This window comes from Brevibacillus antibioticus (assembly GCF_005217615.1).
Lineage (GTDB): Bacteria > Bacillota > Bacilli > Brevibacillales > Brevibacillaceae > Brevibacillus > Brevibacillus antibioticus.
In genome coordinates, this window is the sequence record NZ_SZNK01000001.1 from 5354043 (window position 1) to 5469385 (window position 115343).

Sequence of the window (115343 nt, forward strand, 5' to 3'; positions counted from 1 at the left end):
TACTTCAAGACAGAGGCAAAAGCAGCTGCCAAAAAGGCTTTTATCGTTACACGCATCGGGGATCTAGGTCTGTTCATCGGAATATGTCTGTTATTCTGGTGGACCGGAAGCTTCGAGTATGGGGCGATTTTTGAGAGTATCGCGCTCGGACGACTGGAACCATGGATGATTACGCTCGCGGCGATCCTCATTTTCGTTGGAGCCATGGGAAAATCAGGTCAATTTCCGCTTCATACGTGGTTGCCTGATGCCATGGAAGGTCCAACACCTGTGTCTGCATTAATTCATGCGGCAACGATGGTCGCGGCTGGTGTGTATTTGGTCGCTGCTACCTATCCGCTGTTTATCGCATCCGATACGGCTTTGACAGTTGTGGCGTATGTAGGAGGATTCACTGCCATATTTGCAGCTTCGATCGGCCTGACCCAACGGGATATCAAGCGTGTCTTGGCTTATTCCACAGTCAGTCAGCTCGGATACATGATGCTGGCATTGGGGGTAGCTGGTGCTGCTGGTTATGTAGCAGGTTCCTTCCATTTGATGACGCATGCGTTTTTCAAAGCATTGCTCTTCCTTGGAGCAGGTAGTGTCATCCATGCCGTACATACGCAGAATGTATTCGAAATGGGTGGCTTGTGGAAAAAGATGCCGATCACCGCTTTGACTTTCTTGATCGGTTGCTTGGCGATTGCGGGGATCTTTCCGTTCGCTGGTTTCTGGTCAAAAGAAGCGATTTTGGGGGCTGTTTACGGAGCGCATCGCTACGATTTGCTGTTCATTGCGCTGCTAGCAGCATTCTTTACTGCATTCTATATGTTCCGCCTGTTCTTCCTGACATTCACAGGGAAGGCACGTGGCAAGCACGAAGCGCACGAATCTCCAGGAGTCATGACAGGTCCGCTCTTGGTCTTGGCATTGCTTGCGGTTGTCGCGGGCTTTGTGAATACACCGTACGCGCCATTACTCTCTGATTGGTTATTGGCAACGCAAACAGGGACGGCGATCACGAGCATATTTGGGGAAAGCAGTGAGCACGCGGCAGCTTGGTTGCAGATTGTGGCACTGTTGATCTCTATTCTCGGAGTCGTGCTTGCTTACCTGATGTACGGCAAGAAATCCATCTCCTCGGACGCCATTCCAGAAACAATGCCGTGGCTCTATCAGCTCTCATACAAGAAGTACTACATCGATGAGCTGTATCACAACGTCATCGTTCGTCCACTAGGCTGGCTTGGATTTGTCCTGGATGTATTTGATAAGTACATTGTGGATGGTTTGGTTGGATTAACAGCAAAAATCACCCAAGGAATCGGATCTTTGCACGCAAGAGTACAAAGTGGGCAGATTCAGTCCTATGGGGCAATGGTCATATTCGGTCTGTTACTATTGATCATCGCCATCAGTTTGACGGCCAAGGGAGGTGGACTCTTTGGGTAATATCCTTTTGTCATCACTGGTGTTCTCTCCGCTGCTGGCGATTCTCGTCATGGCTTTTATCCCCAGTCGACATGCAGGTGTGATCAAGCAGGTCGGGATTTTTGGAACGTTGCCAGCACTTATCTTGGCAGGTTGGATGTTCGGCATGTTTAATTACGAGACAGCCAATCTGCAGTTCGTAGAAAAGCACAGTTGGATTTCGATTCCGATTGGAATGGCTCAGGCAGGCACAGTCTTTGCTTTTGAGATCAACTATGAACTCGGTATAGATGGTATTTCGATGCCATTGATTTTGCTGACGGCGATTATCGGTACTCTCGCAGCAATTGCTTCGTGGCAGATCAAGAAGAGGCAGAAGGAGTATTTTATCTTGTTTCACCTGCTGTTGATCGGCATGTTGGGAGTCTTTGCTGCAGACAATCTGTTTCTGTTCTTCATTTTCTTTGAGCTGACACTTGTACCGATGTACTTCCTCATCGGGATTTGGGGATATGGAGAGCGCGAACAAGCAGCGAACAAATTCCTTTTGTATAACGGAATCGGTTCAGGGATCATGCTGCTGGCTTTCATCGTGATCTTTGTCATCATGCGGACGCTCAATATCGATGAAATCACGGCGATCCTGACGACACCAGGGCATCCGATAACCGAAATCCTTACGCCGGAAATGCGTTTTGGCATCTTCCTAGTGCTATTTATCGCTTTTGCGATCAAGCTGCCAGTATTTCCGTTCCACACGTGGATGCTACGCGTTCACGTACAGGCTCCACCTTCTATCGTCATGATTCACTCCGGTATTTTGTTGAAGATGGGGGCGTACGGCCTTTTGCGGATGGGAATCGGCTTCTTCCCAGAGCAGGCCTATGATTTCTCTACGTGGATGGCCGTTTTGGGGATTATCAACATTTTGTATGGGGCTGTGTTGGCCTTCGTACAAAAGGATTTAAAAATGGTGCTGGCTTACTCCAGTATCAGCCATATGGGTATCGTCTTGCTCGGTTTCGCATCGATGAACACGATCGGGTTTCAGGGAGCGATGTTCCAGGTGGTATCCCACGGCTTTATCTCAGCACTGCTCTTCTTCTTGATCGGTGTCATTTGGGATCGGACGCAGACATCGATGCTCGACGATTTGGGCGGTTTAGCCAAGTCCATGCCGTTTGTCAGCGGCGTGTTGTTGGCAGGCGGGATGGCTTCGCTCGGACTTCCGGGCATGTCCGGGTTCATTAGTGAGTTCTTTGCCTTCCTCGGTCTGTTTGGTCGTTTGCCAGTAATGGCAGCAGTGGGAGCAATCGGGATTGTCCTCACCGCGGTTTATTTACTCAGAGCGATCTTGAAAACGACTTTTGGCCCTACTCCAGGTAAATGTACAGGACTTGCTGATGCACAGCCGATGGAAGTCATTCCGATGGTAGTCCTAATGGGATGTATTATTCTCATTGGGGTTTATCCGGCAGTTCTGGGGAATCCGATGCAGCAGGCGCTGAAAACGATCGTACCTATCGTAACGGGAATAGGAGGGTAATCCATGGAGGTTAAAGATATTTTCTCATATGACTGGAGCTACCTTCTGCCCGAGTTTATCATTCTTGGCTTTGCTACCTTTTTATCACTGCTGGATCTTTTTGCGGGTAAGCGCTTGGGCAAGCAGGTCATCGGTTGGCTATCCTTTTTGGGAACGGTCATAGCGGCGATCTTTGTGATCATCAATATGAATGCTCTCGATAAGCCATACAGCTACATGATCGACATGATCCGGATCGATGATTACGGCAATGCGTTCAAGCTGATTTTCCTGGCAGGGACAGCTTTTGCTATTCTCATCTCGCTGTCCTACCTGAAATCAGGGGAAGTCCAACACAGGGGCGAGTATTACTATTTGCTACTGACCGGGCTTCTCGGGGCTATGGTCATGGCATCGTCGGCTGACTTGATTACCTTGTTCGTGGGACTGGAGCTATTGTCTCTCTCGTCCTATGTACTGGTCGGATTGCGAAAAAAATCGCAGCTTTCCAACGAGTCGGCGTTCAAATACGTCGTATCAGGAAGCATTGCCACGGCTGTACTCCTATTTGGGATGTCGTATGTGTACGGACTCACGGGAACCACACACATTTATGAAATCTCATTTCGGTTGGCAGAAGCGGGAATGGCGGGCTATCAGTTCCTCGTCTATACGGCGTTTGCGTTTCTCGCAGTAGGTCTTGCATTCAAAATATCTGCAGCGCCTAACCACATGTGGGCGCCAGATGTCTATCAGGGTGCTCCTACCCCGGTCACTGCTTTTCTGGCAGTTGTGTCAAAAGCAGCAGGTTTCGCGCTGATCTTTCGCGTGATGATGATCTCGTTTTTCAACGTTTCCGATGGAACGGGATCAGGACGGTTCTTTTTCGAAGAGGGAAGCCTCTATCTGGGGCTGATGGCAGCTGCCTCGATGATTATCGGGAACACGATGGCGCTCAGGCAGACAAACGTCAAGCGTATGATGGCTTACTCAGGTATTGCGCAAGCGGGCTATTTGCTCGTGCCGTTTGTACCGCCGACCTCTCTCTTTTTCGGCGAAGTGATCTTCTATCTGTTCGGTTACTTGCTGGTCAGCTTTGGTGCTTTCGCTGTGATTATGGTTGTATCTCGAGAGCAAGAGACAGAGGATTTGAAAGGATTCGCCGGATTGTATCATCGCTCACCAGTGATGGCTATTGCGATGAGCATCTTCCTCTTGTCCTTGGCAGGTATCCCGATTACGGTTGGCTTCTTCGGGAAGTTCTATCTGTTCATGGGAACATTAGTGGTAGAAAACTACTGGCTGGCGGCAATTATGATCATCACCAGCGTCATTTCCTACTACTACTACTTTGGGATTATTCGTCAGATGTACATGCGTTCTGGGACAACCGAAGCACCAATGGTCGTGCCAAAAGGCATTTGGACGTTTATTCTCATCATGGCAATCGCTACCGTATTCTTCGGTGCTTTCCCGGGTCTGGTCACTGACTATATCCAGATTCATTTCAATCCGTCCTTTGATTTTGGGAACATGCTCTCTCCCAGCTCTCAGTGATACTCGTAACTGAATAGTACTTCAGGTACAATAGAAGGGATGGCTCGTGATCGGGCCGTCCCTTTTTCTTTGATTCTCGTAAGGGTAATGAGGAGGTAACGAACATGCCACAAGAAGTATATGGCTTGTTGAGTATTATTTTATCGATTGCGTTTATTGGGCTCGCTTGGTGGGCGTTGCAATCCTTTCGCTTTGATAAGGTTTTAAAAAAACCAAATGGTGTTCAGGCGAAGCTGTTGCAAATGTTTCTTTCCATTGTAATTGGATATGAACTGTCCCGCTTTTTCCTTGATTACTTGGGCTGGTCCCTGACATTCGGGAATTTGTTCAACTAAATACGAGAAAGACGACGATTCGCTGGTATATCCACCCAGCTACATGTACAAAATGAGAAGTACAAAGAGATACATGTAAGCATAGGGAGAGGATAACAATGGGGAAATGGTCTGGTTGGTTCGTGCTGGCTCTATTGCTCGTGATGGGGGCCGTGTATTGGATGCCTGCACAAGCAAAGGAAGCAAAGCCGGTTGTGACAGAAATGATGAAAGTACTAGAAGAAACGGGCGCAACGGGTGTATCGGTTCAGGTACGTATGCGTACGGCAATGGGAGAAGGCCTGCGTCCTGAACAAGTAAAAGAGTTGGCGACGAAATGGGCACAACACCTTGAGATTCCGTTTTCCCCAAGCGAACAATTGCGTAAACACAACATATTCGCATATAGGACTACATACACACAAAACGGCGTGGATCTGAGCTACGAGGTGACAGGAGTCCCTAAAAATGGAGCATTTTCTGTATATCTAGTACTTCAGTTATCTGGAAACCGTGATTCCCTACTATATATTGGACAAGTACAGGAAACCTTCACGAATGCCCTACAAAGCGCCGACTTTATTCCGCAAATTAGCACTTGTATTCGCGGATTGTACAATGTTAAGATGGGTGTTGACCAACAGGAGGGTAAAATATTGTCGATTTTTGGTGCTCTCCAGGCGGCAGAATTAGAACGTTTGCAAGATGAGACGGTTGTCAGCATTTCAGGGTATACCCCTATGTGGGAATCATTCATCGCGTTAAACGGTCAAAAGATGAATCTACAGGTGGCTACGCATCGTGACAGCCATTCTGGAACATGGATTACGGTAGGTACACCAATCATCACTGTGGAATATTAGCACGCGGAGGGGTACACATTGGATAAAATTATTGTCCGTGGTGGTAAGGCATTGGCTGGAAATGTAAAAGTATCTGGCGCCAAAAATGCCGTACTCCCTATTATTGCAGCATCTATCTTGGCAGAAGAAGGGACTTGCGTCATCTCAGACGTACCAGGCCTTGACGATGTCCGGACGATATGCGACCTCTTGAAATCGATGGGAATCTCCCTTACATATGATCATGAAGTGCTGACGATCGATGCTTCCAAGCTTACGAGTGTAGAAGCGTCCTATGAACTGGTCCGCAAAATGCGCGCTTCTTTCCTCGTGATGGGGCCGCTTTTAGCCAGAAAAGGACAAGCTCGTGTCGCTCTTCCGGGTGGATGTGCCATTGGTACGCGCCCGATCGACCAGCACCTAAAAGGGTTTGAGGCTATGGGAGCCAAAATCGAAATCGGACAAGGGTTTATTGAAGCGACGGTAGAAGGACGATTGAAGGGTGCAAAAATCTACCTGGATATTGCTAGCGTCGGTGCAACAGAAAATATTATGATGGCCGCTGCTTTGGCAGAGGGAACCACATTAATCGAAAATGCGGCAGAAGAGCCGGAGATCGTTGATTTGGCGAACTTCCTGAACAGAATGGGAGCAAAAATCCGCGGTGCGGGTACAGGTTCGATCCGCATCGAAGGCGTGGAAAAGATGAAGGGTTGCACACATTGTGTCATTCCTGACCGCATTGAAGCAGGAACTTTCATGGTTGCTGCAGCGATTACCGGTGGGGATGTCTTTGTGGAAGGTGCGATTTGCGATCATCTCAAATCCGTGACCGCCAAGCTTCGTGAAATGGGCGTGGACATTGAGGAGCAAGAAAACGGCATTCGTGTACGCCGCACAGGCCCACTGAAAGCAGTTGACCTCAAAACACTGCCATACCCGGGCTTCCCGACAGATATGCAGTCGCAAATGATGGCGCTATTGCTGGTTTCAGAAGGAACGAGCATTGTGACAGAAACAGTATTTGAGAACCGCTTCATGCACGTGGAAGAGTTCCGACGCATGAATGCGAACATCAAGATCGAAGGCCGCAGTGCCATCGTCGAAGGTGGTTCCAAGCTGACAGGCAGCAAGGTAGCCGCAACTGACTTGCGTGCGGGTGCAGCACTTGTACTGGCTGGGCTCGTATCGGAGGGAGAGACTGAGGTTTCTGCTCTGCACCATATTGACCGTGGCTACGTGAACTTCACGGAAAAGCTGCTGGCTTTGGGAGCAGATGTAGAACGCGTGGTTCCAGAAGAAAAGGCTCGTGAAAAAGCAGTTTCCGAAACCATCAAAGTAAGCTTCTCTCCTAATTTTGCTTGATAAATGCGTCAACCATATGGCAAAACGAAAGATTCTCTGCGTATGCAGGGGATCTTTTTTCGTTCTCTCGACTCTCTCATTCTCTCGTTCTACTGCTCTGTTGCCGAACATAGACTTTAGTAGGTTAGGTAAGACTGTTCGTGTCTAGTACGTAACGGGGAGGATCTCTTGCATGAAACGCTACCTACTCATGTGGTTTATCGCTTTGCCGATCTTGCTCGTCCTGATGCCTGCTGCTCTGGTCTTTTGGTTTTCACCTGCAATTAGCCCTGTCAGTCAGCCTACTGTGGCCGTCTCGGAGCCTGCCATACCAGCGATGAAGGAATCCGTTTCCTCTCTGCCGGTAAAGGTATACCGTACAGAAAAAAAGGCCGTGGAAACATTGCCGCTAGAAACGTATATTACGGGAGTCGTAGCGGCGGAAATGCCAGCCGAGTTCGAGCTGGAGGCTTTAAAAGCGCAGGCATTGGCGGCCAGGACCTATATCGTGCGTCGATTAAAAGAGGGCAAGTTTGAGGATGTGCCATCAGGCGGTCAGGTCTTGGATACGGTGCAGCATCAGGTCTATATGGATGAAAAGCAGCGGCGTGAGCGTTGGAAAGACCAGTACGAATGGAAAAACAAACGCATCCAGCAAGCAGTGATGGCGACAGCAGGGGTTATCCTGACCTACCAGAACCAGCCCATTGACGCGACGTTTTTTTCCACCAGTAATGGTTTTACAGAGAACTCGGATGAATATTGGGAAAAGCCCATTCCTTATTTGAAGAGCGTTGCGAGTCCATGGGATATTCAATCTCCTCGCTATGAGGAAACGGTCGTCATGTCCACTGCGGAGCTGGAAAAAAATTTGGGCGTCAAGCTCACGCAGGAGGCCTCTACCAATGGTTCCTGGTATCGGATCGAGTCGCATACAACCGGAAATCGCGTAGGAACCATCAGTATTGGTGGCAAGGAATTTACAGGAAGAGAGTTTCGTGAAAAGCTCAATTTGAATTCTTCTTCCTTTACGTTGGACTTGCGCGGCAATCAGGTTTTCATTACGACCAAAGGATACGGTCATGGTGTCGGGATGAGCCAGTGGGGAGCAAATGGTATGGCCAAAAGTGGCAAAAGCGCGGAGCAAATCGTCAAGCACTTCTATCAAGGAATTAGTCTGCAAGTGTATTCAAGAGTGATCCCAGCGTAAAAGAAAAGCAAATTTTTACTTTTCCCTACTCTCTCAGGTTTATACGCTAAAATTCTGGCGATACTGAGGGATGAGGTGATGAATAAAATGGAAGATCAAAAAAATCAACCAATTCCATTCAAGAAGGCAAGTTCTTGGAAAAAAGTTTTGGGCAAGAAATGGGCGTTTCCTGCAATCTACATCGGCACCGCAGCAATCATTCTCGCTTTTGTGATGTGGTATCAGGGCAATGTCATGAACACGGTATCCAAAATGACGAGTGGCCCAGATGGAGTGGCAGTGACAACTCCTGCAGCTCCTAAGACAACAACACCGCAAAACGAAGAAGCGGTACCTGCTACAAGTGGCGTACAACCACTCGCTTGGCCAGTAGGAAAAGGCGTACAGTACAATGTGGGCATGAACTACTACGATGAGAAAGCCTCCAAGGATAATCAGCAAAAAGCATTGGTGAGCTTCGACAACACCTTCTATCCGCACACTGGTATTGACCTCGTATCCACGGATGGAAAGAGCTTTGATGTCATCGCAGCTCTTGCGGGTAAAGTAGTAAAAGTGGTGAACGATCCACTTGTCGGCAACGAGATTGAGATTGAGCACGCAGACAAAATGATTACGGTATATCAAAGTCTGGAGGGCGTAACAGTCAAACCAGGCGATGAAGTCACACAAGGTCAAGTAATCGGGTCTGCTGGACGCAACACCTTTGAAAAAGACGCTGGCGCACATCTTCACTTTGAAGTTCGCATGGATAACAAGCCTGTCAATCCAGAGCAATATTTGATTCAGGCTGAAACGGAAGTAAAAAATCAATAACCAATGAATGTAGAAAAACACCTGCAAAATACAACAATTGCGGGTGTTTTTTTGCGTGTAGTACAAACTGTTGAAAAAAGATGCGGCCGTGCTGGCTTGTCAGGCTTGGAAACGTAGAATATGTGTCCCTACGCACCCATATATTGTATCAGACAATGTAGATACAAGGAGGCGAGTAATGTGCACGACTACATCAAAGAGCGGACCATCAAAATCGGCCGATATATTGTAGAGACAAGAAATACGGTTCGGATGATCGCTAAAGAGTTCGGTGTTTCGAAAAGTACTGTGCACAAGGACTTGACTGAGCGGCTACCTGAGATAAATCCAGAGTTGGCGAACCAAGTTAAGGAAATTTTGGAATACCACAAAGCCATCAGACATCTTCGGGGAGGCGAAGCGACCAAAATCAAGTACAAACGGCGTAGTAAAAAAGTACGAGTAGAACAGGAGGAGAGTGTGTAAGAAAGAATTTCCTTGTCCTCTCACGTAGAAGAGCCTATGATATTAGGTAGAAATGTAACTGGTAATCAGGGAGGACCTTTCATGTTTGGCAAAGATATCGGAATCGACTTGGGCACGGCCAATGTCTTGGTTTTTGTAAAAGGCAAGGGAATTGTCCTAGACGAACCATCTGTCGTGGCAATAGATAGTAAAACCAGAAAAGTTTTGGCCGTGGGAAATGAAGCCTATCGCATGGTAGGCCGCACCCCAGGGAATATCGTAGCGATCCGACCTTTGCGAGAAGGGGTTATCGCGGATTTTGAAATCACAGAGGCAATGCTGAAGCACTTCTTAAACAAAATTGGTGGAAAGAGCATGTTTGCCCGTCCGCGTATTTTGATTTGCTGCCCGACTAACATTACGTCTGTTGAGCAAAAGGCAATTCGCGAAGCAGCTGAGCGCAGCGGTGGAGCAAGAGAAGTATTTATCGAAGAAGAACCGAAAGTTGCCGCAGTTGGGGCAGGTATGGACATTTTTCAGCCGTCCGGTAATATGGTAGTGGATATCGGTGGGGGAACGACCGATGTAGCGGTATTGTCGATGGGCGATATTGTCACGTCTTCCTCCATTAAAATAGCGGGCGATACATTCGATGTGGCTATTATGCGGTACATAAAAAATAAATACAAATTGCTGATTGGTGAGCGCACGGCTGAAGATATCAAGGTTCAGATTGGAACCGTATCCGGCGGACGCCAGGACGAAATGGATATTCGTGGTCGAGACATGGTAAGCGGCTTGCCGCAAACGATTACCATTCGCTCCACTGAAGTCCAGGAAGCCCTGGCTGAGTCGGTGAGTGCGATTGTACAAGCCTCAAAATCTGTTTTAGAACGAACACCTCCGGAGCTTTCTGCCGATATAATTGATAAGGGTGTTTTCCTGACCGGTGGCGGCGCATTATTGCACGGTATTGACGAGATTCTGGCAGAGGAGCTGAAGGTTCCTGTGCTGGTAGCGGACGAGCCTATGATGTGCGTTGCAAAAGGAACAGGAATGATGCTGGACTATTTGGACAAGATGCCGGCTCACTCGAATAAGCGATTATTCAGGGGGTAAGATTTAAGTGATCAGAGGCTTGTATACGTCTGCATCTGGCATGCTGGCTTTGCAGAACAGGCAAGAATCGCTGGCGAACAATTTAGCAAATATCAATACACCCGGGTTCAAACAGGACGTGGGTGTCATGCGTGCATTTCCGGAGCAGTTGCTCTCACGCATGAATGATCATGAGGGACTGGATGTTCCGGGCATCCCTACTATGCCTGGACAGCCTGCCATTATCGGACGCTTGCACACCGGAGTATACATGTCCGAGGCGCTACCGAATTTTGCGCAGGGGGATATTGAAGAGACACGCAATCCGTATGATCTTGCGTTGATGGACAATATTCAGCCAGATCAGAATGGCAATGAGCGGAGATTGTTTTACAGTGTGGCGCGGATTGAACAAGCAAATTTGGCACAGCCTGCACAGCAAGAGGATATCCGCTATACGAGAAATGGTAACTGGAGCGTCAATTCGGAAGGTTACTTGGTGACAGCGGAAGGGTACTATGTGCTGGATAGTTCCAATCAGGCGATTCGTATTAATCATGATCCCGCACTCGGTACCAATGTCGGTCAAAACCTGAAGATTAACGAGCGTGGCGAAATGATGCAGGTTACCATTGATCCAATTACAAAAGAAGAACAGTATACGGCGCTTCCTACTCATGCTAGATTGGGACTTGCGGTGGTAACCGATCCTCAGAAGCTTGTACGTGAAGGAACGAATGTTTTCCGATTTGAAGGCGACATAGCGGTAGAGGGGATTGATTTGGCAGAAGCCAACGATCAGGCTGCTCTAGCAGCAGGTACGTACAATACCCCTATGGTCGAAGGACGCTTCGGTACACAGCAGGGCTGGCGTGAACGATCGAATGTAGACCCATCTCAAACCATGACGAGTATGATGAGTGTGCTTCGCGCCTATGAAGCGAACCAACGGGTGATTACCACGATTGACGGTACGCTGGAAAAGGCTGCTAATGAAATTGGTCGGGTTAATGGATAATAGGAGGTAGGAAAGATGCAGTCGCTTAATATTTCTACATCAGCTATGCGCGGTATTCAGCAAGCGTTGGACAATACAGCCAACAACCTGTCGAACATTGATACGATTGGGTACAAGCGCAGGGTAGCATCGTTTTCCGAGCTTCTCACAGACTCAATGAATGAGCAGCCGGCAGCGGATAACAAAAATCGTAATTCACCAGTGGGGATAAGAATCGGTAGCGGAGCGCATCTTGCCATGACCAAGCTGGATCTCGGTCAAGGCAGTCTCAAGCAGACAGATGTGCCAACAGATGTCGCGATTGAAGGAGATGGCTATTTTTTGGTCACTCGTAAAATCAAAGATGCGAATAACGTCACCGTGGATGAAGAAAGTCGCTTTACGCGTAATGGCTCCTTTAAGCTCAGTTTTGATCAGGATGAGAATGGATACGTATTGCACACCAGTTCAGGTCATATATTGACAGATGATAGTGGTACGAATATCGTATTCCCGGAGCCAGTAAAAAACATCTCGATTTCTCCTGATGGTGCTTTTTCTGCGGATGGAATGCCAGCACCTGTAAAAATTGGTGTATGGAATGTAGAGAACCCTGATCAACTAAAGCAAGTCGGTGAGAATCTGTTTGATGCCGAATTGGCTTTCCGGGCAGGACCGCAAAGTAAATACACCAGTGCATATGATAATGGTGTAACCTTGCTCCAAGGTGCTCTCGAATCATCCAACGTTAGCATGACAGAGGAAATGTCCCAACTGGTGAACATTCAGCGTGCGTATCAATTGAACTCACGTGCAGTCGGCATCAGTGATCAAATGATGGGCATTGCTAACCAACTGAGAAGCAGATAACCCCATATCATTTCAGCATGACGGAGGAGAGGAGCATGGAACAAGGGAAGAACAAACGTTTCCCGCGTCAGACCGAAGAGGTTAAGTCAAAAGGAAAAGAGCGGGAACGGAGCGGCAAAAATTGGCGGCTGAGAGTTGCCAAAATGGTGCTGGTCCCACTCCTGCTGTTTTTCTCGCTGGTCATTGGTCTGATGATCGGATACGGAGGGGTTGGCAAGAAGCCAATGTCTGACGTATTCGATCTGGGAACCTACAAACATATGTGGGATTTAATGTTTGAAGATACGTAGAAACGAAGCTGGACAAGCCCGAACCTCTGGTTGGGGCTTCTATTTTTTCGAGGACTTGTTGTTGTGTTTGTCCACAGAGTATAATAGATCGAGTGGTTGAAAAAGGAAGTGACGAATTGAATACGGAGGGATGTCCGTGAATCTTCCTAATTTGCTTACGATCTTTCGCATCGTGCTCATCCCTTTGTACCTGTATGTCTTTTTTTCGGAGTTCCCGTATCATGTTGAAATTGCTTTAGGCATTTTGATTTTGGCGGGAGTGACCGATATTGCAGACGGGTACATCGCGCGGAAGCATAAGCTTGTGACCACCATCGGAATGATGTTAGATCCTCTGGCAGATAAATTAATGATGCTGGCGGTCATCGCCTCATTATTTTTGACGGATCGAATCAGTGTATGGGCCGCCCTGTTTTTCTTTGTGCGCGATCTGGCAATGATAGTAACAGGAGCTGTTTATCATTTCCGTGGCAAAAAAACTGTCCCGGCAAATGCCTACGGCAAGCTGACAACCGTTCTTTTGTATCTTGTCATTCCGCTCGTTATGTATCGCTATGAGTACAGTGAAGCGATACTTTGGTCGGTTATAGCGTTCTCATTTATTGCGAGCGCGATTTATCTGGCAAAGGCTCGACTATTGAACCGCATGTAAGGGTTCCTGCACGTTGAAAAAGAGCACTTCCCGCTTGTTTAGAGAGGAAGTGCCCCTTTTATCTTAACCCCGCTTGTCCGTTCAACTGGGGCGGGAGTTATGTATATTGTTTCGTTGGTCAAAGGGTATTCATGCATAGACAAGTCTAGATAAGTATGGAAATGGAGCGATACATAGTGGAAATAAAAGCACCTTTGGACATTATGCAAATTCAGGAAATCATCCCGCACCGTTACCCGTTTTTGTTGGTAGACAGAATTGAAGAGCTGGAGCTGGGAAAAAAAGCGGTTGGAATTAAAAATGTCACGATCAATGAACCGTTTTTCCAAGGCCATTTTCCTGGTTATCCAGTCATGCCTGGTGTCCTTATTGTGGAAGCATTGGCGCAGGTTGGAGCCGTAGCGATGCTCAGCATGGAGGAACATCAAGGAAAAATCGGACTGTTTGCAGGTATTGATGAATTCCGTTTCAAAGATCAGGTGAAGCCGGGAGATACACTGGTACTTGAGGTTGAGCTTACTCGTGTGCGTGGTACCGTCGGCAAAGGGCATGGAAAAGCATTGGTAAATGGGAAAGTAGTAGCAGAGGGTGGATTGATGTTTGCCCTGACAGCAGGAAATAAGGCACATTCATGATCATCTTGAATGTGCCTTTCTTTTCGGGTAGAATGGCTAATGGGCAACTCCATGCATTGAATAGGTAATTTAAAAAGTCATCTTTTGATCACGAAGTAAGTTATGAATGCTGATGATTTAATAACAAGCACTTGAAGGTGAAGAAATGACCAGACAGGTCGCAACCATATTAGATGTGCCATTTACGACTCGCGGTTTTCGTGAGACTGTCGATCATATAACAGAGCGCATACAAAGCGGTCAAAAGACCCACGTGGTGACTGCCAACCCCGAAATCGTCATGGTAGCGAGAGAAAATCGCGCTTTCCGTTCTATTGTAGAACAAGCCTATGTCGTTCCAGATGGAATTGGAATCGTGTACGCAGCCAAATGGACGAATCAGCCGATATATGAGCGCGTTACCGGTGTGGAGCTTCTGGAGGCGCTCATGGCGAAAGCCGATCAACATGAGTGGGGCGTGTATTTACTCGGCGCCAAGCCGGATGTTATTCATTTGGCAAAAGACAAACTAAGTACTCGTTATCCGAACGCCCGAATCGTCGGATGTCGGGATGGTTATTTTCGACCAGAGGAAGAAACGCAAATTGTACAAGAAATTGCAGAAGCGAAACCGCAGCTCCTGTTCGTCGCACTGGGTGCGCCCAGACAAGATGAATGGATGGCGAAGTATCGTGATCAGTTAAATGCCTCCCTGATGATGGGGGTAGGCGGAAGCTTTGACGTCATTTCCGGGAAAGTAAAGCGCGCTCCCGAGATTTGGCAAAAATTGCATTTGGAATGGTTTTATCGACTTGCTTCCGAGCCTTCTCGCTGGAAGCGTCAACTGGCTATTCCTCGGTTTGTTCTAACCGTACTGAAAGAAAAATGGAGTAGCCGTTCCTAGATGCATTCGTAGAGAGGAGAACAGTCGATGTCTACACTAATCCTCGGATTTTTGACTTCGCTGATCATAGCGTTTATTGTAACACCGTATGTAAAAAGCCTGGCTGTAAAAGTAGGAGCAGTAGATGCCCCGAATCAGCGCAAGGTACACACGCGAATTATGCCACGTATGGGTGGCTTGGCTATTTATATCGGTTATCTGGTGGCGTTCTTCCTATTTGTCCCGTATACAAGCATATCGGAAATGCTAGGGATTTTTATCGGAAGCACGATCGTTATGGTGGTCGGCATGCTCGATGACAAATACCAGCTCTCGCCAAAATGGAAGCTGCTCGGACAGTTAGTCGCAACAGTGATTGTCGTCATTCCATTTGGCTTGAAGATCGGCGTCGTGAATCTGCCCTATAGCGGAAGCATTGATTTTAGCAGTGGCTGGCTTGTCTGGCTCGCGATTCCGATCACGATGTTTTGGATTGTCGGTGTAACCAACGCAGTGAACCTGATTGACGGTCTCGATGGCTTGTCGGCAGGTGTGTCAGCAATTGCTGCAGGGACAATGGGTGTCATGGCCTTGTTGATGGATGATTACAAGGTATCGGCCTACTGTTTCGTGCTCCTTGGAGCGATCCTGGGCTTTCTCTACTTTAACTTTCATCCGGCTCGTCTGTTCATGGGCGACACCGGTTCGCTTTTCTTGGGCTTCAACCTGGCTGCACTATCCATCATGGGCTTTAAAGAAGCGTTGTTCGTTTCCTTTATCATTCCAATCGTCGTGCTGGGTGTACCGCTCTGGGATACGTTCTTCGCCATCGTGCGCAGGATCGTGAACAAAAAGCCGATTTCGAGCCCAGACAAAGGGCATTTGCATCACTGTTTGCTGAACATGGGTCTGTCGCACCGCTCGACTGTACTCACGATTTACTCGATCAGCATTTTCTTTGGGACGATGGCGATTCTGCTGACGAAGACGACGAAGTGGACTACGATTATCGTTATGGTCGCGCTACTGATTGTCATCCATCTCGGAACGGAGATTGTTGGACTTGTAAGTCGCCGTCACCGTCCATTGATCAATGCGTATCGACGGATCAAAATTAAACAGACCGAGCAACAGCGTCGGACGAATTAGCTGCAAGCCCTGCATCAATTGATGCGGGGCTTTTTCTTGCTACTTTTCCAGCTATCGACAGATAATACTTAACTTTTCGTGATGGCTTTCCGATAAAAGAAAAGACGGATAAAGTGTTTTACATATTTTTAAGAAGAGGTGAAATGAGTGTCTAGAGGCAAAGACAGAAAAACATCATGGATTTCGGCAGTCCTGTCCTTTTTATTATTAGTAACGACGCTTCTGCCGATGGGGGCGGGAGTTGCTCAAGCTGCAGGAGGCGGAATTTCCTTTACTGGCATCAGTGACAAGACAACAGCGACGAGTCCGCACATCTCCTATACACCAAAAATTACCATCCAAGGGACCTACAATGGGATTGCCGGGGAAGATTTACGCTACCGGGTAGCTACATTGAACGGTACCGAACCGAATGATACGAGCAGTATCAAACCGTACATTGATTCTGTAATGAGAACTTTTACCTTTAGAGATATTGAACTCACTCCAGGGGTAAACCAGATTAAGTTCGAAATCAAGAGCGGAGATTCTACGACGTATTTGCCAGTCATTTATGTACAGTACAACAATACACCTTTGTTCTCCAACTTGAAGTTGAATTCTGTCATGTTTGAAACAGATCCGACGATTGTAGAAGTTACAACCTCATCGAAGCGTCAACTAACCTTGGCCCTTTCTGGTAAGGCAATGAATGCAGACAATGTGGTTGTTACGAACCAGACCACAGGTCAAAACTTTAGTGACTCGACTAGCAATTCTGGTTCATTCTCTATCGAAGTAGATGCTCAGATTGGCTTGAACAAGCTGGATATTCGTGCATTTAGCAAAAATAGAGAAGTTGGGTTGATTAACCGCAGTGTGTTGGTACTCCCTAAAAGCAATTCTCAGGGAGGCGCGGATCAATTTTATAATGTAACGATAAATGCAGGCACAGAAACACCAATCATCAAAGTCCCGCCAGCGAAAAATGAATTGATTCAAGCAGGGGCGGCGGGTACCGATTTTCCAATTAGTGGGGAACTGCTCGTTAAGTTGCAAAACGGAGTGAGTGTTCTGAATGGTGCTTTGCAAGACACGACACCTCCTGATGCTCCAAAGGTGGATCGTGTGTACAATACCACGACGGATATCACTGGTTTTGCAGAAGCTCAAAGCACAGTGAAAGTGAGCAAAGGAACCACTGAAGTAACCGCTACTGCGGATGCGGCCGGAGCTTTTAAAGTAGCGTTTGCTAAGCAATCAGAAGATGTAGAGCTACAAGTCACGGCAACAGATGCCGCTGGAAACGTCAGTAAAGTAACTTATGTCAAAGTGGAAAAAGATCGTTCTGCACCGGATAAACCGATTGTGAATCCGATCAGTGAGAAAACAACGAGTGTCACAGGAACAGCAGAGCCTGGTTCCACTATTACGGTTAAAAACGGAACTACTCAATTGGCTACGGTTAAAACGGATGCAAACTCGAAGTTCTCGGTTACAATAGGTTCCCAGCCGATTGATGCAGAAATTACAGTAACCGCAACAGATGAGACTGGTAATGAAAGCGCGGCAACAATTGTAAAGGTTACAGACTCAGGTGACGCTAACGGAAATGATACGACACCACCAGATGCTCCTGTCGTAAATGCTCTTGATGATAAGGCAGCAACTGTAACAGGGACAACAGAAGATGGAGCAGAAGTCTTTGTTGCCAAGAACGGTAGTGTAGTGAGAAGCGCGGTGGCAAGCGGTACTGCCTTCACAGTGGATACCGGAGGTTTTTCTGCTGGAGATGTTTTGACTGTTTATGCAAGAGACAAGAAAGGAAACCAAGGTCCAGCTACGACAGTGAAAGTAACGTCGTCAGATAAAACTAAACCAACTGTTCCTACTGTTAATCCGATTATGAATACAGATACGAAAGTGACGGGGACAGCAGAGGCAGGCTCTTTGGTCATTGTAAAAAAGGGAGCTACTGAACTGGGGTCTGCTAATGCAACGACGGGAGGCACCTATTCGGTACCAATTCCCCGCCAGAAGTTCGGGGACGTTCTTTCTATAACGGCAACTAATAGAGTGGGGAATGTAAGTGATGTAGTAACGAAAAAAGTTGATTCAGACAAGCAACAAGGCATGTCACTTACCTTGGATGATTTAGCGACCAATCAACCAGTAGATGTAACGGCTACAAATGTAGTGGCTACTGAAGTTACAAATGTACCGCTCTCGTCCGAATACAAGCTGTATAAAGTGACAGGGAAAATACCCGCAGCCGGACTTAATACAGGCAAGACCTACGAAATGAAATTGAAGTATTCAACAGTGATCAAAAGTACCGACCCTTCCATCCCAGATCTGATCTCGGAAGCGGTTGTTGGGAACCACGCTTACCAATTCATTTATAAAAGCTCATCAGATCCTCGTTTCGGCAAGGTATTTGATATATCCACTACAACTGCACAACCAGAGATCAGAACAGACGGTAGTAAAAACGTAGTGAGTGCTCTCCCGGTAAAGGTAAAAGTAGAAGCGTTTAACATGCCAACCACTACGCCAACTATTGGTGATTTTGAAGTCTACTACAACAATACAAAAAGAGCTGCAAGCACAGATTATTTCATAACAGCTGGTAATAACGAAATAAACATCGAATTCGTGAAATTCCCTGCGAATGAGACGAATGTAAAAGTCGTTTATACGAAGGGAACGCCAACAGATACGAGTGATGACAAGGATATCTCCTTCAAGCTCAGCCCTGAAGTTGTACCATCACTATTGTTCTACTACACCACTTCCAACGTGGAAAAGGTAATCGACAGCACCTTGGAAATTCCTGACCCAAGACCATCGAATTTTGCGATCGATGGCAACGTTTTTAGAGGGAAGATGTATAACTACAAACTGAATAGCGGCAATATGGTCGTTACCCTGAACAATAGTAAGACAGCGTTACCCTATAGTGTTGGGCCTACAAGCGGTGGTGCAGTACAGTTTACTATCGATAAAAGCCAGTTTACGAGTGGTTCTGCATGGAATCTGAACCAGGGTAACAACACGTTGGTTTTTGAACTGAAAGATGAACCAAATGTAAAGTTCACCTACAACATTTTCTACAACACAGAAAAAACGCCAAAGATTCAAAATGTAAAAATGAAAGTAGTTCAAGGCAAAGATAACGATGTAGAGCTGGAGAAAAAGTCTACAGATAAAGCGTTCCAAACCTCCGCGTACTTCCTGCGTCAATTTACATTTGATGTTGAGAATGTACAACAAGATGCGGTTGTGACGATCAGAAAAGATGGTAACGTCATTGCGAAGTACAAGATGACAGATGATTCGGGGGACTGGGACTTCCTGGACAACGACTCCGATTATCGCAAAGCTCGTGATGCAGCAATTAAAGGAAACACTTCTGACTTGGGTACCATTTTTGATGATAGTACGTTCTCTAGAGGTAGAGATACATCGAATACATTCAAGTTCAATGCAGAAATGGGCTCGAGAGATTATGGTGAAGAGCTGATTGGAGAACTGGATGGAGATATGGGATTGTCGGCTGATGATCTGGAAAGCAGATTAAAGCTATTCCCATTGACGCTCTCCAAAGGTACCTCCACGAACTACGAAATTGAAGTGACACAAGGATCGATCGTTACTCGTCAAACCGTGTCGATCAACCAAGAAACGCAAGCATGGACAGTAGTTTCTCCGAAGAAACTGGCTAATGCCCAATACATTACCGTGAACTCCAACTCTGTTCCATTGCGAATTTTTGCCGAAAAAGCAACGAAGGTCTTAATCGGTAAAACAGAAGCAGTAGCGTACAATACAAAAGATCCTGATTTTGAATATGATGAAGATACAGGCAAGCTTGTACCAGAATCATATTACGTGTTCGAAACCAATGTAGCGTTGAAGCCAGGTTTGAACACGATTAAGTACACGGTTCAATTTGGTGCAAACAGTTACAAAGACGAAGTGAAGATTTACAACACAAACTCCGCAGTCGGTGGTGCGGAAAGCAGAGAAGTACTTGGTAAAAAATTAGCCTTTAGCCTGTTTGACAAATCGTTTGAGCTGAAGTTCCCGAAAGGAACTATACTGCTGGCACCATCTGATAATCGTACTGGCTCAGGGATTAATGCACCAGCGACAGATATTTTTACAGACGTTCCGCTTTATTTCGGAATGGCAGATCGTACAAATGGTCGAGTCAATCTGGATGACGATGAGCTCAGAGAGGACATGGAAGATTTGTTGAGCCTTTCCTCTGATTTCAACTACGCAAGTCCGCTCTACTTTGTGGATGCAGGTAACTCTGTGCCTGGAGCAGGAGATGGCGATGAAGAACGCGCACCAGGTGGGCGTGATCCATACTTTGAAGGTACTGTCAACAATGCTGAAATGGAGCCATTCATTAAGCGTTGGAAGAACAATCTGGTTCCAAGCAAAGTAGGTACCGTTACGATCAAGTACGATGGCTCCATCGTAAATGCAGCCAACAATATTTTGACAGTCTTCTACAACAACGGGGATGAGTGGATCAACCTGGGTGGGGTAGTTAACACGTCCAAAAAGACTGTAACAGTACCATTCGAAGGATTCGGTTATTACATGGTCATGAAAACACGTGAAACGTTCTCCGATGTCATCACGCATCCATTTGCGCGTGACGCTATTGAGACGCTTTACGCAAAAGGAATTATGGCCGATGCACCAGGTAGTGGATTCGGTACAGAGTTGAAAATCACTCGTGGTGAGTTTGCGACCATGATTGTGAAAGCACTCGACCTGCCAATCAACGATGGTCCGTACACAGACAGTAGACAAAACCACCCAGCAGAGCCTACCTTTACTGATGTACGACCTAGTGATGATGATTGGAATTACCAGTACAAGTACATTGAAACAGCGGCGCGTGCTGGTATTATCCGCGGAAAAGATCCGCGTGCTTTCTATCCAGATGATTCGCTTACGCGTGAAGAAGCTGCGATTATCGTCGCTCGTGCAATGAACTTAAAGCTTAGCACTCCGGAAGCAGCGGCAATCGCGCTTGGCAAGATGTATACAGATGGCCAACTGACCGGGCACTATGCAACACCAGCTGTATTGGCTGTATCCAAAGCCAAAATTATGAACGGTGAGGCAAACGATCCATCGGCTAAGAAGCCAACGTTTAGATTTGTACCAAGAGGAGACCTCACTCGTGCTGAAATGGCGATGATCACGATTCGCATCATGGTCCAACTCAAAAAGCTGCCTAAGCAGTAAGCCGAGATATTTCGTCATATATAATAGAAGAAAAGCTGAAGAGGTCATCGCCTCTTCAGCTTTTTTCATTGAAAAATTACTCTTCTTCCACATCTCCAACCGCGTCTACAGGAACCTCCACATATTCCTTCTCCCCCAGCGTGATCTGAGCTTGTCCATTCGTCAAATCAACCATCCGCGCGACAAACTCATTCTGTTCACCCTCAGGGATTAGCACATGTGCCGTGACCTTATCTGTAAAATCCGTACCACTCACGCGATGTTCGCCTAGACGCAGTTCGTTCTCAACCTTGCCCCACCACGTATAGTCCACGCTGACAGAGATCGTCTGATGCAACGTGTGCACCACGATCTTTGCAGCCTTCAATGCAGTGACCGTTCCAGCTGTATAAGCCCGAACGAGTCCGCCAGCCCCCAGCTTGATTCCGCCGAAATAGCGAGTGACGACCACGACCGTATCCTTCACGCCGTTTTTCTTGATGCATTCCAGGATCGGCTTGCCTGCCGTACCGCTAGGCTCCCCATCATCACTCGAGCGCTGAATCTGGTCGTTTTCACCGATGACAAAAGCGGAACAGTTATGGGTAGCGTCCCAGTGCTTCTTTTTGATCATCGCGATAAATGCAGTCGCTTCTTCCTCAGTGGTAACCCGCTGGGCATATCCGATAAAACGGGAGCGCTCAATGACGATATAGTCCTCACCGTAGCCAGCGATGGTTTTGTATTGGGTAAGCATCGTACTATCACCTCAAGAAAAGGATAGCATGCCAAAGAAATGTTGGCGAATACTGAAATGTTTTTGACACATAATCGTAGTACTCTATGTGGTGCATGTGGAATAAAAAAGGAAAGGGAGGAGCTACTTATGATTCCCTTATGAAAATGCTGGTATGGCATAATTTTGCGTGTGAGAAGGATAACTCTGTGATATAGTGATCTTGGGACAAACCACATATTTAATGTGGTTAATAATTTTATGCTCAATATAAAATAAAGGAGTGGAGTTCAGTGAATTTTCCATATTCGAAAAAGAAATGGATGTCTATCAGTTTGGCGGCATTATTAACAACAGCACTTGGCGCAGGAACCTTGACAGCATCTGCGAATACAGGCTCCGATCAAGCAAAGGCACCTACCACTGTACAAGCATCTACCGATAAAGTAGCGGCTGAGACAGCCAAAGATAATACGACAACGCCTGATACTGCCGCAGCAGATGAGTTGACGTTGGATAAAGCGATTGAACAAGCTTTGAAAACCAACGTCACATTGCAAAATGCTCGTTTGGATGCGAAAAATGCAGATATTAGCAACTCAATGACCTATAGAAGCACGGCACAAATAACAGCAGACATGCTGGAATCCTTGAGCGATGCACAGGGAAAGTATGTGAGCAGCGCCACAAGTGAAATGACCAGGAAGCTGAATGCCCTCGCTGTTAAGTCTACAGAAGGAAAAATCAAGATGGGCGCACAAGATGTCTATTACAAACTGATTTTTGCTCAAGATGACGTGAACCTGAAAAAACAAAGCTTGGCCCGTGCTGAAGCACAACTGAAAGTAGCCAAGGCTGCATTTGGTGTAGGAACGAACGCGAAGACAGACGTCCTTGAAGCAGAAATGGGCGTAGCTGGTGCAAAGGCTGATTTGACGAACGCGGAAAATAGCCTGGAAATTGCCATGATGAATCTGAATGATTTCCTTGGCGTTGATCTGCAAAAAGAATGGAAAATCGTTTCTGCCAATAAGAAAATGGCTCCAATCTCGATCACCCTGAAAGATGCCGAGAAGGAGGCCCTCTCTAAACGTTTGGAGATTACAAAAGAAGAGGAAGAACTCAAGCTGGCAGAATTGAATGTGAAGCTGATCACCGAGTATACTGCGGCTTCCACACTTGCTGGTCAAAAAGCTCGCAACAACGTTGAGAAATCGAAGCTTGCCATTGAAGAAGCAAAACGTACCGTTTCGAAAGACATTACGCAGGCTTACCTCAATCTAAATACAGCTCGCGAGGCGATTGACTTCCAAAAAGCAGCAAAGGACTCTGCTGCTGAGAGCTATCGTTTGAAAAATTTGCGTTATGAAAATGGACTCGCGACGACATTGGAAGTCATTCAATCGGAAGAAGCACTTTCTACTCGTGAGAATGCGTACCAAAAAGCTGTCCTGTCTTACAACTTGGCTGTCGTAAACTTTGAAAATGCATTAGGAAATTAACCTAATTCAAGCAAGATTTATGAGGTTTTGAACCAAATTGGAAAAAGGTTCAGTCGTGACAGTCCGCCATATGTCCCCTATAATACGGATAGTGGCGGATGTCACTTCGTACATAATGGACAGGTGAATAACGAACCACGAAAAAAACTTTAAATTTTTTTCGAAGGCGCCGCAACTTTTGATTCGCTCAGGCGTTTAATAGGATGTCACACGAAAAACGGGGAATTGTGTAAAAAAGATTCACGAATTCTAGCAGTTGTGTTACACTAGTGATTGTTGCATTTTACACAATACTGAATATACTAGAGATTTTTAACACAAAAAGCGAGGCTTTCCTGCGAAAGGAGGTGACACGCGCTTGCAGGATTCGGGCTTTAAAAAGAAAGATAGATTAACAACAAATATTCCCCAAGAACAATTTGTTTATACTAGAGGAGGAGAACACAAGGTTATGAAAAAGGTCGTTAACAGTGTATTAGCTAGTGCACTCGCACTTACTGTTGCTCCAATGGCTTTCGCAGCAGAAGAAGCAGCAACTACAACTACAGCTCCTAAAATGGACGCTGATATGGAAAAAACCGTAAAACGCTTGGAAGCTCTTGGCCTGGTATCAGGTTATGGCAACGGCGAATACGGTGTAGACAAAACTATCACTCGTGCAGAGTTCGCTACTCTGGTTGTTCGTGCTCGCGCACTTGAGCAAGGTGCGAAATTGGCACAATTCAACACTACTTTCTCAGATGTAAGATCTACTGATTGGTTTGCTGGTTTCGTAAACGTAGCTTCCGGCCAAGAAATCATTAAAGGTTTCCCGAACAAAACTTTCAAACCACAAGACCAAGTTACTTATGCTCAAGCTGTAACTATGATCGTTCGTGCACTGGGTTATGAGCCATCCGTTAAGGGTGTATGGCCTAACAGCATGATCGCCAAAGCTTCCGAGCTGAACATTGCTAGAAACATCACTACTCCTGACGTTGCAGCAACTCGTGGCGAAATCTTCAAAATGCTCGACAACGCTCTTCGCGTAGACCTGATGGAGCAACTGGAATACGGTACTGACGTCCGTCACCAAACCACGAAAGAAACTCTCTTGACTAAATACCTGAAAGTTACTGTTCGTGACATGGAATGGTCTCAAGATGCTGGCAACGACAGCAATGATCTGCCATTGGTAACTAACGTACCAGCTATCGGTCTGGGCAAAATCAAAGCTAACGAAGTTACTTTGAACGGTAAAGACGCTGGTCTCGGCAACACTACTTACAAAGTAGCTGACGGTATCAACGCTAACGATTTCGCTGGTCAACACGTACAAGTGTGGATCAAAGACAACCGTGAAAAAGTAATCGTTTGGATGGAAGGTTCCACAGACGAAGAAGTTATCATGGACCGCGTAGGCGAGTTCACTTTGAAAGGCAAAACTATTGACGATAAAGATCTAGATGATCTGAAAAATTCTGATCTGTCTGATCTGAAATTGGAGTTGGACGCTAGCGAAAAAAGCTACCGCTTCAACAAAAACACCCAAGTAACTTACAACTTTACTCGATTCAACGATGCAGTTGATGGTTTGAAAGATATCATCAAGGACAACTCTAAAGGTAGCTACACTTTTGGTGCAAAAGTTGTTCTGGACAACAATAACGAGATTGCTTACATCCACGTTATTGACGACCAATCCATTAACAAAGAAGACGAAGGCGTTAAATACGGTTCCGAAGTTATCGCTAAAATCGATGCTGACAATAAGAAAATCACGAACCGTGATAACGACAAGTTTAGCGATCTGGAAGGCAAAGAAGAAGGTAAAGACTTCTTGGTATTCATCAACGGTAAACCATCTAAATTCAGCGATCTGGCAGAAGGCATGGTTTACAGCGTATACTACGCTGATGGCGACGAAGACAAACTGCTGGTATTCGCTACTAATACCCCAGTAGAAGGTAAAGTAGAAAAAGTTAATACCCGTAACAGCAACGACGTCCGCTTGGTTATTGAAGGCAAACCATACCGCATTTACGAAGGTGTTACTTTCTCCGATGACGGTAACAAAGATGTTCAAGACATCGACAAAGATCACTGGGATCTGGTTGACAGCTTGGACGACGAAACAGTAAAACTGTACCTGGATGCTTCTGGTCGTGTTCGTCACATCGAAACTAAGGATGCTATCGACGATCGCAAACAAAAAGCAATCATCACTCGTGGAGTTATTTACGACCCAAGCAAAGATACTTACAACTTCAGAGTGTTGATGCAAAAAGGTAAAGAAAGAAATGTTAGCCTCAAAGCTAAAGACATTTATGACTTCGAGGGCAAAAACTACGGCAGAGACAACATGAACGAAGATGATCTGAAAGACATCTTGGTACCTAGCAAAGGCAAAGACACTTTGCTCGTAGAGGTAACTCTTGATTCAAATGGCGACCCATCCAAAGTTGAAATGCTGAAACCTGTAAAAGTTGAAGCGGAATCCGGCAAAGCTTGGGATGACCTCGCTGATGAAGACGACAATATGGTTGGCGACTACGAAGTTACTGACAAAACAGCTGTCTTCAACATGACTGGTGATTTGGAAGAGAGCAAAACAAAAGGTACTAAAGAACTGAAAAACGCTAAAACTGCGAAGTTCAAAACCGTTGCTGATGAAAACGACCTGTCTGTAATCTACACTATTAACGATAAAGACGAAGTAGAAGCAATCTTCGTTATTGATGGTGATGGTTTGGATGGCGACTCTATCTACGGTCAAGTGAACGAATTTGGTCGCGCTGGCGGTAAAGACACCATCAAAGTATGGGTTAAAGATGGCGATAAGGTTGTTGAGAAAGAATACAAATTGAATGGCGATAATGACGATCTGAAAGACAGAGGTATTAATCGTCACGACTTCATCGCATTCACATTGGATTCCAACGAAGAAGTTGTTGTTAACGATGTAGTTGAAGTAGTTAACATCAAGCCTAAAGAAAAGATGCTGGCAGAAGTAACTGACGAAAAAGGCATGAAAGAAGCAAACATCGACAAAATGGTCGTTGGTTTGGTTACTGATGTAAACAAAGACACCATCACTTACAAAGATGCTGACGACAACAAGAAGAAAGCTAGCATCAAATCTGCTACAGCTTACTTCGATCTGTTCGATAAATACGGCAAAGCAGATGGCGTTAGCGATGGCGACTACGTTGTAATGATCGACAGCGCTGACATCTCCGGTACTAAATACGACTTCGTTGTGATCGTTTCCGACGAGAAGACAGTTCGTAAAGAAAAACTGGCAGATGAAGCAGAAGCATTCTTGAAGCAAGAGCCAGCTAAGCCGGATCCAGGTAATGATAAGTGGGATGCTCTTCCATCCAGCTTCAAAGGTACAGCAGTAGACTCCCTTGGTCTGCTCCAAGTAGTTGTTGAACTGAACAAAGACTTCTCTCGTTCCGATGTTAAAGACTTCGCTCTCTACATCGAAGGCAAAAAAGTAGACAAATCTACTTATGAGATGATCGAAGAAGGTAACGGTTGGAAAGTTCAATACTACATTCAAGACGATTCTAAACCAACTAAAGGCGAAGTCAAAGTGACTAACGCTAAAGGTGAGACCGATACAGCTTCTGTTAAATTCGAAGAAGCTTAAGAGCAACACTTTTATCAAAGAAGTATAGTATTGGGAGCATAGAGGGGGGATATCCCCTCTATGTTCTAAATGCCCTATAAAAATAGAACTTCCTATCAAACTTACGGAGGGGTAGTACGTGAATAAAAAAGTAGTCCTTTCAGTTCTCTCGACTGCAGTAGTAGCTAGCATGGCAGCTTCCGCTTTTGCAGCACCTAAAGCGGGTGTTTACATGGGTGGAAACGTCAAAAAATTCTATTCTACTGATGTAGTATTGAACATGACCAAAGAAGCAAGAAAATCTTTCTTGGCTAATGTTCGCCTTGCTGGACCAAAAGCGGTTGTACAAGTTGACAACCAAGGCCGCGGTGCTTTCCTTCAAGAGATTCTTGATCTAGGTCGCAAAAAAGCTTATGAAGATAAACTGCTAAAAGAAGATTTCATTGACCTGTATGATGTAGTAACCCTCGATGGTACTACTTCCGGTACAGAAGATGCAAAATCTAAAGTTGACCCAGCTCCTACAGGTGACCTGAAAGTTGAATCTGTAAGTGCTATTAACCTGAAGCAAGTAGACGTGGTGTTCAATAAAGAAGTGGAAACTGCTTCCGCAACTAACATTGCAAACTACCTCGAAAACCTTGTGCCAATTTCACAAGGTGTAGCGAAAGCTGAGCTACAAGCTGATGGTAAAACCGTTCGTATCACATATTCTGTAGCTAAGAAGCAACAAGAAAAATTGACGCTGACAGTTAAAAACGTTCTTGATAAGAACGGAAACAAAGTTGCTGACACTGCAAAAGAACTCTTCTTTACCGATATTGCGTTCCCAACTATTAAGAACGTAACGATTTTCGGTAACAAAAAGATTGTTGTTGAGTTCAGTGAACCAGTAGATCCCAAAACTGTTTCACCTGCAGCATTCAAGCTGAACAACTTGGATCTGTCTGCTTTTGGATTCACAGGACAGAACTGGGATGATCAAGAACCTCCAGCAAAGGATACTGTCCTTGAACTGAACTTTGGCGTTGCCCTGCCTGCAGGATCGCACAACTTAACTATTAAAGGTGCAACAATTAAAGACCATGCTGGCTTCTTTGTAGATGAAGTAACAAAACCAGTTTCTGTTGTTAATGATACAACTGGTCCTGTTTTTGTGAACGCTACAGCTGTTAACCTCAACACATTGGATGTTACTTTCGATGAAGCAGTTAACAGGCCTGGCAAAGAACATATCTCTATTAACGGAACAAACCAAAGAGACTTCCCTACTAAAATTGACTACAAACCAGGTACAAACGATAGAAAGACAATACGTATCTCTAGAGATAACCTGTTGTCTAAAGGCGCTAACTTAATCACGATTGCAAAAGAACAAGTTACTGACCTTTATGGTAACAAATCCGCTACAGAGTTCCGCTTTACTGTAGATGGAGCTATTGATCTTGTTAAGCCAGAAGTTAAGGCCATCACTGCTTCGAATGACAAAACTATTAAAGTAGTATTTAATGAGGCTATGGGTCAGAGCGTAACGAATACTGCTAACTACACCATCAGAGATGCTGCTGGAAACAAAGTTGGTACTATTTATAATGTTACAGCTCAAGGCGAAGCATACACTTACAACATCAATCTTTCTACTGCATTACCAGGTGGAACCTACGTTGTTGAAGTTGCAAATGTAATGGATGCTTCTGGAAACGTTATTAACACAGTATCTAAGTCCTTTAATGTTGTTGATACTACTGCTCCAGAAAAACCAACTGCTGTACTCTATGATTATGCTCAAAAAATTATTAAAGTTAGCTTTAACGAACCAATGGATCGCGCAAGCATTTCCAACAAAGCTAACTATCAATTGAAAGTTGATGGCGGTAGCTATGAAGCATTGCCACCTGAAGCGACGCTTGTAGCAGCTGATGATAATAAGTCTGTTACAATCGATTTACCAAACCTTTCTAAATACGATGCTTTGGATGGCGCTAACGATGAGATCCGAGTTGCACAAGTGAAAGACGTTGCTGGTAACTTCACAACTGGCATCGTAGATTATGTTCAAATCGGTGCATCAAATACATTGACACCAAAATATTTGCGTGCAACAGCAACCAACGATACTACAATCACTGTTGAGTACGATAAGCCACTATCTTTCATTGAAGCAAATGACTTCATGTACAATGGTACAAATGCTACTACAGGTATCTTGCAAAACGTGAAAGTTTGGAACAAAGATAAGAATGCAGAGATTGATGGTGCTAAAGTAATTCTTACTTTCCCAACAGGTACCGTAGATAGTGCTGTAGCTAATAACCTTATAACGGAAGCGCAAGGTGGAATTGGTACGAAAGATCCGCTGGGTAACAAAATCCCAAGTGACACGTACAAATCTCTGGAAGATAAGTTTGCTCCAACATTTACAAATGACAAAGTAGTTGCTGTAAATGCTACAACAATTGAAATTACTTTCTCTGAAAACCTTGCAACAGGTTACTCTGCACTCTACAAGAATGACTTTGTAATTACTAACGGTGGATCCAATGTAGGAATTAAATCCTCTACTGCCACTGAAAAAGTAATCAGACTTACACTCGACCGTGCTCTTGATACAGCTCAAGAAACTGTGTTGACACCTAAATCATCTAACTTGAATGTACAAGATATTCCAGGTAACACCTTCGTTCCTAACGCGGCTAACCTTGGTGGCGCAGTCATAAAATTGACTGGAGTTGCTGAACAAGCTGCTGTAGACGCTGTTGTAGCTGCTATGTCCGGTTCGAAAGATGCTCTTCTTTCAGCTTTGAAAGCAAATGCAAACACTCTCAAATTGACAATCGTTGAGACTAACATCGATGCTTACAAAGAAGCTTTGGTTGGTAAAACGAACGCAACAGATATTCAGAATGCAATTAAAGAAGTAAATGAATCTGCAGCTGTAGTTGCGAAGGTTGTAGAAAAAATTAATGCACTCCCTGCAGTAGACAAGTTGACTCTTGACAATAAAGTTGAAGTAAACGAGGCAAAAGCAGCATATGATAAACTTGATGCAAAACAACAAGGTTCTATTACAAAAGCAATAGTTGATAAACTGGATGCTGCTGTTGCACAGATCAAAAAGTTGGAAGGTGATGCTGGTTCTGCTGATGCAATTAAAAAAGTAGTTGATGCAGTAAACGCTCTTCCTGCAAAAGCTGATCTTACTTTGGATCACAAACAAGCGGTAGCTAACGCTGAAGCTGATTACAAAGCTTTAAAACCAGCTCAACAAGATTCTATTCCAGCAGGTGTTGTTAGAAAGTTGGATGAGTCTGTAAAACAAATTAAAGCACTTGAGCTTGAAGCTGAGCTTGCAGCCTCTAAAAATGCATTGAATGAAGAAATTACTGCTGCAAATGAGCTTCACACTAATGCAGTCGAAGGAACAGATCCAGGAAACTACCCTGTTGGTAGCAAAGATACCTTGAAAGCTGCAATCGACACTGCTAAATCGGTACATGATAAAGCAACTGCAACAAAACTTGAATTAGATGATGCAAAAACATCTCTTACTGAAGCTGTCGCTGCATTTAAAGCTGCTGTAGTGAAAGCTCCTTAATAAAATTACGAAACGTTACTTCATAAACTCAATTGAGTGAAAGAAGTGGAGGACTTCCCTCAGACTTGGCATAACGCCTTGTCTGAGGATTTCCTCTAACTACCTTGTAGAATAGATTGGTGCAACTCCAATCCATGAGAACAGCCTATGACTCATGTGCCTAATCCTCCTGCACGGAAAGCAGTCCTATACCAACTGCTCCCGTGAAGTCAGGTGAAGTCGTACTTGCTGAGAGGCAAGGCGGGGCTCCTTAAAAGTTGACTATGGTCAGGCGACGAATCCATGGTGACCCAATACGAGATAGCTGTTGCCAGGTAGTGAAGCGCTAGGGGTTTGACAACAGTCGATGTACGCGAGATCGTACAGACGAAACAGGAACAATTCAGGCTGTTAAACCTGTTTTTCTCGGATTGTATAGTGGGGACCTAAGGTCAGCAAAACAAGGGATAGACAAGGTGGAACGTTTGAAGTCTTATCAGAAGAGGTGGGTTAGCACCAGTGAGGCTGATAAGATGGCAGCGGGTTCGTAGTAGTGTGGATGGCTTGCCGTTTGTACCCGTAGTGGCAACACAGGCGGGGAGGAGAAAACTGGCCGGAGCGAAGGAACCCAGTCAGCGGATAAGAAGGATACGAGAACTTACAATGGGCGTTGTAGTTTCTCAAATCTACAAATGAACGAGATATCCAAAAAGGATTGCAGAGAGATCATGTCTGCAGTCCTTTTTTACGTTTAGCGAGATTGTCTGGAATGCGAAGGAAGTAGTAAAAGGTATGGCACCGACCGGCGGTTCAGAAGAGACGAATCAGTTAGAGATTTTAACAGGTGCAAATAAAGACGGAAGGATTAAGGTTGTATTTGATGATGGTCAGACTCAAAAAGACATTATTCAAACGGTGAACATGAATGACAATACTACAACGGTCTTCTACAAGCTGTTGGATGCGATTAATCAAGAATTGAGATTTGATTATCATATTACAGGAAGTGGTATGACTATTTATATTAATGAACCAACACAAGAGGCAGACAAAGATATTACCATTACGTTAGAAGATCTTGACGCGACGGGTGTCACTGGAGTAGGTTCGGAATGGAGAAAGGGCGTTACTCGTACGGGCGGAGTAGCTGAGGTAAATAAACTTGAAATTACTGAGGCTGGTTCTGGCTCGAAGGATTTGAGTGTTAACTTACCGATGGAAACTATTTGAATGAGACGGTACGGTTCCCCTACAAGGTACAGAAACACCTTCTGACATAGCAGACAAAATTGCGTCTGCTTTTCAAGCAATCAACAATGGAAAAGGGATATTCCGTCAGAATATCGCGGTTTCTGGAGCGAAAGTAACATTTACGTCTACGAAAACAGTAGCAGACCAAAATATAACAACTACAGTAACGAGTAATTAGTTTTCAATCAGAAGGTTTTAAATCCATACTTCTTCGAAAGAGTCTGCCTCTCAGAGCCAGGCTCTTTCTCTCGTTAACACATTCAGAATGGGCCAAAATCTCCGATGTACTGTAGGTCCAATGCCTCTATCCAAGCGATTCGCTATGCGTGTATGATATAACAATAAAAAGCCTCCAAATCCCGTAGTAAATCACAGGGACTAGAAGGCTATTTGACTTACACTTTACCAATTAACGTACTGATCTCTCTCTCATACCCATATCGCTTAAAAAACTCAATCAATGCCACAGCAAAAATATCTCTCTGACTAATATTTTTTTCCTTACTGTATTCACGGACCATTTGATCGAGTGTATTTGTCATATGAACGGATTTCGTAACGAAGACTCCAGGCACTGCATATCGAGGAACTTTCCCTGATTCCGAGCCAGGGACGATCAGATCGATTAGACGGCCTCTGTTACGCTCCAAAAGTTCGAGTAGGGAAAGATATTGATCCATCTGGTTAGAGCCCATGAGACCAATTCTAGACGCTCCAAAAGGCTCCTCTAATTCTTCCAGCGGGTTTTCATCCGATGATATTGCTTCGTAATGTTGCATTTCCTTATCGGTTAGTTTCCCGTATTCCTTCACATAGTTCTTCGTATCAGAACACCATTTGTATCCTTTTGCCTTCATATATGTTGCCAGCTCCCGATGATCCTGAAAGCCCATACGCTTGGCAATCGTCTTCGCATCTGCTCCTTCTTCCTGAAAGAGCGAGAGAATCGTCGACTCCATTGAAGACTTCATTAAATCCTTACTTGGGTCCCACTTCTCAGTACTTGTATGTATAGGTACATAGGCTTGTTTATAACGATCCCACATAAAGTTCTTACGACGCATGTATATATCTAACGTCTTGTAATTCTTATGTCCCAGTTCCTTTGCTAACTCATCCCGCGTTTTTCCTTCAACCATGCCTCGCAATATCTCATTGACACGCTCATCATAGATGGGTTTTTTCTCTGTACGTATATCCACTCTCTACACTCCTATATCTCTCTTTTAAAGTGTTTGGATTTTTTATACTCTCACCTACAAATGGCTGATCGCATCTCGTAGCTGATCTAAATTGGTGTGAGTATAAATACTGGTTACGTTCAAAGATGAATGTCCTAGAAGCTTTTGTATTTGAACCAGATTAACATCCTTTTTAACTAACTGACTTGCAAAGCTGTGGCGGAGGATATGCGCCGTCACTTTCTTGCTCCAGCCTAATCGTTTGACTGCTTCTGTAATTTCACGATTCACGTAAACCGGAGAAAGCTTACCCGTTTTTTTTGTACAAAAAAAACGATTGGAATTAGTATCAGGTCGATGATGAAGTACGTACTCCTTCAACACCGGTAGTAAACGAGGGGAGATGGGAATAAACCGATCCTTGTTTCCCTTACCCGCCACTACATGAATTACTTGTTGATCCCATTTCACTTCATCGACTTTCAGGTTTAGACACTCTGAAATTCGCATACCAGTCATGTAAAGAACCATGACGACGAGTCTAATGAGTGGGTGATCAATTTCATTAACCAACTCGTCTACCTCTGCTTCTTCCAAATATGTTCTTTCTTTTTGCTGAACCTTAATTTTCTCAACTGACAATGCAATATTCCGGGGAACCCATTCTTTTTTCTGTGCATAAGCAAAGAATGAACGGAAAGTATGAAGGTTACGTTGTCTGCTGGCAGGAGCATAGGCACGTTCTGTTTTAAGATAAAGAAGAAAATCTTCGATATCCGTTACCAATACTTCGTCGATGTATGGTTCGCAGTTGTATTTGCTTTCCAGGAAACGGGTGAAGTATGACAAATCCTTTTTATAACCCGTAATCGTTTGTTCACTCCGGCCAATTGAAGATAGGTATTGCAAGAAAATATTTATTGCTTGAGTTAAGACCATTTGTCTCAAAACACCACCATGAATGCCAGTGTACGCAAGTAATAAGAGTACCTGTAAGGTAAGGGCAATACTTTAAGTATAACCGTTTTTTGGATATTCAAATACAATAAAACAAAGTGTTATGTCATTGGAAATATTATAAGTTTTCAGTTACATGCAGCCAAAAATGAATGGGGCTAGCGCATGACTGCGTTAGCCTCTTCCAACATTTGCAACGGATTACAAATATTTTTAAGGCGGTCAAAAAAAGACCCCGTACACATTTCTGCGTATGGGGTGCTTTTTCTACTTCCTTTGCTCTTATTATAGAGCTTGTGAAGTAATGTTTCGATTACTTAGTAACAACGATGTTAGCTGGAACGGACAAAACGTTTCCTGCAGTATCTTTCACATCGATCGAAGTCAATGCCTTCAGAGAGATACCTTTAGCGAGTTTGTTGTCTTCACCAACTGATGCAATTGTTACTTTAGCAGTGTTGGTAGCTTTTGCATCAACAGCAACTTTTACATTCTCAGCTGTTGCTTGAGATTTACCTTCAATCAATACTTCGAAATCATCCTCTGTACCATCCGCAACTGCTTCAGAGAATGTCAAAGTGATTTCAGTTGTTCCAGTCAAGATAGCAGAAACTACAACTGGTGCAACGTTCTCATTAAGAGATACTGTGTTAATGTGGAATGGCTCCATCACTTTAGTAGAACCAAGAGCTTTCACATCAGAGATGTTGATGTTGCGAGTTCCAGTAAATTCGTTAGAACCAGCTTTCAAGTTCAGTACTGCAACTTGAGTCTTCGCTGTAGCGTCTACTGGCAGCAATGTTACAGATTCAACAACAGCGCCGTCAATTTTGTAGTTAGCTGCATTCGTAGCTGAAGCTCCGTCTACTGCTTGGTCAAAAGTAACGTTTACTTTGTTGTTGTCAGTACCTTGCTTAACATCAGTTACTTTCGCAACTGCACCACTAGCTGGTACACCATCTTTACCGCGAGTGAATGTGGATTTAGCTGGTTCAACAGCTACATCTGTACCGCTAGTTACATTAGCGAAAGTCAGGTCGAGGTTGTAAGTAGCGCCTTCAACATCAGTGTCGACTGCCAAGAAAGCATCCAGGTTTACGCGAACTACTTTCTTGTTAGTTGCATCTTGTTTTACTGGTGTACCAGCTGCAGTAATTTCGTAGGTGATATGGTCTTTAACATAAGAACCTTTACCAGCTACTGTTGCATTATCAGCAACTTTCACATCTTTATCAAATGTCAGTTCCAGATATTGCTTGCTATCAGTAGCATCAACAACTACATTAGAAGAAGCAACTTTTGGTGCAACTGCATCTTTTGTAAATTCTACAACTTTGCTAGTTTCTTTACCAGCTTCACCGCTGAGGTCATGGAATTCAGAAACTACAACAGTTTGAACACCCTCAAGTACACCTTGAGCTGTTACATGATAAAGAGTAGGATCAGTTGTATCCTTCACAATTTTATCGGCAGCAACTACTTCTGTACCGATTTTAATAGCTGGGTTCTTAACGAGTTGCTCGGAGAATTTGACAGTCAAAGTATCTGCACCTGTTTGTGCGATAGCAGAAACGGTTGGAGCTACTCCGTCCAATGCACCTTTAACCATAGTTACAGTTGCAGGGTTTGGAGTGAGCAGGTTGCTCGCAGTGTCTTGCGTACCGATCAATGTCGCAATTACTGTTTTACCAGCTGCGATATTAGAAGTCAAAGTGAAAGTCACTTTGTTAGATGGAGCAGTAAATTCTTTTGTAACGTCAACATCTGCAACAGGAGTACCGTCAGCATATTTGAATGTCACAGTGCCGATTTCTTTAATTGGCTCAGAGAATGTAACAGTGAAAGTGCTAGCGGAATCTTTTACAGTGGAAACGATAGACGGAGCAGTTGTGTCAGCAGCGAATGTTACAACATCATCGTATTTAACGAAAGCAGAGCCATCTTTAGCTTTGATGCCATCGATAACTACGTTGTAACGCTTGGAAACTGCATTTGCTGTAGTTACAGTCAAAGTTTTTCCGTCTTCGCTCAGTTTACCTTTCAATGTACCAGCACCAACAGTATCGTCGATAGCTTTGAGAGTTACTACATTATCAACGAGATCGCCATCTTTGCCATTTTTGAACAAAGATACAGCATCTGCTTCTTTGTTGAATTTAACTTCAACAGTTGTACCGTTAATAGCACTAACCCTTACAATAATTTCTAATTGTTCACCAATTCCAGCAAATCACGTCCTACCAGTATTTTCATAGGGTCCATGTTACCCATCATTTGTAGAAAAAAGGAATATGGATGTAGCTGATTGCTAAGTAATGGAAATCCCCACAATATGGAAGTGTAGTTTTGCCTTGGGAAGTTGATGTTTAAGAAAACTAGCATAATAAATCTGGTAAAAATAAAAAGGACTATTCTATTAGCGAATAGTCCTCTGCATATACAAAAATGTTAAAAATTCCTGTAATTAACGCGAATACAAGCAGTGCCGGAGATGACATTACTGATCAAATCATCCGTATATATAGAAGGAACTGAAAAAATCCATTTGTCCAAGTCAAGGTTCATCAGATCGAAGGTATGGAAGAAAGAGCCTGTCGCGTTCGTGATAGGCTCTTTCCTGTATCAACAAAAAAAGAACCAACTGCACAAGGCAGTTGGCCAAAAAGAAATTCCCCAAGTTATTTGTTTAGACCCTTACATTTTATCAATAATAAACAGCATTGTAAACTTTAACTCATTATGGAAATGTTATACATGGAGTCTTCCGGATCGAGAGCATAAAAATTCTTCTTCATTAAATATGCAACGAAGACACGGTGTACGATCCAAGGTGTTTGCACGGATTAAACAGACTAAGAAACGGTCCTTGAGGCGGGAGTAAACCAGGTTCTCCTTTTTTGCCCCACCATCCATCCTTCCATTCCTTGACATCCCCTGTTACGTACGGGTATCCTAACATAACTAACAGTACGAATGGAGCAATGAAAAGGTTGCAAAAGCCGTTTGTTTTCAGCTTGGAATGCCAAGTTTTCTATGTTGCAAAAGGATGTCACTATGCTATAGTGGATGACGAATGTTACTATATATAGATGTAGAGAAAAGTTGGGAGCGACGATATGTTATCCTTCTTGAAGAATTTAACGGGGAAAAAACCGACAACCAATGAGGTGCGGGAGCAGGTTCAGGAGGAATCGATTCTTTCCGCTGCTGATACCGAACAGTCTCATCAGGATGCGCAACAGGTACATGAGGATTCAACTGGCGTCGTCACCACACTCTCGCTGCATGAATTGTGGGAGAAGCAGTTGGGGGCGCAAGAGAAATACTCGCTCTCCTTTATGGCTCAGGAACTGGAACCGTTGCAGCCAGGGAATATCTCCTTGGCAGGGACTTCACTTGTTCCGCATGACGACGGGATTGAAGTGGTAGCATTCGTCCGGAACAGCACGGACCGTCCAATTAGCCTGAATGAGATGACGCTGGTGGTACTGTTTGGGGATCAGGAGCTGTTTACCCGCCAATCCTTTGATTTGAGCGAGCTTGGAGAAATTCCGCCGCGTTCTGCAAGACCGTGGGCGTTTGTATTTGCCAGAGAGCACTTTTTACAGATAGAAGTTCTTCTCGTGAATTGGAAGATCGCCTTCGAGATGGCGCAGAAGAAGATGGTTCTTCCACAGCAGCTGGAGCTGGAGGAATCCTGGATTAAGGCGCTGACAGATGAACAAAAAACGTCCTTAATTGAACTAGCGAAGAACCTCCCTGCGCTAAAAGAGGGAGAAGTAAATATACAAAGTGTGCAGATTCGGAGAACCGAAAGTGGTGATCTGAATGCGATGCTTTTGATTCGCAATGGTTCTACCCAGTCGCTGTCCTTCGAAAGGTTGCCGCTGGCGCTCTATGATGCAAGCGGGGATAAAGTGGCAGAAGGCCTGTTTGAACTAGGCAGCCTGACTGTAAATGCAAATACGAGCAAGCCATGGCTGTTCATTTTCCCGCCTGAGAGCATCCAAAAGGAAGAGCTGGACTTGTCTCGTTGGAAAGTAAACATTCCCCAATAAGCCTGATGCAAGAGAGCGAATTTGCATAGGCCAGTCAAAAAAGTTTATGATGATAAGAGAGCTTCGTTCGTGTACGGACGTGTGAGGAGGTAACCTATGTTTTCCTTTATGAAGAATTTTTTAGGTAAGGATCAACAGGATCTAAAAGAAGATATTCAAGAAGAGTCTGCCATCGATGTCGCTGAGTTGAAAAACACCGAGGTCGAAATGGAAAGCAATGAGCAACAGGAAGGGTCTACTGGTGGAGTTGAGAAGATCCGTACGGAATTGTCTCTAAGCCCGATTTGGGAGAGCGAGTTGGATTCCGAGAAAAAGTATACGCTGCGCTTTTTGCAAGAAGAATTGCCAGAGATTCGTAAAGGCATGATTAGCGTAACGGGATTCAGCATGATCCCTCAGCCAAACGGCATGACAGTAGCTATGTTCTTCCGTAACTCCACGAATAAGCCAGTGCGGATTAAAAACGTTGGGTTAGCGATTTATCTTGATGATAATGCGTTTGCACGGATCAAGGTAGATTTGTCAGATATGGGCGCAATTCCGCCGCACACCAGCCGTCCATGGGAGGTATTGTTCCCGGAAGAGAGCTATCTGCATGATAACTTCACCTTTAAGCGTTGGAAAGTGGTAATGAAGGCTGGTAGAAATTCGCATGTATGGCCTCGTAATCTTGAGCTCGATCCCGAAATGGAAAAGCGCATGACTGATCGCCAAAAGGATCGTCTGGAAGCGTTGACGCAGTCTTTGCCAATGATTCCGATTAATACGGTACAGGTTACTGGTTTTGATATCGGGATGACAAAGGAAGGACATTTGGTAGCAGCGATGCTCTTCCGCAATGGGATGGGCCACGATTACCGTCCAGATGAGATCAAGCTGACGATTGCTGATGCAAATGGTGATCTGGTAGCAACAGGCGTGCTGAACGCAAGCGGCATAAATGTGAAGCCGGGTTACAGCCGTCCGTGGCTGATTGTATTCCCGCCAAATTTAGTGAAAAAGCCTGATGCCGACCTGAAAAGATGGACGCTTGAGGTAGAATAGAGCGCAATACTTTTGAGTGTGGGAAAGAGGAGGTTGACTTATGAGTTGGTTATTGGAAAATTGGTTTGGTTCCAAGGAGAGCTTGGAGCAAGTACGCGAAGATATTCATGAGAATCTTCATAAAGAGTTTTATTTGGGTGTATCCGGATTAGAGGATCCGCAGCAATCTGCGAACCGTGTAGAATCCAAGGAATTGTTTTTGGTGCTGAACGGTCCGTGGGATGATCAATTGGACGAAGCGGATCATGAGCTCTTGCAGTACGCGCATGATGAAATGCCTCCGGTTGTTCGTAACGAAGTCGGTATCATTCCATTCTTTACACAAGTCACCAATGAGGGTTACTTGGTTCTTACCTACGTTCGCAATGCGACTGACCGCAGCATTTTGCTGCAAAAGCTTCCGTTGTCTTTGGTGACGGAGGATGGAGAGGAAGTCGCGAGCAAGACTTTTGATCTGATCACATCTGGTCCAGTGATGGAAATGGCCAGCCGTCCGATGGAATTCATGTTCCGCTGGGATGAGTTCGACCGTATTCCTGAAAAAGAGGTTCCTCTGAAGCTGACCTATTTCAAGCCGAAAAAGCACAAAGCAGAAGAGAATCAAAACTATAATTTGGGTCTGAGTGCAGATGAGTCCAAGCAATACATGCAGCAGGCAGCAGAGAAGGCTCCGATTGTAGAGGGCGAAGTAGATTTGCAAGTCCTCGACATCAAGCCAGGTGAAGATAACGGCCTGAAAGTCATCGTTGCTTTCCGTAATGGTTTGGCAAAACGTCTGGAGTTTACCGAAGTGCCGATTATCGTTCATGATAAGGATGGCGATACCGTAGCGCGTGTACACTTCACCTTGGAAAACATGAAGGTAGAAGCAAGTAGCCATCGTGTATGGGTATTTGATATTCCGTTCTCCTCCATTAAAAAGGAAGAGGTAAATCTGGCGGAACTGACTGCATTTATTCCGAAAGCACAGCAAAGAAAAAAAGAAAAAGCTCAGGTAGCACCTGAAGTGGAAGACAATAAAGGTTTGTTACAGTAAGGAGAAAGCCCTTTTTGCCCATGGTGAAAAGGGTTTTGTACTGTTGTGACGTTCCAAATAATGGGTGATCAGGGTTGCATGTCTCCCTTTTCATCCGCTATGCTAGGTCGAGAAGATAAATACCTGAATTCCTTTTAGACTGCTCATTTTGCAGGGGAGAGAAGGAAGGAATGTTTTACATGAGAAAATCAGTGAACATGTCAGTGGCGACTGCGATAAGTGTCGCGCTAGTGATGGCAAACAACCAAACGATCTATGCTGCAGCACCACCAGCATCAAATGATTACTATTTAAGTAACCAGCTTCATTTGAGTCAAATTAGAGCTCACCAAGCCTGGTCGGTCGTAAATAGTAATGAACAGATTATCATTGCGGTGCTAGATTCCGGTGCGGACTATAAGCATCCTGATTTGAAGGACAACCTTCTGCCAGGTGTGAATCTTGTCAATCCCGGGAGATCTGCCCAGGACGATAACGGACATGGAACAGAAGTAACTGGTGTACTGGCTGCTAGCGGAAATAACAGTATTGGTGTATCGGGTGTCTTGTGGAATGCCAAGATTTTGCCGATTAAAATTTTGGCCAAAAACGGAAAAACCGAGAAGGAGATTCTTACAAAGGGCATCCATACCGCCTTGGACCGGGGAGCCAAAGTCATCGTCATGTCTCTAAGCAGTATGGCCTATACCAAGGAACTGGCGGATGCTGTGCAACGAGCGGAAAGAAGCGGAGCTGTCCTGATTGCAGCTAGTGGCAATGAGAGTAGCCGTGTGGCTTATCCGGCTGCTTATCCCACGGTAGTAGCGGTAGGGGCTGTAAGGAGTAACAATGAAGTGCTGTATCAAAGCAATACAGGGCCTGAACTGAACCTGGTAGCTCCTGGTTTCAATGTTTATACGACCAAGCTTGGGGGGAAATATGGTTCTTTTAGTGGTACTTCGGCAGCGGCACCACAAGTAGCAGGTGCAGCGGCGCTCATACTAGCCCGTTATCCCAAACTGAGTCCATTTGATGTAAGACAATTGCTTTATCAAACGGCTACGGATTTAGGGGAAAAGGGGTGGGACCGAAAAACGGGATACGGGTTGTTAAATGTCGACAAGGCAGTTCGAACGCCCTTATCCTATGACTTTTTAGAGCCGAATAATCAGACGTACTCAGCCAAAGCGTTCCCGATCGAGTCACAGATACGTGGGAATTTGGGGCCAAAAGACACGGTAGACTGGCTGAAGATGGACATCCCGTACGATGGGAAGGTCAGCTTTACAGCGACAGTAACTTCAGGTATTTCTTCAGCGATGGCAGCTACCTTTTACCCAGAGAATCGTCAGCCGATTACGCAGTACATCGGGAATGGGGATACGATAACGGTTCCGGTCAAGGCAGGAAGAATGAATATCCGTTTAATGCGTAACGGAGGGGTCAACAACTCTTTTACCTATGTGCTGACGAGTAAGTTTACCATCAATCCAGACCGTAACGAACCGAATGATACGCAAGAGACGGCAAGGCCGCTCGTAGGTAACGAAATCAGTGTAACAGGCAATTTTCACGATGAAGGGGATCAGGATTGGTTTTCCTACTATGTTCGTGAATACGGGCATTTGGATGTCTCCGTTAGTCCTGATAACAAGCGTGTCGATCTATTGCTGAGTATCGGTAAACAAGAGCTCGGAAAAAAGGTGGTTGTCTGGGACCCTATCTACGATAACGGAAATATAGACAATCCGACAGAGCGCGTCCAAAAAGAAGTGTCACCAGGCAAGTATTACATCCGTGTGAGTGAGTACAATCGCAATGCGGTGAATGGCGAATATCAGCTGGATCTAGGATACACGCCGGTAAAGAAAGATTTTAATGAGCCAAATGACACCTATCAAAAAGCGTCTCCGTTAAGCGGTGGGACAATGATGTCAGGCACGATACCGATAGCTACTGATTCCGACTGGTTCCAATTTACTGTGAATAATGAATCGTATGTGACGTTCCGAGCGCCGTACATTCCTGTCGATAGCGGCTTTCGTTTCGCGCTCTACAGAGATCAAAACATGGACTATGCGCTTGCTTCGACGAATGAGGTAGCGGAGCTGTCAAAGCAAGGGAACGATATTATCGGTTTGCGTTTGCAACCAGGAAAATATTATGTACGTCTTAATAGTGGTACTGCGTTCAAATATGAATCGTACCGGCTCACGGTGACGCAGCAGAAATTGATAGCGGGCTATCGCGATATTTCGAACCACTGGGCGCGCCAAGAGATCGTCAGACTTAGCTCTCGCGGTATTGTGAATGGATTTGATGACGCGTCGTTCAAACCGAATCAGGCAGTGACTCGTGCAGAGTTTGCGACGATGTTGCTTAAATCGATGCGTGCGACCGGATCTAAGGTAGCGCCTACCTACACTGGGAAGACGACCTTCCGGGATATGCAAAAGCGGCACTGGGCGTATCACAATCTAGGTGTAGCCTATCAATTGGGAATTTTGCAAGGGTACCCGAAGAATGAAATGAAGCCGGATCAGCCGATATCGCGCGCAGAGATGGCGGTAATGATCGCACGGGCACGTGATGTTTTGATGTATAACCGTGGTAGCTCAAATTATCAGGATGTGCCAACGAGTCATTGGGCTTCTCCTGCTATTGAGGCTTTGACATCTAGAAAGTGGCTCAGTGGCTATGGTTCTTCCTTTAAACCAAATGGAAGGGCAACTCGCGCCGAGGTAGTGGTGGTACTTTCCAAAGCGTATCAACTATAAGTAAAATTTTTCCTATTGACATCTCTGAAAAAAACAATTATTCTATTATCCGTAATGGATACTCTTATCCAGAGCAGGCGGAGGGACTGGCCCTATGAAGCCCGGCAACCGATCTTGAGCGGTGCTAACCAGCAGAACGGATATCTGTTCTGGCCGATAAGAGGATGAAGGAAGCAAAAAACGCTCAAACCTTTTCCTCCTAAAAAACGGAAAAGGTTTTTTATTTGCGTTTACGTAGATAAAATCCTGACTCGGCTACCACACTATTTGTATGAGGTCAAAGGAGGTATTTTCTCATGGCTTTGCAAAAAGGTCGTCGTCTGTTTACATCCGAATCTGTAACCGAAGGACATCCGGATAAAATTTGTGACCAAATTTCCGACTCCATCTTGGATGCGATCCTGTCCAAAGATCCAAACGCTCGCGTAGCTTGCGAAACTTCCGTAACTACTGGTCTGGTTCTCGTAGCAGGTGAAATCACTACAAACACTTATGTGGATATCCAAAAGCTCGTTCGTGAAACCATTCGTGAAATCGGTTATGACCGTGCGAAATTCGGTTTTGACGCTGACACTTGCGGTGTTATTACTGCAATTGGCGAGCAGTCCGCTGACATTGCACTTGGTGTAGACCAAGCATTAGAAGCACGCGAAGGCAAAATGACTGACGCTGAGATCGAAGCAATTGGTGCTGGTGACCAAGGTTTGATGTTTGGTTTTGCTTGCAATGAAACACCTGAGCTGATGCCACTGCCGATCAGCATGTCTCACCAGTTGGCTCGTCGTTTGACTGAAGTACGTAAAAACGGAACACTTGCTTACCTCCGTCCTGACGGAAAAACACAAGTAACGGTTGAGTACGATGGCGACAAACCAGTTCGTATTGATACAATTGTTATTTCTACGCAACATGCTCCTGAAACAACATTGGAGCAAATCAAGCAAGATCTGGTTGAACACGTAATCAAACCAGTTGTTCCAGCTGAACTGTTGGACGCTGAAACCAAATACTTCATCAACCCAACTGGCCGTTTCGTAATTGGCGGACCACAAGGGGATGCTGGCTTGACTGGCCGCAAAATCATCGTAGATACTTACGGCGGTTATGCTCGTCATGGCGGCGGTGCGTTCTCCGGTAAAGATCCAACTAAAGTTGACCGTTCCGGTGCTTACGCAGCTCGTTATGTAGCGAAAAACATCGTGGCTGCTGGTCTCGCAGACAAATGCGAAGTGCAAGTTGCTTACGCAATTGGTGTAGCACAACCAGTTTCTATCGCGGTAGATACATTCGGTACAGGTACCGTTTCCGAAGAAGATCTAGTGAAATTGGTTCGCAAACACTTTGACCTGCGTCCTGCTGGTATCATCAAGCAGCTCGACCTGCGTCGTCCTATCTACAAACAAACAGCTGCATATGGCCACTTCGGACGCAATGACCTGAATGTTCCTTGGGAGCAAACAGACAAGGCAGAAATCCTGAAGCAAGAGGCTGCTCAACTCTAATATTCATGAACGACATAAAAAGAGCCTGGTGTTGCTACTGGGCTCTTTTTCGTTTTAGGAGCAGAGTCATCCAATTATTGGATCAATTGTTGCACAGGAATTTGTAGGACTATGTCGAATCTCCTAGTGAGGAAGTAGAGGAGGGGTTTTTTTGCCGAAGAGAAGGCTCTTCCTGATCGTGTTTCTTACTTTTTTGTTTTTTGTAGTGGCTATTGGGTTGTTAGGCGAATCTTTTCTGGAAAAAAAGAATAAACAAGAAGTGCAACCTTTTCCCCAAGTGGATACGTCTATAAGCATAAGTGAGACAAAAAATGCTGAGCCAAACGTCACAACAACGGAAGAAGCAACGGTTCAAACGAAAAAGTGGTATACCAATCAGGTTGTTGTTTTGACGTACCATCATGTCACCGATCAATCGAATCAGCGGTATGTCATAGCTCCTGATCAATTTGACCGACACATGAAATTTTTGCATGATAACGACCTGAATCCGATTTCGTTGGAGGAGTTCCAGCGATTTATGGAGACGGGTACCTTACCGACTGAGAATGCTGTTTTGATTACGTTTGACGATGGGTATGAGAGCTACTACAAAGAAGCATTTCCGATCTTACGTACATACGGCTACCCTTCAGTGAACTTCGCGATTGCGGGGCGCTTAAGAGATGTAGCTGACCGAAAACGGGAGAATATGACGCCACCACTTACGCGTCAACAAGTTAACGAAATGATTCGTTCGGGACTGGTTAAGATCGGGTCCCATACGTACAGTTTGCATGAAGAAGAAGAACGAAATGAGTGGGGCGATCTTGGCCCAGAAACAGCGCCAGTCTATCTGAAGGACTTGCAGCGTTTAGAGGACGAGAAAGAGTACAGGGACCGCCTCTATGTGGATTTCAGTATATCTCGCGTGAGCTTAAGTGAATGGATGAAGCAAGAGATCGACGTCATCTCGTTGCCATTTGGTTACACAAGTCCAATCGTACTGGATACAGCTCGTCAAGCTGGCTACCACTATGTGTTTACATCCAATCGTGGATTCGTAAAACAGGGAACAGATCCGTTTGCCATTCCACGCAATGACGTGGGTCTGCGAAATGTAGAAGAAGAGCACCTCCAACAGTTGTTCACGAAGGCTAAAAATGAGTTTGAAGGAGAGCAATCATGAACAAAGCGATAGACATCAGCGTGCTGGACGGGGTGATCAAGCGGACGATTGAAACCGTAGAAACGAGTAAAACCCAAATATTTGATATAGCTGAAAACGCCAGACAGCATGGCAATTCATTGAAGTTTGATTTACATGAGCTTCGACAAGAAATTTCCAAGGTGATTCAAAAAGTCGATGCGCTTGAACTCGCGTATCGTAAATCGCGTAACAAGCTCGTGTTGGTCAGTCGTAATTTTCATATGTACACGGAGGAAGACATTCGGGTTGCATATGAAGAGGCGAGCCGTATTCAGGTAGAACTGTCTATTTACCGCGAGCGGGAAAATAATTTGAAGCGCAGAAGAAATGATTTGGAGCGTCAACTGCGTACCTTGGAAGAAACTATCGTCCGTGCAGAGAAGCTGGTTTCTCAAATGGGCGTCGTGCTTGGCTATTTAACGGGTGACTTAAGTAAGATAGGCGAGGCGCTGGAATCGGCTAAGCAGCATCAGTTGATGGGCCTAAAGGTAATCCAGGCTCAGGAAGAAGAGCGTAAGCGTGTCGCGCGCGAGATTCACGACGGTCCAGCTCAATCGATGGCGAATGTCGTGCTGCGTTCGGAAATTGTAGAACGCATGTTGAAGAACGAACGCATTTTGGAAGCGCAAATGGAACTTCACGAGCTGAAGGAAATGGTACGCTTGAGCTTGGCAGATGTTCGACGTATTATTTTTGATTTGCGTCCAATGGCATTAGATGACTTAGGGCTAGTACCTACCTTGCAAAAATATATTCGAACATGCGAAGAGCGTATTCAGTCTTCCATCGATCTGGTAGTATTCGGTGTGGAGCCTCCTTTGCGCAGTTCGGTAAAGGCTGCGATCTTCCGTTTGGTTCAGGAATGTCTGAACAATGTGGAGAAGCACGCAGGCGCTACGACCGTTCAAGTGAAGCTGGAATTTGTACAAGATTCGTTAAGCCTTGTCGTCAAAGACGATGGGGTCGGATTTGATCTAGAAAAACGTATGGCGAATGGCAACTCTTTTGGACTCTTGGGAATGCGTGAGCGTGTACAGCTCTTAGAGGGCAGTGTCGAGCTGCAATCCGCTCCGGGAGAGGGAACCAAGGTTATATTCCAAATACCGATAAAATTGTGACGTGATACGTAAATAGTACTGGGGGATGAACCATGGATAAGAGACAGCAAGAACTCCGCATAGTGATTGTGGATGACCATCAATTATTTCGCGAAGGCGTAAAGCGAATATTGGAAATGGAAGAAGATTTCAAGGTCGTCGGGGAAGGTGCGGACGGAGGAGAAGCCACAGTATTGGCGGAAGAGCACAAGCCGGATGTCTTGTTGATGGATATTAATATGCCGAACATAAATGGCGTTTCTGCTGCAGAAAATGTGATTTCGGTAAGTCCTTCTACTCGTGTGATTATGCTCTCGATTCATGATGATGAAGGATATGTGTATCGTACACTCCGAGCTGGAGCGTCTGGCTACTTGCTGAAGGAAATGGGAACGTCAGACCTCGTTGACGCTGTGCGTGTAGTGGCGAGTGGTGGTGCATACATACATCCGAAGGTGACGGGCAAGCTGATTGAAGAATTCCGTCGTCTGAGCGAGCAGGAAGGGACGGCAGAGCGTAGCTTCTCCGTGGATGAATCGCAGTCCATCGATCCAAAAGTGATCGAATCGCTTACCCGTCGCGAGCGGGAAGTATTGCAGCTGATGGCAGAAGGGAAAAGCAATCGTGCCATTGGGGAATTCTTGTTTATTAGTGAAAAGACGGTTAAAAATCACGTCAGCAGCATTTTGCAAAAGCTCAATGTTCAAGACCGAACACAAGCTGTTGTCATCTCCATTAAAAACGGCTGGGTGAAATTGTAGGAAGCGCTTGCTATTTGCACGCTGTTCAAGCCATGCGGCATACCTTGGTATAGGAGGAGGTATGACCGTGATGGAAGAGCTGATTGTATGGCTTTTGGCAGCATTTGGCTGCTCCTCTTTGTTGGTAATGATCGCGGAGCGCTGGACCAATCGGACGGATAGTGCGAGCGAGCTCCCGCATGAGCATTATCGGTTGCTGGTGCGCAATTCGGAACAGGTGCTGGAACGTGTAGTGAGGAGTCTGCTGTTTCGCTCGTATTGGAGTGGCAGACCGATCCGAATTACCTTGATAGATGATGGATCTGGCGATGATACGAAACAGATGACAGCCGTCTTGAATCGTTATCCGTACGGTTATTGCTTGGGAGACGTACAGGAGGAGATGGCGGCTGAAACCATCGTCATTGATCTGCGGGAGAAAAAAGAGGGAGCATAAAGGTTTGCTGAGCGTAAATATTACGAGCTGTCGACAATAGATCGGCGGCTTTTTTATTTCTCTATGATCTGATTCTGGTTCCGAAATTTATTTGCTGGACCAGTCTGTCTTTTTGCACACTAAGAGCAAGAGTGTGGAGGAGTGAGCGTATGCGTGAGTATTTGCTGTATATCAAAGCTTGCGGCGGATCGATACCACGGGTGCAGACTTATGTTACGCCGAGCTTTTCTGTAGATCGTTCTTTTTGGCAGGAGAGAGAAGGGTGTGTCCTGCATGTCATCGGAAAGACGTCGTCGCTTGCTCTCGCTTTTTCCTTGCGTGCGATGGTGAACGGGTATTTGATGGAACAAGTCGGTAAAGGACGGATGCTGACTGATGGATATGTAAAAGAGTTGAGGGAACTGGCGGTAAGTAGCGTGTGCGAAGCGAGCGGTTTATACGGACGGGAAGCAGTGAGCGTACAGGACCGCCGCGAGAAGGAGTGGTTTTCTTGGGAGTCGGTTGAGGAGAGTGTGGAAGTTTCGTATCGAGGTAGTAAAGAATCAGGGAAATTGCCGGGTGCTCGGTTGGGCTATTCGGGTGGTCGTGAACTTCTTCGAAGGAGCTCATCGCACGAGAATTCACAAGAAGCTGTTTTGAGAGAGATTTTGGACGGGCGTGCACTCCTTTGGGATGAAGTGGAGTCCTTGCTGAAAAAGCGAGGGGTGGACGTGCATGATTTGTCAGCCATTTTGCATTCATTCGTGCTTGAAAACAAAGCGGAGTGGCGACCCAGCATTCGTTTTACGGTCACAAAAGGATGGTGGCGGAATCGGCTGGAGCTGGTCTGTGAACGCTGTGGAAGTGCAGGAGAGAAGGTTGAGTTCACTTTTTGTCATACATGTGAGCAAGGCTGCGCTTATTGCACAGCTTGTTTAGGGATGGGCAGGAGTAAGTGTTGCACGCCATATTTTTTAATGGATGTAGGGTCATCCCTTCTCCGTAGCGCAGAACACTTGCAGAATGTGGCGAGATTGGAGTGGGCGGGAAAGTATTCGGCAGATCAATCGCGGGCAGCGGAGCGAGCGCGTTGCTTTGTAGCTAATCCGAGGCCAGGGCTGGCGGAGTTTTTGATCTGGGCAGTTTGTGGAGCGGGCAAAACAGAATTGTTATTCCCTTCTGTTACAGAGGCACTTGCTGCTGGCGGTCGCGTTTTGATTGCGACACCTCGAAAAGACGTCGTGTTGGAGCTGGCTCCGCGTATTCAGCGGGTCTTCCCAGGGGCTAAAGTGATTGCCGTCCACGGTTCAAGCGCGGAGAAGTGGGAAGAGAGTGACATCACGATTGCGACCACGCATCAGGTCATGCGCTACCATCGGCGTTTTTTGCTGGTGGTTCTCGACGAGGCCGACGCGTTCCCTTATCATAATGATCCTATTTTGTATCGCGCTCTATCCAGAGCAGTGAAGAAGAATGGGAAGCTTCTTTATTTAAGCGCGACACCTCCGGGATATTTACAAAAGCGGCTCGTTAGAAAAGGGCGCTCAACCCTAGGCTCGTCTGGCCCGATACCGCTATTCTCTGATACGCATGTTTTGTTGCCGGGACGCTATCATGGTGCTGCCCTTCCTGTCCCCAAGATTCTCACGGTACAAGGCTTACACAAGCGCGTTCAGACGGATCGAGTCGTGGCGCCGCTAATAGACACGGTGAAACACTCCTTAAATGAAGGACGCCAAGTTTTTGTTTTTGTCCCTCGAGTTGATGATATTGACAGGGTGCTATCATATCTTCAAAAGTGGGTTCCTGCTCACGCAGGGGAGATGGCAGGAGTCCACGCGGCAGACCCTATGCGGGAGGAGAAGGTACTCGCATTTCGAAAAAAACAGTATACCGTCATGGTGACGACAACGATTCTGGAGCGGGGTGTGACCATACCGAGGAGCGACGTAGTAGTGGTAGGTGCGGAGGCACCTGTTTTTGACGAGGCGTCATTGGTCCAGATAGCAGGGCGAGTAGGGCGATCGGTTGATGATACGTCGGGTAGCGTTCTATTTTTGCAAGCAGAACGATCTACTTCTCCAAAGCGAGCTTTCAGACAGATTTCACAGATGAACTCCTTGGCTAAAAAGCTCGCGGAACAAAGAGGCCCTTCATGACCAGTGGGATGTGTGTCCGTTGTGGTGGACGTATCGTAGCATTCCAAAAGGAATCGGTCGCTCGAGAAAAGGCGCGGCAGCTATCGGATCAGGTGGGCTATCCGGTCACCTATCGCATGTTAAAAGGAATTATGTTGTGTGGAGTTTGCCTTGATGCTTTGCCATTGATTGGGCAAGAGATTTGCCAACGGTGCGGGCGTGATAGGGAGTTGCAGGCTAGTATCGGCAACGAAGGACTATGCAGGGATTGTGTTCATGGGGAAGATGGTCAGAGTTTAGTGGCAAATCGGAGTTTGCTTCGCTATGAAAAGGGAGAGAAGGATTTGCTCGGATTGTTTAAATACCGCGGTGATGAGCGGCTAGCTTTATACTACGGTACGCTTCTCGCCATTACCGTTCAGCGTTATTACAGGTCTATAGGGTTTACCTGTATCACGACGGTTCCTCTACATCCACAACGATTGCGGGAACGTGGCTTCAATCAGGTTGACTTGCTGGCTCGCCATTTAGGAGCAGCAATCAAAATTCCTGTCAAGCCGTTGCTTCTCCGGACGAAGGACACCCCAAAGCTGAGCAAGCAAAAAGGGCGCGCAGCACGTCACGAAAGCATGCGCGAAGCTTTTGTGTGGGGTGGACAGGATATTCCCTCTGCTGCTACAATCCTGCTCCTTGACGATATTTATACGACTGGTTCGACATTGCGTTCGTGCGCGAAGGCAATCAAAGAACATTTGGGGCCAAGCTGTGAAGTATATTCCTTGACAATATACCGATAGCCAGTTTGGAAAAATTAAGCTATGATGTAGGCATATAACGGTAGTGGAACCGTATGAACTTTCTGAACGGAAAAGGGGTTGTCCGATATGTCGATGGGCAAGTTGGCAAACTGCTCGCGGTGTGATGCTGTATTTGTACAAGCAGCCCGTGACATTTGCCCCAAATGCTATAAAGAAGTGGAACAAGAATATGAAGCATGCGCCCAGTTTTTGCGCAAGCGAGAAAATCGCGGCTCGAATATTCACCAGGTGAGCGAAGCCACTGGGGTGAGCGTGAGGCAAATCACAAAGTTTATCAAGGAAGGGCGCATTTCGGTTGCTGGTAGTCCAAATCTTGGCTATCCATGTGAGCGCTGCGGTTTTTTGATTCGAGCAGGCAACATTTGCGAATCTTGTCTAAAAGGCTTGAAGCATGAAATCACGCAACAAATCGAGGTAGAGCAACGATTAGAGGAATTCCAACGCGCTGGTCTGGCTCAGGCAGCTTATCGAAGAAAGCGGAATAGTGACGAATAGTTTTGTGCAAAAAAACTAATCGTACATGATGAAATTGCCGATGATACTACTAAGAGGTGTCATCGGTTTTTTCTATGAAAAGACCGTTGGTATGAGAGGATGGTAATCAGATGCGGATTAATGAATCTAACCGTGTCGGGATGATCAATGCTTACAACAAGACAGGCAACAACCAGGTAGGCAAAAGCGGTAAAATCCCGATGGGCAAGGATGAAGTGAACATTTCCACAGAAGCGCTGGAAATGCAAAAGCAAGTAGAAGATGTCAACTCTCCACAACGTCGGGAAAAAGTGGAGCAGTTGAAGAAGCAAGTGGAGGAAGGAAAATATCACGTCTCAAGTGAGCGGATCGCTGATAAGCTCCTGTCCTTTTGGAAAAAGCTGTAACATAGATCTGAAGAGGGCTTTTTAATAAAGCCTCTTTGAATAGTTTTCGATGGAAGATGAGGAGAAGCAAGGAATGAATAGACTCTACGATCTGCTCGACAACTTGATCCAGTTGCACAAAGCCTTGTACACCTTAGCCATGCACAAGAAGGAAGTGCTGGTAAAAGGAAATGTGGATGAACTTATAGCCATTACACGCCAGGAGCAAAAACTGATCAAGGGCGTCACAGAGGCTGAAGCAGCCCGCCAGCAAGTCGTAAAAGAACTGACAACAAAGAAGGGCTTTGCGCTGCAAGAAGGCACACTGTCTGAATTGATCAAGTTGACGACCAGTGCGGAAGAGAAGATGCGACTCACTTCCTGTCGTAATGAGCTAAGCCGGATTGTGACCGAACTGCGCGATGCTAACGACCTGAATCAGCAGTTACTGGAGCAATCCCTTTCTTTTGTCAACATGACGCTCGACCTGATCACGGATACGCCCGAGGACGACTTCATCTACGGAAGGCCGACCTCGGATACGTATCGTCAGGCTAATCGAACTTTTTTCAATAAAAAAGCGTAAAGAGGTGTCGAAATGCGCTCTACTTTTCATGGAATTGAAGTCAGCAAACGCGGCTTGTTCGCTCAACAGTCCGCGCTAAATACAACGGGACACAACATCTCCAATGCGAATACGGAAGGTTACAGTCGCCAGCGCGTGAATATGCAGGCTACGACTGGTTTGCCTTATGTAGGGATGCAAGCAAGTATCGAGCCAGGGTTGCTGGGGACAGGGGTTCAAGCTACTAGTATTCAGCGGTTGCGGGAAGAGTTTTTGGATATTCAGTATCGGAACGAATACAAGCGTCAAGGCTACTGGGATGGTCGCTTGGAAACGTTGGAGAAATTAGAAGGCATCATGAATGAGCCGTCTGACACTGGTTTGCAAAAGGTTATGGACCAGATGTGGCAAGCATGGCAAGACTTGGCCAAAGACCCGACAGATACTTCTGCTCGTGCGGTTGTTCGGGAACGAAGCAAGGCAGTAGCGGACACGTTTAATACGCTAACCAATCACATCAAGGAAGTACAAACTGATCTGAATAACGTGGTCAATGTAAAATCGATGGAGATCAACTCTCTGGGTCAACAGATTGCAAACTTGAACAACCAGATTGCAAACGTGGTACCGCATGGCTATCAGCCAAATGATCTCTATGACCAACGTGACGTGCTTTTGGACAAGCTCTCCAAGTTGGTGGAGGTCCGTGCAACTCAGTCAACTGCTGGTATGGTAAACGTGACGATTGAAGGTCGCGATTTTGTAACAGGGATTACATCACAGCCAGTAGCTACTGTACAAAACCCAATTACAGGCATGAGTGACATGACGTTGGGTGGAGCGGGATTTGTGCCAACAACCGGCTATATGGCAGGAACGTTACAATCTCGTGATCAGATTGTGCCGGGCATGCTAAAACGTTTGGATGTTTTGGCGGTGAATCTGACGAAGGAAATCAACGATCTGCATCGGGCAGGTCGAAGCTTGAGTGATATTAACAATGGCACTGTACAGGATCTGCCATTCTTCGTGGATGCGAACTCTTTGGCAACAAATCCTGCTTCAAAAAATTACCCAACGAGCGCATCCAGCCTGGTTGTTAATCCGGAGATCATGAAGAGCTTGGATGCCATCGCGGCCGCACAAGCAGAAGCTGGCGGCACTCCTGTAGGGAATAATAAGAGCGCTCTAGCTATCGCTTCAATCAAGTTCAAAGTTTTGCCGGCAGGTTCAAAGCCTAATGATTTGGCAGAAAGCTCTACGTTGGATAACTACTATCGCTACACAATCAGCCAATTGGGTGTTGATGCCCAGGAAGCTGAGCGTAACCAATTAAACTCTGAAATGCTCGTGGGTACTGTAGACAATCAACGTCAATCAGTATCTGGCGTATCGATCGATGACGAAATGGCAGAAATGGTGAAATACCAGCATGCATACAGTGCTTCTGCTCGTGTCATGACAAGCATGGACGAAATTTTAGACAAAGTCATCAACGGCATGGGCCGAGTGGGCCTCTAATTAGGAGGGAATAGATTATGGCAGTACGTGTGACGCAGAATATGTTGAATAGTAATATGCTGCGGAATTTACACAATTCCATGCGTAATATGGATAAGCTACAAGATCAGCTTTCGTCCGGTAGCAAAATTGCAAAGCCATCCGATGATCCTGTAGTAGCAGCTCGTGGGATGTTTTATCGGTCTTCATTGATGGAAAATGACCAATACAAGCGAAATGTAAGTGAAGCACAGTCTTGGATGGATATGACGGATGGTACCATGGATGAAGTGGGGAATGTTTTGAAACGTATTAAAGAGCTGCTCGTATATTCTGGTGATGGAGCCGTATCCCCTGAGGATTTGAAAACAATGGGGTCTGAAGTTCAGGAGTTGAAGAACCATCTGGGGACGCTCGCCAATCAGCAAATTAACGGGAAGTATATATTTGCAGGCACAGATACGAACAAAGCCCCTTATGATTCGACCGCAAATGGTGGGAATGGAGATTTTGTTAGTACCAATAATTCTCCAATTAACTTGGAAGTGAGTCAGAATGTGTTTGTGACGTCGAATATCAATGCGCAAAACATATTCAATTTCCCTGATAATGCGAATAATATGTTTAAAGTTCTTGATAACATCATGACTGAGCTGAATAATGGTAGAGGTGCTTCACAATTTATATCGAGCTTGGACCAGCAGTACGATAAACTGTTAGCAGAGAGGGCCTCACTTGGAGCAAGTGTAAACCGAGTAGACTTAATTGCTGAGCGGTTACATTCTCAAGAAGTTAACATTACTGGGCTGATGTCAAAAAATGAAGATGCCGATATGGCAGAAGTAATGACGGATTTAAAGACACAAGAAAGTGTGCATTCAGCTGCCTTGGGATCTGGTGCCCGTATCATTCAACCAACCCTGCTTGACTTCTTAAGGTAGTGATTAGAAGGGGGATGCATGATGCAAATTCCACAGATACGGATGGAGAGTACATTTGCCCAGTTAGGTTTACAAGTGAGGAAACCTGTACAAGAAATTAAACAGCCTCAGGCAGAAATGAATCTAAGTCAGAAACCAGCAGAGCTCACCATTGAGCAGGCAAGAACTGAATTACAAATCGATTCGAGCCAAGCTCGTGCGAACATTGGTATCATGACCTCTATGCAGTTTAGTGACAAGAATGCAGCCTATGGCGAAGAGAAATGGCTGCAGGCAATTGCGGAGAAAAGTCAAGAGGGCGACCGATTGATGAGAATATATACAAAAGAGAATGCTATTGCTGCGATTGGCAGGGAAAAGGGCTTGAGGGTATTGGAAGGTGGATACAGGCCACCTGCAACTTCCAACGACGAAGGAGTAGATGTAAGTATCCAAGTAAAACCAGTTGTCATCAATGTAAAACGAAATGGCATGAGTATTAATCCTGTAACAAGACCGCCAGAGCTTTCCTATACACCTGGTAAGGTAGAGCCATATATGATTCAATATAACAGCCTTAAGATTGATGTTGTAGGAAGTCAAATGGATCAACTAATGTAAGTGAGGGGAAAACATGAACACAAATGAACAAGTGGAATTGGGTAAGCTATTTTTTGAAGATGGCATACCGGGGTTTTCCCATTTGCAATTTTTTCAGTTGATACAGGAAGAGGATAATCCCTTCTTTTTGATCCAGTCGACGGAGGAAAAGGATGTAGGCTTCTGGGTAATCAATCCTTTTTCTTTCTTCCCAAATTATCAGTTTACGTTACCTGAAGTATACAAAGAAGCTCTGCATATGGACGATGGATCACAAGTAGCGGTGTTCTCCATCGTTACGATTCGGGGCAAACAGGAAGCGACTGTGAATTTAAAAGCTCCTATCGTAATCAATCTCGACAACCGAATGAGTAAACAAGTGATTTTGCAGGAAGATTCGTATCCCATCCGCCAGTCGTTGTTCGCTCAACCTGTTGCGGAGCAAGGGTAGGTGATGTCCACATGCTGGTCCTTTCACGGAAGAAAAATGAGTCGATAATGTTAGGGGACGCCATTGAGATCAAGATTATCTCTGTTGAGGGAGATCAGGTGCGACTCGGGATTGAGGCACCGAGAAACTTGGATGTGTATCGAAAGGAGATTTATGATGCAATCCAAGAAGAGAATAAGTTGGCAACAATAAAGCAGACAGATTGGCAGGCTTTAAAAAATTTGATTCAAATGAAACAAACGGAAGGTGATCAATAGATCATCTTTTTTTTGAGAAATAGAAGAAAAAACTTTAAAACCGCTAACAAACAGAAGAAAAGATTCCGATACTATTAGTGTAGAGATGAAATCGCAAGCGCGCGATTGCGAGCAGTCTCAAAATCTAGCAACAGTCACAGGGACGTGACTGTCGACAACTCAAGGAGGAATTGTAAATGATTATCCAACACAATATGTCCGCTATGAACACACACCGTCAACTGAATGTAAACGGTGGCAACCTGGCGAAAAACGTTGAGAAACTGTCTTCCGGTTACCGCATCAACCGTGCTGCTGACGACGCTGCTGGTCTTTCTATCTCCGAGCGTATGCGTGCACAAATTCGTGGTATGGAGCAAGCTTCCCGCAACTCCCAAGATGGTATCTCCCTGATCCAAACGGCTGAGGGTGCTTTGCAAACAGTAAACAACATGCTCGTTCGTATTAAAGAATTGGCAACTCAAGCAGCTAACGGTACATTGGATGACGTTAATGACCGCGCTCGCTTGCAAGAAGAACTTAACGAACTGACTAAAGAGATTGGTAACATTAAAGGTAATACCAAGTTCAATGGAATCAATCTTTTCTCTAACACTGCTACTGAAATCAAAATCCAAATTGGTCAAGAAGCAGGTCAAACTCTGTCCTTGAATACTGCAAACTTCTCATTGGGCGGTGTTCACACTGCTGTGAGCGGTTGGAGCTTTGGTTCTGTTGGTGGTGCTAATGGAGCATCTACTGTTCTGGGAAGCATTGACGCAGTTATTAACATGGTCAGCAAATCGCGTTCTTACCTGGGTGCGAACCAAAACCGTTTGGAAAACACTATCAACAACCTGAACATCACTTCCGAAAACCTGACTGCAGCTGAATCCCGTATCCGCGACGTAGATATGGCGAAAGAGCAAATGCAGTTCACTAAAAATAACATCTTGACTCAAGCTTCTCAAGCAATGTTGGCACAAGCTAACCAATTGCCACAAGGTGTTCTGCAATTGCTCCGTTAATTTAAGATTTAAAAGGACTTCTGCTTTTGCAGAAGTCCTTTTTCATTTTCCAAATAATGTTCCTAAATGAGAAGCTTATAAATGTCGATAAGGATAATAAGAGTCAAGTCATGGAGGTAATTATGAAACTTTTAATATCGGATAAGGAACTCTATTTTGACAATGTAAATATATCTTCTTCCACTCTTATTGGGAAGATTTTGGAAGAGGCGGAGCGTCACGAGCAAATTTTTAGTCATATAATAGTGGATGGCATTGAAGTTTTCGAAAATATAGAAGAATATATAGAAGACCATCTTCAAACAATAAACTATATAGAATTGAAATTTATTACTTTGGACGAACTGGTTATGGGGATCATGCAATCAACTTCTGAGTATGTAGAGCGTGCTTTGCCTGAATTACGACTACTATCCGAAGAGTGTTATCAAGATCCAGGAGCATCTACATGGGGGAAACTTGAACAGTTGATGGAAGGGATTCAGTGGTTTGAACAAACAGCGAATTTTATCCTGCAAAATCAGGAGAAGCTTATTCAAATTCAGATTGATCCCAAATTTTTCTCATTTACTAATGAGGTTAAAATTATCAGTGAGGCTGTTGAAGGGAAAGACTTCATTTTATTGGGGGACATCGTTCAATATGAAATAATCCCCAAATTCGACGCCTTGTCAGATCAGATAAGTACCATCATTTCGAAAGAGGTTCAAGCCTATGATATTAATTGATAATGTAAACATAATGAAAAATAGATTCCCGAAGTGCTGGAGCTTGGTTGAAAACTTCGAAGGAACTGCGCAAGAAATACAAATGGAAACTACTAAGTCTGCTAATCTAACCTTCTCTATTGCGAATGAGTCAGGAAAAATGTATATACATAGCAAATATGATCCTTTGACAGAAGCAGAAAAAGTCGTCGCCAACTTTCCAGAGATTAACGACAGTAAGCATGTCTTTTTCTATGGAATTGGTCTTGGGTACCATATAGAAGCTTTCTGCGAAAAGTATCCTAAAGTTTCTTTCTCTGTCTATGAGCCAAATCTCTCCATTTTTAAAGCACTACTCTCAAATAAAAAAATCGAAAAATGGAATTATAAATTTTTGAGGAATTTGTACGCAGGTGAGGATTTTTCAAGTAATTTAAAGCATTTCATAGATGTAGTCAATGACGAGGTAATGCTTATCGTGTTACCAAGCTACGAGAGAGCTTTTAAGCAAGAAACGAGTGAATTTCTGAAAGAATTTCGGAATGCGGTTTTTAACAAAGGAGCAGCAATCGTAGCAAATAAGATATTCTCGAAAAGAAATACGATAAATACTGTCATTAACTTACCTAAAACAATAAGCACGCCAAATTTGATCCATGAACAATCTCCGGACTTTCATGGAAAGCCTGCGATTCTCGTTGCGGCAGGACCGTCTTTGGATCAAGAATATGAAAACTTGCGCGCTATAAAGGAAAAAGGTTCTGCATATATTTTTTCGGTAGGGTCTGCTATTAATTCATTGATAGAGCAAGGGATATATCCAGATGCCGCATGTTCGTATGATGGTAGTGAAAAAAACCAACATGTTTTTTCGAAAGTTATTGAACAAGGAATAACAGATATTCCGTTGATCTATGGTAGTACCGTTGGGTTTGAAACATTACAAAAATACCCTGGTGAAATGGCGAACTTTTTGGTAGCCCGTGACTATTTATCCTCTTATGTATTAAAGAGAATGGATGGGGAAAATCTTGAATTTGTATCACCATCAAAATCAATTGCAATCATAACCTTAGAACTGCTGTACAAACTTGGATGTCATCCAATTATTTTAGTGGGGCAAAATCTTGCCTATCTGGAAGAACGTTCTTATGCACAAGGGATGATATTTAATAATGAATTAACAGAAACACAGAAAGAAACGGCGATCGTTGTAAAAGATGTCCAAGGAAATGACGTGCTTACAAATAGAGGGTTGGATACTTTTAGAAAGGAAATGGAGCAGGTAATTAGTCAGCTCCCAAACGTTAATGTTATAAACACTACTAAACGAGGCGCTCATATAGAAGGCACCACATTTATCCCACTCGATGAGGTCATGAAGGAATCGCTGCCCCAAGAAAGAGTAGTGGGTACGGAATGGATTCATTCAATTACGAGTAATTATTCTATAGATTATTTCAATGAGCAGATAGCCAAGTTAGAAAGTGAATATAATAAGTTATTGCGAATAATAGGGACATTTAATGATTTGATAGAGGCGATGAACAAATCTATTCAAACATTGAATAGTAAACAGCTTTCTAAACTGTTTAATCAATTCGATAGTAATTTTGATAAAATGCAAGAGAATGTTTATTACCATATTTTCGTGCAGCCCATGAATATTTTGAAGTTCGAATCTGTAATGAAAATGTTCGCTGAAGTAAGATTTGGTCAAAATGATTTTAGTAAAGCTAAGCGTGTTGTGAAGGAGTTTAGCCAATATCTCGAAGAGTGCCAAGCAGATATGGAAACAGTAAAACCATTACTGGAGCAATCTGTTCGAGAAATCACGACTAAAGACATGAATGTGGAGCAAATATGATGACACAACAGAGAAAAAAAATCCTTGTAACAGGTGCTGATGGTTTTATCGGCTCTCATTTGACAGAAGAGCTAGTTCGCCAAGGACACGATGTTAAAGCTTTTGTTAACTATAATTCCTTCAATTCTTGGGGATGGTTGGACTATTCCCCTAAAAAAATAGTCGATGAGCTGGAAGTCTTCCCTGGAGATATTCGCGATCCTCATGGTGTCAAAAAGGCGATGCAGGGTTGTGATATCGTCCTACATTTAGCTGCACTAATTGCTATTCCATTTTCCTACCATTCACCTGATACTTACATAGACACAAATATAAAAGGCACGCTCAATATTTTGCAAGCCGCACGTGAACTGGAAGTCGAAAAAGTTGTGCATACTTCTACCAGTGAAGTATATGGTACGGCGAAATTTGTACCAATTACAGAAGAGCACCCTTTACAAGGGCAATCACCATATTCTGCAAGTAAAATCGGCGCTGATCAACTAGCACTGTCGTTTTATAGTTCGTTCAATCTTCCAGTTTCGATTATTCGCCCATTTAACACCTATGGTCCAAGACAATCAGCACGTGCCGTAATCCCAACTATTATTACGCAAATCGCAAGTGGTGAGCGCAAGATTCGTTTGGGATCGCTGCATCCGACAAGGGATTTCAATTATGTGAAGGATACAGTCTCAGGTTTTATTTCTGTTGCTCAATCCGACAAATCGGTGGGAGAAGTAATTAATATAGGTAGTAACTACGAGGTTTCTATTGGTCAAACCGCAACTTTGATTGCAGAATTAATGGGGCAAGATATTGAAATTCTTACTGACGATCAGCGTATACGTCCTGATAAGAGTGAAGTAGAAAGACTGTGGGCAGATAATACGAAAGCCAAGAAACTGCTCGGTTGGGCGCCATCATATAGCGATGTGGATGGATTAAAACGTGGTTTGTCAGAGACGATCGATTGGTTTACGGAACCATCTAATTTGCGCCAGTATAAGGCGGGGATCTACAACCTATGAGACAGGGAAACATAGTCGAAAAAATTGGCTCAACGATTAAAGGATGTATGCCATCCGACAAAGCGTTTATTGCACTTCATGAACCTGTTTTTCAAGGAAACGAATGGAATTACGTGAAGGAATGTCTCGATACAGGATGGGTTTCGTCAGTAGGGAAGTATGTAGATCGTTTTGAAGAGATGCTTTGTGAATACACGGGAGTAAAGCGCGCTGTAGCCGTTGTAAATGGTACGGCCGCTTTGCATATTTGCCTGAAATTAGTTGGTGTTGAACGAAATGATGAGGTTCTTCTCCCAGCTCTTACTTTTATAGCGACCGCAAATGCGATTTCGTACACTGGTGCGATCCCTCACTTTGTTGATAGTTGTCATAAAACGCTAGGATTAGATCCAAAAAAACTGGGGGAGTATCTCCAGGAAATTGCCGAAGTGAAAAATGATGGTTGTTATAATAAGCAAACAGGTAGACGGATAAAAGCGGTAGTTCCTATGCATACGTTTGGACATCCGGTTGATCTGGATACTTTGATGGAAGTATGTGATCGTTTCCGGTTGGAGCTCATAGAAGACGCAGCAGAATCGTTAGGGTCATTTTATAAAGGACGTCACACAGGAAATTGGGGACGAGTATCTGCGTTAAGCTTCAATGGGAATAAAATCACGACAACAGGTGGAGGTGGCGCCATTTTAACCAATGATGAGGAATTGGGAAAGTGGGCTAAGCACCTTACTACTACAGCAAAGTTACCCCATAAGTGGGAATTTGTTCATGACGAAATTGGCTATAATTACAGGATGCCGAACATCAATGCTGCTCTGGGGTGTGCACAATTAGAGAGATTACCGGATTTGGTAAAGCAAAAAAGAATGTTGGCTACGGTGTATCAACAAGCATTCTCAACTGTAGAGGGAGTCGTATTTTTTTCCGAGCCAGATTTTGCGGTAAGTAATTATTGGCTAAATGCTATAAAGTTGGCGCCAGAATGGAGTCATCTGCGAGATGAGATCTTACAAACGACGAATGAACAGGGCTTGATGACAAGACCAATATGGAAGCTGCTATGTGATCTTGGTATGTACGAGGGGGTACCGAAAATGGATCTTACAGTAGCGAGAGAGTTAGAAAGTACGATTATTAATATTCCGAGCAGTGCCTTTTTGGGGGCTGCTTATGTCTAAAAGAAAAATATGCGTGGTTACAGGGACTCGTGCGGAATATGGCCTTCTCTATTGGTTGATGAGAGAAATCCAAGAAGATCAGGATTTGCAGTTGCAAATTGTGGCGACCGGTATGCATTTATCTCCGGAGTTTGGTTCTACCTATCGAATCATCGATCAAGATGGATTTAATATTGATGAAAAGGTTGAAATGCTACTGTCAAGTGATACGCCAGTGGGAATTGCAACATCCATGGGAGTAGCTACGATTGGTTTTGCCAACGCCTTTGAAAGATTAAAGCCAGATATTGTTGTAGTCCTGGGGGACAGGTTTGAAATTTTAGCGTGCGCTCAGGCAGCTATGGTAGCCCGTATACCTATCGCCCATTTACATGGTGGAGAGAGGACAGAGGGAGTAATCGATGAAGCGATTCGCCACGCTGTTACAAAAATGGCCCATCTACATTTTGTTGCTGCAGACGAATATAGAAAAAGGGTTATTCAATTGGGAGAAAGACCTGAAAGAGTGTTTAATGTAGGAGCAATAGGAGTTGATCAAATTAAGAACCTCCATTTGCTCAATAAAAAGGAATTTGAGAACTCCATTCAATTCGAATTAGGCCCGGTAAACTTTCTAGTTACCTATCATCCTGTCACTCTTAATAAAGAAGGCTCTGAGTGCTATGTCCATGAAATATTTACAGCACTAGATGAGTTTCCAGATGCGAAGATAATATTCACCAAACCAAATTCTGATACTGACGGTCGAGTAATCTCTCGTATGATTGATGAGTATGTGCATCGCAATTCGCAAAGAGCAGCGGCTTATACCTCATTGGGGCAACTCAGATATTTAAGCGCAATCAATCATTGTAATCTTGTAATCGGTAATTCATCTAGCGGATTGATTGAAGTACCGTATTTTAAAAAACCAACTATTAATATTGGCAATAGACAACAGGGGCGGATAAAACCGTTTTCTGTTATTGACTGTATAGAATCTAGTATCGAAATTAAAGAGGCAATTCATAAAGGACTTTCAGAATCGTTTCAGGTAAGTATACAAAATATGACCTCTCCCTATGGTGAGGGAGACGTATCCAGTAAGGTTAAGAATGTACTAAAACAGGTAAACCTTGAAAAGTTACTTGTAAAATCTTTTCACGATATTGGTGGCGTATTTTGAAGACCATTTGAGTGAGGCCAATTAAGCAAATGGTTGATTGAATTCGAGATCGGCACCCAGATGTGGGTGCGCATTGTTTTTTTATGCTAATAAGTGAGAGAACAGCAGTCGGATGTAAAGCATCAGAAACTTTCATGTTGCTTAAAGAGGTGTGGTAATGAATAAAACATTTATCATTGCTGAAGCAGGTGTAAACCACAACGGCTCCTTGGATTTGGCAAAGGAATTAGTATATCGTGCTGCAGAAGCAGGTGCAGATGCTGTAAAGTTTCAGACGTTTCATGCCGAAAAAATAATTAGCAAGTATGCTGATAAGGCTGATTATCAAAAGAAGACGACCGGAAATGATGAAACACAATTGGAAATGGTAAAAAGACTAGAGATGGATCAGCGTATGCATGAGGAGCTTGTGAAATGTTGTAAAGAGAGTCGTATTCAATTTCTCTCAACGCCATTTGATCTTGAAAGTGTCGATTTACTGGCAAACGAAATTAAAGTCGATCAATTGAAAATCCCATCGGGGGAAATTACAAACGCTCCGCTATTGCTAAAAGCTGCTCAAACGCAGCTCCCCATTATTCTTTCAACAGGTATGAGTACACTGGGAGATATTGAGGATGCCCTTGGAGTTCTCGCATTTGGTTACTTGTTTGATAAAAACGAAGAACTGTCCAAAGATCAGTTTGAAAAAGCCTTCTTTGGGGCAGAGGGGCAACGAGTACTGCGAGAAAAAATTACGTTACTGCATTGCACAACGGAGTATCCTGCTCCATATGAGGATGTTAATTTGCGAGTTTTAGAGACCTTGCAACAAGCATTTGGATTAACTGTCGGCTTGTCTGATCATACTGCTGGGATTGCTGTCCCAATTGCAGCTGTAGCTTGCGGTGCTCGTGTTATTGAAAAGCATTTCACATTGGACAAAAATCTGCCTGGGCCAGACCATAAGGCATCGGTTGAACCTGATGAGTTAAAGCAAATGATAGATTCTATTCGTCAAGTCGAAAAAGCATTAGGAATTTCGACAAAACTCCCAACTATGTCAGAATGGAAGAATAGAGGGATTGTCAGAAAAAGTATCGTAGCTTCCAGATCAATCAAAAAGGGTGAGTTATTCTCAGATGAGAATCTCACCACCAAACGTCCGGGAACAGGCATTTCTCCGATGCATTATTGGGAGTGGATCGGAAAGGTTGCCACTCGTGATTATGAAGCTGATGAGATGTTACAACCATGAGGTCGTACATTGTTCTTGGGGGTGGCGGTCATGCCAAGGTACTTATGGAGATCTTGCGGTTAAGAGGGCTTGATGTGCTTGGTTATACCGATCCCCACTCATCGGTACCAATAGGTGATTCACAATGTCTGGGTAACGATGACCTTGTAGAAAGTTATTCACCAGAAACAATCCTCTTGGTCAATGGACTGGGGTCAGTTGGGGACAATCGGAAGCGGAAGCAGATATTCGAATCATGGAAAGAAAAGGGCTACTCTTTCGCTACAGTTATTCATCCATCAGCTATTCTTTCTCCAGACGTGGTCCTGGGAGAAGGGGTGCAGGTCATGGCTGGTGTGATCATACAGACGGGTACAAAGATTGGTGTCAATTCAATTGTCAACACACGTGCAACGATTGATCACGATGCGAAGATCGGGCATCATGCTCACATTGCTCCAGGCGCTATATTGTCAGGAAATGTAACAGTCCAAGATGGTGCTCATCTAGGGACAGGTGTAACCGTCATCCAGGGTGTATCGATCGGGAAAAACAGCATAGTAGGGGCAGGAGCTGTAGTCGTAAAAGATGTTGAAGAGAATGTCACGGTGGCCGGAGTCCCTGCACGAAGGCTGTGAAAAGAAGCAACCAGAAAGGTGTGACGATTGGTGAACTGGAGAGACCTATTGGTATCACCGAATACGCCTATCCTCAATACGCTTGAAATAATTGATAGAAATGCTCGTCAAATTGCCTTGGTGGCGGATGAGAGCGGAAGACTCCTAGGAACGGTTACAGATGGAGATATCCGACGTGGATTGTTAAAGGGTAAAGCTCTAGAAGATCCGACCTCAACGATCATGAACCCTTTTCCAACTGTTGCTTCTCCTTATGATTCTCGTGAGAACATACTTGCACTAATGAAAATCAAGCAGATTCATCAAATTCCTATTGTAGACGAGGATGGCAAGATTGTTCAGGTAGAGATGCTCAATGATTTATTGCGCCCTACCAAAAAAGATAACTGGGTAGTACTAATGGCTGGGGGACTTGGAACAAGACTTTATCCTCTTACACATGACTGCCCCAAGCCATTATTAAAAGTGGGAAATAAACCTTTATTGGAGACCATTTTGCAAAGTTTCATCGAGCAGGGTTTCCACAAGTTTTATATCTCTGTTAATTACAAGGCTGAAATGATCCAGGATTACTTTGGTGACGGTAGTCAATGGGGTGTTACCATTCACTATCTGCAGGAAAAAGAATCCTTGGGAACTGCGGGGGCACTCAGTTTATTGCCGGAACTACCGAAAGATCCTTTTTTTGTTATGAATGGTGATTTGTTGACGAAAGTGAATTTCGATCAGCTTCTCGACTTTCACAAGACCTATCAAGCTCAAGCAACGATGTGTGTGAGGGAATACGATCACCAGATTCCATATGGAGTTGTTACTTTAGAAAAACAAAAGCTTGTAGCTATGGAGGAAAAGCCAACTCAGCGCTTTTTTGTAAACGCAGGTATATATGTCCTGAGTCCAGGTGCTCTAAAGAATATTCCGCATAACCGGTATTTGGACATGCCCAGCCTGTTTGAGCAGTTGATGAAAGAAGAGCAACAAACAATAGCCTTCCCAATACGCGAATACTGGCTAGATATTGGACGTATGGCTGATTTCGAGCGAGCAAATATGGAATTTGCGGAGGTATTCGGATGATCCAGAATAAGTCGGTGCTGGCAATGATTCCTGCGCGTGGAGGCTCCAAGGGAGTATCCAGAAAAAATATCCGCCAATTGTCAGATAAACCGCTGATTGCCTGGTCCATTGAGGAAGCAAAGAAATCGAAATACATAGACCGTTTGGTTGTTTCTACAGAGGATATAGAAATAGCAGAAATCGCGAAAGCGTGGGGGGCTGAAATCCCATTTATGCGTCCGATGGAGTTGGCACTTGACACTACTCCAGGGATCGATCCAGTGCTGCATACCATCGAGATGCTCCCTAATTATGATTATATAGTTATGCTGCAGCCAACCTCTCCACTTCGAACCGCAGAGGATATTGATAGATGCCTGGAATGTTGTATCAATCAGGATGCAAACGCTTGTGTTTCTGTAACATTGACGGATAAATCTCCTTACTGGATGTACCAACTATCAGAGGAAAATGCACTGTTGCCAGTCATCGTCTCAGATAAACCTGTTCTTAGAAGACAAGATGCACCGGACGTGTATGTGCTGAATGGGGCAGTCTATGTAGCCAGAACATCGTGGCTCAAGAACACTAAATCTTTTTTGCATGAAGAAACGATTGGATACCCTATGCCGAAGGATCGGTCGGTAGACGTCGATACAATGATGGATATTTTAATCATTGAAACAATTCTGAGAGAAAAGAAAAAGTCTGGTGCGAAAAGTAAATGACATGTCACTTTTTTCCGATACTAGTGGTAAAGGGAACCATTAGGGGAGGAAAAGGTGTGAGTATCCAAGGGAGCAACATGGCAGGGAACACGAAAATTCCTTATGCCGACAAGTTTCAAGGAATGGGGAGCAATTCAACAACCCAATCTGGAGACGCGCAAGTCACGGAAAATCATCCAGAGAAAAAACATACGCGTGCGGATTTAGAGAGGGAAGTAGAGAGTTTGAACAAGTTTATGCAGTCGAGCACTACACATCTCAAATTTACGCTGCATGAAAAGCTCAACGAATACTATGTTCAGGTCGTCAGTGATCATGACAACACAGTAGTACGTGAGATTCCATCAAAGAAAATGATGGATATGGTAGCACAAATGCACGAGATGATCGGTTTGCTTGTAGACGAAAAGCGATAGGGGGTAAGGAAAATGGGTATACGTATTTCCGGTATGGCATCTGGAATGGATACAGAAAAAATGATAAAGGACTTGATGAAAGCACAGCGTGAGCCAGTCAACCGACTGCAGCGAAGCAAATCGTCAATCGAATGGAAGCGAGATGCCTATAGGGAGATGAACACACTCCTGGCTGATTTGCAAAGTTCTTTGAAAAATCTTCGTTTGTCCAGTAGCTTTAATAAGAAAGTAGCTTCTTCAGAAAATGATAGTATTGTTTCTGCTACGTCAAAAGGTAATCCGGCTATGTCTTCCTATACTGTCGAGGTAATTGAGCTTGCGAAGGCAAGCACACCGCCAAAACTTGAAATTGATATGGGAACAACGGACCTCAAGACAAAAAGTGATTTGGACTATACACTGACCCTTCAAAAAGGAACAGAATCAAAAGAGATTAACATAACAACGAATGATTCTTTAGAGAATATCATTAGTAAAATTAATACCTCGAACATGGGAATAAAGGCGACTTTTTACAACGGAAAATTGGTTATGGCTTCAGAGGATGGACAGACATTTAATATTGCCAGTAATGGTACAGGAAACAATTTCAATTTAAATGATGCGGCTTCTTCTGCCGAATCAGGTGGTGCGGAAGCGGTCTTCAAAATCAATGGAGTAGAATATAAATCGAAGACCAATAACGTCTCGTTTGATGGGATTGATTTCACATTAAAACAAAAAAATGTGGGTAATCCAATTATTGTTAATACAAAAACAGATGTAGACTCTGTTTTCAACATGGTTAAAGATTTTGTCGATAAATATAATACCATCATTGATGTAATGAACAAAAAAATATCGGAGCCAAAGTATAAGTCATATCAGCCGTTGTTAGACGAAGAGAAAGAAGCCCTGCCCGAAAAGACGGCAGAAAAGATGGAAAACATGGCCAAAAGCGGCCTTCTTCTTCGTGACCCTATTTTAACAAGCGGATTGCACGAAATGAGGCGTGCTCTCAGTACACCACTTCAGGGAGCAGGAGTAAAAACAGCTTTTGATACACTTTCTGAGATCGGTATAGGTGGCCCTCCTTCGGGGAAGAACGCTTATCAGGAGAATGGAAAGCTGTATATTAATGAGAATAAGCTTCGTGAAGCGATTCGCAACAATGGTGACGATGTGGCCAAGCTGTTTACCAACTTCAGTGGCGATAGCAATGCGGCTACAAAGTACAGAGAAAGCGGCGTTGCAGAAAGACTTTATAGCGAATTAAATAAGGTTATTGACAAAGTTACTGAGCAAGCGGGAGCAACCGGAAAAGCATATGACGATAGTAGTCTTGGCAAAAAACTTAAGCAAACAGATGGCGATATCGACCGCTGGGAAGATCGCCTAAAAATGATCGAAAACCGTTACTGGAAGCAATTCACCGCGATGGAATCTGCGATGTCCAAAGCACAATCTCAAGGCTCTTGGTTTGCACAAATGCAGGGGCAACGATAACAGGGAGTGATGCAGATGTTACAAAATGCTGCTCAGACATACCAATCCAATCAGGTAACAACAGCTACTCCTGCTGATCTGACTTTGATGCTGTATAACGGAGCGCTTAAGTTTATTAAACAGACGAAAGCAGCTCTAGATGAAAAAGATATGGTAAAGGCCCACGAGGCATCTCTGAAAGTACAGAACATCCTTTACGAGCTCATGTCGACCTTGAACAATGACTACGATATATCCAAAGAGTTCTCCAAACTTTACGAGTATATGCTACAACGTACTGTTGAATCGAACATGCGTAAGGACGTAGAAATACTTCTGGAAGTAGAAGACCTATTTGTTCAATTCCGCGATACTTGGAAAGAGGCCATGCAGTTGGCCAAGAGACAAGGATAAGGTGCTCAACATGGAGAAGACAGTCGAAGGCTTGTTAGAAAACATACTAGCTACCACAATTCGTTTAGAACAAGTAGTGAGTGTAAAGGATTCTGAACCAGATGAATGGTTGGCTTTATTGGAAGAGCGAGAAAATCTAATTTCTCAACTTCAAAAGTTTAAGGTTGATAGTGAATCTCTATCCTCTACTCAAAAGCAACAGATGGAGCAAATATATGAAATCAATCAACGACTTATTCCATTGATAGATGTAAGAAAACAGGGTGTCCAGCAACAATTGAATAACGTCCAACGTAGCAAGCTCGCGATGAATTCTTACAACGAAGCGGGTCCAAACGGCTACGGTGCCTTTTTCGATCGGAAAAAGTAAAAAACGGCCGGGGAACCGGTCGTTTTCGTTTGAAAATTTATGCTCGAATATCGATCGTTTTACCAAGCGATGGATGACTAGCCTGTGCAGCTTGAATGTTATTTTGTACTTTTGCCAAACCCTCCAACATAATAGAAGCTTGCGCTTGTGCTGTCTCCTGTACCTGTTTCGTCAAACTAATAGTAATAGCTTGTTTTAATTGTACAGCATTCATTTTAGGGTCACCTCTTTGTTAAATTAGTCTTTCATTATGATTATCGTCATTTTTCCTTTCTTATTCAGTATTAGAATAAATTTAGTTTGAATAACGTGTTTTTCTTACTATGAAAAATTATAATTTTGACTCACTAATTCTCGTGGAAAGGATGGTTTCTTCCATTCCAATAAAAAAATTAATTAAATTATATATCTCTATCTAAAGTCCCTAATGAAATAATCCGATAGATATAAATGAGTAGAGGTAAATTACGATGTTGGGAACCATGATGATGTTTTCACGATTATATTTTTCTAAAATTCACATCACCATGGAGAACAATACTTGGGATTAATTCTGAATCCCAACAGAATTATTATTTCAAATTTGCAAAAGAGCTGTCTGGTCTAAATGGGGGGGATACTATAAGGTTGCTTGAAGCATCTAAAACAGAACGTGACCAGATAATTAAGAAGATATTTATTTAAGTAACTAGAATAACAAAGTATTTCGAGCATGAATATACGAAATTTCTATGTAGGAGGGAGCATTCCCATGTTGAAAAAAGAAAGCAAAAAAGCCATTGCAACGATACTTTTAGGTTCCACTCTCGCATTTGGACCATTTGCGAGTGCTTATGCAGCACCAGTAAAAGTAGAATGGGATCCGAGTAAAGTAACGATCACTAACAATGTAGGTAAAGCCGATACAGTAAAAATCGAGGACCTTGTAGAGGGCGCGATTGTAAAAATTTACGACAAAGCTACTGGTGGAAAATTGCTTGGCACAACAACTGTTGCAAAAGGAAAGACAGAAGCTCTGATCAGCATTCCTAACTTGGGTGAAGCCGAAGGTAAAATTTTCGTTTCTGTGACAATGGAATCTCCAACAGCAGAAATAGCGTTTGGTGCAGAAGCAGCATCCACAAAGCCAGGAGCAGATGACATTACTGTTCTCAACAATGTAGGTAAACCAGATACAGTAACGGTAAAAGCAGCAGAAGGATCTGTTGTTAAAGTATACGATGCAGCAACAGCAGGCAAAGTACTGGGAACTGTAACCGTAGCAAAAGGTAAAACCGAAGCGGCTATTAGCGTAGCACAGCTGGGTGCAGATGCCGGAAAAGTATATGTAACCGTAACAGAAGCAGGTAAAAAAGAGAGCGAACGTACGGAAAAAGCATTTGATGCAGAAGCGGCATCCACAAAGCTAGGAGCAGATGACATTACTGTTCTGAACAACGTAGGCAAAGCAGATACAGTAACAGTAAAAGCAACAGAAGGATCTGTTGTTAAAGTATACGATGCAGCAACAGCAGGCAAAGTACTAGGAACTGTAACCGTAGCAAAAGGTAAAACCGAAGCGGCTATTAGCGTAGCACAGCTGGGTGCAGATGCCGGAAAAGTATATGTAACCGTAACAGAAGCAGGTAAAAAAGAGAGCGAACGTACGGAAAAAGCATTTGATGCAGAAGCAGCATCTACAAAGCCAGGAGCAGATGACATTACTGTTCTGAACAACGTAGGTAAAGCAGATACAGTAACGGTAAAAGCAGCAGAAGGATCTGTTGTTAAAGTATACGATGCAGCAACAGCAGGCAAAGTACTGGGAACTGTAACCGTAGCAAAAGGTAAAACCGAAGGGGCTATTAGCGTAGCACAGCTGGGTGCAGATGCCGGAAAAGTATATGTAACCGTAACAGAAGCAGGTAAAAAAGAGAGCGAACGTACGGAAAAAGCATTTGATGCAGAAGCGGCATCCACAAAGCTAGGAGCAGATGACATTACTGTTCTGAACAACGTAGGCAAAGCAGATACAGTAACAGTAAAAGCAGCAGAAGGATCTGTTGTTAAAGTATACGATGCAGCAACAGCAGGCAAAGTACTGGGAACTGTAACCGTAGCAAAAGGTAAAACCGAAGCGGCTATTAGCGTAGCACAGCTGGGTGCAGATGCCGGAAAAGTATATGTAACCGTAACAGAAGCAGGTAAAAAAGAGAGCGAACGTACGGAAAAAGCATTTGATGCAGAAGCAGCATCTACAAAGCCAGGAGCAGATGACATTACTGTTCTGAACAACGTAGGTAAAGCAGATACAGTAACGGTAAAAGCAGCAGAAGGATCTGTTGTTAAAGTATACGATGCAGCAACAGCAGGCAAAGTACTGGGAACTGTAACCGTAGCAAAAGGTAAAACCGAAGGGGCTATTAGCGTAGCACAGCTGGGTGCAGATGCCGGAAAAGTATATGTAACCGTAACAGAAGCAGGTAAAAAAGAGAGCGAACGTACGGAAAAAGCATTTGATGCAGAAGCGGCATCCACAAAGCTAGGAGCAGATGACATTACTGTTCTGAACAACGTAGGCAAAGCAGATACAGTAACAGTAAAAGCAGCAGAAGGATCTGTTGTTAAAGTATACGATGCAGCAACAGCAGGCAAAGTACTGGGAACTGTAACCGTAGCAAAAGGTAAAACCGAAGCGGCTATTAGCGTAGCACAGCTGGGTGCAGATGCCGGAAAAGTATATGTAACCGTAACAGAAGCAGGTAAAAAAGAGAGCGAACGTACGGAAAAAGCATTTGATGCAGAAGCGTCATCCACAAAGCCAGGAGCAGATGACATTACTGTTCTGAACAACGTAGGTAAAGCAGATACAGTAACAGTAAAAGCAGCAGAAGGATCTGTTGTTAAAGTATACGATGCAGCAACAGCAGGCAAAGTACTGGGAACTGTAACCGTAGCAAAAGGTAAAACCGAAGCGGCTATTAGTGTAGCACAGCTGGGTGCAGATGCCGGAAAAGTATATGTAACCGTAACAGAAGCAGGTAAAAAAGAGAGCGAACGTACGGAAAAAGCATTTGATGCAGAAGCGTCATCCACAAAGCCAGGAGCAGATGACATTACTGTTCTGAACAATGTAGGTAAAGCCGATACCGTAACAGTAAAAGCAGCAGAAGGATCTGTTGTTAAAGTATACGATGCAGCAACAGCAGGCAAAGTACTGGGAACTGTAACCGTAGCAAAAGGTAAAACCGAAGCGGCTATTAGCGTAGCACAGCTGGGTGCAGATGCCGGAAAAGTATATGTAACCGTAACAGAAGCAGGTAAAAAAGAGAGCGAACGTACGGAAAAAGCATTTGATGCAGAAGCGTCATCCACAAAGCCAGGAGCAGATGACATTACTGTTCTGAACAACGTAGGTAAAGCAGATACAGTAACAGTAAAAGCAGCAGAAGGATCTGTTGTTAAAGTATACGATGCAGCAACAGCAGGCAAAGTACTGGGAACTGTAACCGTAGCAAAAGGTAAAACCGAAGCGGCTATTAGTGTAGCACAGCTGGGTGCAGATGCCGGAAAAGTATATGTAACCGTAACAGAAGCAGGTAAAAAAGAGAGCGAACGTACGGAAAAAGCATTTGATGCAGAAGCGTCATCCACAAAGCCAGGAGCAGATGACATTACTGTTCTGAACAATGTAGGTAAAGCCGATACCGTAACAGTAAAAGCAGCAGAAGGATCTGTTGTTAAAGTATACGATGCAGCAACAGCAGGCAAAGTACTGGGAACTGTAACCGTAGCAAAAGGTAAAACCGAAGCGGCTATTAGCGTAGCACAGCTGGGTGCAGATGCCGGAAAAGTATATGTAACCGTAACAGAAGCAGGTAAAAAAGAGAGCGAACGTACGGAAAAAGCATTTGATGCAGAAGCGTCATCCACAAAGCCAGGAGCAGATGACATTACTGTTCTGAACAACGTAGGTAAAGCAGATACAGTAACAGTAAAAGCAGCAGAAGGATCTGTTGTTAAAGTATACGATGCAGCAACAGCAGGCAAAGTACTGGGAACTGTAACCGTAGCAAAAGGTAAAACCGAAGCGGCTATTAGTGTAGCACAGCTGGGTGCAGATGCCGGAAAAGTATATGTAACCGTAACAGAAGCAGGTAAAAAAGAGAGCGAACGTACGGAAAAAGCATTTGATGCAGAAGCGTCATCCACAAAGCCAGGAGCAGATGACATTACTGTTCTGAACAATGTAGGTAAAGCCGATACCGTAACAGTAAAAGCAGCAGAAGGATCTGTTGTTAAAGTATACGATGCAGCAACAGCAGGCAAAGTACTGGGAACTGTAACCGTAGCAAAAGGTAAAACCGAAGCGGCTATTAGCGTAGCACAGCTGGGTGCAGATGCCGGAAAAGTATATGTAACCGTAACAGAAGCAGGTAAAAAAGAGAGCGAACGTACGGAAAAAGCATTTGATGCAGAAGCAGCATCTACAAAGCCAGGAGCAGATGACATTACTGTTCTGAACAACGTAGGTAAAGCAGATACAGTAACGGTAAAAGCAGCAGAAGGATCTGTTGTTAAAGTATACGATGCAGAAACCGCAGGCAAAGTGCTGGGAACTGTAACAGTAGCAGCTGGAAAAACTGAAGCTGTAGTAAGCGTTCCACAACTGGGCGGAGAAGCTGGCAAAGTATATGTAACGGTAACAGAAGCAGGTAAAAAAGAGAGCGAACGTATGGAAAAAGCGTTTGATGCAGAAGCGGCATCGACAAAGCCGGGAGCAGATGACATTACCGTTCTGAACAATGTAGGTAAAGCCGATACCGTAACAGTAAAAGCGGCAGAAGGCGCAATCGTCAAAGTATACGATGCAGCAACAGCAGGCAAAATGCTGGGAACTGTTACAGTAGCAAAAGGCAAAACCGAAGCGGCTATTAGCGTAGCACAGCTGGGTGCAGAGGCTGGCAAAGTATATGTAACGGTAACAGAAGCAGGTAAAAAAGAGAGCGAACGTACAGAAAAAGCGTTTGATGCGGAAGCAGCAACGACAGCACCAAAAGCAGATGAGATCACAGTTGTAAATAACGCGGGTAAAGCCGATACGGTAACAGTAACAGCAGCAGAAGGCACAATTGTCAAAGTATATGATGCAGCAACTGCAGGTAAAGTACTGGGAACTGTAACCGTAGCAAAAGGCAAAACCGAAGCGGTCATTACAGTAGCGCAACTGGGTGGAAACGCTGGAACAGTGTATGTATCTGCAACTGAAGCAGGTAAGCAAGAAAGTAGCCGTACCGAAAAAGGATATGAAGGCGAAGGTGCAACGACAGCACCAAAAGCAGATGACATTACCGTTCTGAACAATGTAGGTAAAGCAGACACCGTAACAGTAAAAGCAACAGAAGGATCTGTAGTCAAAGTATACGATGCAGCAACCGCAGGCAAAGTACTGGGAACAGCAACAGTAGCAGCAGGTAAATCCGAAGCGGCTATTAGCGTAGCACAGCTGGGTGCAGAGGCTGGCAAAGTATATGTAACGGTAACAGAATCCGGTAAAAAAGAGAGCGAACGCACAGACAAAGCGTTTGATGCAGAAGCAGTAACGACAGCACCAAAAGCAGATGAGATCACAGTTGTAAATAACGCGGGTAAAGCAGATACGGTAACAGTAACAGCAGCAGAAGGCACAATTGTCAAAGTATATGATGCAGCAACTGCAGGTAAAGTGCTGGGCACTGTTACAGTAGCAAAAGGCAAAACCGAAGCGGTCATTACAGTAGCGCAACTGGGTGGAAACGCTGGAACAGTGTATGTATCTGCAACTGAAGCAGGTAAGCAAGAAAGTAGCCGTACCGAAAAAGGATATGAAGGCGAAGGTGCAACGACAGCACCAAAATCTGATGAAATCGAAATTGTAAACAATGTAGGTAAAGCAGATACAGTGACCATCAAAGCAGCAGAAGGATCCGTTGTTAAAGTATATGATGCAGCAACAGCAGGCAAGATGCTGGGAACAGCAAAGGTAGCAGCAGGGAAAACAGAAGTGACAGTGAACATAACACAACTGGGTGGAGAAGCTGGATCAGTTTACGTGACTGTAACGGAAACAGGTAAACTCGAGAGCGAGCGTATCGAGAAAGCGTTTGAAGCAGAAGCAGTAGCTACAACGCCAAAAGCAGGTGACATCACCATTTCCAATAATGCTGGCAAAGCAGATACGGTAACAGTAACAGCAGAAGAAGGCACAATCGTAAAAGTATATGATGCTGCTACAGATGGAAAATTGTTGGGATATGCGACAGTAGCAAAAGGCAATTCTGAGGTAACAGTTAGCATTTCGCAGTTGGGTTCTGAAGCGGGAAGCGTATTTATCTCGTTAACTGAAGCTGGTAAAAAAGAAAGTGAACGTTTGGAAAAATCTTATGCTGCCGAAGAAGTAACTAAAGCGCCAGCAGTAGACGACATTGTTATTGCCAACAACGCAGGTAAAGCAGATACAATCACGGTAAAAAATCTTTCCTCTGGTGATATTGTAAAGGCGTATAAGGAAGGAACTACTACTGTTTTAGGAACGGTTACCGTTAGTGATGGTGGATCTGAGGCAATCATTAGAGTTACCCAACTCGGAGTAGATGCGGGTGCTGTTGAAATTACTGTTCAAAACCCTGGTAAAGTGGTAAGTGAAAAAGTAACAAAAGCATTTGACGCTGAACAATAATGTAAGTCAAAACTTAAATCAGCGATGATCATTGATTAGGTGTGTGAATTTCAAGACCCCTCAAGCATGTAAAGGTGCTAGAGGGGTTCTTTCATTAAATGGTATGCTATTAATAGCAATAGAAAAATTAAGCTACTAACCGGTTGCTCTTGACTATATGAAAATGCTGGCTGCTATAATGGTAAAATGAAAAACAGCCGATATACCAAGAGAAAACTAGTTATACAACAAGTACCACAGAGGAAGAAATTCAGGAAGGTGAATCACTTGTGTCCACAAAACGCCGCTCACTCGTCTTAATCGGAGCCGTCCTCCTCATCTTCATACACGCGGTCTACCTAAACGGAACCTTATCGGATCTCCTCAACGTAACCGCCGTCGAGCTAGTCGCGCTCTCCGTAGTCATGTCCTATGCAGTCAAACGCAAGCATCTCAACTTGAAAAACATCACGCGCCTGCTCATACACGGCAGGCAAAGCAACGTCGAAGAAACGATCAAGCGCTTCTACTACTACGCGCTCGTCCAGAAGGAACAGGGCTATATCGCGCTCGAAAAGGAGCTGCAACAAGAACCCGATTCTTTTGTCCAACGAGGATGCTTGCTGGCGGTTGAGGGTGTTCCGGAAGAAGAGCTGCGCCTGATCCTGGAGAACGAGCTCAAGGGAGAGCAGTATCGCTACCAGCAGTCAGCAGGGTTCTTCCGCCTCATTAGCTTGTTGGCACCAGGGATGGGGCTGGTCGGTACGCTCTTGGGGATGACGGGCGTACTGAAGTCGCTCGAAGACATGGCTTTGACCGGACACAGCCTGAGTGCAGCGGTCGTAGCGACGTTATATGGCGCGCTCTTGGCGAACCTGTTCGCACTGCCATGCTACTACCGCTTGATGGATCTGTACGACCGGGAAATGTTTGAAAAGCGTCTTTTTATCGAAGGTTGTATTGGTCTCCAGCGCATGGAGACACCACGCTTGTTGTTTGAAAAGCTGAACTCATTCTTGCCAGGTGACCAAAAGCTGGTGCTAATTAAAGAAGCAGGCAGCATGAAGGGCACGATTGAAAGGCAGGACCGCTATGCATGACGAACGGTTATACGACGAAAAAGAGCTAGAAAAAAGCTGGCTACTTAGCTACAGTGACCTGATTACACTGTTGTTCGTGATCGTGATTATTATTGCGGCGACACAGACGAAAAGCATTCAGACACAAAAAGATGAAGTCCAAAAGGAAAAAGCAGGCTTGGAGCAGGTGCATGAGAGTCTCGACCTGCTCAACCTGCAAAAGCTGGAGCTACAGCGAGAGGTCTACCAATTGGAGGCTCGCCAGAAGGAGCTCAAGGGCGAAAAAGTAAAAGAAGGCTCCGAAGGCAATGTAAACGTGCCGAAGCCGCCAATGAGCATGTCTGACTCGAGTGAGCGCGATATGGAGACGGTACGCAACCAGCTATCCTCCGCTTTGGCTGAGTTGAATCTCGACTACGAGGAGACCGAAGAAGGACTGCGTATCCGGTTGCCGGAAACGATCTTGTTTACGAGTGGTTCTGCAGACCTACAGGCCCAAGGGAAGCAAGTCGTCGGGACGGTAGCAGGGGTTTTGAAGCGCTTTGAGCACAAGGTGCGAATCGAGGGCTATACAGATGATGTGCCGATATCTCGAAGTTCCTACCAATCCAACTGGGAGCTATCCTCGGCGCGCGCGATCTCTGTCATGCGCGAAATGGTCGATGCTAACGCCCTACCGGCGTCTCGCTTTACAGTGGCAGGCTTGGGCGAATACAAACCGCTTGTGGACAACTCCAACGCGGAGAACCGTGCGAAGAATCGACGGGTAGAGATTGTGATTTTGGGGGAAAAAGAATAATTCACTATTTTCAGATAAATGCAGGATTTTTATATGCAGGATAGAACTATATCCCGTATATATGAATCCTGTTTTTTTGCTGCTAGATCCACTTATTCTTCCATTTCGTTCCCATTACTTTTGCACTAAATTGGCAGAATATACAGGAAATATTTATACCCAGCTTGTGCACAAGGTCATGTGGATAATGTGGATAACTCTGTGGAGAACGCAAAAAATCCGTAATTTCCATGTGGACATTGCTGGGGACAAAATGGGCAGATAGAGAGACACAGGGGGGATTTCGAAATGCGTATCGGGACAAATTGGTTCAAATCGCTCGCGTTGGTCGTCGGTGTGGGGGTACTCCTGGCAGGCTGTGGATCGGGTGGTCAGCAAACGTCTGGCAGTGGCGGAGCGAGTGGTGGTTCGGGTGACAAGGTGTACGTAGTCGGTACAGATGCAGCATATCCACCGTTCCAAATGCTTGAGGCTGACAAGATTAGTGGCCACGACATCGATGTGATGAACGCGATCGCGGAAGCTGGCGGATTCAAGATTGAGTGGAAAAACACCGGGTGGGACCCGCTTTTTGATGGACTGGACAAAGGGACGGTTGATATTGGAATCTCGTCCATCACGATTACGGAGAAGCGCAAGGAGAAATACGATTTTTCGGACTCATACTTTGAAGCGAACCAACTCATTCTGGTAGCGGAAGATTCTCCAGTGACGAAGCTGGCAGATTTGAAAGGCAAGAAGATCGGGGTTCAAGCTGCGACTACGGGGGAAGAAGTGGTCAAAAAAGCGTTTGGAGATACGTACGAAGGCTTGAAAGGCTATGACGACATGCCATCCTCCGTCGATGACTTCTTTAATGGTCGAGTCGATGCAGTGATTGGCGACAATGGCGTTTTGTCCTACTACGTGAATAAAGTAAAAGATAAGAAGTTTAAGCTGATTAAAGATGATTCCTTTGAAAAAGAATTTTACGGAATGATCGTCAAAAAGGGCAATACCGATGCGATGAACAAAATCAACGAAGGCTTGAAAAAGATAAAAGAAAATGGAAAGCTGCAGGAAATTTACAACCAGTACTTTGACAATAAGTAGGCAGCAAGATGGCCGGGTGCGTCCCTCGACGTAGCCGGCGTTTGTTCGCATGAAGAAGGGAGGATTAGCGCCATTGGACTGGAGTGTCATCTACGATTACCGTGAACTGTTTATCCGAGGCATTATTTATACGGTTTTACTGACCGCAGTGGCTACGGTTTGTGGAACATTTTTAGGGTTGTTTATCAGCTTGGGGAAAATGTCCTCCAAGCGAATCTTGCGTTGGACCTGTTCGATTTACGTAGAGCTTTTTCGGGGAACTCCGATGCTGGTCCAAATTTTGCTGATTCATTTTGCGGTGATTCCGTCGATTTGGGGGATTCTGTATCCAGGAGCGAACAGCCCGGAAGCGATTTATTCAGGCTTCGTCGCGCTTTCACTTAATGCGGCTGCCTATATGGCGGAAATCTTTCGGGCTGGCATCCAATCGATTGACCCGGGGCAAATGGAAGCGGCACGATCACTTGGTATGAACAAGGGACTTGCCATGCGCCAAATTATACTTCCTCAAGCGTTTACACGAATGCTGCCCGCGATCGGAAACGAGTTTATTGCTCTTTTGAAAGATTCATCCCTTTTGGCAGTAATCGCGACACCAGAATTGAACTACGCAGCCATGAATGTGGCAAAAAGCACACTTGAGCGCTACCCCCCGTATTTAACGGAGGCGGCGGTTTATCTGGTACTTACGTTGTTTTTGTCCCGTGTAGTCGTGAGAGGACTAGAGAAAAAGTATTCCACACGGTAATGACGTATTCGGCCATTTTTCTGTGAAGTTATAAACGAAACAATAGCAAAATCCCCCTGGTTCCTTGATCGGACAGGGGGATTCGTTTTTTTCACGTGTTTAACTGATCATCCTTTGAATGCATAGGGAACGTTGGAGTCTCAGGTCTATAAAATCATTACCTCTACGAACGAGAGGGCGCATAGGTTCATCAGTATGAATCATAATGATTTCGACGTGGTCGCCATTGTTCAAAAGCGCATGGGAGCCGATGTAAAGTAAGATAATGTAATGGATAAAACGAGAGACAATCATCGGATTTAATTTGCCTGAACAAGCTAACTCCCACAAAACATTTGCTGCTTCAAAGGGAGAGGTTCCCTTCCGATACACGCGATCTGCGCATATCGCATCAAATACGTCTGCGACACTGATGATTTGGCATTCAAAAGGGATGCCATCTTTTTTTCGTCCGTGGGGATATCCACTTCCATCCCAACGTTCGTGGTGCATCAGAGCGCATTGTGCCAGCAAGTTGTCGGCATCGTCCATGGTGCGCAGGAGCTCGTAGCCATATACGGTATGCTTTTTCATAATCGTATACTCTTCGTCTGTCAAACGCCCTGGCTTGGACAGCAGTTCATCGGGAATTTTCATCTTGCCGATGTCATGGAGAAGACCTGCAAGGCCCAAAAAATGAACATCAGGTTGCGGCAATCCTATGATTTTTCCGATTAAGGCTGCCACGATACCTACATGCAGGGAGTGGCGATACGTATAACTTTCTGTCCCTTCATTCAAATAAATGAAGCGCAGAAACCTCATGTGATGAAGAACTTGATCGAGCATAGGATGAACAGCGTCGCTAAATTGTTGCAGTCCGGGGGTACCCCCATTTGCGAGCTGGTTAAATAAATACTCGGTTTTTTGTACGGCCACCATATAGGCCTTTGCAGCCTCCGCCTCACTCCAATGCAGGAGAGGAAAAGGCATTTCGGGTGCTTCCGAGTCAATAGTAACGTGTACAGCTTCCACCTGGTGAGCCTCTAGCAGTCGTATATCACTTAGATGAAGGATTGCACCAGCGGGTAATAAAAGCAGACCGTACTCATTGCAGACGTCTTGAGCAAGTGTTGTTCCGATAAGGGAATGGGAAGGTTTTACCTCGGCCATGAGGATTCCTCCAGTGCGATGTACGACCGCGAAATAGGATTGGATAACTATCTGTCCTATTATAGCATAGGGAATCTAGTAAGTATTGGTAAAATAATGTCGGATTTTGATGGTTTGTAAAAGATTTGCAAAGATTTTTTTAAGCTGAATGGAAGGATTATTTACAGAAGTGGCGAATACGTTATATATAGACGGAAGGAGGTTGGAACCATGAAATTTAACATTCGTGGAGAAAACATTCAAGTCACCGCAGCACTTAGAGAATATGTCGAAAAGAAAGTCGGCCGTCTGGAAAAATATTTTGAAACTCCACAGCCTACAGAAGTACAAGTCACCATGCATGTACATCGCGGAGAAGGCACGATCGAGGTAACTATCCCACTGAGTGGGGTCATTATCCGAGCGGAGGAAACGCACGAAGATATGTATGCTGCTATCGATCTGGTAGTAGAAAAGCTGGAACGTCAGATTCGGAAACACAAAACGAAGCTGATGCGGAAACTTCGAGTAGATTCGACAGGAAGAATCGCACAGCGTGAGAGTCAACCAGTAGCAGTCATGATCCCGGATGTGGATGAGGATGATATGGACATAGACATCGATATCGTTCGAACCAAACGCTTCGATCTGAAGCCGATGGATGCACAGGAAGCGGTCATGCAGATGGATATGCTGGGACACAGCTTCTTCGTTTTCCAAAACAGTGACACCAATGACGTCAGTGTGGTGTATCGCCGCAATGATGGGCGTTACGGATTGATTGAACCAAAATAATTGAAACTTTACACATTCTCATTCGTATAAGACTAGGGAGTTGCTATTGGCAACTCCCTTTACTTGTGTAGAGGATGCTCTATTTGATAAAATATCTTTTTAGAAAGTATTATTTTCGTAGAATCGGTATCCTTTTTTATTATTGGACTTATCCGGCTTGTGCATTTTTATTTGGTAACATATGGAAGGGGTGTCCTCATGTTAGGACTCGTTAAAAAGATATTCGGCGATAGCAATGAACGTGAAGTAAAGAAAATGTTTAAGCGTGTAGAAAGTATCAACGCGCTGGAACCAACGATTAAGGCACTCTCGGATGACCAATTGCGGGAGAAGACAGCTGAGTTTAAGGCGCGCTTGGCAAATGGAGAAGAACTGGACAAAATTTTGAATGAAGCGTTTGCCGTTGTACGTGAAGCATCGATCCGTGTACTGGGCATGCGTCACTTCGACGTGCAGATGATTGGTGGTATGGTGCTTCAGGAAGGCCGTATCTCCGAGATGAAGACGGGTGAAGGTAAAACGTTGGTTGCGACACTGGCGACATACCTGAATGCTCTGATGGGAAAAGGCGTCCACGTTGTTACCGTGAACGAATACTTGGCTGAGCGTGACTCGACCATCATGGGTACGCTGTATAACTTCCTCGGACTGACAGTCGGTTTGAACAAGAATGGACTGAACCCTGAAGAAAAACGCGAAGCATACGCGTGTGACATTACGTATGGTACGAACAATGAGTTTGGCTTCGATTACCTGCGTGACAATATGGTTCTGTACAAGGAACAAATGGTGCAACGTCCGCTCTTCTTCGCTATCATCGACGAGGTGGACAGTATTTTGATTGACGAAGCACGTACGCCGTTGATCATCTCCGGTTCTGCTAACAAATCGACAGAGCTGTACTATATCTGCTCGCATTTTGTGAAGCGTCTGGAAGAAGAAAAAGATTTCACCATCGATGAGAAGCTGAAAATCGTCAACCTCTCAGATGAAGGTGTGAGCAAGGTCGAGCAGGCATTCAACATCGACAACCTGTACGATACGGCACATATCACGTTGAACCACCACATTACGGCGGCGTTGAAAGCACAAGTGCTGTTCAAGCGCGATGTCGATTATGTGGTCCAGGAAGGCGAAGTTGTGATCGTCGACGAGTTCACCGGCCGTCTGATGGTTGGACGTCGTTACAGCGATGGCTTGCATCAAGCGATTGAAGCCAAAGAAGGTCTGCGTGTCCAAAGCGAGAGCATGACACTGGCTACCATTACTTTGCAAAATTACTTCCGTATGTACGAGAAGCTGGCAGGTATGACAGGTACAGCGAAGACGGAAGAAGAAGAATTCAAAAAGATTTATGGTCTCGATGTTGTGGTTATTCCAACGAATAAGCCAGTACAGCGTGTCGATTCACCTGACCTTGTTTTCAAAACAGAGGCAGCCAAATATCGTGCGGTTGTAAACGATATTGTCGATCGTCATAAAAAGGGCCAGCCGATCCTGGTAGGTACTATCTCCATCGAAAACTCGGAGCGCTTGTCCCAAATGCTGAAGCAAAAAGGTGTACCGCATAACGTATTGAACGCGAAGCAGCATGAGCGCGAGGCGGAAATCGTTGCACGTGCAGGTGTGTACGGAGCGGTTACCATCGCGACAAACATGGCAGGTCGTGGTACGGACATTCAGCTTGGCGAAGGTGTTTCGGATCTGGGCGGTCTTCATATTATCGGTACAGAACGTCACGAGAGCCGTCGGATTGACAATCAGCTGCGCGGTCGTGCCGGTCGTCAGGGGGACCCAGGTTCATCCCAGTTCTTCCTCTCGATGCAAGATGAGCTGATGCGTCGTTTCGGTGCGGACAATATCATGAATATGATGGATCGTTTGGGGATGGAAGAGGATATGCCGATCGAGAGCCGTCTGGTTACTCGTGCGGTAGAGTCCGCGCAGAAGCGTGTAGAGGGATCGAACTTCGATGCACGTAAAGGCGTTCTCCAGTACGATGACGTGATGAATCAGCAGCGTCTGGTTGTCTACAAACAGCGTAAAGACATCCTGGAACAGGAAAATCTCAGCGATGTTGCTTTGAATATGATCTACGCAGTAATGGAGCGTGCAGTGTCTCTGCATTGTCCAAAAGAAGAGGTACCAGAGGATTGGGATCTGCAAGCAATGGCCGATGCTGCCAATAATGGATTCCTCTATGAAGAAACGATTACAGCTAAAATGCTGAAAGGCATGGAAGCAGAAGAAATTCTCGAGCTGCTGAAAGCAGAAGTCGATAAGCAGTACAAACAGCGTGAAGAAGAAATCGGCGAATCGATTCGCGAGTTTGAGAAAGTCGTCATTCTGCGTGCTGTCGATAGCAAGTGGATGGATCACATCGATGCGATGGATCAGTTGCGTCAAGGGATTCACCTGCGCGCCTACGCACAAAACGACCCGCTTCGTGAGTACCAGTTCGAAGGATACGAAATGTATCAAGGTATGCTGGCTGCTGTTCAGGAAGAAGTCGCTATGTATATCATGAAGGCCGAAGTCAGCCAAAACCTGGAGCGTCAGGATGTTATTCGCGGTCAAGGAATCGACCCGGACAACTTGCAAACTTCTGGACCATCTGATCGTCCAGATCCAGAGACATCCGGTGATGCTGATCCGAAAAACCGTGCACAGCGTCGCGCTCAGGAGCAAGAACGCAAACGTCAAAATAAGAAATAAGCAATAACAGAACATTCTTCTCGTATCGGCAAATTCGGTACGAGGGGAATGTTTTTTTCTTGCCCATTCCTAATGCCTTGACAGTATTCGTCCTCATCTAATCTTCCTCGTCTGATATTAAGGATCTATTTGTCTAACACTGGTAAATGTGATCGAACGATTCAGGTGGTAATTATCTGAAAAATAAATAGAATCGTAAGTACAACACTTTTACCAAAAATTCACGAAGACGGGGGAATGAACAAATGAGAACGTCAGTGAACGTGATGGGGATACAAACAAAGAATATTATGGAGCGCATTTCCGTTACTTTAAAGGCAGTCCTAAAGACAGGAAAAGAAAATAAAAAAGTACAGCTCATTGAAAAGGAGGAGGGAATCGAATTACCGAGTGTCATCTCAGCGCAAGACCCGGTCTTTGAGGACAAGCGACTGATAGAGGAAATTCCGGAGCCGAATTGGAATGAGGCATTGATCGCACCGCCGAATGGAATGGTGGATCGAACGCGTGAAAGTCCGCTGGCCAAAAAATATCGAAAAACACACAACTGGAAGCGACAAGCTATCATCAAGCAAGCTTACCAACTGAAAGCAAGCGAAGCTCGACGTACCCATCTCTATCTGGTTGCTGCACCACAGGCGGAAAATAAAAAACCACATGAAATCCGAGACCTGAGATCCTCGCCATCACCACCGGTGGCAACGTGACAAAGGGTAGCGGCGAAGTCCCTTTTCTAAACGTGAACATGCTGCCGTATTTGCGCAAGCGGCAAATTACGTTACAATAAAACATAGCTTACGTAAAGAGAAGGTGATTCGCAACATGGCATTAATCGATATTGCGGACATCAAACAAGAGATGTCTAGCATGGCTAAGCGATTAGCGGATATCAGGGGGTCTCTTTGACCTCCCAGTAAAACAGGAACGAATCGGTGAACTGGAAGAGCGCATGCTGGCACCCGATTTTTGGGATGACAATGATTCAGCGCAGAAGACAATCAGTGAACTGAATGCAATCAAAAGCCTCGTAGAGACGATGGTCAAGCTGGATTCCCAGTACGAGGATCTCCAGGTAATGTTGGAGCTTGTCATCGAAGAAGGGGATGCATCGCTCATTCAAGATCTGTATGACAGTACGCAGGAGCTGCGGAAGTCATTTGAGAGCTTTGAGCTGGAACTGCTTTTGAGTGATGAATACGACAAAAACAACGCCATTCTGGAGCTGCATCCGGGAGCGGGTGGTACGGAGTCCCAGGATTGGGCGGCCATGCTTCTGCGCATGTATACGCGTTGGGGGGATGCCAAGGGCTTTAAGGTCGAAACATTGGACTATTTGCCTGGTGATGAAGCCGGTGTTAAAAGTGTCACTCTCCTCATTAAGGGCTACAATGCATATGGCTACCTCAAATCAGAAAAAGGGGTTCATCGTCTTGTGCGGATATCTCCGTTTGATGCCTCTGGGCGTCGTCACACATCGTTTGTGTCTTGCAACGTCCTGCCGGAGATCGAAGACGATAATGCGGTAGACATACGTACAGAAGACCTGAAAGTCGATACGTATCGTTCCAGTGGTGCGGGAGGTCAGCATATCAATACGACTGACTCCGCTGTACGGATTACTCACTTGCCTTCTGGAATTGTGGTGACGTGCCAAACAGAACGCTCCCAGATTAAAAACCGAGAGCGTGCGATGAAGATGCTGACGGCACGACTGTTTGAGAAAAAACGGGAAGAACAAGAGAAAACGTTGGCCGCGATTCAAGGTGAACAAAAGGATATTGCATGGGGCAGTCAAATTCGTTCCTATGTCTTCCACCCATACAGTCTGGTAAAAGACCACCGGACGAATATGGAGACAGGAAACGTTCAAGCCGTCATGGATGGTGATATTGATTCGTTTATCGATGCCTATTTGCGCGCGCAAATTAATCGTTAAACGAAACAATAGGCTTCAAGGCTTTTGGTATGGAAATCGATACTGTGGTTCCTTTGCCGACATCGCTGGCGATGTTGATTGTACCGCCGTGATCGCGAACAATTTTTGTGCTTACCATTAACCCCAGGCCAGTTCCTGTTTCTTTTGTACTATAAAAAAGCTCTCCTAATCGGGGAAGTAGCTCAGCAGGGATACCTTGTCCTTGATCGATGATTCGGATGACAATATCAGAAGAGCGCTCTACAACCTTGATTGTGAGAGTTCCACCTAACGGCATGGCTTCCATGCCGTTTTTTATGATGTTTATGAAAACTTGCTTGATTTGATATTCCTCACACAATATGAGGGACGTGACTTGAGGAAAATCAGTAAGAATGGATACATTTTTAAGAAGTGCTTGTGGTTCCAAAAGCTTAATGACAGACGAAAGCAATGGCAAAAGGCCGTTGGGAGCAAATCGTAACGCTTGCGGCTTCGCCATTATCAAAAGCTCACTGGTAATCGAAGTGATCCGGTCGATTTCGGATCGCATAATTTGCAAGTATTGCTGATTGGCGAACTCGTCCCCTTCCATGAGTTGAATAAACCCTTTCAAGGCGGTAAGTGGATTGCGAATTTCATGGGCAATTCCCGCGGAAAGCTCTCCTAGAACTGACAGCTTGTCAGAGTAACGAAGCAATTCCTCTGATTGCCGACGTTCTGTAATATCACGTGCCACAAAAACCGTGCTGAGAATATGGCCGTTCGAACAAATGTCAGGTGTTCCTTTCACATCGAACAGCAACATTCTACCGTCTGGGTGCAGGTAATGGTATTCGGCGTCGAGTGTGATCTTCTGCTTCATCATTTGAGCAAAGTCGCTCTTGGCACTGTTTATTTGCTCAGGATGAACCAAGATCGAAAAATGCTGGTTGATCACTTGATCAATCGTGAGACCAGTAACCGCCTGAACAGAAGGGGAAGCGTAGGTAATCATTCCATCCACATTTACAATGAGAATCAAATCCATAATGTTTTCGGAGATTAACCGAAAGTTTTCTTGCATCTGGTGAAGAGCCTCTTCCATTTTCTTTTGCTGCGTGATGTTTTTGGCAATGGAATAGCGACTAATGATTTCGCCGTTTTGAAAAATGGGAAAGCTGGAAGCGATAATATCCACGACCTGCCCGTGTTTATGGAGTAACTGATAATGCTTGTTTTTTCTGATTCCTGCAGAGAGGATTTGTTGTTGTTTCTTACTGTCGAGGTCTTCTGTAGAAGCGAGAATTCCCCAAATTTTCATATTCAGCAATTCTTGAGAGGTGTATCCTACCAATGCTTCACCAGCAGCGTTTACTCCTGTGAATCTGCCCTGCATGTCGAACATGAAAACAGCGTCAGGATTGTTGTGGAAGAGAGATGTATATAACTGTATCTGCGTACCCATACCTATCCGCCTCTCTGTTGCTACTTGCTAACTTGAATCGTTCGCTGTAGAAAGGAAAAATCCTACTAGACTAAAGTCCGTATTCATAATTATGTTATAATTCATGAAAGAACAAGGTCATGAAAAAGGAGAGAAACCGTCATGTTGTATGCCGCATTTTTGCCAATCGTGAATCAAGAGCTGAATGCTCAAGTAAGACCTGCGCATCTTACGTATATTAATGATTTGTACAAGCAGGGAAAAGTGGTCATGGCAGGACCCTTCACAGATAAGCTTGGCGGATTGGTCATTTACAAAGCGGATTCTCTGGACGAAGCTCGCAAATTAGCTGAGGCTGATCCAGTTGTCGTGGAAGGCGCACGGACGTTGGAGTTACGTGAATGGAGCCCGTTGGAATTTCCTTTGTCCTAAATGGCTGTTGCAAGAATGAGAAGTGGTAGTCGGAGGCATACTTAGCGAAGAAATCCGAATAAAGGAGGGAACAGCCTTGAAACGTATTCCACTCGTTTTGACAGCGGCTGTACTCGCATTCTCGCTAAGTGCCTGTGGTACCAGCAAGCAAACACAGCCGCCAGCACAACAACCAGCGACAGAAACGCCGGCAGCTGAAAAACCAGCGACAGAAACACCGGCAGCCGAAAAACCAGCAACAGAAGCACCTTCGACGACGCCATCCGGCAGCTATGATGCAGCAACTGCAGAAACTATGTTCAAAAATACCTGTGCAGGCTGCCACGGACAGACGTTGGAAGGGGCAGTTGGACCGAACTTGCAAAAGATCGGTAGTGAGTTGAACAAGGAGCAGATCCTAGGCATTTTGGAAAAAGGAAAAGGAGCAATGCCTCCGGGTCTCGTCAAAGGAAAAGATGCAGAAAACATCGCTGCATGGTTAGCGGACAAAAAGTAAACAGGGCAACAAAGCAGCGCTTGAGCAATCGGGCGCTTTTTTCTTTGGACGTAAAAAAGTTTTTCTGTTGTATTCCATATGGATTTTTATTATTATTCATGTATAAAAATACGGAACAGAATAAAGGGGAGAGAGCATGGTTCGGGTCGGGATTGTTGGAGCAACGGGTTATGGTGGCGCGGAATTGATCCGTCTTTTGACTGGGCATCCGCATGTTGAGATTGCCAATTTATATTCTAGTTCATCAGAAGGAGAAGGCTTGGAAAAATCGTTTCCACATGTAGCTGGGCTCGGGTTGCCCGCATTGTCACCAATTGATGCTGACAGCATGAGCGGTGTGAATGATTTGATCTTTCTTGCTACACCTGCGGGAGTAAGCAGCGGGCTCTCTCCGAAGCTGGTCGAAAAAGGCGTGAAAGTCATTGATTTATCCGGGGATTTTCGTCTGGAAAACGGTGCGGTCTACAAAACGTGGTACAAACACGAGCCGGCTCCATCCCAGTGGGTAGAAACAGCGGTTTACGGTTTAACCGAGTGGAATCAAGAGCAAGTGGCGGGTGCCAGTCTCATAGCGAATCCAGGATGTTATCCTACTGCTACGCTCCTCGCCTTGCTTCCGTTGATGAAGACAGGCTGGGTACAGCCTAACAGTTGGATCGTCGATGCCAAATCAGGTGTGTCCGGCGCTGGACGTGGAGTATCGCTCGGTGTTCATTACGGCGAGATTAATGAGAGCATTCATGCTTATAAAGTGGCGAGTCATCAGCATACACCAGAGATTGAACAGGAGCTGCAAAAACAGAGCGGGGAAGAGACGCTTGTTCAATTTACGCCACACCTGGTGCCAATGACCCGAGGGATTTTCGTCACGGCTTACGGACAGCTAACCACTGAAGTCACACAAGCGCAGATCCAGGAGCTATACGAAGCTACTTATGCGGATAAGCCTTTTGTGCGCGTACGTCCTGCAGGCAGTCATCCACATACCAAAGAAGTTTATGGCTCCAATTACTGCGATATCGCCATCCATGTTGATCAGCGTACGAAGCGTGTTATCTTGCTGTCGGTAATCGATAATATGATGAAGGGCGCAGCCGGTCAAGCTGTGCAAAACATGAATGTCATGTTTCATTTGCCTGAGAAAACGGGCTTGCCGCTCGTGCCAGTATACCCGTAGAGGAGGAGAGCAGATGCAAGGAATTGTTGTGATCAAATGTGGTGGAAGCACCATGGATCAGCTGCCTGACTCCTTCTTTCAGGCGATTGCGGGACTGCAGGCGCAAGGACAAGAGATCGTTATCGTCCATGGGGGCGGACCTGCCATTAACAATATGCTCGATCGAGTTCAGATCACTCCGCAATTTGTCGATGGACTTCGTGTTACCTGCGAGGACACGCTGCGTGTTGTAGAGATGGTCTTGTGTGGCAGTATCAACAAGGCGCTGGTAAAAAGGCTGACGCAGGCAGGAGCCAAGGCGTGGGGAGTTAGTGGAATCGATGGTCAGACTCTTTTGGCAACAAAAACGCCAAGGCCACTCGGATGGGTAGGAGAAATCAAGAAGGCTGATACGACCATTCCGAAAGCGATTCTTGGGCAGGGTTATGTCCCGGTAATTGCTCCCCTCTCCGTTAGTGAAGATGGCGCAGAGACATTTAATGTCAATGCGGATGTTGCCGCAGGAGCGATTGCAGCAGCACTCAGCGCCGAAAAACTGATCATGGTGACAGACGTTCCGGGTATCATGCAGCCTCAGCCAGACGGAACCAAGGCAGTAGTGCCAGCTACAAGCGCAGAAGAGATACAGGAAATGATTCAGACAGAGGTTATTACTGGCGGAATGATTCCGAAGGTTCAGGCAGCTCTCGACGCTCTCGGACAGGGAGTGGAGCAGGTAGTCATCTGCCGGGGAACCGCTGAAGATCTGCTCGGTGTTTGTGCGGGGCAAGCAGTTGGGACAACAGTCCGTATGAATGTCAATTATGTTCAAAGGGGAGGGAAATGAATATGCATACAACAACAGCGCCTGTGCATCTCATGAACAACTATGCGAGATGGCCAATCAGTTTGGTAAAAGGAAAAGGAAACCAGGTGTGGGATGATCAAGGCAAGCAATATCTCGATTTTACCTCAGGAATTGCCGTGACATCGTTAGGGCATGTCCCGCCAAAAGTAACGGCAAAGCTTCACGAGCAGCTCGATACGTTGTGGCATTGCTCGAATCTGGTACATGTTCCTCAGCAAGAGATTTTGGCGGAAAAGCTGAGCCGCCTGTCTGGACTGGATCAGGCCTTTTTCTGCAACAGTGGAGCGGAGGCTAATGAGGGCTTGATCAAGCTCGCCCGCCGCTATGCACAAAAAATAAAAGGGACCGACCGTTACGAAATCATCAGCTTTGAACAGTCTTTTCATGGGCGGACATTGGCTACCCTAACGGCTACTGGACAGGAAAAGGTGAAGGACGGATTCGCACCATTGCCCCAAGGATTTGTCACCGTTCCCTACAACGACCTTGATGCAGTCAAGTCAGCCATTACTGACAAGACATGCGCGATTATGCTGGAGCTGGTTCAGGGAGAAGGCGGCGTGCATCCAGCAGAAGAGGCGTGGGTGAAGGCGCTGCGTGAATTGTGCGATGCACACGGATTGCTCCTGTTAATCGATGAGATACAGACTGGGATTGGCCGCACAGGTACATGGTTTGCCTTCCAGCACTATGACGTGAAACCAGATGCGATTTCATTGGCAAAAGGCTTGGGAAGTGGGTTCCCGATTGGAGCGGTCGTCGCGACCAAAGAAGTAGCAGAAGCGTTTGCTCCGGGCACGCATGGTACTACTTTTGGCGGGAATCCATTGGCAGCAACTGCTGGAATCGCGACGCTTGCTACGATGGAAGAGGAGCAGATCTTGGAGCGGGTCGCCCATATCCATGAAGTATTGCTCAAAGAGCTAGAGAAACTCAAGGCAGAGCATCCGGACAAAGTGGTTACGGTTCGGGGAAAAGGATTGCTTCTTGGTGTGGAGCTGACGATTCCTGCTGGTGAACCGATTGCGTATGCACGGGAAAAAGGAGTCATTCTGCTGATGGCTGGCCCGCAAGTAGTGAGACTTTTGCCTTCGTTTGTAACGACCGACGAGGAAGTAAAGCAAGCCATTACCGTATTAAGCGAGGCGCTGTCGCAGGTTTAGATGAAAAAGCAAAGAATGCAACGAGTAAAAGTAGTCAAAAAACTCGTTGCATTTTTATAATCTCAAATGTATATTAATACAAAAGGTTGCATAAATTTTCGGTAAGAGCGATCAGGCCGGTGCCCATTGGAGAGGAGTGGCTTTATATATGGATAGAGAGAATCAATCGTTAGGAACAGGATATTTAACGCTGGAGAGCGGCGAGGTTTTTACAGGGAAGCTGTATGGCGCCCCTATTAACGGATTTGGAGAAGTGGTTTTTCATACAGGAATGACGGGATATCAAGAGGTGATGACAGACCCCTCTTTTGCAGGGCAAATCGTTACCTTCACGTATCCCCTGATCGGCAACTACGGGATCAACGAAAAGGATTATGAGGCAGCCAAGCCAGCTTTGACAGGGATGATTGTCAGCGAATTATGCATGGAGCCAAGCCATTACGAATCAAACATGACGTTGGCTCAAGCGGCAGAAGCCTTTGGATTCCCGATCCTTGCGGGGATTGATACGCGAACGATTACAAAGCGCGTCCGTCAAGATGGTACCGTATTCGGTGTCATTTCCGATCAGCCTATGCAGGTAGAGGAAGTGGTGTCCCTGCGCTACAAGCACGCCAAGAAATCATTAGTTGCCAATGTATCCAGACAACAGGTGGAGCGTTATCCGGGAACAGGGGAGCATGTCGTCTTGATTGACCTCGGCATGAAGCAATCGATTTTGGATGCCCTTCTCCAGCAGGGCTGCCGTGTCACGGTTGTTCCATTTGATACGAGTTTTGCCCAAATCAATGCGCTTGCACCAGACGGCTTGTTGTTTTCCAATGGACCAGGCGATCCGGAGCATTTGCTTGCGTATTGCAGCGAATGGCGCAAAGCCGTGGAGCAGTACCCGACATTAGGTATTTGCTTGGGACATCAAGTATTGGCGCTGATGTACGGCGGCAAGACAGAAAAGCTCGCATACGGTCACCGCGGCAGCAATCATCCGGTCAAGGATCTGATGACTGGAAAAGTATATATGAGTTCACAAAATCACGGGTACGTGGTCAAAGAAGAGTCTTTGGATAAGCGCCAGCTGACCGTTTCCTATCGCAACGTTAACGATAGTTCGGTTGAAGGACTGTGCCACGTCAGTCTGCCTGTTTTCAGTGTGCAGTTCCATCCGGAAGCACATCCTGGCCCTAGCGATACATCCCACATTTTCCACCAATTCTTGCAGTCGATGCGCGTAGTAGGAGCGAAGAGATATGCCTAAATTGCCACACATTCATAAAGTATTGGTCATTGGTTCTGGTCCGATCGTCATCGGGCAGGCAGCGGAATTTGATTATGCAGGTGCACAGGCTTGCCTTTCCTTAAAAGAAGCTGGCGTGCAGGTCGTGTTGGTGAACAACAATCCGGCAACGATCATGACAGATGAACAAGTAGCGGACAAAGTATATCTGGAGCCGCTCACCGTGGAATCCGTGACAGCTATTATCGCAAAAGAGCGTCCCGATGGCCTCTTGCCTACATTAGGCGGCCAAACGGGACTTAATCTTGCTGTTTCGCTGGCAGAAGCGGGCGTGCTGGAAAAGTACAGCGTCCAACTGTTGGGTACGCCGTTGGCTGCCATTCAAAACGGGGAAGACCGTGAGCTGTTCAAGCAATTGATGCAACAAATCGGAGAGCCTGTTCCAGAGAGCGATACAGTCGAATCTGTAGAAGCAGCAATCGAGTTTGCAAGCACAATCGGCTATCCAGTGATTGTCCGTCCTGCTTATACGCTCGGAGGAGCAGGTGGCGGGATCGCTGGTGATGAAGCGTCCTTGCGAGTGGTTGCAGCTGGTGGCATTGCGGCTAGCCCAATAGGTCAGGTGCTGATTGAGCGTAGCGTAAAAGGCTGGAAAGAAATCGAATACGAGGTCATGCGGGACGCAAATGATACGTGCATCATCGTGTGCAATATGGAAAATTTGGACCCGGTAGGTATTCATACGGGGGACAGTATTGTCGTCGCGCCATCTCAGACGCTGACAGATCGCCAGTACCAAATGCTGCGCAGCGTATCAACGAAAGTGATTCGTTCACTAGGAGTAGTAGGCGGTTGCAATATTCAATTTGCGCTTGATCCGAATTCCGATCGGTACGTGCTGATCGAAGTAAATCCTCGCGTCAGTCGTTCCAGTGCGTTGGCGTCCAAAGCAACAGGTTATCCAATCGCGCGGATCGCTGCCAAGCTCGCATTGGGCTACGGACTGGATGAGGTGCTCAATCCAATCACGGGCTATACGTACGCTAGCTTTGAACCAACGCTGGACTACATCGTTGTCAAAATCCCGCGCTTCCCGTTTGACAAATTCCCGCTGGCAGACCGCAAGCTGGGGACGCAAATGAAAGCGACTGGTGAGGTCATGTCGATCGCCCGCAATCTGGAAGCAGGACTTTTGAAGGCAGTGCGTTCCCTGGAACAAGGCTGCACACATTTGACTCGACCAGAGCTGGCATCTTGGACGCGTGAGGAGCTTGCCCATTCCTTGCAGGAAGCGACAGATATCAGACTGTTTGTTTTTGCCGAGGCGATCCGCAAAGGTTTTACAGAAAGTGAGCTGCACAGTCTGACTGGTGTCGATCCGTTTTTCTTGCGGAGCTTGCGTAAAATCGTGGACTTGGAAGTAGAGCTATCTTGCCACCATAGCAAAACATTGACCCCAGAGCTGTTGTCAGAAGCAAAACGTCGCGGGTTTGCCGATGAAACCATTGCTTCACTGGTGGGTGCCACACCTGACCAAATCAAATCACTTCGTCAAGAATTGGGCATTACGCCTACTTATAAAATCGTGGACACTTGTGCAGCAGAATTTGATGCCCAAACCCCTTACTACTATTCGGATTGGCAAGGAATAGATGAGGTCGAGTCACTGTCTGGCCGCAAAGTTCTGGTACTTGGCTCAGGTCCTATACGCATTGGTCAGGGAATCGAATTTGACTATTGCTCTGTGCATGCAGCCAAAGCACTTCAGGCAAGCGGTATTGCGGCAGTCGTTGTGAACAACAACCCAGAGACGGTCAGCACTGACTATGAAACTGCCGACCATCTTTATTTTGAACCGCTTCACGTAGAAGACGTGCTGCATATCGCAGAACGTGAACAGGTTGAGGGCGTCATGATTCAGTTCGGTGGTCAAACCGCGATTAATCTGGCAGCCAAGCTGGAGCGCGCGGGGCAAAACGTAATGGGTACGTCACTTACAGCCATCGAACGTGCGGAGGACCGCGAGCTGTTCTACGCGATGCTACGCAAGCTGGACATTCCGCATATCCCCGGTAAAGGAGTATCGTCCTTGGAGGATGCGACCGCGATAGCGGAGGAAATCGGCTTCCCTGTTTTGATGCGACCCTCGTACGTCATCGGCGGGCAAGGTATGGTAGTTGTCCACAATATCGACGAGCTGCGAGCTACCATTCAAGACTGGTTGAACCATCCGGACATGAGCATGTTTTTCCCGCTCCTCGTGGATAAATACGTTCCAGGCAAGGAAGCAGAAGTAGATGCGGTATGCGACGGACAATCTGTTATCATCCCAGGGATTTTCCAGCATGTGGAGAGGGCGGGCATCCACTCAGGCGACAGTGTAGCCTTGTTCCCGGCTCCTCATCTGACGGATGACATCAAGCAAAAAATCGCGAGCTATACAGAAGCAATCGCGAGGGAAATGGAAGCGGTCGGGTTAATCAATATCCAGTTCGTCATTGATGGCGAAACGGTTTATGTACTGGAGGTAAATCCTCGTGCTTCACGGACCGTACCGATTACGAGCAAAGTGACTGGCATCCCGATGGTTCAACTGGCGGTTCGCGCACAATTGGGTGAAAAGCTTTTGGATATGGGCTACGGTACAGGGCTTTTGCCAGAGATTCCGTTTGCAGTCGTCAAGGCACCGGTTTTCTCCACGATCAAGCTGAACGGCGTAGACCCGGTACTAGGTCCAGAGATGAAATCGACGGGCGAAGTTCTCGGCTTGGGGCATTCTTTCGAAGAGGCAGCAGGCAAAGCCTTTGCTTTCAAAGACAATTTGTACGGCGACTGGCAAAAAGGTCAGTTGGTCATGATTTCTTTGGCAGATGGAGATAAGCAGGATGGCGTAAGAGAGTTGATTGGGCAAATTCAAGCAGACGGTGCCAATCTGGCGGCGACTCCGGGAACGGCCGAGTGGCTGAAAAACGAAGGAATTGTCGTGAAGCATATCGTGGCAGATGAAGCGGCGTGGATCGAGCTGTTGCAAGAGGAAGAAGCGGCCTTCGCTCTCGTTACTGCGACGAAAGGCAATCGTCAGGGCCGGACAGGATTTGCCCTGCGAAGCCGGATGGTACAACAAGGTGTGCCATTGTTCTTTGCTGTCGATACGTTCGAGTTATACGTGAAGTCTATTATGAAGAAAAGAGGTGGCTCGCATGCAGCCAGTGAAGATATTGGAACACTTTCAAAACTTGCCGTTGCAAAAGCATAAAGGAAAGGACTTCCTACGCGTTGATGAATTCAACGGGGAAGAATTGATGGAGCTGCTCCATCTGTCTGCTCACGTCAAGCAATTGCAAAAGCTGGGACAGCCATTCCAGCCTTTGCAAGGCAAGACGCTGGGGATGATCTTTGACAAGGCTTCGACCCGCACGCGCGTCTCTTTTGAAGTAGGGATGCATCAGTTGGGTGGCCTGGGGATGTTCATGAGCGGAAAAGAGCTGCAGCTCGGACGCGGGGAGCCGATCAGCGACACAGCAAAAGTTCTGTCTCGGTACGTGGATGCCATCATGATTCGCACTTTCTCCCACTCCTATGTAGAAGAGCTTGCTCTGCACGCGTCAATCCCCATTATCAATGGCTTGACCGATCTGTACCATCCTTGTCAGGCTTTGGCTGATCTGCTGACGATCTGGGAGCATAAAGGCAAGCTGAAGGGAGTCAAGCTCGCTTATGTAGGAGACGGCAACAACGTGGCGAACTCACTGGTACTGGGCGCAGCTCTGCTAGGCCTTGATGTGCGGGTGGCGACTCCAGCAGGCTACGAAATGGATGCCACTATTGTCGCAAAAGCTAGAGGGTACGCGAAACAAAGCGGTGGAAGCATGATGGTGACCACTGATCCGATAGAGGCTGTCATGGGGGCAGATGCTGTATACACGGACGTTTGGACTAGTATGGGTTTTGAGGAAGAAAATGAGGTGCGTTTGAAAGCTTTTGCTGACTATCAAGTGAACGAAAAATTAGTAGCAGCGGCAGATCGTAATTATCTCTTCTTGCACTGCTTGCCAGCACATCGTGGGGAAGAAGTGACAAGCGGGGTCATCGACGGATCGCGCTCTGTCATTTTTGATCAGGCTGAAAATAGATTGCACGCACAAAAGGCGATTTTGGCGGCGCTGGTATGAACATAGTTCTAGTTAAATGGAACTATTTGTAATTAAATCGAATAGACTATGAATCTATGATTGCCGAATTTTGTCATTTATGTGTAAAATAAAGGTAGGAAAGAAGCGAAGAAGTACGGACTGTATCTGGTCGCTTGGTCCGTATGGAGCCAGTAGCGAATCCAACTTTTTCCGTAATGGAAAAGGAAAGGGGAGCAGGGGCTGTACTTGGTCGCTTGGCCTCTGCATCACGGACAGTAGCGAAGCCAGCTTTCTCCACTATGCCTGAAGGGGGGAAAAGAAAATGAAAAAATGGTTCGCGGCAATTATGATGGTGGTAGCAATCGTAGCAGCTACTTCTGCAAACTACAACATTGGGTAATATTGGATACGAATAAAACACCGCTTGTAACAAGAGTGGTGTTTTTCTCTAATATTTTGGGGGAATACCTTTATGCTACTTGATGTGATTGGTTTATCGTTTGTAATTGCTCTATTAAGAGGAGGAAGGATTAAAGAGTTTCCGAAGTTTCATAAACTCTCTCTGCTCTTTATTAGTATAGCCCTACAAGCTCTTTCAGCGCTCTATCCCCCGGCAGGAGGGATATTCGTATCAATCTCTTATGTATTCATACTAGCCTTTCTATTGTTCAATCGCCAATCTGAGGATATACGTATCTTCATGATGGGCTGGTTTTTGAATTCATTGGCTATTTGGACAAACAATGGAAGAATGCCGATTGATTTGGAACAAGCGAAAAAGCTGCCTTACGATCTTACTCCGGTTATCAATGGGACGAATTTTAAACACAGTATTTTGACTGAGAGTACAAATTTGCCGTTTTTAACAGATGTCATCTACATGCCTTCCATTATTCCAAGGGTAATCAGCATAGGCGATATTTTTATTATGCTAGGTGCGTTTTTATTAGTACAACGCTTAATGAATAAGCCAATCTCACTATTACAACTTCGAGAAGGAAAAAACTATGCAACGAAAAGTTGAGTTTGGATCAACAATGAAAAAAATAGTGGTGACTTGGATTTTTCCACTAGCGGCGTTAGTGATTTTTTATGATTCGTTGTCTGATTGGGAGCCAAGAGAGCATTGGGGAGTTTTGTTTGCGTATACATTACTCACCATCTTTTCTACGTTCGCTCCTATACGGACGTTGAACACCATATTGACACTAAACAATGCAGTTATTTTTTCTGGTATTCTCCTCTTTGGGGCCTGGGTAGGTGTTTGGTCGGCCGTTGTTGAAACGTTGATACTGGCGTTTCTAATCAGGGCCAACCCGATAAAGGCTTTGGCAAATATTGGACAGCTGGTGCTAACGATTTGGTTTGTCGATCTCTTCAAAAACTCTATAGGCAATGTACCAGCTTCCACGATGATAACGGATCTACTTTTAGCTGTATCGTATTGGTTTATTAATATAATCCTATGTGGTTTAGGGATTTCTTACTTTTTTAAGACGAACTGGTTTACAACCGTTCAGAAAATGGCAAAAGGAACAACGCTCACATACCTTTTGCTCATGGTAATGGTGGGAATCGGATCTCGGCTGTTTGAGACATATGGATTATACACATTAGTTCCCATGATGGCTGCTTTTATCACGATGAGTTTTGTATTCCATCAATATTACGATAGTATGAATAAGCTCCAACAAAAAGTGGAAGAAGTCAAAACATTCAACCATAAGTTTTTGACTGCCATGGCGGCTTCTATTGATGCGCGTGATCGTTACACGAGTGGTCATTCCCAACGAGTGGCTCACTGGGGAAGAGAAATTGCCAAGGATATTGGTTTGTCTGCTACAAAAGTGGAAGAAATTTATGTTGGCGGTCTTTTGCACGACATTGGAAAAATCGGCATCGAAGACGAAATTCTCAATAAAAAAGGAAAGCTGACCCCGGAAGAGTATGACAAGATCAAGCAGCACACGGTCATTGGCTACGAAATTATTTTGCAAGCAGGGATGTTCAATGAATTGCTTCCTGCGATCCGTTCCCATCATGAACGAATAGATGGAAGGGGATATCCGGATGGTTTAGCCGGGGATGAGATTCCACTGATGGCGAGAATTTTAGCCATTTCAGACGCTTTTGATGCGATGGTCGCGGACAGGCCATATCGAAAAGGTTTGCCTGTGGAGGAAGCGCTTCAAGAAATCAGAAGGGGCTCTGGTACCCAATTTGATCCGATATTGGCGGAGCATTTTATCAGAATCGTTCAGCGACTGCCGTACGAAGAGTTGCAAAGCATTATCGGTATAGAGTCCATCCCACAAAAACAGTTACAGGAGGCAATAAGATGAGGTGCCCCTTGTAACTGTTTTTATTCGTTTACGACCAGATGCGGACGAGCTCTCTGGTTTCTAAATGGCAGGTAAGCTTGAATACATCTGGATTGCTTAATTTCTCCCAATCGTGAAAGCCAAAGCGGTCATCCATTGATTTCATGAGCAAGGCCAGCAGGCATCCGTGGCTAACAAGGACGATATCTTTATGCTCGTCTGCCAAAATCTCAGTGAGCAACGAATTTGCCCGGTTGATAGCAGTGAGACTGGATTCGCCTCCTTCGAGTTCAAGCGTCAGGTCATCGAACGTATCGCGTAATCGCTCGAACCAATCCTCACGTGGTACTCCGCTAAGGACGCGCTCGATCAAACGCGTGTCTTCTTCAACCACGATGCCACGCTCCTGTGCAAGAGGCCGGATGGTAGCAATCGCTCGATGATACGGACTCGAAATGATTCGATCAATGGGGGAGGCTGTGAAGAAGGTGGCAAGCTCCCGAGCTTGCACTTCTCCCTTTTCCGTAAGCAGGGCTTCGGGTTCTTGGCCAGCAGCCTGACAATGACGTACCAAATAAATTGTTTTCATAATCCCTCCAGCGGAACTTCTTCTCTGTAATTCCTCCTTTCACTCATTCTCTATCTTGGACAAGTTTCCCTTTCAACCTTGCAACCTTGCAACATTTATGCATAAACGGATGATGAGTATGCATAAAAGCAAGATGCGCTTTATGCGAGAAATGTATAACCTCTTATGCATCCCTGTTTTTGTCTGCGAATTCACAAAAAATATACAAGAAAAATAGTTGTATTTTTATTAGTTCGTTTGTATAATTACTCGCATGAGAGAAACTTCGAAACGGGGAGAGAGAATGATGGCAAAAGATAAAATTGTGTTGGCCTATTCAGGCGGTTTAGATACATCGGTAGCAATTAAATGGCTGCAAGATACGTATAACTACGATGTCATTGCAGTTGCATTGGATGTAGGGGAAGGGAAAGACCTCGATTTCGTACAGAAAAAAGCATTGCAGGTAGGGGCGTTGAAATCAATCGTAGTGGATGCAAAGGATGCATTCGCAGAGGAATTCGTATTGCCAGCTCTGAAGGCAAACGCCATGTACGAAGGCAAATATCCATTGGTGTCTGCACTGTCGCGTTACCTGATTTCGCGCGTGCTGGTTGAAATCGCAGAAAAAGAAGGTGCGGTAGCTGTCGCACACGGTTGCACAGGAAAAGGAAACGACCAGGTACGTTTCGATGTTTCCTTTACAGCGCTGAACCCGGATATCCAAATCGTGGCGCCGGTGCGGGAATGGGGCTGGACGCGTGACGAAGAGATCGAATATGCGAAAAAGAACAATATCCCGATCCCAATCGATCTGGACAATCCATATAGCATCGACCAAAACCTCTGGGGCAGAAGCTGTGAGTGTGGTGTTCTGGAAGATCCATGGGCAGCTCCTCCAGAAGGTGCATACGATCTGACGAAGTCGATCATGGATGCTCCAGACGAGGCAGAAGAAATCGAAATCACGTTCGTACAAGGGAAGCCAATCGCATTGAACGGCGAAGAGCTCCCACTGGCTGAGCTGATCCTCAAGCTGAACAAAATCGCTGGAAACCATGGCGTAGGCCGTATCGACCATGTGGAAAACCGTTTGGTGGGCATCAAATCTCGCGAAGTTTACGAGACACCGGCTGCGACTACCTTGATTTTGGCTCACCGTGAGCTGGAATTCTTGACGCAACCTCGTGAGGTCGCTCAATTCAAACCAATTGTCGAGCAAAAACTGGCGCAAGTGATTTACGAGGGTCTCTGGTATTCGCCCATTCGCAATGCTGTCCAGGCATTCATTGAAGAAACGCAAAAACACGTATCGGGTGTCGTACGCGTGAAGCTGCACAAAGGACATGCGATCGTTGTGGGTCGCACCTCTGCATCGTCTCTCTACAGCCATGAGCTGGCGACTTACAATGCAGGAGATCAATTCGACCACAAAGCAGCACTTGGTTTCATCAAGCTGTGGGGTCTGCCTACCAAAGTATACGCACAGGTAAACGAGGGTGTCCTGCACGAAAATAAAAACACCGCGATTAAGATTTTGGATGAAAAGGATGCGATTAAGCAATGAAACTCTGGGGAGGACGCTTCACGAAGCCGACAAATCAACTCGTAGAAGAGTATACCGCTTCTATTTCTTTCGACCAGAAAATGTGGCGACAGGACATCGTTGGAAGCCTGGCTCATGTTGCCATGTTGGGCAAGTGCGGTATCCTGCCGATGGAGGAAGTAAGACAGATCATTGCTGGTTTGAAAAAAGTAAAAGAGAAAATTGAGCGCGGGCAAGCTGAGTTTCTCGTTGCGCACGAAGATGTGCATATGAATATTGAAAAGATGCTGATTGAAGAGATCGGTCCGTTGGGGGGCAAACTCCACACCGGCCGTAGCCGCAATGATCAGGTTGCGTTGGATATGCACCTGTACCTCAGAGAAAAGCTGATGGAGATTATCCAATTGGCGATGTATTTGCAAGAGGCATTGCTTGAGAAAGCGAGCCAGCATCTCGATACCGTCATGCCAGGCTATACACATTTGCAGCGTGCGCAACCAGTATTGTTTGGCTATCACCTGATGGCGTATGTGTCCATGCTGCAACGTGATATCGAACGGATGACCGAGACGTGGAAGCGTGTAAATGTGCTGCCGCTGGGCGCTGGTGCCCTCGCAGGTACGACATTCCCGATCGACCGCAGTTTTGTAGCGGAATTGCTGCAATTTGACGGTATCTATCAAAACAGCATGGATGCAGTGAGTGATCGCGACTTCATCGTCGAATTTTTGGCAGACGGCTCTTTGGTCATGACCCATCTTTCCCGTCTGTGCGAAGAGCTCGTCATCTGGAGCAGTCAGGAATTCTCCTTTGTGGAGCTAGACGACGCATTTTGCACGGGGTCCAGTATCATGCCGCAAAAGAAAAATCCTGATGTGGCTGAGCTAGTTCGCGGAAAAACAGGGCGTGTTTACGGCAATCTGTTTGGATTGTTGACCGTATTGAAAGGTTTGCCGCTGGCGTACAACAAGGACATGCAAGAAGATAAAGAGGGCATGTTCGATACGGTAGCTACCATTCATGGTGCACTGGCGTTGCTCACACCGATGATTAAGACGATGCAAGTCAAAGCAGATCGCATGCGTCAAGCAGTTACCAACGATTTTTCCAATGCGACAGACTTGGCAGATTACTTGGTTCGCAAAGACATGCCGTTCCGGCAGGCGCATGAAGTCGTAGGGAGAACCGTCTTGTACTGCATCGAGCAGCAAAAATATCTTCTTGATCTGACCTTGGAAGAATTCCAAAGCTTCTCAGAGGCTATTGGGGCAGATGTGTATGACGCTCTAGCTGTTGAGACCGTTGTCAATGCACGCAACGTGCTGGGTGGGACCGCTCGCAATCAGGTAGAAGTCCAAATGGATTGGTACCGCAAGCGACTGGTAGAAACACATGCTTGGGTAGATAAAAACAGTCAAAAGGTCATGATTGAATCCTTGATCGATGTCGGTTCACCTGCATAAATACGGACATGTAGGAATAGCAAAAACCCCAAGGCTTTGGGGTTTTTTGCGTTCCATCCTTATCTACCGACTATTTTCGAATCAAAGCCTAATGCGGTTGCGTACGCAAGAGGCAACTCCATGCGGGCTGTCTTTAAAGGATCGACGACCTGACAGATACGCAAATCTCCCGCAGCGGAGAGCAGGAAGGTGGCTTCGGCCTTTTCTACGCCCAGCTCTTCGTGTAGAAATTGTACCATGTTGATGACCGCTCGATCTGCAGCCTTGTCCAGCTCTTTTTCTGACGCAATCGTGATCAGGTGTTCTTGGTTGACTGCCATCGGTAACGGCCATTGCTTTCCTTTTATTACATCGAGCTTTACGGTTACTTCCCCAGCTATTTCTACACCACATACCGCTACTTCACCGTCAGCCATTGCGGCATGAAGGTCACCTAGGGCAAATAATGCGCCGGGAACATTTACGGGTAAAAGCAATGTAGTACCTTCACGCATTTGCTTGCAGTCCATGTTGCCGCCGTGATCGCCTGGGGTACCGCATGAAATGGCTGCTTCGGCAGGAGCTGTTCCAATTACGCCAATCATGGGATTGATCGGAACCTGAAGCTTGTCTGACAAGACAGCTTTTCCATCTTGTATCGGAATCATTTTGATCACATTTTCATGCAGGTCGAATCCCATTACACCCAGTTCTGGTCCACTAACCATTACGCCTTGGTTTTTAATCTCAATTTTCTGAATATGAATAACCAAAATATCGCCTGGTTCTGTTCCTTCTATATAAATAGGGCCGGAAGCAGGGTTGATCCGATTCCAGTCAAGCTCATGAAACACGGTGTCAGCTGATTGGATTTGGTCATTGAAGCAATCGCAGGTTTCAAACGTTACGATACTGCCTGCTTCTACCTTCAAGACCGGCTCATTCTCAGGAGACATGGCATAAATCACGTCCTGCTTTTTTACTCTGTACATGGTTGCAGTCCTCCAGTCCATTTCGGAACTTACCTATATTTCTTTATCATAGCATGAAATGCCAAAGCGGGGAGCAATCATGCAAGAGAGCTACAAGATCCGTCCCCGTCAACTATTGATGCTCGTTACCCTGGTTACCATTGGGGACTCCGTTCTCGTACTGTCCGGTGCCGGCCTTTCTTTTTTCAGAGCTGGTCATTTTTATGGCGGTTCTTCCGTTTGTCTCGCCCATCCAAAAACGGATGAGATATTTTTTCTGGGTACGTTGCTTGGGGGAATTGTGCTGTTCATCATCATGTTGATGTGCATCCTTGTTTTGGGGGCAGACCAGACTGCGCGGCATTTTTATCAGACCTATGTTCTCATCAAACAGCTGAAGCTCGGGGATTTCATTCAGCGGCTAGAGGCGATTATTGCGGTGATCTGGTTTATCGCGGTGAGCTACTTATAGCTTCGGTGTACCGTTGGTGCTTCTGTGTGGGTATGCCATTCGCAAAAGGGTCCTGGGTCAGAAATCTCAAGCTTAATCCGTAGCGAAAGGTCTTCATGTAAGATTTATGGCTCGTCCATTTGTACCACTTGTTTTCGGTTGAAAAGCGATGTAGTCTTCATCCTGATAATCCCAGAGGTATCCTTGCGCGACATCCCCGATCCCTAGAACAAATCGATTTGCATCGCGTTGACCCCATTTGTCATTACTATGTTCATTTGTTTCTGTTTCCCAATACGATGCAGCAAATACAGAGGATGCTACTGTCAATACCAATGATGATAATTGTAAATATATAATTTAACATTATTTCCTGATAAATGACAAAAACAGAAGCAACTGATTAGTTATATAATCAATTGCTTCCAACAGTCGATTGATTGGATGTTTTACAAACTTAATCGAAGAATCTGTGCCACATCGTCACTCGTCAACGTCTTAAACTGGCCAATCGGACCAAAGGGAGTGGCCTTTTCGGCCATGAGCTGCAAGTGCTCATCGGTGATGGCGTAATCAGCCAATCGGGTCGGGGCACCGATCTGCGCAAAGAAAGCTTCTGTAGCGGCAATCCCTTCCAAAGCGATCTCATTATCTGTCTTGCCGGAAGGATCGACATTCCATACCTCTGTTGCGAAGCGAACGAAGCGCGCGACGTTTTCATGGTACACATAGCGCATCCATTTCGGGAAAATGATCGCCAGACCGCCACCGTGCGGGATGTCGTAAACAGCACTGACAGCATGTTCGATGGAGTGGGTTGCCCAGTCAGTTGTGACGCCAACCGGGAGAGTGCCGTTCAATGCCATTGTTCCGCAGTACAGGATGTTGGCGCGGGCATCGTAGTCTTCGGGATCGGTGAGGACGCGTTCTGCATTTTCGATGACGCTCTTCATGATCGACTCGGCAAAACGTGTTTGCAATGGAATTTCGGTTGTATGTGTGAAATACTGCTCGAATACATGGGACAAAATGTCGCTGATTCCGTAGATCGTTTGATCGCGAGGTACGCTAAACGTATGCTCAGGATCTAAAATCGAAAACGTCGGAAACGTTGTGCCAGCGCCATGCTTTTCTTGTGTCTCCCAGTTAGTGACGACACTTCCCCGGTTCATTTCAGAACCAGTAGCAGCAAGTGTCAGTACGGTACCGAGGGGCAGAGCTTCTTGGGCGATCGCTTTACGGGTATAAAAATCCCATACATCTCCCTCGTAAGGCACACCAATCGCGACTGCTTTGGCCGCGTCGATTACACTGCCACCACCTACAGCGAGTATCCAATGGACGCCCTCTTTGCGGCATAGTTCAATTCCTTTGTTCACGGTACTCAGACGTGGATTTGGCTCCACTCCTGCCAACTCATGCACGCGGCAGCCTGCAGACTGGAGGAGAGAAATCACTTTGTCGTAAAGACCGGTTCGCCCTATACTGCCACCACCATATACCAAAAGAACAGTGGGACCTAGCTGTCTTGCTTTTTCCTCGAGCTGGGCCAATTGACCCCGTCCAAAAATCAGTTGTGTCGGGTTATGGTAAATAAAATTTTCCACGGTATAACCAGCTCCTTTTTTTATCATGTCCTCTTGTCACACTCATTGTAGCCAACTGTTTTCAAGGAAGCTAGGCGGGAATGTGTAATCTTATTTTCTCCCTAATTCGTTACAGTTGTTAACAAGCGAAGCTGTTTCGACAAGAAATGAGAGATTTAGTGGATACCATCCTTGAATCGTGGTGGTATAATGGATAAGATGGGAAATCCCACTGTTTTTCAGCAAGGTATGGCAGCGGTTGCTAGTGGGTAGAGGGGTTTTGTCGATTTTTACGCAAACAAAAATTCAAGATCAAGATACATAGAGAAGGATCTGACGAAGTAGGATGTGATTGGTTTGATCGAAATGTTCGATGTGTGGAAAACATACCCGAATGGAACGAATGCTTTGAAAGGTATCAACATTCGGATTGAGAAAGGTGAATTTGTGTACGTAGTAGGCCCCAGTGGAGCGGGTAAATCTACGTTTATCAAGTTGATGTACCGTGAAGAGAAGCCTTCGAAAGGGCAAATCTTCTTGGGTGGATTCAATGTCAGCAGAATTAAGGAGCGCCAAATTCCAGTGGTTCGCCGTAGTATCGGTGTCGTATTCCAAGACTTCAAGCTGTTGCCGACACTGACTGTTTTCGAAAACGTGGCATTTGCCATGGAAGTAATCGAGAGCAATCCAAAACAAATCAAGCCGCGCGTGATGGATGTTTTGGGACTCGTGAAGCTGAAGCATAAAGCGAAAATGCTGCCAAATGAGCTGTCTGGCGGTGAACAGCAACGGGTTGCCTTGGCGCGAGCATTGGTGAATAGCCCCGGAATTATCATTGCGGATGAGCCGACGGGGAATTTGGACCCAGAGACCTCTTGGGAAATCATGAAGCTATTTGAAGAAATCAATCAGCGAGGAACCACAGTCGTAATGGCTACCCACAACCGAGAGATTGTAAACACGATGAGAAAACGGGTTATTGCGATTGAAGCAGGACAAATCGCCCGTGATGAGCAGAGAGGGGAATACGGTTATGAAGATTAGGACGCTGGGGCGCCATGTCCGTGAAGGGGTCAAAAACCTCGGGCGGAACGGCTGGATGTCGTTCGCTTCAATTAGTGCCGTGACCATTACTCTCTTTATATTGGGAGTTTTTCTCGTATTGGCGATGAACGTCAATTTCTTTGCTAAATCGGTAGAAAAACAAGTGGAAATTAGAGTATTCATGACTGATCTTACTTCTAAGGCAGATCTTGAAAAGTTTGAACAAACAGTTCGTAGTCTGCCCACCGTTGAGTCTACAGAATTTGTTTCCAAAGATGAAGGGTTGAAACAATTGAAGGAAAGCATGGGAGATAAAGCTTACCTTTTTGCCGGATTGGAAAAAGGTAACCCGCTTCCTGATTCTTTTGTGGTAAAAACGAAACTTCCTCAGGACACACCCATAGTTGCGAATCAAATCAAAGGAATGGAGTTTGTTAGTAGCCTAAACTACGGGGAAGGAACAGTTGAAAAGCTTTTTGCTGCCACTGATACAATAAGAAATGTCGGCATTGCCTTTATCGTCGGACTTGGTTTTACAGCGATGTTCTTGATTGCCAACACGATTAAGCTGACCATTGTGGCACGTCGCAGAGAGATTGAGATCATGAAGCTGGTTGGTGCGACGAACTGGTTTATCCGCTGGCCATTCTTTGTAGAAGGTCTTTTGATGGGTGTAGCAGGAGCATTAATCCCGACCATTATGCTAACAGTTGGTTATTACTACCTTCTAGATGCGATTCACTCCAGCTTCGAAGCTTCCCAACTGTTTAAACTGTTACCGCTATTCCCACTCGTATATCAGGTGGCACTGGCATTGCTAGCAATCGGCGCATTTATTGGCATTTGGGGAAGTTTGGTATCCGTACGTCGCTTCTTGCGAGTTTAATCATTAATTTGAAGAGCGTGGGAGGAGTATCATGAGAAAGAGAATCCTGCTAGCACTCGTAATCACTGGTCTTGTGATCAGTTCTGTGGTCCCGGCGAATGTGAGCTTGGCAGCGCCTAGTAAGGCCTCTTTAGACAAGATTAATCGGGAGCTAAAAGAAATCCAGAAGAAGAAGAAAAATCAGCAGCAGCAAATGAAGAAGACTGAGCAACAGATTAATATTGTGCAAAAAGAGAAAAAGGGCTTGGAAACGCAATTGATGCAAATTGATTTGCGCCTCAATGAGACACAGAAAAAGCTGGACAAGCTTGAAGTACAAATGCATGATACGACGGAAAAAGCAGCGCAAGCTCAGGATCAGCTGGATGAGGCAAAAGACCGTGTAGCCAAAAGGGATAGTTTGCTAAGAACTCGTGTGAAGGCGATGTATGAACGCGGTCCAGTCTCCTATTTAGACGTACTTTTCGGCTCTTCTGACTTTGGGGACTTTTTAACACGTATACAGGCCTTGAATCTTATTTTGGAGCAGGACACGCGTATTTTGGAAGATAACATCCGCGATAAAGAAACAATTGAGACCAAAAAGAAGGAGATTGATCACCAACTGACTGTCTATTCAGGAATGCTCGATGACGCAGAGGAGCTTAAGGCTGATTTGGACAAGCAGCACAAGCAAAGCATGGTGGTCAAGGCTGAATTGGACAAGAAAGAATCCGCCCTTCAAGAAGATTTTGTTCAGTATGGACAGGAGCTTTTGACGATCACTAAAATGGAATCAGCTAAATACGCCGAGCGGGTACGAGCAATGAGTTCCTCCAGTACAGCCTACAAGGGCGGAAAGTTTGCTTTACCAGTAGCGAGTGGTCAATTTACCTTCACTTCTGGTTTCGGTGTACGAAAGGACCCGTTTACGGGTAGATCTGCTGGGCATAATGGTTTAGATATGGCAGCACGAAAAGGAACTACAATCATGGCTGCGGCAGAAGGAATAGTGATCTATGCCGGATATTCCAACGGCTACGGGAATACTGTAATGATCAAGCATAACGCGGAATATACCACCCTGTATGGTCATATTCGGGAGGGCGGTATCAAGGTGTCTGTTGGCCAGTCCGTATCGAGGGGCCAAAAGATAGCGGAGGTAGGCTCTACCGGTCGCTCAACTGGGAATCACGTGCATTTTACCGTCTATAAAAACGATGTTGAGGTCAACCCAATGCCGTACTTGAAGTAGACCCTCGTGCGACCAGACAAATATTGTGAACGGAACATGCATAAACTAGCAGCATATCTTTTTCCGGTAGCACAAAGGATGGTGACGTAACAGTGAGATGGAAAGGACGTACCGTAATCGCGCTTGTACTCATCTCGATGGTAGCCAGCAGTTTTATTACGATGGCGATCATGAAGACATCGGCTAGCGCCAGTTCGAGTCAAGGTGGGGCTTTAACAGCATCCAGCATGGCGCTGTTTTCTGGGAGCGGAGATTATCCGAAAGAGTTCCAGAAGCTGTACGAGGCGTTTTCAACAATCAAGAAAGATTACATCCAAAATGTCACCAATGAGCAGTTAGTAGAAGGTGCAATTGGCGGAATGGTCGGGTCGCTCGAAGATCCGTACAGTGATTACATGGACCCTCGTTCTGCTGAGGAGTTCACATCTACCCTACACTCGACTTTCCAAGGGATCGGGACAGAAGTAACGATGCAAAATGGTCGGGTAACGGTTGTTTCGCCATTCAAAAACTCTCCAGCGGAGCGTGCGGGGCTGCGGCCAAACGACCAACTTTTGAGCGTAAATGATGAATCCCTTGAAGGTTTGGACCTCCATCAGGCAGTGACGAAGATTCGCGGTCCAAAAGGAACGAAGGCGGTTTTCAAAGTAGTAAGGGCCGGAGTGCCAGAGCCTCTTACCATCGTGTGTGTGCGTGACGATATTCCGATTGAAACGGTAAACAGTCAGATCATCGAGAAGAACGGTGTTAAAGTAGGCATGATCAACATTACCCAATTCTCTACAGACACAGCTAAGCACTTCAAGGAACAGCTAGCTGCTCTTGAACAGAAGGGGATTGGCGGTCTGGTAATTGACGTTCGGGGCAATCCGGGCGGGTATTTGCTGGCTGTGAAAGAAATCGGAGAAATTCTTGTACCGAATAAAGGCAAGATCGTACAGATCGAGTATGGAAATGGCGGACAGCAAAAAGAAGAGTATTTCTCGACTACAGAAGCTGCTAAGCCTTATCCAATCGCGGTACTGATTAATGGCGGAAGCGCCAGTGCATCGGAGATTCTCGCGGGTGCTCTGCGGGATAGTGGCAACTACAAGCTGGTCGGTGAGAAGTCCTTTGGTAAGGGAACCGTTCAGAGTACAATGGAAATGAACGACAAGAGCCAACTGAAGCTAACCATTGCGAAGTGGATCACGCCGAAGGGTGATTGGATCCATAAAAAAGGCATTACGCCAGACTTTGCAGTCAAGCAACCAGACTATTTCAACGCAACTCTGTTGCCGGCAGATAAAGTATTGCAGCGGGACATGGCTGGCACTGACGTGAAAAACCTGCAGCTCATCCTGAAAGGCTTGAATCTGTCCCCAGGAAGAGAAGATGGCTATTTTGATGAAAAGACAGAAGAAGCAATCAAGCAGTTCCAAACCTCCAGCAAACTTGAGCTAACTGGTAAAGTGGACGCGAAAACACGCTCTTCGCTGGAAGAAAGTCTGCGTAAAACGATGACGAAGCCAGAAAATGACCTGCAATTGCAAAAAGCTCTGGATGTAGTCACGGGCAAGTAATGAATAATCAAGAAAATGGAAGCAGGTAATTCCCTGCTATCCGTAGAAATGATAACCACGGCAAATCAAATGCCGTGGTTTTTCTTTCTTTTAGTTGAGGTGAGGCAATTGGCGATACAGGCAGATATGCTTACCATTGCATATGGCTTTGCCGCATTTTTTATCAATCCTGTCTTCTATCTCTTTCTGGTTTTTATTTATTTGCATTATCGCAGACAGATGAACCTGGAAAGACAGCTTTTTTCTGCACGCATTCAGTCCCCCTTGCTCTCGACGATACGGGCTGTAGGAATGGGCTTGGTGGGAGGCTTGCTTATTTCTCTTCTAAGTGCAGGACTCGGCGTGGTCGTGCAAGCACAGGATTTGTGGATACTATGGGGATTGGCGTTCATTTTAGCGCTGATTCGTTTACGATTTCTCTGTTTCGCATATGCTGCAGGGATTTTGGCGATTTTACACGCGATCACACAGGTCATTCCACCGGTTACGGATGTCCCTGGATTGAGCTATGTCTGGGAAATGATTCGTCAGGCGAAGCCTTTGCCGTTGCTTGCGTTAGTTGCGGTCATGCATCTGATTGAAGCGATGCTCGTACGCTGGAATGGCGGGCGGGACGCTTCTCCGCTCTTCGTGGAAGGGCAGCGTGGTCGGATTGTCGGTGCCTATTTGCTTCATTCTTTTTGGCTGACGCCAGTCGTGCTGTTCGTACAGATGGAGCCAGGTGCTATCAGTGGTGCGTTGTATCCAGGCTGGCCGTTCTTTTCGCCAGAAGCCGCTTCATTCGGACTGATGCTTTTGCCGACTGTGACCGGATTCTCTGATATGACACAAACGATGACTCCGTATAGAAAAGCAATGCAGGTTGCGAAAAATTTGACGCTGTATGCGCTCATTTTGCTGGGTTTATGCGCTCTGACTGTATGGTTTTATCCGTTGATCTTGCTGGCCGCGGTCTTTGCACTATTCGGACATGAGGCGCTGTTTTTCTGGAGTCAGTATCAAGAAAGAAAGCGTTCGCCTTATTTCATCCAGTCTTCGCGTGGAGTAAAAGTAATGGGTGTCATTCCGGGTACGAGAGCTGAGGAGATCGGTATTGCGCCCGGTGAGATTATCGTAAAAGTAAATGGCATTTCGGTGCGGGAAAAAGAAGATTTATATCCAGCATTACAAGCCAATCCTGCCTTTTGCAAAATGGAAGTACTCACGCATGAAGGAGAGCTGAAGTTCGTACAGTGTGCCGTCTATGCGGGCAATCACCACCAACTGGGGATCATTGTGGTTCCGGATGCAAATACCCGTGCATTTGTTGATTTAAAACGCGCCAGTGTAGTCGAGCTGATCAAGCAAAAGCTGGAGAAGCTGAATGTAGGAGCATAAGGATAGGTAGGGAGAAGGTATGCAGTCAAAAAGTGCATACCTTCTTTTTTTTCGATAAAGGCTTGTCTATTTGGAAACTTACTGGTGGCTGTTTCGTCTCAATGAAGGAGGAAAAAAGAGGGAGTTGGTTCGGTGTTCCATGTAAAAAGAACGGTCTCGTGGTTTTTGTCGGGTGCATTAGCTACCGCAACAATTTTTGCCGCCCCTTTATCAGGAGTAGGCGTAACGAGTCCTGTGACCATAGCGCAGGCTCAATCGGTTGTGGCTGTGCCGATGCATGTGACGAAAGGTGTCCAAAAGCTAGTCAAGCTTTTACCGGAGCTGTCTTCGCGCTATGTCGTTTACGGTGGCGATGTGGATGGACCTGGTGTTAGCGGGGTGGTGGTCACGTTTGCACAGTCTGCTACTGAGGCTGAATCTTCCATGGATGATGCGATTTTTGACGGACAAACAGGGGAGCTGCTCAGACTGAATCTTACGTCAAAAGCAGCAACGAAGCCTGCCTACCCGACTGAGCAGCAGGCCAAAGCACGAGCGCTTGCTTTTGTCGCTGGTTTGCAGGGAACAGGTGCAGGTAATACCTACCAAGCGAGAGCGGTTTATAAAAATAAGGATTTATTGACGGTTCGACTGGTGCGAATCCTGAATAATGTGGTGCTCGATGACGATTATGATTGTCTCGTCAGTTTTGATGCATCGGGAAGAATCGTTTGGTTTTCCACGTTTGATGGTAGGCTATACGAAAAAGTAAGTCCCTCTTCACTCCCATCTCCGCAGCGAGTCATCTCCTCCGAACAAGCTGTACGAAAGTGGCAAGAAAACCGGCCATTGGAGCTTGTTTATTTATTGCCCATTTATAATCAGAGCGATCAGGTAGAAGCAAAGCTCGCTTATGTCCTGAAAAATGGAGTCATAACGCAACAACATACAGGTAGTGCATTGGATGCCTTCAGTGGCAAACGATTGGTAACACCGAATTCCCGAGCGACAACCACTCCGTCTCAGACTATCAATGTGACTGGAACAGGTGAGACGTGGGTAGCGCAAACAGAGACGCAAGCGCGTGATATGTTACGCATGTTGTTTAAAATCGAAACAGAAAAGCTACCGCTGTCCATCTACGAGGCGAGTTACGATGATAGGCCAGCCCTTCGTTATTTCATATGGGGAAATTTTGGTGAAGGGGTTCCCGATGCTGACAAGATATCTCGAATGGCTACCTTTCCTGAGGGAAGTAGTAACGGCGAGCAGCATCATCTCCTCGTGACAGATGCAAAAACTGGTGAACTGCTTGAATTCTCCACAAAGGTGAACAATCCGCAATGGTCTAACGTGAAAACAGATAAGAAGCGGGAGCGGATGCAAGCGGAAAAGCTATTAAATAGACTGACTCCATCTGGAAGCAATCAGATCCAAGTAACGGAGAATGGAGATGAAAGGTACATCTCGATCATAGCTGATCCCCTTGTGAACGGTATTTCGGTTTATGGGACCAATCAGAGTGTGGAGAACGGGATGTATACGATTCGAATCGATTCATGGACAGGTACATGGGAGCAAGTGAGCATAAACAAACCGGCTAGTATCAAATACCCGGCCCGTTCGCAAGCCCTTAAAGAACAAGTGGCCATGAACCGTCTACTGCAATCCTATCCACTTGAGTTGACCTACATTCACCAGCCAGATTATAAGAAAGACACAATTACCTGGAAGCTCGGCTATGACCTTTCGTTTCGCCAAACTCGCTCGCATTGCTTCTGCGGGGGAGAATTTAAAGTAGATGATACGTTTTATGTGGATGCGATAACCGGAAAAGTGATCGTAAACGAATAGGACCCTGCATAAGAAAAAGCCGCCTTCTCCGATTTCGAAGATGTGCGGCTTTTTGTATAGGATTTTAGGCAGTTGCTTCGAATCCTGTGATTTGATTGAGACCAACTTTTTTATCATCCTGGAGGACGAATTCGACTACTCCGTTTTTCATGCTGACAGCTTTGACCACTCCGGTAAGAGGCGTATTGGCAGTGGTGCCGTCCGGATTTGTCTGAGACTGATTGTACGTGATGTTGTAACCGATCATTTGCGCGTAGGCAAGGGAGTTGCCCATTGTTCTGTTTTCAGGTTTCACCGTCATGCCTACGATTTCTTCGGCTTTTACGGTTGATCCATTATCCAGTTGGAACTGTGCGGTACCGTTTTTGGTGGTAAAGCCAGTGATGACGCCATTCAAGATTTCATCAACCTTGGAAATGTCATTTGTGGTAGCTGGATTGCCATCCCGGTCGACTTCCTTTGTTACTTTATAGGAAATCTCACGACCGATCATTTCCATGTACTTCACGCTGTTATCGAGCGTATTACCCGCCAGACCTTGCGATTCCAGTCCAGAGACGTCTGCCAGCGGAATCGGTGTCGATTCGCCTGCGATACGGAAGTAGATTTTGCCTTGATCCATGTAGACGGCATCAAGTACGCCTTCTTTCTTCTCCGTCTTCGTTTCTCCGGTCATCTCGTCTTTTGTAGTGAGGGAATACGAAGCTGTACGACCTACCAGCTTTTCATACTTATCCAAAGTGACCATGCTGTTGTTCGATTGCTCCATCAGCGTGGTCATTTTTGTAATTTTTTCTACCATGGTCAGCATACTTGTTTGCTGGATGAACTGAGAGTTGTCCATGGGGGACATAGGGTCCTGATGCTTTAACTGCTCCAGCATGAGCTTCATAAAGGCGTTTTGGTCGAGCTCGGTGGAGAATTCTTTTTTGCCTTTATAGCTCATATGCGGTTGTATATAAGGGTTATTTTTGACGGTTGTTCCGTTATCTGACATGTCAATCCTCCCTGAAGGTGGCGAGTCTATCTGTGTATGTTTGTACTTCCTTCATCATATATCGGAAAAATCGGTGGAAAGATGAAGACAAACGTTTGTTCGAATTTTGGGCTTAAACTAGCCGGAATTGTGTTATAATGGAAGTAGAAACAGTCATGCTATGAGGAGATGAACGAGGGAATGGAGCGTTTTGAATTGGTATCGGAGTTTCAACCGTCCGGTGACCAGCCGACCGCCATTGCCGAACTGGTGGCAGGGTTACAGGCTGGCAAGAGACACCAGACATTGCTGGGGGCGACGGGAACGGGAAAGACTTATACGGCTGCCCAGGTAATTGCTCAGGTGAACAGACCGACACTCGTGATGGCCCACAACAAAACTCTGGCAGCTCAGCTATGTG

General features: G+C 45.5%; 95 protein-coding genes and 2 riboswitches (2 of these 97 cut by a window edge). Of the genes, 84 read left to right on the forward strand and 11 right to left on the reverse strand.

Features of this window, described 5'->3' with window-relative positions; all coding sequences use genetic code 11:
- The 18 genes from nuoL to E8L90_RS25995 all read left to right on the forward strand — a co-directional run.
- On the forward strand, window positions 1-1437 hold the 3' portion of the coding sequence (gene nuoL, locus E8L90_RS25910) for an NADH-quinone oxidoreductase subunit L (protein ID WP_137031993.1). The gene continues 477 nt to the left of window position 1, outside the view; the window shows 1437 of its 1914 coding nt (coding positions 478-1914); the start codon falls outside the window, past its left edge; it ends in the stop codon at window positions 1435-1437.
- A complete protein-coding gene (locus E8L90_RS25915; protein WP_137031995.1) occupies window positions 1430-2962 on the forward strand; it encodes a complex I subunit 4 family protein in 1533 nt (510 codons plus the stop codon). Before nuoL ends, E8L90_RS25915 begins: the two co-directional genes overlap by 8 nt.
- A gap of 3 nt (window positions 2963-2965) precedes the next feature.
- Window positions 2966-4498 carry an NADH-quinone oxidoreductase subunit NuoN gene (nuoN, locus tag E8L90_RS25920; protein WP_137031996.1) on the forward strand — a complete coding sequence of 511 codons (1533 nt, stop codon included), beginning with the start codon at window positions 2966-2968 and terminating at the stop codon, window positions 4496-4498.
- A gap of 104 nt (window positions 4499-4602) precedes the next feature.
- Window positions 4603-4833, forward strand: a complete 231-nt coding sequence (locus E8L90_RS25925; protein WP_137031998.1) for a DUF1146 family protein — start codon at window positions 4603-4605, stop codon at window positions 4831-4833.
- Window positions 4834-4931: 98 nt separating this feature from the next.
- A complete protein-coding gene (locus E8L90_RS25930) occupies window positions 4932-5675 on the forward strand; it encodes a YwmB family TATA-box binding protein (RefSeq protein ID WP_137032000.1) in 744 nt (247 codons plus the stop codon).
- Window positions 5676-5693: 18 nt separating this feature from the next.
- The gene (gene murA, locus E8L90_RS25935) at window positions 5694-7019 is read left to right on the forward strand and encodes a UDP-N-acetylglucosamine 1-carboxyvinyltransferase (RefSeq protein WP_016740202.1); all 1326 of its coding nucleotides are present in this window, start codon (window positions 5694-5696) and stop codon (window positions 7017-7019) included.
- A 172-nt stretch (window positions 7020-7191) separates the two neighbouring features.
- Window positions 7192-8208: a stage II sporulation protein D gene (gene spoIID, locus E8L90_RS25940; protein ID WP_137032002.1), complete on the forward strand. Its 1017-nt coding sequence runs from the start codon at window positions 7192-7194 to the stop codon at window positions 8206-8208.
- 87 nt (window positions 8209-8295) lie between these two features.
- Window positions 8296-9024 carry a M23 family metallopeptidase gene (locus E8L90_RS25945; RefSeq protein ID WP_137032004.1) on the forward strand — a complete coding sequence of 243 codons (729 nt, stop codon included), beginning with the start codon at window positions 8296-8298 and terminating at the stop codon, window positions 9022-9024.
- A gap of 180 nt (window positions 9025-9204) precedes the next feature.
- Window positions 9205-9489, forward strand: a complete 285-nt coding sequence (spoIIID, locus tag E8L90_RS25950) for a sporulation transcriptional regulator SpoIIID (protein WP_003388385.1) — start codon at window positions 9205-9207, stop codon at window positions 9487-9489.
- A gap of 81 nt (window positions 9490-9570) precedes the next feature.
- Entirely contained in the window at window positions 9571-10587 is a 1017-nt protein-coding gene (gene mreB / locus E8L90_RS25955; RefSeq protein ID WP_069850976.1) for a rod shape-determining protein, read from the forward strand.
- Between the two features lie 7 nt (window positions 10588-10594).
- Complete coding sequence (locus E8L90_RS25960; protein WP_137032006.1) at window positions 10595-11584, forward strand: flagellar hook-basal body protein; 990 nt, start codon at window positions 10595-10597, stop codon at window positions 11582-11584.
- A gap of 15 nt (window positions 11585-11599) precedes the next feature.
- Window positions 11600-12433, forward strand: coding sequence for a flagellar hook-basal body protein (locus tag E8L90_RS25965; protein ID WP_137032008.1), 834 nt, complete (start codon window positions 11600-11602; stop codon window positions 12431-12433).
- A 35-nt stretch (window positions 12434-12468) separates the two neighbouring features.
- Entirely contained in the window at window positions 12469-12723 is a 255-nt protein-coding gene (locus E8L90_RS25970; RefSeq protein WP_137032010.1) for a DNA-directed RNA polymerase subunit beta, read from the forward strand.
- A gap of 130 nt (window positions 12724-12853) precedes the next feature.
- Entirely contained in the window at window positions 12854-13375 is a 522-nt protein-coding gene (locus E8L90_RS25975) for a CDP-alcohol phosphatidyltransferase family protein (RefSeq protein ID WP_137032012.1), read from the forward strand.
- A gap of 176 nt (window positions 13376-13551) precedes the next feature.
- Window positions 13552-14010, forward strand: a complete 459-nt coding sequence (gene fabZ, locus E8L90_RS25980; protein WP_137033611.1) for a 3-hydroxyacyl-ACP dehydratase FabZ — start codon at window positions 13552-13554, stop codon at window positions 14008-14010.
- 145 nt (window positions 14011-14155) lie between these two features.
- Entirely contained in the window at window positions 14156-14893 is a 738-nt protein-coding gene (locus E8L90_RS25985) for a WecB/TagA/CpsF family glycosyltransferase (protein ID WP_137032014.1), read from the forward strand.
- A gap of 27 nt (window positions 14894-14920) precedes the next feature.
- Window positions 14921-16021, forward strand: coding sequence for a glycosyltransferase family 4 protein (locus tag E8L90_RS25990; protein ID WP_137032016.1), 1101 nt, complete (start codon window positions 14921-14923; stop codon window positions 16019-16021).
- 147 nt (window positions 16022-16168) lie between these two features.
- The gene (locus E8L90_RS25995; RefSeq protein WP_137032018.1) at window positions 16169-21271 is read left to right on the forward strand and encodes an Ig-like domain-containing protein; all 5103 of its coding nucleotides are present in this window, start codon (window positions 16169-16171) and stop codon (window positions 21269-21271) included.
- Window positions 21272-21347: 76 nt separating this feature from the next.
- On the opposite strand, the gene E8L90_RS26000 is transcribed toward E8L90_RS25995, so the two are convergent.
- On the reverse strand, window positions 21348-22007 hold the full coding sequence (locus E8L90_RS26000; RefSeq protein ID WP_137032020.1) for a YigZ family protein: 660 nt from the start codon (window positions 22005-22007) through the stop codon (window positions 21348-21350).
- Window positions 22008-22279: 272 nt separating this feature from the next.
- On the opposite strand from E8L90_RS26000, the gene E8L90_RS26005 reads away from it, so the two are divergent.
- The 4 genes from E8L90_RS26005 (at window position 22280) to E8L90_RS26020 (ending at window position 31905) form a co-directional block, all read left to right on the forward strand.
- Window positions 22280-23488, forward strand: a complete 1209-nt coding sequence (locus tag E8L90_RS26005) for a TolC family protein (RefSeq protein ID WP_137032022.1) — start codon at window positions 22280-22282, stop codon at window positions 23486-23488.
- Window positions 23489-23939: 451 nt separating this feature from the next.
- Window positions 23940-27122 carry an S-layer homology domain-containing protein gene (locus tag E8L90_RS26010; protein WP_137033613.1) on the forward strand — a complete coding sequence of 1061 codons (3183 nt, stop codon included), beginning with the start codon at window positions 23940-23942 and terminating at the stop codon, window positions 27120-27122.
- A 118-nt stretch (window positions 27123-27240) separates the two neighbouring features.
- Entirely contained in the window at window positions 27241-30696 is a 3456-nt protein-coding gene (locus E8L90_RS26015; protein WP_137032024.1) for a hypothetical protein, read from the forward strand.
- 771 nt (window positions 30697-31467) lie between these two features.
- The gene (locus tag E8L90_RS26020) at window positions 31468-31905 is read left to right on the forward strand and encodes a hypothetical protein (protein WP_137032025.1); all 438 of its coding nucleotides are present in this window, start codon (window positions 31468-31470) and stop codon (window positions 31903-31905) included.
- Between the two features lie 416 nt (window positions 31906-32321).
- Here E8L90_RS26020 and E8L90_RS26025 read toward each other — a convergent pair whose 3' ends face one another.
- From E8L90_RS26025 to E8L90_RS26035, 3 genes are all read right to left on the reverse strand, one after another.
- Window positions 32322-33128: a hypothetical protein gene (locus tag E8L90_RS26025; protein WP_137032027.1), complete on the reverse strand. Its 807-nt coding sequence runs from the start codon at window positions 33126-33128 to the stop codon at window positions 32322-32324.
- A gap of 54 nt (window positions 33129-33182) precedes the next feature.
- A complete protein-coding gene (locus E8L90_RS26030) occupies window positions 33183-34046 on the reverse strand; it encodes a tyrosine-type recombinase/integrase (protein ID WP_137033614.1) in 864 nt (287 codons plus the stop codon).
- A 331-nt stretch (window positions 34047-34377) separates the two neighbouring features.
- The gene (locus E8L90_RS26035; protein WP_137032029.1) at window positions 34378-36192 is read right to left on the reverse strand and encodes an Ig-like domain-containing domain; all 1815 of its coding nucleotides are present in this window, start codon (window positions 36190-36192) and stop codon (window positions 34378-34380) included.
- Between the two features lie 988 nt (window positions 36193-37180).
- Between E8L90_RS26035 and E8L90_RS26040 the strand changes: the two genes are divergently transcribed.
- From E8L90_RS26040 to fliT, 33 genes are all read left to right on the forward strand, one after another.
- On the forward strand, window positions 37181-38122 hold the full coding sequence (locus E8L90_RS26040; RefSeq protein WP_137032031.1) for an accessory Sec system S-layer assembly protein: 942 nt from the start codon (window positions 37181-37183) through the stop codon (window positions 38120-38122).
- A 96-nt stretch (window positions 38123-38218) separates the two neighbouring features.
- Window positions 38219-39166, forward strand: a complete 948-nt coding sequence (locus E8L90_RS26045; RefSeq protein WP_137032033.1) for an SLAP domain-containing protein — start codon at window positions 38219-38221, stop codon at window positions 39164-39166.
- A 40-nt stretch (window positions 39167-39206) separates the two neighbouring features.
- A complete protein-coding gene (locus E8L90_RS26050; protein ID WP_137032035.1) occupies window positions 39207-40202 on the forward strand; it encodes an SLAP domain-containing protein in 996 nt (331 codons plus the stop codon).
- Window positions 40203-40381: 179 nt separating this feature from the next.
- On the forward strand, window positions 40382-42958 hold the full coding sequence (locus E8L90_RS26055) for a S8 family peptidase (RefSeq protein WP_137032037.1): 2577 nt from the start codon (window positions 40382-40384) through the stop codon (window positions 42956-42958).
- A 61-nt stretch (window positions 42959-43019) separates the two neighbouring features.
- A riboswitch (SAM riboswitch) is annotated at window positions 43020-43121 on the forward strand.
- Between the two features lie 133 nt (window positions 43122-43254).
- The gene (gene metK, locus E8L90_RS26060; protein WP_137032039.1) at window positions 43255-44460 is read left to right on the forward strand and encodes a methionine adenosyltransferase; all 1206 of its coding nucleotides are present in this window, start codon (window positions 43255-43257) and stop codon (window positions 44458-44460) included.
- 151 nt (window positions 44461-44611) lie between these two features.
- Window positions 44612-45628 (forward strand): polysaccharide deacetylase family protein, encoded by a 1017-nt coding sequence (locus E8L90_RS26065; RefSeq protein ID WP_137032041.1) that lies wholly within the window; start codon window positions 44612-44614, stop codon window positions 45626-45628.
- Window positions 45625-46767, forward strand: a complete 1143-nt coding sequence (locus tag E8L90_RS26070; RefSeq protein ID WP_137032043.1) for a sensor histidine kinase — start codon at window positions 45625-45627, stop codon at window positions 46765-46767. Before E8L90_RS26065 ends, E8L90_RS26070 begins: the two co-directional genes overlap by 4 nt.
- A 32-nt stretch (window positions 46768-46799) precedes the next feature.
- Entirely contained in the window at window positions 46800-47507 is a 708-nt protein-coding gene (locus tag E8L90_RS26075; protein WP_137032045.1) for a response regulator, read from the forward strand.
- Between the two features lie 70 nt (window positions 47508-47577).
- Complete coding sequence (locus E8L90_RS26080) at window positions 47578-47943, forward strand: glycosyltransferase family A protein (RefSeq protein ID WP_137033616.1); 366 nt, start codon at window positions 47578-47580, stop codon at window positions 47941-47943.
- Between the two features lie 149 nt (window positions 47944-48092).
- Window positions 48093-50081 carry an ATP-dependent helicase ComFA gene (locus E8L90_RS26085; RefSeq protein ID WP_137032047.1) on the forward strand — a complete coding sequence of 663 codons (1989 nt, stop codon included), beginning with the start codon at window positions 48093-48095 and terminating at the stop codon, window positions 50079-50081.
- Window positions 50078-50857, forward strand: coding sequence for a ComF family protein (locus E8L90_RS26090; protein ID WP_137032049.1), 780 nt, complete (start codon window positions 50078-50080; stop codon window positions 50855-50857). The genes E8L90_RS26085 and E8L90_RS26090 overlap by 4 nt, the downstream gene beginning before the upstream one ends.
- Before the next feature lie 87 nt (window positions 50858-50944).
- A complete protein-coding gene (locus tag E8L90_RS26095) occupies window positions 50945-51373 on the forward strand; it encodes a TIGR03826 family flagellar region protein (protein ID WP_137032051.1) in 429 nt (142 codons plus the stop codon).
- Between the two features lie 110 nt (window positions 51374-51483).
- Complete coding sequence (gene flgM / locus E8L90_RS26100) at window positions 51484-51759, forward strand: flagellar biosynthesis anti-sigma factor FlgM (protein WP_137032053.1); 276 nt, start codon at window positions 51484-51486, stop codon at window positions 51757-51759.
- A 73-nt stretch (window positions 51760-51832) separates the two neighbouring features.
- Window positions 51833-52324: a flagellar protein FlgN gene (locus E8L90_RS26105; RefSeq protein WP_137032055.1), complete on the forward strand. Its 492-nt coding sequence runs from the start codon at window positions 51833-51835 to the stop codon at window positions 52322-52324.
- Window positions 52325-52336: 12 nt separating this feature from the next.
- Entirely contained in the window at window positions 52337-53824 is a 1488-nt protein-coding gene (gene flgK, locus E8L90_RS26110; RefSeq protein WP_137032057.1) for a flagellar hook-associated protein FlgK, read from the forward strand.
- A 17-nt stretch (window positions 53825-53841) separates the two neighbouring features.
- Window positions 53842-54744: a flagellar hook-associated protein FlgL gene (gene flgL / locus E8L90_RS26115; protein ID WP_137032058.1), complete on the forward strand. Its 903-nt coding sequence runs from the start codon at window positions 53842-53844 to the stop codon at window positions 54742-54744.
- 21 nt (window positions 54745-54765) lie between these two features.
- Window positions 54766-55344, forward strand: a complete 579-nt coding sequence (locus E8L90_RS26120) for a DUF6470 family protein (RefSeq protein WP_137032060.1) — start codon at window positions 54766-54768, stop codon at window positions 55342-55344.
- A gap of 13 nt (window positions 55345-55357) precedes the next feature.
- Window positions 55358-55774, forward strand: coding sequence for a flagellar assembly protein FliW (fliW, locus tag E8L90_RS26125; RefSeq protein ID WP_137032062.1), 417 nt, complete (start codon window positions 55358-55360; stop codon window positions 55772-55774).
- A gap of 11 nt (window positions 55775-55785) precedes the next feature.
- A complete protein-coding gene (gene csrA, locus E8L90_RS26130; RefSeq protein ID WP_137032063.1) occupies window positions 55786-56031 on the forward strand; it encodes a carbon storage regulator CsrA in 246 nt (81 codons plus the stop codon).
- A gap of 176 nt (window positions 56032-56207) precedes the next feature.
- On the forward strand, window positions 56208-57038 hold the full coding sequence (locus tag E8L90_RS26135) for a flagellin N-terminal helical domain-containing protein (protein WP_137032065.1): 831 nt from the start codon (window positions 56208-56210) through the stop codon (window positions 57036-57038).
- Between the two features lie 122 nt (window positions 57039-57160).
- Window positions 57161-57766: a hypothetical protein gene (locus E8L90_RS26140; protein WP_137032067.1), complete on the forward strand. Its 606-nt coding sequence runs from the start codon at window positions 57161-57163 to the stop codon at window positions 57764-57766.
- Window positions 57753-59612, forward strand: a complete 1860-nt coding sequence (locus E8L90_RS26145; protein ID WP_137032069.1) for a motility associated factor glycosyltransferase family protein — start codon at window positions 57753-57755, stop codon at window positions 59610-59612. The genes E8L90_RS26140 and E8L90_RS26145 overlap by 14 nt, the downstream gene beginning before the upstream one ends.
- Entirely contained in the window at window positions 59612-60622 is a 1011-nt protein-coding gene (locus E8L90_RS26150) for an NAD-dependent 4,6-dehydratase LegB (protein ID WP_137032071.1), read from the forward strand. Before E8L90_RS26145 ends, E8L90_RS26150 begins: the two co-directional genes overlap by 1 nt.
- Window positions 60619-61800 (forward strand): LegC family aminotransferase, encoded by a 1182-nt coding sequence (locus E8L90_RS26155; RefSeq protein WP_137032073.1) that lies wholly within the window; start codon window positions 60619-60621, stop codon window positions 61798-61800. The genes E8L90_RS26150 and E8L90_RS26155 overlap by 4 nt, the downstream gene beginning before the upstream one ends.
- Window positions 61793-62965: a UDP-N-acetylglucosamine 2-epimerase gene (gene neuC, locus E8L90_RS26160; protein ID WP_137032075.1), complete on the forward strand. Its 1173-nt coding sequence runs from the start codon at window positions 61793-61795 to the stop codon at window positions 62963-62965. Before E8L90_RS26155 ends, neuC begins: the two co-directional genes overlap by 8 nt.
- A gap of 157 nt (window positions 62966-63122) precedes the next feature.
- Entirely contained in the window at window positions 63123-64202 is a 1080-nt protein-coding gene (gene neuB / locus E8L90_RS26165) for an N-acetylneuraminate synthase (protein ID WP_137032077.1), read from the forward strand.
- Window positions 64199-64819, forward strand: a complete 621-nt coding sequence (locus E8L90_RS26170; protein WP_137032079.1) for an acetyltransferase — start codon at window positions 64199-64201, stop codon at window positions 64817-64819. Before neuB ends, E8L90_RS26170 begins: the two co-directional genes overlap by 4 nt.
- Before the next feature lie 27 nt (window positions 64820-64846).
- Entirely contained in the window at window positions 64847-65896 is a 1050-nt protein-coding gene (locus E8L90_RS26175) for a nucleotidyltransferase family protein (RefSeq protein ID WP_137032080.1), read from the forward strand.
- Complete coding sequence (locus tag E8L90_RS26180; RefSeq protein ID WP_137032082.1) at window positions 65893-66603, forward strand: acylneuraminate cytidylyltransferase family protein; 711 nt, start codon at window positions 65893-65895, stop codon at window positions 66601-66603. The genes E8L90_RS26175 and E8L90_RS26180 overlap by 4 nt, the downstream gene beginning before the upstream one ends.
- A 56-nt stretch (window positions 66604-66659) precedes the next feature.
- Window positions 66660-67019, forward strand: coding sequence for a flagellar protein FlaG (flaG, locus tag E8L90_RS26185; protein WP_244297388.1), 360 nt, complete (start codon window positions 66660-66662; stop codon window positions 67017-67019).
- Window positions 67020-67031: 12 nt separating this feature from the next.
- Window positions 67032-68504, forward strand: a complete 1473-nt coding sequence (fliD, locus tag E8L90_RS26190; RefSeq protein WP_137032084.1) for a flagellar filament capping protein FliD — start codon at window positions 67032-67034, stop codon at window positions 68502-68504.
- Between the two features lie 15 nt (window positions 68505-68519).
- Entirely contained in the window at window positions 68520-68897 is a 378-nt protein-coding gene (gene fliS, locus E8L90_RS26195) for a flagellar export chaperone FliS (protein WP_137032086.1), read from the forward strand.
- Window positions 68898-68907: 10 nt separating this feature from the next.
- A complete protein-coding gene (gene fliT / locus E8L90_RS26200; RefSeq protein WP_137032088.1) occupies window positions 68908-69267 on the forward strand; it encodes a flagellar protein FliT in 360 nt (119 codons plus the stop codon).
- 37 nt (window positions 69268-69304) lie between these two features.
- Here fliT and E8L90_RS26205 read toward each other — a convergent pair whose 3' ends face one another.
- Entirely contained in the window at window positions 69305-69481 is a 177-nt protein-coding gene (locus tag E8L90_RS26205) for a putative motility protein (RefSeq protein ID WP_137032090.1), read from the reverse strand.
- A gap of 537 nt (window positions 69482-70018) precedes the next feature.
- Between E8L90_RS26205 and E8L90_RS26210 the strand changes: the two genes are divergently transcribed.
- The 5 genes from E8L90_RS26210 to E8L90_RS26230 all read left to right on the forward strand — a co-directional run bounded on the left by E8L90_RS26210 (window position 70019) and on the right by E8L90_RS26230 (window position 79661).
- Window positions 70019-75964 carry a hypothetical protein gene (locus E8L90_RS26210; RefSeq protein ID WP_137032092.1) on the forward strand — a complete coding sequence of 1982 codons (5946 nt, stop codon included), beginning with the start codon at window positions 70019-70021 and terminating at the stop codon, window positions 75962-75964.
- Window positions 75965-76233: 269 nt separating this feature from the next.
- Window positions 76234-77043 carry a motility protein A gene (locus E8L90_RS26215; protein ID WP_137032094.1) on the forward strand — a complete coding sequence of 270 codons (810 nt, stop codon included), beginning with the start codon at window positions 76234-76236 and terminating at the stop codon, window positions 77041-77043.
- The gene (locus E8L90_RS26220; RefSeq protein WP_137032096.1) at window positions 77036-77821 is read left to right on the forward strand and encodes an OmpA/MotB family protein; all 786 of its coding nucleotides are present in this window, start codon (window positions 77036-77038) and stop codon (window positions 77819-77821) included. Before E8L90_RS26215 ends, E8L90_RS26220 begins: the two co-directional genes overlap by 8 nt.
- 288 nt (window positions 77822-78109) lie before the next feature.
- On the forward strand, window positions 78110-78913 hold the full coding sequence (locus E8L90_RS26225) for a basic amino acid ABC transporter substrate-binding protein (protein WP_137032098.1): 804 nt from the start codon (window positions 78110-78112) through the stop codon (window positions 78911-78913).
- 73 nt (window positions 78914-78986) lie between these two features.
- A complete protein-coding gene (locus E8L90_RS26230) occupies window positions 78987-79661 on the forward strand; it encodes an amino acid ABC transporter permease (protein ID WP_137032100.1) in 675 nt (224 codons plus the stop codon).
- A gap of 99 nt (window positions 79662-79760) precedes the next feature.
- On the opposite strand, the gene E8L90_RS26235 is transcribed toward E8L90_RS26230, so the two are convergent.
- Window positions 79761-80813, reverse strand: a complete 1053-nt coding sequence (locus tag E8L90_RS26235) for an HD-GYP domain-containing protein (protein ID WP_137032102.1) — start codon at window positions 80811-80813, stop codon at window positions 79761-79763.
- A 210-nt stretch (window positions 80814-81023) separates the two neighbouring features.
- Between E8L90_RS26235 and hpf the strand changes: the two genes are divergently transcribed.
- The 4 genes from hpf (at window position 81024) to prfB (ending at window position 86238) form a co-directional block, all read left to right on the forward strand.
- The gene (gene hpf, locus E8L90_RS26240) at window positions 81024-81587 is read left to right on the forward strand and encodes a ribosome hibernation-promoting factor, HPF/YfiA family (protein WP_017252261.1); all 564 of its coding nucleotides are present in this window, start codon (window positions 81024-81026) and stop codon (window positions 81585-81587) included.
- 198 nt (window positions 81588-81785) lie between these two features.
- Window positions 81786-84302 carry a preprotein translocase subunit SecA gene (gene secA, locus E8L90_RS26245; RefSeq protein ID WP_137032104.1) on the forward strand — a complete coding sequence of 839 codons (2517 nt, stop codon included), beginning with the start codon at window positions 81786-81788 and terminating at the stop codon, window positions 84300-84302.
- Window positions 84303-84547: 245 nt separating this feature from the next.
- Window positions 84548-85009, forward strand: a complete 462-nt coding sequence (locus E8L90_RS26250; protein ID WP_137032106.1) for a hypothetical protein — start codon at window positions 84548-84550, stop codon at window positions 85007-85009.
- 115 nt (window positions 85010-85124) lie between these two features.
- A protein-coding gene (gene prfB, locus E8L90_RS26255) for a peptide chain release factor 2 (protein ID WP_137032108.1) occupies window positions 85125-86238 on the forward strand; the annotation gives its coding sequence in 2 pieces (ribosomal slippage) (window positions 85125-85205 and window positions 85207-86238; 1113 coding nt in all).
- Here the strand turns inward: prfB and E8L90_RS26260 are convergent.
- Complete coding sequence (locus E8L90_RS26260; RefSeq protein WP_137032109.1) at window positions 86228-87664, reverse strand: PAS domain-containing sensor histidine kinase; 1437 nt, start codon at window positions 87662-87664, stop codon at window positions 86228-86230. The two genes, prfB and E8L90_RS26260, sit on opposite strands and share 11 nt — an antisense overlap.
- A gap of 141 nt (window positions 87665-87805) precedes the next feature.
- On the opposite strand from E8L90_RS26260, the gene E8L90_RS26265 reads away from it, so the two are divergent.
- From E8L90_RS26265 to E8L90_RS26310, 10 genes are all read left to right on the forward strand, one after another.
- Window positions 87806-88075: a YciI family protein gene (locus E8L90_RS26265; protein ID WP_137032111.1), complete on the forward strand. Its 270-nt coding sequence runs from the start codon at window positions 87806-87808 to the stop codon at window positions 88073-88075.
- Between the two features lie 76 nt (window positions 88076-88151).
- Window positions 88152-88571: a c-type cytochrome gene (locus tag E8L90_RS26270; RefSeq protein ID WP_137032113.1), complete on the forward strand. Its 420-nt coding sequence runs from the start codon at window positions 88152-88154 to the stop codon at window positions 88569-88571.
- Between the two features lie 136 nt (window positions 88572-88707).
- Window positions 88708-89748, forward strand: coding sequence for an N-acetyl-gamma-glutamyl-phosphate reductase (gene argC / locus E8L90_RS26275; protein ID WP_137032115.1), 1041 nt, complete (start codon window positions 88708-88710; stop codon window positions 89746-89748).
- 13 nt (window positions 89749-89761) lie between these two features.
- A complete protein-coding gene (argB, locus tag E8L90_RS26280) occupies window positions 89762-90574 on the forward strand; it encodes an acetylglutamate kinase (RefSeq protein WP_137032117.1) in 813 nt (270 codons plus the stop codon).
- 2 nt (window positions 90575-90576) lie between these two features.
- Window positions 90577-91758 carry an aspartate aminotransferase family protein gene (locus tag E8L90_RS26285; protein ID WP_137032119.1) on the forward strand — a complete coding sequence of 394 codons (1182 nt, stop codon included), beginning with the start codon at window positions 90577-90579 and terminating at the stop codon, window positions 91756-91758.
- 148 nt (window positions 91759-91906) lie between these two features.
- The gene (locus E8L90_RS26290) at window positions 91907-93013 is read left to right on the forward strand and encodes a carbamoyl phosphate synthase small subunit (protein ID WP_137032121.1); all 1107 of its coding nucleotides are present in this window, start codon (window positions 91907-91909) and stop codon (window positions 93011-93013) included.
- Window positions 93006-96248: a carbamoyl-phosphate synthase (glutamine-hydrolyzing) large subunit gene (carB, locus tag E8L90_RS26295; RefSeq protein ID WP_137032123.1), complete on the forward strand. Its 3243-nt coding sequence runs from the start codon at window positions 93006-93008 to the stop codon at window positions 96246-96248. Before E8L90_RS26290 ends, carB begins: the two co-directional genes overlap by 8 nt.
- Window positions 96193-97164, forward strand: a complete 972-nt coding sequence (gene argF, locus E8L90_RS26300) for an ornithine carbamoyltransferase (protein WP_137032124.1) — start codon at window positions 96193-96195, stop codon at window positions 97162-97164. The genes carB and argF overlap by 56 nt, the downstream gene beginning before the upstream one ends.
- Window positions 97165-97256: 92 nt before the next feature.
- A riboswitch (cyclic di-GMP riboswitch) is annotated at window positions 97257-97338 on the forward strand.
- 259 nt (window positions 97339-97597) lie between these two features.
- The gene (locus E8L90_RS26305) at window positions 97598-98149 is read left to right on the forward strand and encodes a DUF5317 domain-containing protein (protein ID WP_137032126.1); all 552 of its coding nucleotides are present in this window, start codon (window positions 97598-97600) and stop codon (window positions 98147-98149) included.
- Window positions 98133-99467: an HD-GYP domain-containing protein gene (locus E8L90_RS26310; protein WP_137032128.1), complete on the forward strand. Its 1335-nt coding sequence runs from the start codon at window positions 98133-98135 to the stop codon at window positions 99465-99467. The genes E8L90_RS26305 and E8L90_RS26310 overlap by 17 nt, the downstream gene beginning before the upstream one ends.
- A gap of 28 nt (window positions 99468-99495) precedes the next feature.
- Here the strand turns inward: E8L90_RS26310 and E8L90_RS26315 are convergent, their stop codons facing one another.
- Window positions 99496-100035, reverse strand: a complete 540-nt coding sequence (locus tag E8L90_RS26315; protein ID WP_137032130.1) for a histidine phosphatase family protein — start codon at window positions 100033-100035, stop codon at window positions 99496-99498.
- A 286-nt stretch (window positions 100036-100321) separates the two neighbouring features.
- Between E8L90_RS26315 and E8L90_RS26320 the strand changes: the two genes are divergently transcribed.
- The gene (locus E8L90_RS26320; protein ID WP_137032132.1) at window positions 100322-101581 is read left to right on the forward strand and encodes an argininosuccinate synthase; all 1260 of its coding nucleotides are present in this window, start codon (window positions 100322-100324) and stop codon (window positions 101579-101581) included.
- Window positions 101578-103023 carry an argininosuccinate lyase gene (gene argH, locus E8L90_RS26325; protein ID WP_137032134.1) on the forward strand — a complete coding sequence of 482 codons (1446 nt, stop codon included), beginning with the start codon at window positions 101578-101580 and terminating at the stop codon, window positions 103021-103023. Before E8L90_RS26320 ends, argH begins: the two co-directional genes overlap by 4 nt.
- Window positions 103024-103082: 59 nt before the next feature.
- Here the strand turns inward: argH and E8L90_RS26330 are convergent, their stop codons facing one another.
- The gene (locus E8L90_RS26330; RefSeq protein WP_137032135.1) at window positions 103083-103994 is read right to left on the reverse strand and encodes an acetamidase/formamidase family protein; all 912 of its coding nucleotides are present in this window, start codon (window positions 103992-103994) and stop codon (window positions 103083-103085) included.
- A 79-nt stretch (window positions 103995-104073) separates the two neighbouring features.
- Here E8L90_RS26330 and E8L90_RS26335 point away from each other — a divergent pair, with 79 nt between their 5' ends.
- Complete coding sequence (locus E8L90_RS26335) at window positions 104074-104445, forward strand: GerAB/ArcD/ProY family transporter (RefSeq protein ID WP_244297390.1); 372 nt, start codon at window positions 104074-104076, stop codon at window positions 104443-104445.
- 428 nt (window positions 104446-104873) lie between these two features.
- Here the strand turns inward: E8L90_RS26335 and E8L90_RS26345 are convergent, their stop codons facing one another.
- A complete protein-coding gene (locus E8L90_RS26345) occupies window positions 104874-106031 on the reverse strand; it encodes an iron-containing alcohol dehydrogenase (RefSeq protein WP_137033620.1) in 1158 nt (385 codons plus the stop codon).
- 336 nt (window positions 106032-106367) lie between these two features.
- On the opposite strand from E8L90_RS26345, the gene ftsE reads away from it, so the two are divergent.
- From ftsE to E8L90_RS26375, 6 genes are all read left to right on the forward strand, one after another.
- On the forward strand, window positions 106368-107054 hold the full coding sequence (ftsE, locus tag E8L90_RS26350; RefSeq protein WP_137032139.1) for a cell division ATP-binding protein FtsE: 687 nt from the start codon (window positions 106368-106370) through the stop codon (window positions 107052-107054).
- Window positions 107044-107940, forward strand: a complete 897-nt coding sequence (ftsX, locus tag E8L90_RS26355; protein ID WP_137032140.1) for a permease-like cell division protein FtsX — start codon at window positions 107044-107046, stop codon at window positions 107938-107940. Before ftsE ends, ftsX begins: the two co-directional genes overlap by 11 nt.
- Window positions 107941-107971: 31 nt before the next feature.
- Entirely contained in the window at window positions 107972-109174 is a 1203-nt protein-coding gene (locus tag E8L90_RS26360; RefSeq protein ID WP_137032142.1) for a murein hydrolase activator EnvC family protein, read from the forward strand.
- A gap of 92 nt (window positions 109175-109266) precedes the next feature.
- Window positions 109267-110736 (forward strand): S41 family peptidase, encoded by a 1470-nt coding sequence (locus tag E8L90_RS26365; protein ID WP_137032144.1) that lies wholly within the window; start codon window positions 109267-109269, stop codon window positions 110734-110736.
- 15 nt (window positions 110737-110751) lie between these two features.
- On the forward strand, window positions 110752-112113 hold the full coding sequence (locus E8L90_RS26370; RefSeq protein WP_137032146.1) for a PDZ domain-containing protein: 1362 nt from the start codon (window positions 110752-110754) through the stop codon (window positions 112111-112113).
- Window positions 112114-112245: 132 nt separating this feature from the next.
- Window positions 112246-113946, forward strand: a complete 1701-nt coding sequence (locus E8L90_RS26375) for a hypothetical protein (RefSeq protein WP_137032147.1) — start codon at window positions 112246-112248, stop codon at window positions 113944-113946.
- 64 nt (window positions 113947-114010) lie between these two features.
- On the opposite strand, the gene E8L90_RS26380 is transcribed toward E8L90_RS26375, so the two are convergent.
- Window positions 114011-114943 (reverse strand): flagellar hook assembly protein FlgD, encoded by a 933-nt coding sequence (locus E8L90_RS26380; protein WP_137032149.1) that lies wholly within the window; start codon window positions 114941-114943, stop codon window positions 114011-114013.
- 180 nt (window positions 114944-115123) lie between these two features.
- Here E8L90_RS26380 and uvrB point away from each other — a divergent pair, with 180 nt between their 5' ends.
- A protein-coding gene (gene uvrB, locus E8L90_RS26385; protein ID WP_137033622.1) for an excinuclease ABC subunit UvrB crosses the window boundary here: on the forward strand, window positions 115124-115343 show its 5' end (the start). It continues 1757 nt past the right edge of the window; 220 of the gene's 1977 nt are visible here — the first part of the coding sequence; it begins with the start codon at window positions 115124-115126; its stop codon lies off the right edge, out of view.

Bases quoted from the DNA above. Each gene is read 5' to 3' on its own strand.
- E8L90_RS26155 (WP_137032073.1), top strand. From the start codon at position 60,619: ATGAGACAGGGAAACATAGTCGAAAAAATTGGCTCAACGATTAAAGGA.
- fliD (WP_137032084.1), top strand. From the start codon at position 67,032: ATGGGTATACGTATTTCCGGTATGGCATCTGGAATGGATACAGAAAAA.
- E8L90_RS26150 (WP_137032071.1), top strand. From the start codon at position 59,612: ATGACACAACAGAGAAAAAAAATCCTTGTAACAGGTGCTGATGGTTTT.
- E8L90_RS26140 (WP_137032067.1), top strand. From the start codon at position 57,161: ATGAAACTTTTAATATCGGATAAGGAACTCTATTTTGACAATGTAAAT.
- E8L90_RS26095 (WP_137032051.1), top strand. From the start codon at position 50,945: ATGTCGATGGGCAAGTTGGCAAACTGCTCGCGGTGTGATGCTGTATTT.
- E8L90_RS26225 (WP_137032098.1), top strand. From the start codon at position 78,110: ATGCGTATCGGGACAAATTGGTTCAAATCGCTCGCGTTGGTCGTCGGT.
- E8L90_RS26080 (WP_137033616.1), top strand. From the start codon at position 47,578: ATGGAAGAGCTGATTGTATGGCTTTTGGCAGCATTTGGCTGCTCCTCT.
- spoIID (WP_137032002.1), top strand. From the start codon at position 7,192: ATGAAACGCTACCTACTCATGTGGTTTATCGCTTTGCCGATCTTGCTC.
- E8L90_RS26120 (WP_137032060.1), top strand. From the start codon at position 54,766: ATGCAAATTCCACAGATACGGATGGAGAGTACATTTGCCCAGTTAGGT.
- E8L90_RS26090 (WP_137032049.1), top strand. From the start codon at position 50,078: ATGACCAGTGGGATGTGTGTCCGTTGTGGTGGACGTATCGTAGCATTC.
- E8L90_RS26285 (WP_137032119.1), top strand. From the start codon at position 90,577: ATGCATACAACAACAGCGCCTGTGCATCTCATGAACAACTATGCGAGA.
- E8L90_RS26170 (WP_137032079.1), top strand. From the start codon at position 64,199: ATGAGGTCGTACATTGTTCTTGGGGGTGGCGGTCATGCCAAGGTACTT.
- E8L90_RS26040 (WP_137032031.1), top strand. From the start codon at position 37,181: ATGTTATCCTTCTTGAAGAATTTAACGGGGAAAAAACCGACAACCAAT.
- ftsX (WP_137032140.1), top strand. From the start codon at position 107,044: ATGAAGATTAGGACGCTGGGGCGCCATGTCCGTGAAGGGGTCAAAAAC.
- fliS (WP_137032086.1), top strand. From the start codon at position 68,520: ATGTTACAAAATGCTGCTCAGACATACCAATCCAATCAGGTAACAACA.
- metK (WP_137032039.1), top strand. From the start codon at position 43,255: ATGGCTTTGCAAAAAGGTCGTCGTCTGTTTACATCCGAATCTGTAACC.
- hpf (WP_017252261.1), top strand. From the start codon at position 81,024: ATGAAATTTAACATTCGTGGAGAAAACATTCAAGTCACCGCAGCACTT.
- E8L90_RS26070 (WP_137032043.1), top strand. From the start codon at position 45,625: ATGAACAAAGCGATAGACATCAGCGTGCTGGACGGGGTGATCAAGCGG.
- E8L90_RS26020 (WP_137032025.1), top strand. From the start codon at position 31,468: ATGGCACCGACCGGCGGTTCAGAAGAGACGAATCAGTTAGAGATTTTA.
- E8L90_RS26370 (WP_137032146.1), top strand. From the start codon at position 110,752: ATGGAAGCAGGTAATTCCCTGCTATCCGTAGAAATGATAACCACGGCA.
- E8L90_RS25985 (WP_137032014.1), top strand. From the start codon at position 14,156: ATGACCAGACAGGTCGCAACCATATTAGATGTGCCATTTACGACTCGC.
- E8L90_RS26045 (WP_137032033.1), top strand. From the start codon at position 38,219: ATGTTTTCCTTTATGAAGAATTTTTTAGGTAAGGATCAACAGGATCTA.
- E8L90_RS26250 (WP_137032106.1), top strand. From the start codon at position 84,548: ATGAGAACGTCAGTGAACGTGATGGGGATACAAACAAAGAATATTATG.
- E8L90_RS26380 (WP_137032149.1), bottom strand. From the start codon at position 114,943: ATGTCAGATAACGGAACAACCGTCAAAAATAACCCTTATATACAACCG.
- E8L90_RS26220 (WP_137032096.1), top strand. From the start codon at position 77,036: ATGCATGACGAACGGTTATACGACGAAAAAGAGCTAGAAAAAAGCTGG.
- argB (WP_137032117.1), top strand. From the start codon at position 89,762: ATGCAAGGAATTGTTGTGATCAAATGTGGTGGAAGCACCATGGATCAG.
- E8L90_RS25945 (WP_137032004.1), top strand. From the start codon at position 8,296: ATGGAAGATCAAAAAAATCAACCAATTCCATTCAAGAAGGCAAGTTCT.
- argF (WP_137032124.1), top strand. From the start codon at position 96,193: ATGCAGCCAGTGAAGATATTGGAACACTTTCAAAACTTGCCGTTGCAA.
- E8L90_RS26290 (WP_137032121.1), top strand. From the start codon at position 91,907: ATGGATAGAGAGAATCAATCGTTAGGAACAGGATATTTAACGCTGGAG.
- E8L90_RS26260 (WP_137032109.1), bottom strand. From the start codon at position 87,664: ATGGGTACGCAGATACAGTTATATACATCTCTCTTCCACAACAATCCT.
- E8L90_RS26310 (WP_137032128.1), top strand. From the start codon at position 98,133: ATGCAACGAAAAGTTGAGTTTGGATCAACAATGAAAAAAATAGTGGTG.
- argH (WP_137032134.1), top strand. From the start codon at position 101,578: ATGAAACTCTGGGGAGGACGCTTCACGAAGCCGACAAATCAACTCGTA.
- fliT (WP_137032088.1), top strand. From the start codon at position 68,908: ATGGAGAAGACAGTCGAAGGCTTGTTAGAAAACATACTAGCTACCACA.
- E8L90_RS26235 (WP_137032102.1), bottom strand. From the start codon at position 80,813: ATGGCCGAGGTAAAACCTTCCCATTCCCTTATCGGAACAACACTTGCT.
- E8L90_RS26030 (WP_137033614.1), bottom strand. From the start codon at position 34,046: ATGGTCTTAACTCAAGCAATAAATATTTTCTTGCAATACCTATCTTCA.
- csrA (WP_137032063.1), top strand. From the start codon at position 55,786: ATGCTGGTCCTTTCACGGAAGAAAAATGAGTCGATAATGTTAGGGGAC.
- argC (WP_137032115.1), top strand. From the start codon at position 88,708: ATGGTTCGGGTCGGGATTGTTGGAGCAACGGGTTATGGTGGCGCGGAA.
- E8L90_RS26105 (WP_137032055.1), top strand. From the start codon at position 51,833: ATGAATAGACTCTACGATCTGCTCGACAACTTGATCCAGTTGCACAAA.
- flgM (WP_137032053.1), top strand. From the start codon at position 51,484: ATGCGGATTAATGAATCTAACCGTGTCGGGATGATCAATGCTTACAAC.
- E8L90_RS26265 (WP_137032111.1), top strand. From the start codon at position 87,806: ATGTTGTATGCCGCATTTTTGCCAATCGTGAATCAAGAGCTGAATGCT.
- E8L90_RS26050 (WP_137032035.1), top strand. From the start codon at position 39,207: ATGAGTTGGTTATTGGAAAATTGGTTTGGTTCCAAGGAGAGCTTGGAG.
- E8L90_RS26075 (WP_137032045.1), top strand. From the start codon at position 46,800: ATGGATAAGAGACAGCAAGAACTCCGCATAGTGATTGTGGATGACCAT.
- E8L90_RS26010 (WP_137033613.1), top strand. From the start codon at position 23,940: ATGAAAAAGGTCGTTAACAGTGTATTAGCTAGTGCACTCGCACTTACT.
- E8L90_RS26330 (WP_137032135.1), bottom strand. From the start codon at position 103,994: ATGTACAGAGTAAAAAAGCAGGACGTGATTTATGCCATGTCTCCTGAG.
- E8L90_RS26000 (WP_137032020.1), bottom strand. From the start codon at position 22,007: ATGCTTACCCAATACAAAACCATCGCTGGCTACGGTGAGGACTATATC.
- E8L90_RS26145 (WP_137032069.1), top strand. From the start codon at position 57,753: ATGATATTAATTGATAATGTAAACATAATGAAAAATAGATTCCCGAAG.
- E8L90_RS25930 (WP_137032000.1), top strand. From the start codon at position 4,932: ATGGGGAAATGGTCTGGTTGGTTCGTGCTGGCTCTATTGCTCGTGATG.
- E8L90_RS26205 (WP_137032090.1), bottom strand. From the start codon at position 69,481: ATGAATGCTGTACAATTAAAACAAGCTATTACTATTAGTTTGACGAAA.
- E8L90_RS25925 (WP_137031998.1), top strand. From the start codon at position 4,603: ATGCCACAAGAAGTATATGGCTTGTTGAGTATTATTTTATCGATTGCG.
- E8L90_RS26305 (WP_137032126.1), top strand. From the start codon at position 97,598: ATGCTACTTGATGTGATTGGTTTATCGTTTGTAATTGCTCTATTAAGA.
- carB (WP_137032123.1), top strand. From the start codon at position 93,006: ATGCCTAAATTGCCACACATTCATAAAGTATTGGTCATTGGTTCTGGT.
- E8L90_RS25970 (WP_137032010.1), top strand. From the start codon at position 12,469: ATGGAACAAGGGAAGAACAAACGTTTCCCGCGTCAGACCGAAGAGGTT.
- E8L90_RS25965 (WP_137032008.1), top strand. From the start codon at position 11,600: ATGCAGTCGCTTAATATTTCTACATCAGCTATGCGCGGTATTCAGCAA.
- E8L90_RS26320 (WP_137032132.1), top strand. From the start codon at position 100,322: ATGGCAAAAGATAAAATTGTGTTGGCCTATTCAGGCGGTTTAGATACA.
- E8L90_RS26055 (WP_137032037.1), top strand. From the start codon at position 40,382: ATGAGAAAATCAGTGAACATGTCAGTGGCGACTGCGATAAGTGTCGCG.
- neuC (WP_137032075.1), top strand. From the start codon at position 61,793: ATGTCTAAAAGAAAAATATGCGTGGTTACAGGGACTCGTGCGGAATAT.
- E8L90_RS26085 (WP_137032047.1), top strand. From the start codon at position 48,093: ATGCGTGAGTATTTGCTGTATATCAAAGCTTGCGGCGGATCGATACCA.
- E8L90_RS26360 (WP_137032142.1), top strand. From the start codon at position 107,972: ATGAGAAAGAGAATCCTGCTAGCACTCGTAATCACTGGTCTTGTGATC.
- E8L90_RS25990 (WP_137032016.1), top strand. From the start codon at position 14,921: ATGTCTACACTAATCCTCGGATTTTTGACTTCGCTGATCATAGCGTTT.
- nuoN (WP_137031996.1), top strand. From the start codon at position 2,966: ATGGAGGTTAAAGATATTTTCTCATATGACTGGAGCTACCTTCTGCCC.
- fliW (WP_137032062.1), top strand. From the start codon at position 55,358: ATGAACACAAATGAACAAGTGGAATTGGGTAAGCTATTTTTTGAAGAT.
- E8L90_RS26180 (WP_137032082.1), top strand. From the start codon at position 65,893: ATGATCCAGAATAAGTCGGTGCTGGCAATGATTCCTGCGCGTGGAGGC.
- flgL (WP_137032058.1), top strand. From the start codon at position 53,842: ATGGCAGTACGTGTGACGCAGAATATGTTGAATAGTAATATGCTGCGG.
- neuB (WP_137032077.1), top strand. From the start codon at position 63,123: ATGAATAAAACATTTATCATTGCTGAAGCAGGTGTAAACCACAACGGC.
- E8L90_RS26210 (WP_137032092.1), top strand. From the start codon at position 70,019: ATGTTGAAAAAAGAAAGCAAAAAAGCCATTGCAACGATACTTTTAGGT.
- mreB (WP_069850976.1), top strand. From the start codon at position 9,571: ATGTTTGGCAAAGATATCGGAATCGACTTGGGCACGGCCAATGTCTTG.
- E8L90_RS26315 (WP_137032130.1), bottom strand. From the start codon at position 100,035: ATGAAAACAATTTATTTGGTACGTCATTGTCAGGCTGCTGGCCAAGAA.
- E8L90_RS26135 (WP_137032065.1), top strand. From the start codon at position 56,208: ATGATTATCCAACACAATATGTCCGCTATGAACACACACCGTCAACTG.
- E8L90_RS26335 (WP_244297390.1), top strand. From the start codon at position 104,074: ATGCAAGAGAGCTACAAGATCCGTCCCCGTCAACTATTGATGCTCGTT.
- E8L90_RS25975 (WP_137032012.1), top strand. From the start codon at position 12,854: ATGTCCGTGAATCTTCCTAATTTGCTTACGATCTTTCGCATCGTGCTC.
- flgK (WP_137032057.1), top strand. From the start codon at position 52,337: ATGCGCTCTACTTTTCATGGAATTGAAGTCAGCAAACGCGGCTTGTTC.
- secA (WP_137032104.1), top strand. From the start codon at position 81,786: ATGTTAGGACTCGTTAAAAAGATATTCGGCGATAGCAATGAACGTGAA.